92 protein-coding genes, 1 tRNA gene and 2 pseudogenes (1 of these 95 running past the window's edge) are annotated in these 115,343 nt (G+C 71.0%); 38 read left to right on the forward strand and 57 right to left on the reverse strand.

All coding sequences use genetic code 11. The features are described 5' to 3' along the window. The first annotated feature begins 325 nt into the window (after positions 1-325). The 6 genes and pseudogenes from xylB to ACF1FZ_RS13695 all read left to right on the forward strand — a co-directional run bounded on the left by xylB (position 326) and on the right by ACF1FZ_RS13695 (position 8,286). The gene (gene xylB, locus ACF1FZ_RS13670) at positions 326-1,813 is read left to right on the forward strand and encodes a xylulokinase (protein ID WP_391773557.1); all 1,488 of its coding nucleotides are present in this window, start codon (positions 326-328) and stop codon (positions 1,811-1,813) included. A gap of 70 nt (positions 1,814-1,883) precedes the next feature. Next, positions 1,884-3,164: a VWA domain-containing protein gene (locus ACF1FZ_RS13675; RefSeq protein ID WP_391773558.1), complete on the forward strand. Its 1,281-nt coding sequence runs from the start codon at positions 1,884-1,886 to the stop codon at positions 3,162-3,164. Beyond that, entirely contained in the window at positions 3,164-3,997 is an 834-nt protein-coding gene (locus ACF1FZ_RS13680; RefSeq protein ID WP_391773559.1) for a hypothetical protein, read from the forward strand. Before ACF1FZ_RS13675 ends, ACF1FZ_RS13680 begins: the two co-directional genes overlap by 1 nt. 188 nt (positions 3,998-4,185) lie before the next feature. After that, the gene (locus tag ACF1FZ_RS13685; RefSeq protein ID WP_391773560.1) at positions 4,186-5,553 is read left to right on the forward strand and encodes a cytochrome P450; all 1,368 of its coding nucleotides are present in this window, start codon (positions 4,186-4,188) and stop codon (positions 5,551-5,553) included. Positions 5,554-5,649: 96 nt separating this feature from the next. Then, positions 5,650-7,539: an ABC transporter ATP-binding protein gene (locus ACF1FZ_RS13690; protein ID WP_391773561.1), complete on the forward strand. Its 1,890-nt coding sequence runs from the start codon at positions 5,650-5,652 to the stop codon at positions 7,537-7,539. Positions 7,540-7,723: 184 nt separating this feature from the next. Next, positions 7,724-8,286: pseudogene (locus tag ACF1FZ_RS13695) on the forward strand (GNAT family N-acetyltransferase). Positions 8,287-8,605: 319 nt separating this feature from the next. Here the strand turns inward: ACF1FZ_RS13695 and ACF1FZ_RS13700 are convergent. From ACF1FZ_RS13700 to ACF1FZ_RS13760, 13 genes are all read right to left on the reverse strand, one after another. Next, complete coding sequence (locus ACF1FZ_RS13700) at positions 8,606-9,937, reverse strand: FtsX-like permease family protein (protein WP_391773562.1); 1,332 nt, start codon at positions 9,935-9,937, stop codon at positions 8,606-8,608. Next, a complete protein-coding gene (locus tag ACF1FZ_RS13705; protein WP_391773563.1) occupies positions 9,927-10,667 on the reverse strand; it encodes an ABC transporter ATP-binding protein in 741 nt (246 codons plus the stop codon). The genes ACF1FZ_RS13700 and ACF1FZ_RS13705 overlap by 11 nt, the downstream gene beginning before the upstream one ends. Continuing rightward, positions 10,664-11,233 (reverse strand): PadR family transcriptional regulator, encoded by a 570-nt coding sequence (locus ACF1FZ_RS13710; protein ID WP_391773564.1) that lies wholly within the window; start codon positions 11,231-11,233, stop codon positions 10,664-10,666. Before ACF1FZ_RS13710 ends, ACF1FZ_RS13705 begins: the two co-directional genes overlap by 4 nt. 122 nt (positions 11,234-11,355) lie before the next feature. Then, positions 11,356-12,333, reverse strand: coding sequence for an ABC transporter substrate-binding protein (locus ACF1FZ_RS13715; RefSeq protein WP_391773565.1), 978 nt, complete (start codon positions 12,331-12,333; stop codon positions 11,356-11,358). A gap of 1 nt (position 12,334) precedes the next feature. Beyond that, positions 12,335-14,317 (reverse strand): ABC transporter permease, encoded by a 1,983-nt coding sequence (locus ACF1FZ_RS13720; RefSeq protein ID WP_391773566.1) that lies wholly within the window; start codon positions 14,315-14,317, stop codon positions 12,335-12,337. Continuing rightward, entirely contained in the window at positions 14,317-15,381 is a 1,065-nt protein-coding gene (locus ACF1FZ_RS13725) for a glycine betaine/L-proline ABC transporter ATP-binding protein (protein ID WP_391773567.1), read from the reverse strand. Before ACF1FZ_RS13725 ends, ACF1FZ_RS13720 begins: the two co-directional genes overlap by 1 nt. Then, complete coding sequence (locus tag ACF1FZ_RS13730; RefSeq protein WP_391773568.1) at positions 15,378-16,949, reverse strand: GMC family oxidoreductase; 1,572 nt, start codon at positions 16,947-16,949, stop codon at positions 15,378-15,380. The genes ACF1FZ_RS13725 and ACF1FZ_RS13730 overlap by 4 nt, the downstream gene beginning before the upstream one ends. Positions 16,950-17,025: 76 nt before the next feature. Beyond that, a complete protein-coding gene (locus ACF1FZ_RS13735) occupies positions 17,026-18,558 on the reverse strand; it encodes an aldehyde dehydrogenase family protein (RefSeq protein ID WP_391773569.1) in 1,533 nt (510 codons plus the stop codon). A 548-nt stretch (positions 18,559-19,106) separates the two neighbouring features. Next, the gene (locus ACF1FZ_RS13740) at positions 19,107-19,943 is read right to left on the reverse strand and encodes an amino acid ABC transporter ATP-binding protein (protein ID WP_391773570.1); all 837 of its coding nucleotides are present in this window, start codon (positions 19,941-19,943) and stop codon (positions 19,107-19,109) included. Positions 19,944-19,948: 5 nt separating this feature from the next. Then, on the reverse strand, positions 19,949-20,734 hold the full coding sequence (locus tag ACF1FZ_RS13745) for an amino acid ABC transporter permease (RefSeq protein WP_391773571.1): 786 nt from the start codon (positions 20,732-20,734) through the stop codon (positions 19,949-19,951). 14 nt (positions 20,735-20,748) lie between these two features. After that, the gene (locus tag ACF1FZ_RS13750) at positions 20,749-21,549 is read right to left on the reverse strand and encodes an ABC transporter substrate-binding protein (RefSeq protein WP_391773572.1); all 801 of its coding nucleotides are present in this window, start codon (positions 21,547-21,549) and stop codon (positions 20,749-20,751) included. 429 nt (positions 21,550-21,978) lie between these two features. Continuing rightward, positions 21,979-24,246, reverse strand: coding sequence for an alpha-xylosidase (yicI, locus tag ACF1FZ_RS13755; protein ID WP_391773573.1), 2,268 nt, complete (start codon positions 24,244-24,246; stop codon positions 21,979-21,981). Beyond that, complete coding sequence (locus ACF1FZ_RS13760; RefSeq protein ID WP_391773574.1) at positions 24,243-27,182, reverse strand: glycoside hydrolase family 3 C-terminal domain-containing protein; 2,940 nt, start codon at positions 27,180-27,182, stop codon at positions 24,243-24,245. Before ACF1FZ_RS13760 ends, yicI begins: the two co-directional genes overlap by 4 nt. Positions 27,183-27,592: 410 nt before the next feature. Between ACF1FZ_RS13760 and ACF1FZ_RS13765 the strand changes: the two genes are divergently transcribed. From ACF1FZ_RS13765 to ACF1FZ_RS13795, 7 genes are read left to right on the forward strand one after another with little or no spacing between them, the layout of a single operon-like run. Next, positions 27,593-29,266 (forward strand): extracellular solute-binding protein, encoded by a 1,674-nt coding sequence (locus tag ACF1FZ_RS13765; protein ID WP_391773575.1) that lies wholly within the window; start codon positions 27,593-27,595, stop codon positions 29,264-29,266. A gap of 1 nt (position 29,267) precedes the next feature. After that, positions 29,268-30,293: an ABC transporter permease gene (locus tag ACF1FZ_RS13770; protein WP_391773576.1), complete on the forward strand. Its 1,026-nt coding sequence runs from the start codon at positions 29,268-29,270 to the stop codon at positions 30,291-30,293. 17 nt (positions 30,294-30,310) lie between these two features. Then, a complete protein-coding gene (locus tag ACF1FZ_RS13775) occupies positions 30,311-31,234 on the forward strand; it encodes a carbohydrate ABC transporter permease (RefSeq protein WP_391773776.1) in 924 nt (307 codons plus the stop codon). 54 nt (positions 31,235-31,288) lie between these two features. Further along, positions 31,289-33,523 (forward strand): 1,4-beta-glucanase, encoded by a 2,235-nt coding sequence (locus ACF1FZ_RS13780; protein WP_391773577.1) that lies wholly within the window; start codon positions 31,289-31,291, stop codon positions 33,521-33,523. 15 nt (positions 33,524-33,538) lie between these two features. After that, positions 33,539-35,515 (forward strand): beta-galactosidase, encoded by a 1,977-nt coding sequence (locus ACF1FZ_RS13785; RefSeq protein ID WP_391773578.1) that lies wholly within the window; start codon positions 33,539-33,541, stop codon positions 35,513-35,515. Then, positions 35,512-37,731, forward strand: coding sequence for a glycoside hydrolase N-terminal domain-containing protein (locus ACF1FZ_RS13790; protein WP_391773579.1), 2,220 nt, complete (start codon positions 35,512-35,514; stop codon positions 37,729-37,731). The genes ACF1FZ_RS13785 and ACF1FZ_RS13790 overlap by 4 nt, the downstream gene beginning before the upstream one ends. Before the next feature lie 33 nt (positions 37,732-37,764). After that, complete coding sequence (locus tag ACF1FZ_RS13795) at positions 37,765-38,469, forward strand: hypothetical protein (RefSeq protein ID WP_391773580.1); 705 nt, start codon at positions 37,765-37,767, stop codon at positions 38,467-38,469. Positions 38,470-38,522: 53 nt separating this feature from the next. On the opposite strand, the gene ACF1FZ_RS13800 is transcribed toward ACF1FZ_RS13795, so the two are convergent. The 15 genes and pseudogenes from ACF1FZ_RS13800 to ACF1FZ_RS13870 form a co-directional block, all read right to left on the reverse strand. Then, entirely contained in the window at positions 38,523-40,292 is a 1,770-nt protein-coding gene (locus ACF1FZ_RS13800; RefSeq protein WP_391773581.1) for an HEXXH motif domain-containing protein, read from the reverse strand. A 53-nt stretch (positions 40,293-40,345) separates the two neighbouring features. After that, positions 40,346-40,573, reverse strand: coding sequence for an aldo/keto reductase (locus tag ACF1FZ_RS13805; protein WP_391773582.1), 228 nt, complete (start codon positions 40,571-40,573; stop codon positions 40,346-40,348). A gap of 61 nt (positions 40,574-40,634) precedes the next feature. Beyond that, positions 40,635-41,741: a caspase family protein gene (locus ACF1FZ_RS13810; RefSeq protein ID WP_391773583.1), complete on the reverse strand. Its 1,107-nt coding sequence runs from the start codon at positions 41,739-41,741 to the stop codon at positions 40,635-40,637. Next, positions 41,738-42,904, reverse strand: coding sequence for a hypothetical protein (locus tag ACF1FZ_RS13815; RefSeq protein ID WP_391773584.1), 1,167 nt, complete (start codon positions 42,902-42,904; stop codon positions 41,738-41,740). Before ACF1FZ_RS13815 ends, ACF1FZ_RS13810 begins: the two co-directional genes overlap by 4 nt. A gap of 95 nt (positions 42,905-42,999) precedes the next feature. Next, a complete protein-coding gene (gene fxsT, locus ACF1FZ_RS13820) occupies positions 43,000-47,325 on the reverse strand; it encodes an FxSxx-COOH system tetratricopeptide repeat protein (RefSeq protein WP_391773585.1) in 4,326 nt (1,441 codons plus the stop codon). Continuing rightward, positions 47,325-48,377: an AAA family ATPase gene (locus ACF1FZ_RS13825; RefSeq protein ID WP_391773586.1), complete on the reverse strand. Its 1,053-nt coding sequence runs from the start codon at positions 48,375-48,377 to the stop codon at positions 47,325-47,327. Before ACF1FZ_RS13825 ends, fxsT begins: the two co-directional genes overlap by 1 nt. Continuing rightward, complete coding sequence (locus ACF1FZ_RS13830; protein ID WP_391773587.1) at positions 48,374-49,867, reverse strand: hypothetical protein; 1,494 nt, start codon at positions 49,865-49,867, stop codon at positions 48,374-48,376. The genes ACF1FZ_RS13825 and ACF1FZ_RS13830 overlap by 4 nt, the downstream gene beginning before the upstream one ends. Before the next feature lie 158 nt (positions 49,868-50,025). Further along, on the reverse strand, positions 50,026-51,033 hold the full coding sequence (locus ACF1FZ_RS13835) for a LacI family DNA-binding transcriptional regulator (protein ID WP_391773588.1): 1,008 nt from the start codon (positions 51,031-51,033) through the stop codon (positions 50,026-50,028). Positions 51,034-51,228: 195 nt separating this feature from the next. Beyond that, a complete protein-coding gene (locus ACF1FZ_RS13840; protein ID WP_391773589.1) occupies positions 51,229-52,323 on the reverse strand; it encodes a pectinesterase family protein in 1,095 nt (364 codons plus the stop codon). Positions 52,324-52,619: 296 nt separating this feature from the next. Continuing rightward, a pseudogene (locus ACF1FZ_RS13845) lies at positions 52,620-53,312 on the reverse strand (ATP-grasp domain-containing protein); the annotation flags it as partial. Further along, positions 53,258-54,712 carry a family 43 glycosylhydrolase gene (locus ACF1FZ_RS13850; RefSeq protein WP_391773590.1) on the reverse strand — a complete coding sequence of 485 codons (1,455 nt, stop codon included), beginning with the start codon at positions 54,710-54,712 and terminating at the stop codon, positions 53,258-53,260. The gene ACF1FZ_RS13850 and the pseudogene ACF1FZ_RS13845, both read right to left, overlap by 55 nt. After that, on the reverse strand, positions 54,694-55,665 hold the full coding sequence (locus ACF1FZ_RS13855; protein WP_391773591.1) for an arabinan endo-1,5-alpha-L-arabinosidase: 972 nt from the start codon (positions 55,663-55,665) through the stop codon (positions 54,694-54,696). The genes ACF1FZ_RS13850 and ACF1FZ_RS13855 overlap by 19 nt, the downstream gene beginning before the upstream one ends. 785 nt (positions 55,666-56,450) lie before the next feature. Next, positions 56,451-56,660, reverse strand: a complete 210-nt coding sequence (locus ACF1FZ_RS13860; protein ID WP_391773592.1) for a DUF6243 family protein — start codon at positions 56,658-56,660, stop codon at positions 56,451-56,453. A 350-nt stretch (positions 56,661-57,010) separates the two neighbouring features. After that, the gene (locus ACF1FZ_RS13865) at positions 57,011-58,234 is read right to left on the reverse strand and encodes a cytochrome P450 (RefSeq protein WP_391773593.1); all 1,224 of its coding nucleotides are present in this window, start codon (positions 58,232-58,234) and stop codon (positions 57,011-57,013) included. Next, the gene (locus ACF1FZ_RS13870; RefSeq protein ID WP_391773594.1) at positions 58,231-59,517 is read right to left on the reverse strand and encodes a cytochrome P450; all 1,287 of its coding nucleotides are present in this window, start codon (positions 59,515-59,517) and stop codon (positions 58,231-58,233) included. The genes ACF1FZ_RS13865 and ACF1FZ_RS13870 overlap by 4 nt, the downstream gene beginning before the upstream one ends. Positions 59,518-59,680: 163 nt before the next feature. Between ACF1FZ_RS13870 and ACF1FZ_RS13875 the strand changes: the two genes are divergently transcribed. Together ACF1FZ_RS13875 and ACF1FZ_RS13880 are read left to right on the forward strand one after the other, a co-directional pair. Then, on the forward strand, positions 59,681-60,004 hold the full coding sequence (locus ACF1FZ_RS13875; RefSeq protein ID WP_391773595.1) for a hypothetical protein: 324 nt from the start codon (positions 59,681-59,683) through the stop codon (positions 60,002-60,004). Positions 60,005-60,591: 587 nt separating this feature from the next. Beyond that, complete coding sequence (locus ACF1FZ_RS13880; protein ID WP_391773596.1) at positions 60,592-62,556, forward strand: family 43 glycosylhydrolase; 1,965 nt, start codon at positions 60,592-60,594, stop codon at positions 62,554-62,556. A gap of 427 nt (positions 62,557-62,983) precedes the next feature. Here the strand turns inward: ACF1FZ_RS13880 and ACF1FZ_RS13885 are convergent, their stop codons facing one another. Together ACF1FZ_RS13885 and ACF1FZ_RS13890 are read right to left on the reverse strand one after the other, a co-directional pair. After that, a complete protein-coding gene (locus ACF1FZ_RS13885; RefSeq protein ID WP_391773597.1) occupies positions 62,984-63,676 on the reverse strand; it encodes a hypothetical protein in 693 nt (230 codons plus the stop codon). Positions 63,677-63,823: 147 nt separating this feature from the next. Beyond that, positions 63,824-64,453: a proteophosphoglycan 5 gene (locus ACF1FZ_RS13890; RefSeq protein ID WP_391773598.1), complete on the reverse strand. Its 630-nt coding sequence runs from the start codon at positions 64,451-64,453 to the stop codon at positions 63,824-63,826. Positions 64,454-64,637: 184 nt separating this feature from the next. Here ACF1FZ_RS13890 and ACF1FZ_RS13895 point away from each other — a divergent pair, with 184 nt between their 5' ends. The 3 genes from ACF1FZ_RS13895 (at position 64,638) to ACF1FZ_RS13905 (ending at position 67,014) form a co-directional block, all read left to right on the forward strand. After that, complete coding sequence (locus ACF1FZ_RS13895; RefSeq protein ID WP_391773599.1) at positions 64,638-64,904, forward strand: hypothetical protein; 267 nt, start codon at positions 64,638-64,640, stop codon at positions 64,902-64,904. A 163-nt stretch (positions 64,905-65,067) separates the two neighbouring features. Further along, positions 65,068-66,738, forward strand: a complete 1,671-nt coding sequence (locus ACF1FZ_RS13900) for a DUF262 domain-containing protein (protein ID WP_391773600.1) — start codon at positions 65,068-65,070, stop codon at positions 66,736-66,738. Positions 66,739-66,846: 108 nt separating this feature from the next. Next, a complete protein-coding gene (locus ACF1FZ_RS13905) occupies positions 66,847-67,014 on the forward strand; it encodes a hypothetical protein (protein WP_391773601.1) in 168 nt (55 codons plus the stop codon). A gap of 16 nt (positions 67,015-67,030) precedes the next feature. On the opposite strand, the gene ACF1FZ_RS13910 is transcribed toward ACF1FZ_RS13905, so the two are convergent. Together ACF1FZ_RS13910 and ACF1FZ_RS13915 are read right to left on the reverse strand one after the other, a co-directional pair. After that, a complete protein-coding gene (locus ACF1FZ_RS13910; protein ID WP_391773602.1) occupies positions 67,031-67,228 on the reverse strand; it encodes a DUF397 domain-containing protein in 198 nt (65 codons plus the stop codon). Next, positions 67,225-68,103, reverse strand: a complete 879-nt coding sequence (locus ACF1FZ_RS13915; RefSeq protein WP_391773603.1) for a helix-turn-helix domain-containing protein — start codon at positions 68,101-68,103, stop codon at positions 67,225-67,227. Before ACF1FZ_RS13915 ends, ACF1FZ_RS13910 begins: the two co-directional genes overlap by 4 nt. 311 nt (positions 68,104-68,414) lie before the next feature. Here ACF1FZ_RS13915 and ACF1FZ_RS13920 point away from each other — a divergent pair, with 311 nt between their 5' ends. Continuing rightward, entirely contained in the window at positions 68,415-68,714 is a 300-nt protein-coding gene (locus ACF1FZ_RS13920; protein WP_391773604.1) for an NIPSNAP family protein, read from the forward strand. A 608-nt stretch (positions 68,715-69,322) separates the two neighbouring features. On the opposite strand, the gene ACF1FZ_RS13925 is transcribed toward ACF1FZ_RS13920, so the two are convergent. Continuing rightward, complete coding sequence (locus tag ACF1FZ_RS13925; RefSeq protein ID WP_391773605.1) at positions 69,323-69,703, reverse strand: hypothetical protein; 381 nt, start codon at positions 69,701-69,703, stop codon at positions 69,323-69,325. A gap of 69 nt (positions 69,704-69,772) precedes the next feature. Here ACF1FZ_RS13925 and ACF1FZ_RS13930 point away from each other — a divergent pair, with 69 nt between their 5' ends. The 3 genes from ACF1FZ_RS13930 to ACF1FZ_RS13940 all read left to right on the forward strand — a co-directional run bounded on the left by ACF1FZ_RS13930 (position 69,773) and on the right by ACF1FZ_RS13940 (position 71,324). Beyond that, positions 69,773-70,165: a helix-turn-helix domain-containing protein gene (locus tag ACF1FZ_RS13930; protein ID WP_391773606.1), complete on the forward strand. Its 393-nt coding sequence runs from the start codon at positions 69,773-69,775 to the stop codon at positions 70,163-70,165. Positions 70,166-70,251: 86 nt separating this feature from the next. Continuing rightward, positions 70,252-70,662, forward strand: coding sequence for a VOC family protein (locus ACF1FZ_RS13935; RefSeq protein ID WP_391773607.1), 411 nt, complete (start codon positions 70,252-70,254; stop codon positions 70,660-70,662). A gap of 182 nt (positions 70,663-70,844) precedes the next feature. Then, positions 70,845-71,324 carry an ATP-binding protein gene (locus ACF1FZ_RS13940; protein WP_391773608.1) on the forward strand — a complete coding sequence of 160 codons (480 nt, stop codon included), beginning with the start codon at positions 70,845-70,847 and terminating at the stop codon, positions 71,322-71,324. Positions 71,325-71,373: 49 nt separating this feature from the next. On the opposite strand, the gene ACF1FZ_RS13945 is transcribed toward ACF1FZ_RS13940, so the two are convergent. Beyond that, entirely contained in the window at positions 71,374-72,510 is a 1,137-nt protein-coding gene (locus ACF1FZ_RS13945; RefSeq protein WP_391773609.1) for an adenylate cyclase regulatory domain-containing protein, read from the reverse strand. After that, positions 72,507-72,956 carry a universal stress protein gene (locus tag ACF1FZ_RS13950; RefSeq protein WP_391773610.1) on the reverse strand — a complete coding sequence of 150 codons (450 nt, stop codon included), beginning with the start codon at positions 72,954-72,956 and terminating at the stop codon, positions 72,507-72,509. Before ACF1FZ_RS13950 ends, ACF1FZ_RS13945 begins: the two co-directional genes overlap by 4 nt. A gap of 373 nt (positions 72,957-73,329) precedes the next feature. On the opposite strand from ACF1FZ_RS13950, the gene ACF1FZ_RS13955 reads away from it, so the two are divergent. Together ACF1FZ_RS13955 and ACF1FZ_RS13960 are read left to right on the forward strand one after the other, a co-directional pair. Then, a complete protein-coding gene (locus ACF1FZ_RS13955) occupies positions 73,330-74,220 on the forward strand; it encodes an alpha/beta fold hydrolase (RefSeq protein ID WP_391773611.1) in 891 nt (296 codons plus the stop codon). Positions 74,221-74,985: 765 nt separating this feature from the next. After that, positions 74,986-75,642, forward strand: coding sequence for a YceI family protein (locus tag ACF1FZ_RS13960; protein WP_391773612.1), 657 nt, complete (start codon positions 74,986-74,988; stop codon positions 75,640-75,642). A 172-nt stretch (positions 75,643-75,814) separates the two neighbouring features. Here ACF1FZ_RS13960 and ACF1FZ_RS13965 read toward each other — a convergent pair whose 3' ends face one another. After that, positions 75,815-76,519, reverse strand: a complete 705-nt coding sequence (locus ACF1FZ_RS13965; RefSeq protein ID WP_391773613.1) for a hypothetical protein — start codon at positions 76,517-76,519, stop codon at positions 75,815-75,817. A gap of 321 nt (positions 76,520-76,840) precedes the next feature. Further along, complete coding sequence (locus ACF1FZ_RS13970; protein WP_391773614.1) at positions 76,841-78,271, reverse strand: hypothetical protein; 1,431 nt, start codon at positions 78,269-78,271, stop codon at positions 76,841-76,843. A 342-nt stretch (positions 78,272-78,613) separates the two neighbouring features. Here ACF1FZ_RS13970 and ACF1FZ_RS13975 point away from each other — a divergent pair, with 342 nt between their 5' ends. Next, positions 78,614-79,093 carry a hypothetical protein gene (locus ACF1FZ_RS13975; protein ID WP_391773615.1) on the forward strand — a complete coding sequence of 160 codons (480 nt, stop codon included), beginning with the start codon at positions 78,614-78,616 and terminating at the stop codon, positions 79,091-79,093. Between the two features lie 31 nt (positions 79,094-79,124). On the opposite strand, the gene ACF1FZ_RS13980 is transcribed toward ACF1FZ_RS13975, so the two are convergent. Continuing rightward, positions 79,125-79,628: a DUF1772 domain-containing protein gene (locus tag ACF1FZ_RS13980; RefSeq protein ID WP_391773616.1), complete on the reverse strand. Its 504-nt coding sequence runs from the start codon at positions 79,626-79,628 to the stop codon at positions 79,125-79,127. 366 nt (positions 79,629-79,994) lie between these two features. Between ACF1FZ_RS13980 and ACF1FZ_RS13985 the strand changes: the two genes are divergently transcribed. Both ACF1FZ_RS13985 and ACF1FZ_RS13990 read left to right on the forward strand, forming a co-directional pair. Next, entirely contained in the window at positions 79,995-80,873 is an 879-nt protein-coding gene (locus tag ACF1FZ_RS13985) for a septum formation family protein (protein ID WP_391773617.1), read from the forward strand. Positions 80,874-81,108: 235 nt separating this feature from the next. Continuing rightward, entirely contained in the window at positions 81,109-81,879 is a 771-nt protein-coding gene (locus tag ACF1FZ_RS13990) for an N-formylglutamate amidohydrolase (RefSeq protein ID WP_391773618.1), read from the forward strand. 9 nt (positions 81,880-81,888) lie between these two features. On the opposite strand, the gene ACF1FZ_RS13995 is transcribed toward ACF1FZ_RS13990, so the two are convergent. From ACF1FZ_RS13995 to ACF1FZ_RS14020, 6 genes are all read right to left on the reverse strand, one after another. Then, entirely contained in the window at positions 81,889-82,323 is a 435-nt protein-coding gene (locus ACF1FZ_RS13995; protein ID WP_391773619.1) for a VOC family protein, read from the reverse strand. A gap of 313 nt (positions 82,324-82,636) precedes the next feature. Beyond that, complete coding sequence (gene rbsD, locus ACF1FZ_RS14000; RefSeq protein WP_391773620.1) at positions 82,637-83,026, reverse strand: D-ribose pyranase; 390 nt, start codon at positions 83,024-83,026, stop codon at positions 82,637-82,639. Beyond that, positions 83,023-83,952 (reverse strand): ribokinase, encoded by a 930-nt coding sequence (locus ACF1FZ_RS14005; RefSeq protein ID WP_391773621.1) that lies wholly within the window; start codon positions 83,950-83,952, stop codon positions 83,023-83,025. Before ACF1FZ_RS14005 ends, rbsD begins: the two co-directional genes overlap by 4 nt. Positions 83,953-83,985: 33 nt before the next feature. Beyond that, entirely contained in the window at positions 83,986-85,950 is a 1,965-nt protein-coding gene (locus ACF1FZ_RS14010) for a substrate-binding domain-containing protein (RefSeq protein WP_391773622.1), read from the reverse strand. After that, complete coding sequence (locus ACF1FZ_RS14015; protein WP_391773623.1) at positions 85,940-87,478, reverse strand: sugar ABC transporter ATP-binding protein; 1,539 nt, start codon at positions 87,476-87,478, stop codon at positions 85,940-85,942. The genes ACF1FZ_RS14010 and ACF1FZ_RS14015 overlap by 11 nt, the downstream gene beginning before the upstream one ends. Continuing rightward, positions 87,475-88,491, reverse strand: coding sequence for a LacI family DNA-binding transcriptional regulator (locus ACF1FZ_RS14020; protein ID WP_391773624.1), 1,017 nt, complete (start codon positions 88,489-88,491; stop codon positions 87,475-87,477). Before ACF1FZ_RS14020 ends, ACF1FZ_RS14015 begins: the two co-directional genes overlap by 4 nt. A gap of 734 nt (positions 88,492-89,225) precedes the next feature. Here ACF1FZ_RS14020 and ACF1FZ_RS14025 point away from each other — a divergent pair. The 3 genes from ACF1FZ_RS14025 to ACF1FZ_RS14035 all read left to right on the forward strand — a co-directional run bounded on the left by ACF1FZ_RS14025 (position 89,226) and on the right by ACF1FZ_RS14035 (position 91,889). Next, the gene (locus tag ACF1FZ_RS14025) at positions 89,226-89,654 is read left to right on the forward strand and encodes a hypothetical protein (protein ID WP_391773625.1); all 429 of its coding nucleotides are present in this window, start codon (positions 89,226-89,228) and stop codon (positions 89,652-89,654) included. Positions 89,655-89,802: 148 nt separating this feature from the next. Further along, positions 89,803-90,393: a carbonic anhydrase gene (locus tag ACF1FZ_RS14030; protein ID WP_391773626.1), complete on the forward strand. Its 591-nt coding sequence runs from the start codon at positions 89,803-89,805 to the stop codon at positions 90,391-90,393. 8 nt (positions 90,394-90,401) lie between these two features. Further along, entirely contained in the window at positions 90,402-91,889 is a 1,488-nt protein-coding gene (locus ACF1FZ_RS14035) for a SulP family inorganic anion transporter (protein ID WP_391773627.1), read from the forward strand. A gap of 115 nt (positions 91,890-92,004) precedes the next feature. Here the strand turns inward: ACF1FZ_RS14035 and ACF1FZ_RS14040 are convergent. Next, positions 92,005-92,092, reverse strand: a tRNA-Leu gene (locus ACF1FZ_RS14040). Between the two features lie 971 nt (positions 92,093-93,063). Between ACF1FZ_RS14040 and ACF1FZ_RS14045 the strand changes: the two genes are divergently transcribed. From ACF1FZ_RS14045 to ACF1FZ_RS14080, 8 genes are all read left to right on the forward strand, one after another. Beyond that, complete coding sequence (locus ACF1FZ_RS14045) at positions 93,064-94,248, forward strand: ATP-binding protein (RefSeq protein ID WP_391773628.1); 1,185 nt, start codon at positions 93,064-93,066, stop codon at positions 94,246-94,248. Continuing rightward, entirely contained in the window at positions 94,245-95,090 is an 846-nt protein-coding gene (locus ACF1FZ_RS14050; RefSeq protein ID WP_391773629.1) for a roadblock/LC7 domain-containing protein, read from the forward strand. Before ACF1FZ_RS14045 ends, ACF1FZ_RS14050 begins: the two co-directional genes overlap by 4 nt. Then, positions 95,083-95,466, forward strand: a complete 384-nt coding sequence (locus tag ACF1FZ_RS14055) for a DUF742 domain-containing protein (protein WP_391773630.1) — start codon at positions 95,083-95,085, stop codon at positions 95,464-95,466. The genes ACF1FZ_RS14050 and ACF1FZ_RS14055 overlap by 8 nt, the downstream gene beginning before the upstream one ends. Before the next feature lie 3 nt (positions 95,467-95,469). Then, positions 95,470-96,030, forward strand: a complete 561-nt coding sequence (locus ACF1FZ_RS14060; protein WP_391773631.1) for an ATP/GTP-binding protein — start codon at positions 95,470-95,472, stop codon at positions 96,028-96,030. A 12-nt stretch (positions 96,031-96,042) separates the two neighbouring features. Then, entirely contained in the window at positions 96,043-97,416 is a 1,374-nt protein-coding gene (locus ACF1FZ_RS14065; protein WP_391773632.1) for a cytochrome P450, read from the forward strand. A 92-nt stretch (positions 97,417-97,508) separates the two neighbouring features. After that, on the forward strand, positions 97,509-98,756 hold the full coding sequence (locus ACF1FZ_RS14070; protein WP_391773633.1) for a cytochrome P450: 1,248 nt from the start codon (positions 97,509-97,511) through the stop codon (positions 98,754-98,756). Continuing rightward, positions 98,753-99,526: an enoyl-CoA hydratase/isomerase family protein gene (locus ACF1FZ_RS14075; RefSeq protein WP_391773634.1), complete on the forward strand. Its 774-nt coding sequence runs from the start codon at positions 98,753-98,755 to the stop codon at positions 99,524-99,526. Before ACF1FZ_RS14070 ends, ACF1FZ_RS14075 begins: the two co-directional genes overlap by 4 nt. A 274-nt stretch (positions 99,527-99,800) precedes the next feature. Then, on the forward strand, positions 99,801-100,229 hold the full coding sequence (locus ACF1FZ_RS14080) for a hypothetical protein (protein WP_391773635.1): 429 nt from the start codon (positions 99,801-99,803) through the stop codon (positions 100,227-100,229). 55 nt (positions 100,230-100,284) lie between these two features. Here ACF1FZ_RS14080 and ACF1FZ_RS14085 read toward each other — a convergent pair whose 3' ends face one another. The 12 genes from ACF1FZ_RS14085 to ACF1FZ_RS14140 form a co-directional block, all read right to left on the reverse strand. Next, on the reverse strand, positions 100,285-101,355 hold the full coding sequence (locus tag ACF1FZ_RS14085; RefSeq protein WP_391773636.1) for a sugar phosphate isomerase/epimerase family protein: 1,071 nt from the start codon (positions 101,353-101,355) through the stop codon (positions 100,285-100,287). Between the two features lie 41 nt (positions 101,356-101,396). Beyond that, entirely contained in the window at positions 101,397-102,794 is a 1,398-nt protein-coding gene (locus ACF1FZ_RS14090) for an alkaline phosphatase family protein (RefSeq protein WP_391773637.1), read from the reverse strand. After that, entirely contained in the window at positions 102,791-103,966 is a 1,176-nt protein-coding gene (gene eboE, locus ACF1FZ_RS14095; RefSeq protein ID WP_391773638.1) for a metabolite traffic protein EboE, read from the reverse strand. The genes ACF1FZ_RS14090 and eboE overlap by 4 nt, the downstream gene beginning before the upstream one ends. A gap of 3 nt (positions 103,967-103,969) precedes the next feature. Further along, entirely contained in the window at positions 103,970-104,818 is an 849-nt protein-coding gene (locus ACF1FZ_RS14100; RefSeq protein WP_391773639.1) for a TatD family hydrolase, read from the reverse strand. Then, a complete protein-coding gene (locus tag ACF1FZ_RS14105) occupies positions 104,815-105,450 on the reverse strand; it encodes an EboA domain-containing protein (protein ID WP_391773640.1) in 636 nt (211 codons plus the stop codon). The genes ACF1FZ_RS14100 and ACF1FZ_RS14105 overlap by 4 nt, the downstream gene beginning before the upstream one ends. Continuing rightward, positions 105,444-106,307 carry a sugar phosphate isomerase/epimerase family protein gene (locus ACF1FZ_RS14110; protein ID WP_391773641.1) on the reverse strand — a complete coding sequence of 288 codons (864 nt, stop codon included), beginning with the start codon at positions 106,305-106,307 and terminating at the stop codon, positions 105,444-105,446. Before ACF1FZ_RS14110 ends, ACF1FZ_RS14105 begins: the two co-directional genes overlap by 7 nt. Then, positions 106,304-107,359, reverse strand: coding sequence for an SCO3242 family prenyltransferase (locus ACF1FZ_RS14115; protein WP_391773642.1), 1,056 nt, complete (start codon positions 107,357-107,359; stop codon positions 106,304-106,306). Before ACF1FZ_RS14115 ends, ACF1FZ_RS14110 begins: the two co-directional genes overlap by 4 nt. A gap of 23 nt (positions 107,360-107,382) precedes the next feature. Further along, a complete protein-coding gene (locus tag ACF1FZ_RS14120) occupies positions 107,383-108,501 on the reverse strand; it encodes an inositol-3-phosphate synthase (protein ID WP_391773643.1) in 1,119 nt (372 codons plus the stop codon). 95 nt (positions 108,502-108,596) lie between these two features. Beyond that, positions 108,597-112,304, reverse strand: a complete 3,708-nt coding sequence (locus ACF1FZ_RS14125) for a ThuA domain-containing protein (RefSeq protein WP_391773644.1) — start codon at positions 112,302-112,304, stop codon at positions 108,597-108,599. Positions 112,305-112,705: 401 nt separating this feature from the next. After that, a complete protein-coding gene (locus ACF1FZ_RS14130) occupies positions 112,706-113,710 on the reverse strand; it encodes a sugar phosphate isomerase/epimerase family protein (RefSeq protein ID WP_391773645.1) in 1,005 nt (334 codons plus the stop codon). 12 nt (positions 113,711-113,722) lie between these two features. Continuing rightward, positions 113,723-114,943, reverse strand: a complete 1,221-nt coding sequence (locus ACF1FZ_RS14135; RefSeq protein WP_391773646.1) for a Gfo/Idh/MocA family protein — start codon at positions 114,941-114,943, stop codon at positions 113,723-113,725. 47 nt (positions 114,944-114,990) lie between these two features. After that, a protein-coding gene (locus tag ACF1FZ_RS14140; RefSeq protein WP_391773647.1) for a substrate-binding domain-containing protein crosses the window boundary here: on the reverse strand, positions 114,991-115,343 show its 3' portion. 685 nt of this gene lie beyond the right edge of the window; only the last 353 of its 1,038 coding nucleotides appear in the window; its start codon lies off the right edge, out of view; its stop codon occupies positions 114,991-114,993.

Below are 115,343 nucleotides of genomic sequence, written 5' to 3' on the forward strand. Positions count from 1 at the left end.
GCCGGACGCGTCGCGTCACCGAACGGGTCGTTGCCACGCCAGCCCACGGTCCACAGACCGAAGGTGAACCTGTCCGCAGGGGTGGGAGTGAAGCGTTCCGTCATCGTGTGTCCGCCTTCGCCTGCCTGGGGTCCGGAGCTGTCGTCAGCAGCCCGGACCTATTTGTTCACTGACATGATTAATTATGCACGGAGCACCGCGTGGGCGTAACCCCCCGGAGGACGAAACGAGGGTGTCCCCTGTTCGGCGCGCCATCGATCACGTAATTTGTTTGTCGCACTCCCAAAACCCGCACTGCCGGAAACCGCACGAGAAGAGGTAGCCCATGCCGCCGCGTACCGTCGTCATCGGCGTGGACAGCTCCACCCAGTCCACCAAGGCCGCAGTCACCGACGCCGAGACCGGCGAGCTGCTCGCCGTCGGCCGCGCCCCCCATGTCGTCACGGGTGAGGGCGGGGCGCGCGAGACCGACCCCGAGGTCTGGTGGCGGGCGCTGTGCGACGCTGTCGCGGCCGGTCTCAAGGAGTCCGGGCTGTCCGCCTCCGCCGTCATCGGTATCGCCGTCGCGGGACAGCAGCACGGGCTCGTGACTCTCGACCGGGCCGGCCGTCCGCTGCGTCCCGCGCTCCTGTGGAACGACACGCGCTCCGCGCCGCAGGCCGCTGCGCTCGTCGCCGAACTGGGCGGGCCCGAGGCGTGGACGGCGCGCACCGGCACGGTGCCCGTCGCGTCCATGACCGCGACGAAATGGCGCTGGCTGCGCGAGAACGACCCGGCGAACGCCGAGGCGACGGCATCCGTGCGGCTGCCCCACGACTTCCTCACGGAGCGGCTCGCGGGCGTCGCGGCGACGGACCCGGGGGACGCTTCGGGCACCTGCTGGTACTCCACCGCCACGGGCGCGTACGACCCGGAGCTCCTGGACCGGCTCGGCCTGGACGTCTCCATGCTGCCGGAGGTCGCCGCCACGGGCGGGACCCGGATCGGCTCCCTGACCGAGGCGGCGGCCGAAGCGCTCGGCCTGCCGGCCGGTATCGCCGTCGCGGCGGGCACCGGGGACAACATGAGCGCCGCGGTGGGCCTCGGTCTGGGCGGCGCGGGGCTGCTGGACCATCCCGTCCTGAGCCTCGGCACCTCCGGCACGGTCTTCGCCGCCTCGCGGACCCGCCCGGCGTCCACGGCCCTCTCGGGGTTCGCCGCGGCCGACGGTACGTACCTCCCCCTGGCCTGCACCCTCAACTGCACCCTGGCCGTCGACAAGGTGGCCGGCCTGCTCGGCCTGCACCGCGACGACGCGGCGCCCGGCGGTGAGGCCGTGCTCCTCCCGTACCTGGACGGTGAACGCACCCCGGACCTTCCCACCTCCTCCGGACTGCTCACCGGACTCCGGCACGACACGACCCCGCAGCAGCTGCTCGGCGCCGCGTACGAGGGCGCGGCCTTCACCGTGCTGCGGGCGCTCGACGAGCTGCTGCGCGCGTGCGGCCTCGACCCGGCCGATCCCGAGGTCGCCGGCCGGCCGCTCCGGCTGGTCGGCGGCGGCGCCCAGGGCCGCACCTGGGTGGAGACCGTGCGCCGGCTCTCCGGCAGGCCTCTGATCGTGCCGGGCAGCGGGGAACTGGTCGCGCTCGGCGCGGCCGCGCTGGCCGCTTCCGCGGCGGGCGGTGGCGACCCGGTCGCCGTCGCGACCCGCTGGAACGCGAAGTCGGGTGACACCGAGGCCGAACTCCCGCCGGTGGAAAGGGACACCGAGACCTGGGAGCGTGTCGCTTCGGTGCTGGACAGGGCGGCGGAGCCTCTGCTGGGCGGATGAGGCAGGGCTCCGGCATCGCGTCCGCCGCCGGTGTTTGGGGATGATCGTGGATCTTCAATAAGATCCGGCGATGATCATAAGAAAACGGCTGACGGCCGGGGTGTGCGTCCTGCTCACCACCCTGGCCGCCGGGCTCGGCACCGCCCTTCCGGCCGCCGCCGGCGAACCCCCCGCCGCCGCTTCCCCCAAGGTCGAACTCGTCCTTGACGTCAGCGGCTCCATGCGTACCCGCGACATCGACGGCGAGTCCCGGATATCCGCCGCCAAGAAGGCTTTCAACGACGTCCTGGACGCGGTGCCCGAGGAGGTGGAGCTCGGCATCCGTACGCTCGGTGCCGGCTATCCGGGCGACGACCGGAAGGTCGGCTGCAAGGACACCGAGCAGCTCTACCCCGTCGGCCCGCTCGACCGGACCGAGGCCAAGACCGCCGTCGCCACCCTGGCGCCGACGGGATGGACCCCGATCGGACCCGCCCTGCTCGGTGCCGCCGACGACCTCGACGGCGGGGACGCCACCCGGCGGATCGTCCTGATCACCGACGGCGAGGACACCTGTGGACCGCTCGACCCCTGTGAGGTGGCGCGCGACATCGCCGCCCGGGGAATCCACCTGGTCATCGACACGCTGGGTCTGGTGCCGAACGCCAGGATCCGGCAGCAGCTGACCTGCATCGCCGAGGCCACCGGCGGTACCTACACGGCGGTCCAGCACACCGACGAACTGTCGGGCCGCGTCAAACAGCTGGTGGACCGCGCCGCCGAGCCCGTCGTCACCCCCGTGGCGACGGAGGGTGCGGGCAGCTGCTCGGCGGCCCCCGAGCTGAAGGCCGGGCTCTACACGGACCGGCAGGAGATCGGCAAGCACCGCTGGTACCGGGTGGACGTCCTGCCCGGCCAGGAACTGCGTGCCTCGGTGAGCGTGTCGGCGGACCGCGCCGTGAACAACGACTACGGGGTCCTGCTGCGCGCGGTGACCGCGCACGGCCGCGAGATCGTCCGGGGTTCGGAGTCGGGTACGGGGCGTACGGACGCCGTCTCCACCGGACTGCGCTACCCCAAGCCCGACCGGGATGCCGCCGACGACGGCGATGCGAAGCCCGCTGCCGAGGCCGTGTGCCTCCAGCTCAGCAACTCCTTCTCGGCGCCCGCCTCCGTGAAGACCACTCCCGGGATGCCCGTCGAGCTGACCATCGACCTGGTGAACGCCCCCGAGGACGCGGCTGACGTCGCCGCGTTCGGCCTGGGACGCGGCTGGTGGCTGCTGGGCGTCATGGTGCTGACCGGACTGATCGCGGGCCTGCTGTTCGGCTGGGTCTCGCGCTGGCGCGTCGCCGTATGGAGGACCAACTGATGCGTACCACCCGCAGGAACACCGTGAAGCGCGGATGTGTGGGCGCGCTGCTGGCCGCCGCCGCCCTGCTCATCCCGGCGGGTGCCGCCGTCGCCGACGGCCCGTCCGCGAGCGCGAGCCCGGCAGAGGGGGAGGGGGCGGGTCCCACGGAGGCGGGTACCACTTTCCGCACCGCCACGGCCCTTCGGCAGGGGCAGACGGCCACCGCGGACGCGTCCACGGGTGACTACCTGTACTGGGCCTTCCCCGCGGACGCCGGGCAGCGCCCCACCGTCCGCGCGAAGGTGAGCCTGCCGGAGAGTGCCGCCCGGCGCGGCGCGTCGACCTGGCAGGTCGACGTGTACGACGGGCTCCGCCGTCGGCAGGACTGTGTGTACGGCCACCGGACCAGGAAGGCGGCACCCGACGCGGGCACCGTCGAGCTGTCCTGCGTACTGCGCACGGTGCGTGCCTGGTCCGAGCCTTGGGCGTCCGACCCGCTGCCCGGCAGCTACTACGTCCGCCTGACGGTGGTCGGCCTGGCGGAGGAGGACCTGGGGCTGCCGGTCCAGGTCGAGACCCAGGTGACCTCGGCCGACGAGGGCGGCGCCTTCGATGTGGACGGCGCTCTCGCGGAACCACTGGTGCCGGGCGTTTCCGCCGCTTCCACCGCCTCGGCGCAGAGCGGTGCCCCGCTCGGCGGCGAGCCCGAGGACGGCTGGTCCTCCGGCTGGTGGACCGACCGCTGGCTGTGGACCGCCGGCGGTGGCGTGCTCGCCGCGCTGGCGGCATTGTCCGGCCACTCCCTCACGCGTGGCGGTGGCCGCCCGTCCCGGGTACCGCCGGGGGCCTGACCGCGTGACACCCCGGCGCGAGGGCCGCAGGCAACCGCCTGCGGCCCTCGCGCATGCCCGGCCGACGTACCGCGAACTCGGCCCGGACTCAGGCCCGACCGGCCAAGGGCTGTCCCGCCAGGAATTGCGGGACAGCCCTTATGCTTTGCAACTCACCTATTGCGCACGGCAGATGACGGGAGGCCTTCATGGCCGAGGAAACCGGCGCATCCCTCGGCACCGAGCCGCGCGGCCACCGGCTCACCCAGGGGCCGAGAGGTCTCCCCTTCCTGGGAAGCCTGCCGCAGTTCGGCAAGGATCCCCTCGGCTTCTTCGAGCGCCTGGGCGGGTACGGGGACATGGTGCGATGGCGCTTCGGCCGCAACGACTGCGTCTTCATCGCCGACCCCGAGTACATCGGCGAGCTGCTCACCGAGACGGAACACACCTTCGACCAGCCGCTGCTGGGCATCGCCTTCCGTACGGTCATGGGCAACGGAGTGGTCGTCGCGCGCGGTACCGACTGGCGGCGCAAGCGGTCGCTGGTGCAGCCTTCGGTGCGGCCCAGGCAGGTGAAGTCGTACGCCTCCACCATGACGGCGTGCGCGGTGGAGCTGGCCGGCACCTGGTCGGACGGCGAACGCGTCGACATCAAGCGGGAGATGGCGGCCCTGACGCAGGAGATCGCCGTACGCACCATCTTCGGGGTGGACACGCCGGCCGACGCCGAGTCGATGGGCCGCGCCATGGACATCGCCCAGCAGGAGATCGGCAAGGAGTTCAGCGGACTCGGCGCCGTCCTGCCCGACTGGGTGCCGACGCCCGGGCGGGCCAGGATCAAGAAGGCCGCTGCCGTGATCGACGCCGAGGTCGGGCGTGTGGTGGCCCGTCACCGCGACGGCGACGGGGGGCGCCCCGACCTGCTGAGCCGGCTGCTCGCCGCGGTGGACGAGAGCGGGGCGCACCTCTCCGGCAAGGAGATCCGGGACGAGACGGTCACGCTCTACATCGGCGGCCACGAGACGACCAGTTCCACGCTGGTGTGGGCGTGGTACCTGCTCTCCCGTGCCCCGCACGCGCGGGCGGCACTCACCGAGGAGCTGGACCGGGTCCTCGGCGACCGGGAGCCGGGCATCGACGACTACGCGCAACTGACCTACGCCCAGGCGGTGGTGAAGGAGACCCTGCGGCTGTATCCGACGATCTGGCTGGTCACCGGGATCGCCAAGGAGGGGGCTCGGATCGGCGGCGTCCCGATGCCGGAGGGAACGCGGGTGTGGAGCAGCCAGTGGGTCACGCACCGGGACGAACGGTGGTTCCCCGAGCCCGCGGCGTTCCGCCCGGAGCGCTGGGACGCAGAGACCGGGGACGACATTCCGGAGTACGCCTGGTATCCGTTCGGCGGCGGCCCCCGGGTCTGCCTCGGTACGCGCTTCGCGATGGTCGAGGCGGTGCTGGTCCTGGCCGTCCTGGCGCGCCGTTTCGAGCTGGAGGTGGACCCGGGCACCATCAGCCCCGTGCCGGCGCTGACCCTGCAGCCGGACCGGGACGTGATGGCCACCGTACGGGCGCGCTGAACGCGCCGGCGGGTGAAGCCGGCCGGGAACGTTTGACCTCAAGTTTACTTGAGGTCCTAGCGTGCCATGCATACCGACCGATCCCGGAGGCACAGCATGGACATGGAAGTCACCGCGTGGCATTCACTGCACAGCGCGATGAACGCGCAGAAGGACCGCAGGGCCTTCTCCAGGGCCACGCTGCACCGCATCGCGGCGTTCGCCCGGCCGCATCGGAGCAGGATCGTCCGTTTCCTGCTCCTCAGTGTGGTCACCGCTCTGCTGGCGGTGGCCACACCGGTGCTGGCCGGGCGGGTCGTCGACGCGATCGTGCGGGGGGAGGAGACCGGGACGGTCACCCGGCTCGCCCTGCTGATCGCCCTGATCGCCGTGGCGGAGGCGGGGCTCGGGCTCCTCACCCGGTGGCTGTCGGCCACTCTGGGGGAGGGGCTGATCCTCGATCTGCGCACCGCCGTCTTCGACCACGTCCAGCGGATGCCCGTCGCCTTCTTCACCCGCACCAGGACCGGTGCGCTGGTCAGCCGGCTCAACAACGACGTGATCGGCGCCCAGCGTGCGTTCAGCAACACCCTGTCCGGCGTCGTCTCCAATCTGGTCACCCTTCTGCTGACCCTGGCCGTGATGCTCACGATCTCCTGGCAGATCACGCTGCTCGCCCTGGTGCTGCTGCCGGTGTTCGTCGTCCCCGCCCGCCGGATGGGCGCCCGGATGGCGGACCTCCAGCGGGAGGCCGCCGGCCACAACGCCACCATGGGCACCCAGATGACCGAGCGCTTCTCGGCGCCGGGCGCGACGCTCGTCAAGCTGTTCGGGCGCCCCGCCGACGAGTCCGCCGAATTCGCCGCCCGCGCGGGCCGGGTGCGTGACATCGGCATCCGCACGGCGATGCTGCAGTCCACCTTCATCACCGCGCTCACCCTCGTGTCGGCGCTGGCCCTCGCCCTGGTCTACGGGCTCGGCGGCCACTACGCGCTGCGCGGCAGTCTGGAGCCCGGGGCCGTCGTCGCCCTGGCCCTGCTCCTCACCCGCCTCTACGCACCCCTGACGGCGCTGGCGGGGGCCCGGGTCGAGGTGATGAGTGCCCTGGTCAGCTTCGAACGGGTCTTCGAGATCCTCGACCTCGAACCGCTGATCACCGAGAAGCCCGACGCACGCCGGGTACCTGACGGGCCGGTGTCCGTGGAGTTCGACAAGGTCTCCTTCGGTTACCCCTCCGCCGACAAGGTCTCCCTCGCGTCGCTCGAAGAGGTGGCCGCACTCGACTCCGGCGGCGGCACACAGGTGCTGCACGACGTCTCCTTCAAGGCGGAGCCCGGTCGGATGATCGCGCTCGTGGGATCATCCGGAGCCGGTAAGTCGACGATCGCACAGCTCCTCCCCCGGCTGTACGACACCGACGCGGGCGCCGTGCGGCTGAACGGCGTCGACGTACGCGACCTGACGGCCGATTCGATCCGGGACACCCTCGGCATGGTCACGCAGGACGGGCACCTCTTCCACGAGTCGGTGCGCGCCAACCTCCTGCTCGCCCGGCCGGAGGCCACCGAGGAGGAGATCTGGGACGCGCTGCGCCGCTCCCGCCTCGACGGCCTGGTCGCCTCGCTGCCCGAGGGGCTGGACACGGTGGTCGGCGAGCGCGGCTACCGGCTCTCCGGTGGCGAACGGCAGCGGCTCACCATCGCCCGGCTGCTGCTGGCCCGCCAGCGGGTGGTCATCCTGGACGAGGCGACCGCCCATCTCGACTCCACCTCGGAGGCCGCTGTCCAGGAGGCGCTGGCCGAGGCCCTGGAGGGGCGTACGGCGGTGGTGATCGCCCACCGGCTGTCGACGGTGCGGGCCGCCGATCTCATCCTGGTGGTCGAGGCGGGCCGGGTCGTCGAACGGGGCACGCACGAGGAACTGCTGGCCGCCGGAGGGCGGTACGAGGAACTGCACCGCACCCAGTTCGAGCGGCCGGGAGCCGCCGACGGCCACGCGGTGGTCTGACCGCCCTACGGTGCCGGTCCGGCCGTGTCCGGACCGGCACCGCCGGCGCGCTCGCCCCCGGGGCCCGTGCGGCCGGTGATGCGGAGTGTGCCCGTCCGGCACACAGCGGTGTCCCACCGGTAGGGTGTCGCGCTTGTGGTGCGGGGGCCGTCGGTTACCGCGCCCGATCGAAGGGAGGGGCGGTATGCGGGACATGTGGACCGGTGACAGAGTGCGTCTGCGGGGTGTCGAGCCGGAGGACTGGGAGGGCTTCCGGAGCCTGGCCCGGGATTCGGTCGGCGCCCGCAACGCCGACCAGGTCGAGCCTCCGCGTTCCGACGAGAGTTTTCGTTCCTGGACTGCCGGCCGTGCCGGGCGTCCGCCGGGCGGTGAGGCGTTCCGCCTGGTCGTCGAAGGGCTGGCCGATCGCGCGTTCGCGGGTTCTGTGACCGTCGGGGAGACCGACAGCCGTGCGGGACGGTTCAGGACCGGCATCGAGATCGCCCCCGGCCAACGGCGCAAGGGATACGCGGCCGAGGCCACCGAACTGGTCCTCACCTACATGTTCGCCGAGCAGCGCCACAACAAGTGCGAGGTGGAGGTCTACGCGTTCAACGACGCCTCTCTCGCCCTCTACCTCGGGCTGGGCTTCGTCGAGGAAGGACGGCTCCGCCAGCACGAGTTCTTCGCCGGCAGCCACCACGAGTACTGCTCGGCATCACCGCCGCCGAGTACTGGGCCACTCACCGGCACCCGTCCGTGCGATGACCCGCTCCGCCACTGCGACACCCACCGTCCCGGTGGCCGCCTTCCTCACCCCGGTGGTGCGGTCTCGTCCACCCCGGCCCCTCACGCCGGGTTCCCGGCCGCCGCGCTCGTGGTGGCATCGCGTGCGCGCGGCGGGGCGGAGCCCGCGAAGGGCGCTCCAGGGCCTGCCGTTTGGATCATGCCGGATGAGGGAGCGGGGTCTGGCGCCGTGCATCGCGAGGCGGAGGAGGGAACCCGCGCGGAGCGTCGGCGACTGACGACAACGCCGCGAGGTGCGGCACCAGACCCCGCGAGCCCGGCGTGATCCAGACGAGAGGCCCTAGGTGAACCGCAGCTCCGCCGGGTGCGCCGCACGCCGAAGGAACGGCAACGACGTCGCCGCGGCCAGCAGACAGGCCGCGTAGACCGTCACGGGGACGAGCAGCGGCAGCAGGGGGACGGGTCCGCCCACGACGGCGGCGTACGCCAGGTACACCACCGTTCCTCCGGCGCCCGCGAGCAGGAGCGCGGGAGCAAGAGGCAGCGCCGTCTCCAGAAGCGCGGCCCGGGCCAGGACCCCGTGGGGCACCCCGGCGGCGGCTTGTGCCGCAAGGCCTCGCCGACGGGTGGCCAGCGACTCGGTGGTGCCCACGGCGAGGCCGCAGAGGCTGATCGTCAGGGCGATCAGCACTGCGGCTCCGACGAGGTCGATACCGGTGGTGTAGAAGGCCAGGTCCACCGGACGGTAGCCGTCCTCCCCCAGCGCCGCGAGCAGTACCCCGCGGACCCCCATGAAGGCCACGCCGACGACCGTGACCAGCAGCAGCGCGGCGTGGGTCCGCGCGGCCGCCCACGGGTCGTGCGCGAGGCGGCTCGCGGCGATGAGCACCGCGGGGCTGTTCGTGCGGCGGGTGAGCCTGCGGCCCAGGAACGCCGCGAACGCCCCTGTCACCCAGATCGCGCCCGCCCCGGTGAGGAGCACCAGCCCCAGGACCAGCAGCGCGAACGGCGTCACGCCTTTGCCGCCCCGGAGCAGGAAGAGCAGGGCCGCCATGGTGATCAGCACGGCGGTGAGCAGGAAGCCGAGCAGCGTCCGGCGCCCCCGGTCCGGGCCCGTCCTGCGCACGTGGTCCAGCGGCGAGGCGATCACGTGGCGCAGAGCGAAGGCGCTGACCAGTGCGGCGGCCACCGGAACAGCGAGGACCACCGCCACGAAGCCCGCCCAGGCCACCGGAGGCGGGGTGTGCCCCGCTCGGGCGAGGAGCACGGCGAAGGCGGCGAAGCCGGCCGATGAGCCGGCCAGGCAGACGAACGCGGACTCGACCGCGGCGACTCTCCGCACCTGTGCGGGGGTCGCCCCGGCGAGCCGCATCCCGGCCATGCGCCGGTAGCGGTGCACTGCCCCGATGCGCGCGCACTGGCCGAGGAAGCCGAGCACGGGGACCAGCAGGAGCACGAGTGTCAGCACCACCCCCGCCCGCTCGCCCGGCTGGTTGAGCAGTCCGTGGGCGTACGGGATCGACACCTGCCCCTGTACTGCGGCGATCGTCGCTGCCGCGAGGGCGAAGCCCGTGGCGAGCAGGGCGCCCGACAGGGTGAGCGAGATCCTCCACCACTCGCGGTGTTCCGAGCCGCGCGCGAGGATCCAGGCGATGCGGATGTCAGCCTTCACGGTGAGCCGCCCCCTGGCCGACGGTATCGGCCGAGCCGGAGTGGACCACGCCGTCCCGCAGCCCCACCTCGCGGTCCGCGTACGCCGCGACCTGTGCGTCATGGGTGATCAGCAGGACCGCGGTGGCCGACTCCCTCGCGGTGTGCACCAGGGTGGTCATCACCTGTTCCCCGGCGAGCGAGTCGAGCGCCCCGGTCGGTTCGTCCGCGAAGACCACCTTGGGCCCGGTCACCAGGGCCCGTGCCAGGGCGACCCGTTGGCTCTGTCCGCCGCTCATCTCACCGGGACGCAGGCCGGCCTGCCCACGGACGCCGAAACGCTCCAGCCACTCCCCCGCCCGCTGCTGTGCCGGGCCCCGCCGGGTCCCCGCGAGCAGCAGGGGCAGTGCCACGTTGTCGAGTGCGGTGAGCTCGGGGATCAGCTGCCCGAACTGGAACACCACCCCGAAGTCGCGGCGGCGCAGCTCGCTGAGCCGCTGCTCGGGCATCGGGCCGAGCTCCTCGCTCCCGTAGGTGACGACGCCCTCGTCGGGGCGGACGATCCCTGACAGGCAGTGCAGAAGGGTGGACTTCCCGCTGCCGCTCGAACCGGTGACGGCGAGGATCTCGCCCTCGTGGAGGTCGAGGGAAGCCCCCCGTAACGCCTCGGTCCTTCCGTACGACTTCCGCAGACCGCGCGCCGAGAGCAGCGCGCTCACCCCCGGGGGGTGCTGTTCGTGCCGTGTGTTCATGCTGCGTTGACCTCCGCGGTCAGGGTGTCGACACGGGCTGCTGTGGTGGTCATCCACCGCACGTCGGCGTCGAGATGGACAAGGGCGTAGTCGGCCGAGAGCACCGTGCTGAGATCGGCGCCCGGCGCGGTCTTGAGTGCGGTGAGCTCGCGCATCCGCTCCATGTGGGCGGCGCGCTGAGCTCTCAGATGTGCTGCGGCGTCGGGCTTCCGTCCGTCCTGGCCCGGCTGTGCCGGGGCCGCCGCGACGAGGATCGAGACCACGACCTTCGCGAAGATCTCGTTCGTCACGAAGGGGGCGGGCGCGGTGATCTCCTCGACCCAGCGGTCCAGTTCGCGTGCTCCCTCACCGGTGGACCGGTAGAGGGTGCGCTCCGGTCCGCCGTCGGAATCGGTGCCGTCGACGGTGGCCAGACCGTCACGTACCAGGCGTTGCAGCGTCGTGTAGACCTGCCCGTACGCGAGTGGGCGGGCCTGCGGGAAGCGGGCGTCGTACTGCCGTTTCAGGTCGTAGCCGTGGCAGGGCCCGGCCGCGAGCAGCCCCAGGAGGACATGACGGGTACTCATGTGGTCACTGTACTCTCGGTACATGTACTGAGTGAATAGTAAGGGCAGGGATTCCCGCACACACGTCAGCCGCCGCGGCAGGTGCCGCGGCGGCTGACGGGCGGAAGGAGTTACGGCTCAGGTCACCGGCCGAGCCACTTCTTCCAGGTGGCGGGGTGCTTCTCGACCCAGCGGTCCGCCGCCTCGCCGGGCGACAGCCGCTCGGCGGCGATCAGTTCGGCGACCTCGTTCTGGTCCTTCTCCGACCACTTGAATCTCTTGAGGAAGGCCGCCGCGTCCCCGCCCCGCTTCGAGAAGTCCGCGTTGAGGTACTTCTGGAGCGGAGTCGTCGGGTACGCGCAGTCGATGTCCTCCGGGTCCTTGGCCGCGCACGCGTCGGAGTACTCCGGGAGCTTCACCTCGACCATCGGCACCTCGTTGGACAGCCACTGCGGCTGGTACCAGTAACTGAGGAAGGGCTTCTTCTCCTTGGCGAACTGCTGCATCTGGGTGATCTGTGCGGCCTCGGAGCCGGCGAAGACGACCTTGTAGTCCAGGTCCAGGTTCTTCACCAGCGCCTTGTCGTTGGTGACGTAGGACGGTGAACCGTCCATCAGCTGGCCCTTGTCGCCGCTCTCCGCGGTACGCAGCTCGTCGGCGTACTTGTCGAGGTTCTTCCAGTCGGTGACGTCGGGGTGCTCGTCCGCCCAGTACTCGGGGACGAACCAGCCGATGTGGCCCGTGACCCCGAGGTCGCCCCCCGGGACGATGGTCTTCTTGTCCTCGACGTACAGCTTCTCCTGGTCGGGGTGCCCCCAGTCCTCCAGGATGGCGTCCACCCGGCCCTGGCTGAGGGCGTCCCAGGCGGGTACCTCGTCCGTCTGGACGAGGTCGACGCGGTAGCCCAGTTCGTCCTCCAGGATCTTCTGCGCGACGGCCACGTTCGCCTGCGCGCCGACCCAGGACTGGACGGATAGGGTGACGGTCCTGATGTCCGCCGGGGCGGCGAACGGGGAGGCCTGCTTGGTCATGTCCGCCGCGCCGCAGCCGGTGACGGCCACCAGCGCCCCGGCCGAGGCGACGAGCGCCGACGTACGGACGCGGGTACGGGTGCGAGCCATCTCAGCTCTCCTTCGGCCGGCGGCGGGCGGTGGGCTGCGTGACCCGGTCCAGCATCAGCCCCAGGCAGACGATGGCGGCGCCCGCGACGAGACCGGTGGCCAGGTCGCCCTGGGCGAGGCCGAACACGACCTCGTAGCCGAGCGCTCCGGAGCCGACGAGTCCGCCGATGATGACGACCGCGAGGACCAGGACGACCCCCTGGTTGACTGCCAGCAGCAGCGCGGGCCTGGCCAGCGGGATCTGGACCTGGCGCAGCTGCTGGCCGCTGGTGGCACCGAGGGAGCGGGCGCACTCCATCGCGGCGGGGTCGACGCCCCGCAGGCCCTGGGTGGTGATGCGGACGACGGCGGGCAGCGCGTAGACGACCGCTGCCGCGGCGGCGGGGGCGCGGCCGACACCGAAAAGGGCGACGACCGGGATGAGGTAGACGAACTGCGGCATCGTCTGGAAGACGTCCAGGACGGGTCGCAGGAACCGTTCGAGGCGCCGGCTGCGGGCGGCGCCGACGGCGATGCCGAAGCCCAGGACCAGCGTGACGGCGACGGCGGCGATGACCTGGCTGAGTGTGTCCATCGACAGGTCCCAGACGCCGAGGACCCCGATGGCGGCCATGGCCAGCACCGCGGTGAGCGCGGTGCGCCAGGTGCCGATGGTCCAGGCGAGGGCGGCGACGAGCAGCAGCACGGCCCACCAGGGAAGACCCTGCAGCCCGCTGCGGAGCGGGTCGATGATCCAGCTGGTGAAGTGGGCGGCCCAGTCGGCCGTTCCGCCGATGACGGGGATGCCGGTGTAGAGGTGGTCGACCATCCAGTCCTTGGCGGTGTTCACCGGTTGCGCGATGGCGACCACGCCGCCCTCGGGCCAGACGCGGCCGCCGGTGAAGCGGCCCGCCACGGCGACGGCCGCGGCGATCAGCGCGGCGAGCCCCCAGCCGCGCACCCCGCGCAGGGCGGCGGGTCCGGTGGGTTCCGTGCCGGCCTTCCGCCCGGCCGCCTCGGTCGTGCGGTCCAGGACGACGGCCAGCAGCACGATGGGAATGCCCGCGGCGAGCGCGGCGCCGACGTCGACGGAGGAGAGCGCCTGGTAGACGCGGTCGCCGAGGCCGCCGGCGCCGATCACGGAGGCGATGACGGCCATGGACAGCGCCATCATGATGGTCTGGTTGAGGCCGAGGAGCAGTTCCTTGCGGGCCAGCGGCAGCCGTGCGCTCAGCAGGCGCTGGCGGCCCGTCGCGCCGAGCGAGGCCACGGCTTCCATGACGCCCTCGTCGGCACCGCGCAGTCCGAGTGCGGTGAGCCGGGCCATCGGCGGAGCCGCGTAGACGACGGTCGCGAGGACCGCACCGGGCACACCGATGCCGAAGACCAGCACGACGGGCAGCAGGTAGGCGAAGGCGGGCAGCACCTGCATGGTGTCCAGGACGGGGCGCAGGACCCGGAACGTACGGTCCGACAGGCCGGCGGCCAGTCCGAGGAGGAGACCCAGCGCCACGGAGGCGAGTACCGCGACGGTCATCAGGGCGAGGGTCTGCATGGCCGGCACCCACATGCCGAGCAGCCCGCAGACCAGGAAGGACAGGCCGGCGGTCAGCGCGAGGCGCCATCCGGCCGTCCGCCAGGCGACGAGTGCGGCGACGGCGGTGACACCGGCCCAGCCGAGTGCGAGGAGCGCGAGGTAGGCGCCGCGCACCGACAGGACGACGGCGTTGCTGATGTGGCCGAAGAAGTAGAGGAACAGCGGGTGGCTGTCACGGTTGCCGATGATCCAGTCGTTGACCTCGCCGAGCGGTCCGCCCAGGTCGACGGTGAGGGCACCGGGCCAGGCTCCGCCGCCCCAGCGGGCGTGCGCGAAGGGTGCGACGACGGCGGCGATCACCAGAAGCGCCATGATCCTGGCGAGGGCGGGCCGGTTACGCAGTGCGGCGATCAGCCTGCTCCCCGGGGGTCCGGAGTCGGTTCGGGCGGCGGCTTGGGCGGTGGCCATCAGACGGTCACCTCACGGGTTCCCGGGCCCCCGCCCGCCCCGGCGACGACACCGAGCAGGCACACGTGGTCGACGACGCCGAGCAGCCTGCCCCCCTCCGTCACCCGCGCGACCGGCTCGCCGGAACGGGCGACGGCCTCGATGGCTTCGGAGACGGTGGCCCCGGGGCGGAGCGCCGGGCCGCTGTCACCCTCGCCGGGCACCGGCGGACGCATGGCGGTGGCGACGGTGAGCACCTGCTCGCGTGGTACGTCGCGGACGAACTCGCGTACGTAGTCGTCGGCGGGCGAACCCACGATCTCCTCGGGCGTGCCGAGCTGGACGATGCCTCCGTCGCGCATCAGCGCGATGCGGGTGCCCAGGCGGAGCGCCTCGCCGAGGTCGTGGGTGATGAAGACCATGGTGCGGCCCTCCTCGCGGTGCAGCCGGACGACCTCGTCCTGCATCTCACGCCGGATCAGCGGGTCGAGCGCGCTGAACGGTTCGTCGAAGAGGAGGACGGACGGATCGACGGCGAGTGCGCGGGCCAGCCCGACGCGCTGCTGCTGACCGCCGGAGAGCTGGGCGGGACGACGGTCCTCGAGGCCCGCGAGTCCGACCTTCTCCACCAGTTCGGCGGCCTTGGCACGCCGTTCCGCCTTGCCGAGGCCCTGGATCTCCAGGCCGTAGGCGACGTTGTCGAGGACCGTGCGGTGCGGCAGCAGCCCGAAGTGCTGGAAGACCATCGCGGCCCGGTGGCGGCGCAGTTCGCGCAGCCGGGTGGTGTCCATGGCCAGGACGTCCTCGCCGTCGATGGCCAGGGTGCCGCTGGTGGGCTCGATGAGCCGGGTCAGACAGCGCACGAGGGTGGACTTGCCGGAACCCGACAGGCCCATGACGACGAAGACTTCGCCCCTCTCGACGTCGAAGGAGACGTCACGGACGGCGGCGGTGCAGCCGGCGCGCTCGCGCAGTTCGGCGGAGGACAGGCCGGCGAGTTCGCTGCCGGGGACGCGGTCGGCCTTGGGCCCGAAGACCTTCCAGAGGTTACGGACGCTGAACACGGGGGTACCGGCTTCGCTCATCGGGCGTCGCCTCCGGAGGCCGGGGACGTTCGGAGCAGTTCGGCGCACTTCTCGCCCACCATCAGGACGCCGATCATGGGGTTCACGGCGGGCATGGTCGGGAAGACTGAGGCGTCGGCGATCCGGATGCCCTCCAGGCCCTGGATGCGCAACTGCGGGTCGACGACGGCCGCCGGGTCGCCCTCGGCTCCGATCCGGCAGGTGCCGGCCGGGTGGTAGACGGTGTGCGCGACCTTGCGGGCGTACTCGCTGATGTCCTCGTCGGACGTGACCCCGGGCCCGGGGCACACCTCGCGCTTGAGCCAGTGGGCCAGCGGTTCGGTGTTCGCTATCTCGCGGGCGAGCTTGATGCCGTCGACCAGGGTGCGGCCGTCGTAGTCCTCCTCGTCGGTGAAGTAGCGGAAGTCCAGGGCGGGCTTCACCTCGGGATCGGCGCTGGTGAGGTAGAGGCGGCCGCGGCTGCGCGGCTTGGGGATGTTCGGGGTCATCGACACCCCGTGCGCGGGCTTCTCGTAACCGAGGCGCTCCGGGTTGTCGGTGAAGGGGATCTGGTAGAAGTGGAACATCAGGTCGGGTCCTTGGGATCCGGGGTCCCGCCGTACGAAGAGACCCGCGTCGGAGTCCATCGCGGAGTTCTCCGGGATGGGGCCGTCGGTCTCCCAGACGATGACCGACTCGGGGTGGTCGAGCAGGTTCTCGCCGACGCCCGGCGCGTCGTGGACGACGGGGATACCGAGCGCGGTGAGGTCCTTCGCCGGTCCGACGCCGGAGTGCATCAGCAGCCGCGGGGTGTCCACCGCGCCCGCGCAGACGATCACTTCACGGGCGGCGCGCAGCAGCGTCTCCCCGCCGTCCTCGGTGCGTACGTGCACCCCGGTGGCCCGGTTGCCGTCGAACTCCAGGCGGTACGCCCATGTCTCCAGCAGGATCGTGAGGTTGGGGCGGTCCCCGGCCTCGATGTGGGGGTGGAGGTAGGCGACGGACGCGGAGGAACGCTTGTTGTTCTCCGGGTGGTAGGCCAGGTCGAAGAAGCCGGCGCCCTCGTGGAACGGCTTCTTGTTGAAGCTGTCCACGCGTGGCACTCCGGCCGCCGCCTGGGCGGCGTCGACGAAGTCGCGGGCGATGGCGTTCCGGTCCTTCTCGTCGACGGGCACGATGTTGTTGCGCAGCCGGGCGAAGTAGGGGTCCATCGCGGCGGCGTCCCAGCCGTCGGCCCCGGCCTCGGCCCATTCGTCCCAGTCGCCGGGCAAGGGCTTGAAGCTGATCAGGGTGTTGTGCGAGGAGCAGCCGCCGAGGACGCGGGCGCGGCTGTGCCGGATGTGGGAGTTGCCGCGTGGCTGCTCGGTGGTGGGGTAGTCGTAGTCGAGGTCGCCGCCGAGGAGGCCGAGCCAGCGGCGGAGGGTGAGGACGTCCTCGCGGTCGATGTCGGTGGGGCCGCCTTCGATGACGGTGACGGTGACATCGGGGTCCTCGGTGAGGCGGGAGGCGATGACCGAGCCGGCCGTGCCGCCTCCGACGATCACGTAGTCCACGGGTCCGGGGCGTGCGGTGCTGGGGGACGGGGGCATCGGTCACTGCTCCTTCTGCAAGGTGCTTGCGTGTGCGTGGTGCTGCGAACAGGCGGGGGGGAGGGGCCGTTTCCGGTCAGCCCGCGAACCAGCGCTGGGGGCGCGGGTTGAGGTTCTGGTAGATGTGCTTGGACTCGCGGTACTCGGCGAGTCCGGTGGGGCCGAGTTCGCGGCCGGTGCCGGACTTGCCGAAGCCGCCCCACTCGGCCTGCGGGAGGTAGGGGTGGTAGTCGTTGATCCAGACGGTGCCGTGCCGCAGCCGGCCGGCGACGCGCCGGGCACGGCCCGCGTCGGTGGTCCAGACGGCGCCGGCGAGACCGTAGTCGGTGTCGTTGGCGAGGGTGACGGCTTCTTCCTCGGTGCGGAAGGTCTCGACGGTGAGGATCGGGCCGAAGGTCTCCTCGCGGACCACCTTCATCTCGCGGTGGCAGCCGTCCAGGACGGTGGGCCGGTAGAAGTAGCCGCTCGCGGGCCGGGTGCCGGAGGGCTCGGGACGCGCTCCGCCGGAGCGGACGATCGCACCCTGCTCGCGCGCGGACGCCACGTACGCCTCGACCTTGGCGAGCTGCTGCGCGGAGACGAGCGGTCCGCATTCCACACCGTCGACGGTGCCCCGGCCGAGCCGGATCGCGTCGGCGCGGCGGGCGAGTTCGGTGACGAACCGGTCGCGGACGGATTCCTCGATGATGAGGCGGGCCCCGGCGGAGCACACCTGGCCGCTGTGGAAGAAAGCGGCGTTCAGCGCCTGGTCGACGGTGGTGTCGAAGCCTTCGTCGGTGGCGCAGGCGTCGGCGAAGACGACGTTGGGGTTCTTTCCGCCGAGCTCCAGGGCGACCTTCTTGACCGTGGGCGCGGCGGCCCGGGCGACCTTGGTGCCGCTGGCGAGCCCGCCGGTGAAGGAGACCAGGTCGACGTCCGGGTGTTCGGAGAGCCGTGCGCCGACCGGGTCGCCGGCGCCGGTGACGAGGTTGGCGGCGCCGGCGGGCAGCCCGGCCTCGGCGAGCAGCCGGACGAGGTGGACGGTGGAGAGCGGGGTGACCTCGCTGGGCTTGAGCACGAAGGTGTTGCCGGCGGCGAGGGCCGGGGCGATCTTCCAACTGGCCTGGAGCAGCGGGTAGTTCCACGGGGTGATCAGGGCGCAGACGCCGACCGGCTCGTGTACGACGACACTGTGCACATCGGGGTCACCGGCGTCGACGACCCGGCCGCCGCTCTCGTTCATGACGAGGTCGGCGAAGTAGCGGAAGGCTCCTGTGACGTCGTCGACGTCGACACGGCCTTCCTCCAGGGTCTTGCCGGTGTCGCGGCTCTCGGTGATCGCGATCTCCTCGCGGTCCCGCTGGAGGAGCCCGGCCACCCTCCGTAGCAGCTCGGCACGCTCGGCGACCGGCCGGTGCGGCCAGGGGCCGTCGTCGAAGGCACGGCGGGCGGCGGCCACGGCCGCGTCGGTGTCCTCGACGCCGCCCTCGGCGACGAGGGCGAGGACGGTGGCGTCCGCCGGGTCGAGGACCTCGCGGGTCGCACCTGATCCGGCGGCCCGCCACGTGCCGTCGATGTGGAGGGTCTCCGGAGCGGCCGTGGAACGGGCCGACGAGAGGGAAGCCGACATGGGGTGATCTGCCTTCCGTGCCTGATTGCTCCGCACCGGTCCGGCCGAGCACATACGCGCCGGTGTTCCGGGGTCCGGCACCAGCGGTCTGGGCCCCTCCCCGATTCGGCGAGATGTATGCCGAGTTATTCACTCTGGGTGATGTGACTCACTTGCGGCGGCCCGGAGGCGGCCGATGGCGAGGTCACGGAGGTGGCCGTGCCGGCCGGACCGTGCCCGGTGGGGGCACCCGGGACGGCTTCGTTCCGTACGCCTGGGCACACGGGCTGTACGCGGCGCCGGCGTGACCGGTCCGGTGGGCGGCGCCGGCCGGCGCACGGGCGGGGCGGTTCGGCTGCGGGACGGACGGGGCCACGCGGGACGGCACAGGAGGGGCGGGGCCTGGACGATCAGTGACGACAGCCGGAGCACGACCGGCCGGGGCCACCGGGAGCGGGGCGGTTTCGGTGGAGTTCGCCGCACAGTGCTGACCACGCGCGTACGACGGACGTCCCGCTCCGGCCCACCGGGCCCCGGGCACGCGTCACCTCTCCGCCCCGGCGGCACGGCTACACCGGGTCTGGCCGCTCCCCCGCCCCGTCGGCGTCCGCCTCCGTCAGGTCCGCGGTGGCCGGAGTCAACAGGCGTGCGAGGAAGGACCGGGTGCGGGCATGACGGGGCGCGCCGATGACCTGCTCCGGGGCCCCCTCCTCGACGATGACTCCGCCGTCCATGAAGACGACGCGGTCCGCGACCTCCTTGGCGAAACTCATCTCATGGGTGACGACGAGCATCGTCATCCCCTCGTCGGCCAGGGAGCGCATCACGGCCAGGACGTCCCCCACCAACTCCGGGTCGAGCGCGGAGGTGGGCTCGTCGAAGAGCATCAATTCCGGATCCATGGCCAGGGCCCGCGCGATGGCCACCCGCTGCTGCTGGCCGCCGGACAACTGCGCCGGGTAGGCGGATTCCTTGTCGGTCAGGCCCACCCTGGCCAGCCGTTCGCGAGCGATCCGCCCCGCCTCCGCCTTGTCGCGCCCGAGCACCCGCCGCTGGGGGAGCGTCAGGTTCTCCAATGCCGTGAGGTGCGGGAACAGGTTGAACGACTGGAAGACCATGCCGATCCGCCGGCGCACCTTGTCGATGTCCACATCCGGGTCGGTGACTTCGACGCCGGCCACCGTGACCGTCCCCGAGGTGGGCTCCTCCAACAGGTTCACGCAACGCAGCAGCGTGGACTTGCCCGAACCGGACGGGCCGATGACACACACCACCTCGCCGCGTGCGACCGAGAAGTCGATGCCCGCGAGCACCTCCAGCGTGCCGAACGACTTACGCAGGCCCCGCACGTCGATCGCCGGCCCGCTCACCGCCTCCACGCCGTCTGCCGTCGATACCGCCTTCACCGCGGTCACCTCGCCTTCGCCGTACGTGCTTCGAGCCGCCGGACCAGGTGACCGAGCGGCAGAGTGATGATCAGATAACACAGGCCGGCGATGAGGATCGGAGTCAGGCTGCGATTCTGGTTCAGGGCGTCCCGGCCGAACTTGGCCAGTTCGTACTGGGAGAGCGACAGGCCCAGCAGGTACACCAGGGACGAGTCCTTGGTCAGCAGGATCAGTTCATTGGTGAGCGGCGGCAGAACGATGCGCAGGGCCTGCGGGATGATGATGGACACCATGGCCCGGGGCTGCGACATCCCCAGTGAACGTGCCGCCTCCATCTGCCCCTTCGGAACCGCCTGGATTCCCGCCCGTATGGTCTCCGCCATATAAGCTGCGCCGACGAGACCGAGGGCCAGCATCACGGTCACGTACTGGTTGAGCGCGACCTGGAAGGCGAGCGGTACGCCGAACCCGAGGGCGATGAAGACCAGCAGCGCGGGGACTCCGCGGAAGAACTCGATGTACGCGATGGCCAGCCAGCGGTACGGCGGGACGCGCGACAGCCTCATCAGCGCGAGCAGCAGCCCGGCGACCAGCCCGAAACCGAAACCGAGCAGGGTGTAGACCACGGTGTTGAGCAGGGCTGTGGTGATGATGTCGGGGAACTGCGCCTTGGCGACACCGACATCGAAGAACGCCCGTCGGATCTCGCCCCAGTCGGCGGCCAGGGCGACTACGAGCAGTACAGCAGCGAGGACAGCGTACTGAACGCCTCGGACGGCGCGGGTTCGCTGTCTGCGGGACATGGACATCGGTAGCGGTTTCCTCACTTCTTGGGAGCGGCGGGGAACCACTTCTTGTAGATCCGGTCGTAACTGCCATCGGATTTGGCATTGGCGATCACCGTGTCGATCTCCTTGCGCAGGGCGTCGTTTCCGGTGCGCACCCCGATGCCGTATTCCTCCCCCGTGTCGAACTCGGCGATGACCTGGGTGTCCGGGTTCTTGCGCACGTATTCGAAGAGCACACCGTTGTCGTTCACCGCGGCGTCGACCTGTCCGGTCTTCACGGCTGTCAGCAGCAGGGCCAGGTCCTCGAACTGCACGGTCGTCACGCCCTGGGCGTTCTTCTGCGCGTACGTCTCCCCCGTGGTGCCCTGCTGGACCCCGAGTTTCTTCCCCTTGAGGCTTGCCAGCGAGGTGAAGGAGGAATCCTTCTTGGCGATCAGGGCCTGTGTGGCGTCGAAGTAGCCGACGGAGAAGTCCAGGTTCTTCGCGCGCACCGGCGTGATCGTCATGCCCGCCGCGGCCAGATCGCACTTGCGGGCGTTGAGGTCCTCGCCGCTCTGGATGCCTTCGAAGGGCGTGTCCACGATCTCCTGGGTGACCTTGAGCTTCTTGGCGACCAGATCCACGAGGTCCACGTCGAAGCCGACGACGGCGTCGTCCTTGCGGACCTGGAAGGGTTCGTACGGCAGGTGCGTGCAGGTGGTGAGCTTGCCGGACTTCACCAGCTCCAGTCCGGTTCCGCCGGACGCGGAGGGCTTGGTGCTGGTGCAGCCCGTGAGCACGGCGACGGCGGTGAGGGTGGCGGTGGCTATGACAGGCAGTACGGAACGAGCGGGCATGGGGTCTCCAAGGTTCGGCCGGTCAACGGCTCGACTTCGGCAGCGAGTTGGATTGATCTTGCCATCGGATCTGCCGGATGTCGCCTGCCGGGTTCCCTCCCGCCCGCGGACACCGGAACGCGTCGGGGGCTCGCCGGTGTGCGCCCGGGCCGGGCCCGTACGTGATCGCGCGGCGGGGCGACGGCGCGGGCCCGCCGGAGGAAGGACGGCGAACCGGAAGAACCGGTCGTGGTACACGCCTGGCCGCCCGGAGCCCGGTCAGGGCGGCTCCGCGGCCGCCGTCGGTGCGGCGGGTGCCGCGCGGTCCGCGGGTCGTCACGGCCCTCGCGATGACCCGGGCTGCGGTCAGGCCCGATGCGGGGCCGGACGCAGCAGGGGCCCGGTGCGCGCACCGGGCCCCTGCGACACCTCCTCGTCGCGGTCGGACGGTCAGGCGACGAAGACCGTTTCCGTCCCCTCCCCCGCCGCCCCGGACTCCTCGACGATCACCCGGTAGGGGCGCTCCGTACCCCGCGCCGTGACCTGCGTGCCCGCGTCGTCCCGTACCACGTGGAAGGACGCCGCCGGCCCGCCGGTCAGGTCCGGCACCGTGACCGTGCGCTCGTCCGGGCCGGAGCCGAAGACTCGCAGGGTGAGGCCGTCCGGCCAGTCGCCGTCCGGGCGCTGGTCGTCGGCGCCCCATGGCAGCACGGCACCGTCCCTGACCAGCAGGGGAAGGCTGTCGAAGCCGTGTGTCTCGTGCCGCCAGGCGGGGCCGGTGACGCGCTCGCCGGTGAGCAGCGAGGTCCAGGTGCCCTCGGGGACGTAGTACTCGACCTCGCCGTCCTCCGTGAAGACCGGGGCGACCAGCAGGTCCGGGCCGAGCATGTACTGCCGGTCCAGGGTGCGGGAGGCGGGGTCACCGGGGAACTCCGTCAGCATGGGCCGCATCATCGGGATGCCCGTACGGTGCGCCTCGACGGCCACTCCGTAGAGGTAGGGCATGAGCCGGTGTTTGAGCAGGGTGAATTTCCGTGCCACGTCGACGGCTTCCTCGCCGAATTCCCACGGAACCCGGTAGGAGACGTTGCCGTGGAGCCGGCTGTGCGAGGAGAGCAGACCGAAGGCGAGCCAGCGCTTGAAGACCGCCGGGTCGGGCGTTCCTTCGAAGCCGCCGATGTCGTGGCTCCAGAAACCGAAGCCGGACAGGCTCAGCGACAGCCCGCCGCGCAGGGACTCGGCCATGGCTGTGAACGAGGCGAAGCAGTCACCGCCCCAGTGCACCGGGAACTGCTGCCCGCCCGCCGTCGCGGACCGGGCGAAGAGCACCGCCTCACCCGCGCCCCGCTCCTTCTCCAGGAGCTCGAAGACGGTGCGGTTGTAGACCTGTGCGTAGTAGTTGTGCATCCGCTCCGGGTCGGAGCCGTCGTGCCAGACGACGTCCGTGGGGATGCGCTCGCCGAAGTCGGTCTTGAAGCAGTCGACGCCCTGGTCCAGCAGGACACGCAGCTTGTCCTCGTACCAGGCCCGGGCGGCCGGGTTGGTGAAGTCGACCAGTGCCATCCCCGGCTGCCACAGGTCCCACTGCCAGATGTCGCCGTTGGGGCGCCGCACCAGGTAACCGTGTTCGGCCCCCTCCGTGAACAGCACCGACTTCTGGGCGATGTAGGGGTTGATCCACATGCTGATGCGCAGTCCGCGCTCCTTGAGGCGGGCCAGCATCCCCTCCGGGTCGGGGAAGACCTCCGGGTCCCAGAGGAAGTCCGACCACTGGTACTCGCGCATCCAGAAGCAGTCGAAGTGGAAGACACTCAGCGGGATCCCGCGCTCGGCCATGCCGTCGACGAAGGAGGTGACGGTCTCCTCGTCGTAGGACGTGCAGAAGGACGTGGTCAGCCACAGGCCGAAGGACCAGGCCGGTGGCAGCGCGGGTCTGCCGGTCAGGGCCGTGTACCGGGACAGGACGTCCTTCGGCGTCGGACCGGCGACGATGTAGTACTCCAGCGTCTGGTCCTCGACGCTGAACTGCACCTGCCCGACGGACTCCGAGCCGACCTCGAAGGAGACCTTGCCGGGGTGGTTGACGAAGACGCCGTAGCCGCGCGAGGACAGGTAGAACGGGATGTTCTTGTAAGCCAGTTCGCTGCTGGTTCCGCCGTCGGCCTGCCAGATGTCGACCGCCTGGCCGTTCTTGACGAACGGGGTGAAGCGCTCACCGAGGCCGTAGACGTTCTCGCCCACGTCCAGGCCCAGTCGGGCGATCATGTGGTGCGTCCCGTCGGGCGCGGTCGCGAAAGCCGTGCCCTTCGGGTCCACTCCGGTGAGGCGCCGTCCCCCGGCGTCGAGGAAGGTGATTCCCCAGGGCCCGTCGCCGTCCATGCGCAGCGTCAGCGGCCCGCTGGTGAGTTCCGTGACCGCGCCGTCTCGTCGGGTACGTGCCGCGGGTGCCGCGGCGTCGTCCGGCAGGATCGTGAAGTCCGGCCCCCTCCGGGCCTTGCCGGCGTGGTGGGTGGCGCGTACGCCGATGACGCCCTCGGCCGGGGAGAAGCACTCGACCGTGATCAGCGGGGTGTTGAGCGTGTCACCCCGCGCCGCGACACGCTTGACCGCCGCGTAGGCGGTGAACCGGTCGGCCTCGACACGCAGATCACGGATCTCGGTCGCGTACGACGCGTGGACGCCCTCACGCATGAGCCAGAAACCGTCGGTGAATTTCATGCGGACTCCCTGCCGGTGACGACGTCGATGCGGGCGAGGCGTACGGATCCCTCGATGCCGATGCGCAGTTCCTGCACTCCGCGGAGGCCGAGCGCGATGTCGAGGGTCCGGTAGTCGTACGGTCCGCCGGTGTCCGGGAACTGGAGGACCGAGCTGTGCCCGCCCACGCTCGCGGTGAGGCTCCCCTCCCCCGAGACCAGGAAGGCCAGCCCGTCCACGCCCTCGCCGAAGTCGCACGCCCGGTAGACGAGACTCCCCTCCCTGTCGGTGGAGGCGGGGGCCACGGCGTCACCCTCCGTCTTCGTACGGTCGAGGATCTGCGTGTCCTTCTGCCAGTCGTAGTCGACGGCCTCCAGTCCGCGCTCCGCAACGGGACGCGGGCCTTGCGTCTCACCGTCGACGATCACCGTCGCGATGAGCCGGATGTCCGCACTCGACGCGCCGGCGAGGATCTCGTAGGTGCCCGGCTCCACGGCCCATCGGCCGTGCGCCACGCTCCAGTGACCCAGCTCATCCACGGGCACCTCGAATTGGATGCACTCCACCGCGCCGGGCGCGAGGTGCACCCTGCGGTGACCGACCAGCTTGCGCCGTGGCAGTTCCACAGGCTCACCCAGCCCCTGCCCCAGCCGGCGCCCCAGACCCTCGCGCGCGGTCGCGGACTCCGCGGGCCCGGCCGCGCGGACGTAGAGCTGGGCCACCTCGTCGGCGGCCCGGTCACCGTCGTTGGTGACGGTCAGTGACACCCGCAGCCGCTCGCCGTCCACCTCCGTGTGGAGGGCGGAGTAGCCGAAGCCGGCGTATCCGAGGCCGTGGCCGAACGGGAAGAGCGGGGTGCCGTCGAAATAGAGGTACGTCTGCCGGGAGCCGATGATGTCGTAGTCGAACAGGCCGGGCAGATCGTCGTCGCTCGCGTACCAGGTCTGCGGGAGCCGGCCGCCCGGGGACACGTCGCCGGCGAGGACACGGCCGAGCGCGGTGCCCGCGGCCTGGCCGCCGTGTGCCGTCCAGAGCAGCGCCGGCAGTCCGTCGGCCGCGTCGCCGACCGCGTACGGGTAGGCGGAGGTCAGGACGAGGACCGTACGCGGGTTGACGGCGTGCGCGGCACGCCACAGCCGGTCCTGTTGGGCGGGCAGGGCGAGGGTCGTGCGGTCCTCGGTCTCACGGCCGTTGATGTGGGGGTCGTTGCCGGCGACCACGATCACGGTGTCGGCGGCCGCGGCGACCCGGGCCACGGCGTCGGCGCCGTGCTCGACGGTCTCCGGCACGAAGACCGTGGCGTCCTCACGGGAGATCTTCTCGCCGGATTCGGCAACCTTGGCGCCGTCGGCGGCGACAGACACGTATCCACCGGTTCCGATGTGCAGAAGGCGGTGCCCGCCGTCGTGTCCCTCCACCGCTTCCAGGCGGAACGTCTCCTGGACGACCCAGCCGCCCGGCTCGTCCGCGGACGCCCTCACATATCCGTCGTCGGCGACCGAGAGGTACAGCCCCTCGTCGGTCCGCAGCGTGAGGACGCCGTCGCCCCAGTCCACCAGGGCCAGTTCGGTGGCCTCGTCGCCGCAGGTCAGCGGGGGCAGGTCGGTGCGGCCCGCGAGGAGGGCCGGATCGAGGGCGCCTTCCGAACCCCTCGCCTCCGCGTCCGCCGCCCCGTCGGCGGCGGGAACCCGGAGCCAGCCGCCGGAGCACGCGAACCGGACCCGGTCCACGCCTTCCGCGAAGAGGACGTTCTCGGCGCCGTACCGTTCACGGATTCCGTCGAGGGGTGTCGAGCGGTGCATGAGCGTGCCGCTGTACCAGTCGAGCTTGCAGGCGTCCGAGAGGAGTCCGACCACCGCGACGGTCCGGCCCTGCTTCGGCTCCAGGGGCAGCAGGCCGTCGTTCTTGAGCAGGACCACTGCCTGCTCGGCGGCTTCCAGGGCGAGGGCCCGGTGCTCCTCGGTGTCCAGGTCGTCGGCCTGCGCGTACGGGTCGAGCTCCGGGTCGAACTCCCCGAGCGCGAAGCGCATGGCGAGCAGACGGCGGACCGCCGTGTCGATGTCGCTCTCGTCGATGAGCCCCTTCGCGAGCGCGTCGCGGATGCGGCCCGTCATGACCGCGGAGTCCGTGCCGTGGTCGGTGAAGCTGTCGACACCCGCCTTCAGGGAGGCTGCGGTGGCCTCCTCGTGGGTGTCGAAGTAGTGCTCGGAGTCGACCAGGTTCGAGGGGGCGCCCGCGTCCGAGCAGACGACCAGCGGCTGGTCCGTCCAGCGGCGCAGGTGCTGCCCCAGGAACGGGGAGACGTGGTTCGGCCGGCCGTTGACCAGGTTGTAGGCGGGCATGACGCCGGCCACCGCCCCCGCCCGTACCGCGTCGCGGAAGGCCCGCAGGTCGTACTCGTGCAGGACGCGCGGGCGGACCGAGGAGGACGCGGTGTCCCGGTCGGTCTCGTTGTTGTGCGCCAGCCAGTGCTTGAGCACGGGAGCGGTGCGCCAGTAGCGGGGGTCGTCCCCGCGCAGCCCGCGGGTGTACGCGACGGCGATGGCGGAGGTGAGGGCCGGGTCCTCGGAGTACCCCTCCTCGCCGCGGCCCCACAGCGGGTGGCGGAGCAGATTCACGGTCGGCGCCCAGACGTTGAGCCCGACACGGTCGTCCTGGGCGCGCTTGGCCCGTACCTCGTTGCCGACGGCCTCGCCGACGCGGCGGACCAGGTCGTCGTTCCAGGTGGCGCCGAGACCGACTGCCTGCGGGAAGACGGTGGCGGGGCCCATCCAGGCGACTCCGTGCAGGGCCTCCTGTCCGGTGCGGAACGGGCCGAGCCCCAGCCGCTCCACCGCTGGGGCGAACTGGTGCAGCATCGCGATCCGCTCGTCGAGCGTGAGCCGTCCGAGCAGATCGTCGGTGCGCCGGGAGAAGGACAGCTGCGGGTCGCGGAAGGGAAGCGGATGTTCCGTCACGTGCGGGGCCCCTTGAAGAGGTGGGAGGTTTTCCGGTCTGCGGGCGCCGAGTTTTCCTTCGACGCGAGGAGAAGATCTTTCGAAGCGCTTCGATGCTCTTCGGACAACCCCGGGAGTGTCAAGGGCTCCACCGCCCCGAGGGGGTTCTTCGGCCGCACCCGAGCCCTACCGCTGCGGGAAACGGTTCGGAAACAGGTCGGAGGAATATCGAAACGAACTCTTGTGCGGCCGGGACCCTTCACTTAACCTCGCTGCAACATCGAAGCGCTTCGACGAGGCAGCCCGTTGACCGCTTCAGCTCAGCCGGTGAAATGCCGCCGGCTCGGCCGGTAACGCCCCTACCTCAGACACAGGGCCGAGCGGCAGTCGCCGCCGCGGGCCGTCCTGTTGCACCACGAAGGGTTGACGCAATGACGCCGAACTCCCCCTCCGCTCCCAGTCGGAGACGATTCCTCGCCTCCTCCGTGGTGGTCGCGGCAGCCGTGGGCGGCGGGATGCCGCTCCTCACCGCCTGCGGCGGCGGTTCCGGCGGTTCGAAGAACGAGGGCACGACCACGGGCAAGAAGCTGAAGGACATCCTTCCCGCCTACGTGCCCTCGAAGGCCGTCACCCCTGACATCCCGAGCAAGAACGGTTCCGCCGACGGTTTCACCACGGCGCTGCCCGCGGCTCAGCTGGCCGTGTCGGTGCCGAAGAAATTGGGCAAGGGCAGCGAGATCAGCATCATGGCACCGCTGTGGGGCACCTCTCCCGGTGAGGGGAACGCCTACTGGACCGCGATGGACGAGGCCGCCGGGGTCAAGGTCAAGTGGCAGAACCAGGACGGCAACGTCTACGGGCAGAAGCTCGGCGCGGTACTCGCGTCCAGCGCCGTCCCGGACGCCGTCGTCGTCCCGGGATGGGAGCTCCAGGGCAAGATCCCCAGCGCCATCGCCAACAAGTTCGCCGACCTCGGCCCCTACCTGTCGGGCGACAAGGTCAAGAAGTACCCCAACCTGGCGGCCATTCCCACCGGCGCCTGGCAGCGCGGCATCTTCGCCGGCCAGCTGCGCGGGATCCCCATGCCCGCCGAGGCCACGCCCAACATCACCCCCTTCTACCGTGCCGACATCTTCGAGGAGAAGGGGTACGGGGTCCCGACCACCACGCAGGAGTTCTACGACCTCTGCAAGGAGATCAACGCCCCCAGGAGCAAGGTGTGGGCGTGCAGCGACATGACCTGGTCGGCGTGGGTCTTCTTCGGGGTGCTGCCGGAGAAGCCCTACTACTGGCAGCTGGTCGACGGCAAGCTGGTGAACCGCTACGAGACCCAGGAGTACCTGGAGGCGCTGGAGTGGTCGCGCTCGCTGTACTCGGCCGGCTTCGTGCACCCGGACGCCAAGGCGGAGACGGGCGACATGCGCACCACCTTCTCCTCCGGGAACGTCCTGATGTACAACGCGGACATCTCGGACTGGTACGCCGCGACCGCCGTCCAGCGGCTGGACAAGCCGGACTTCCGGATGGGGGCGATGGACTTCTTCGCCCACGACGGCGGTGACCCCGTCATCTACGAGGCCTCTCCCTCGAACATCTGGTGTTTCGCCAGCAAGAAGGCCGGCAAGGAGGTCATCGAGGACCTCCTCGCGCTGGCCAACTTCACCGCCGCTCCGTACGGGAGCAAGGAGCAGCGTCTGCGGGCGTACGGTCTGGAGGGCACCCACCACACCCTCAAGGACGGCGTCCTCGTCAAGAACGAGCAGGGCAACAACGAGGTCTTCGCCACCTACGAGTACATCGCCACCTCCAAGCCGTACCGCGCCTACCCGGACTACCCGGACGTCGCCAAGGGTGTCGTCGAGTGGCAGCAGCGTCAGGGCGCGCACCTGAGGAAGCCGCTGTTCCACGGCATGCAGATCCAGGAGCCCACCCGGTACACCGAGCTCAACGCGCAGTTCGAAGCCCTGGAGAAGGACATCGTGCGCGGCCGCAGGAAGGTCAGCGACATGCAGCAGCAGGTCTCGGACTGGAAGACCAAGGGCGGCGACAAGCTTCGCGACTGGTACAAGAAGCTGCTCGACGAGACCGGTGAGTCGGCCTCCTGACATGTCTCTGAGCACAGATGACCGGCGCGCGCGGGAATCCCCTGCGTCGCCGCCGGCCGACAAGGACGGGCCGGCCCGCGGGCCGGCCCCGGTCAGCGCGAAGGTGCCCCTGCGGCACCGGCTGCGCCGTGACCGGACGCTGCTGCTGATGACCCTGCCGGCGATGCTGCTGCTGCTGGTCTTCGCCTACGTCCCTCTGGTGGGCAACGTCGTCGCCTTCCAGGACTACGACCCCTACATCGCGGACAACGCCTTCCAGGCGATCCTGCAGAGCCCGTGGGTCGGCTTCGAGTGGTTCCAGCAGATGGTGAACGACCGGCTGTTCTGGTCGGCGCTGGGCAACACGCTGACGATCTTCCTGTTGCAGCTGACACTGTTCTTCCCGGTGCCGATCCTGCTCGCGCTGTTCATCAACAGCTTCGTGCGGCCCCGGGTCCGGGCGGTGGCGCAGGCGATCCTCTACCTGCCGCACTTCTTCTCCTGGGTCCTGGTCATCACGGTCTTCCAGCAGATGTTCGGCGGCGCGGGGCTCATCGCGCAGACGCTGCGGGAGAACGGCTACGAGGGCTTCGACCTCATGACGGACCCCGGTCTGTTCAAGTTCCTGATCACCTTCGAGATGATCTGGAAGGACGCCGGCTGGGGTGTCATCGTCTTCCTCGCCGCGCTGGCCTCGGTCAGCACGGAACTCTACGAGGCGAGCGCCATGGACGGCGCGAACCGGTGGCGCCGGATGTGGCACGTCACCCTGCCCGCCCTGCGCCCGGTCGTGGCGCTGCTGCTGGTCCTCCAGGTGGGCAACGCGCTCACCGTGGGCTTCGAGCAGATCCTGCTCCAGCGCACGGCCGTCGGGCCGGGCGCCTCCGAGGTCCTCGATACCTACGTGTGGAACGTGGGCATCACCAACGGCGGCTTCAGCTATGCGGCGGCCGTCGGGATCGTCAAGGGAATCTTCGGTCTGCTGCTGGTCCTCGGGGCCAACAAGGTCGCCCACCTCATGGGTGAGCAGGGGGTGTACAAGAAGTGAGCGGCCTGCTCTACCGAATGACCGGTGTGGCCGGGGTCGAGCCCGGTACCCGCGGCCGGCTGCGGCCGGTGTGGGAGGAGGAGCCCACGAAGGCCGGGCTCGCCTCCAAGGGCGTGGTCCTGGTCCTGGCCTGTCTGGCCGTGCTCTTCCCGCTCTGGGTCGTGATCGTCACCAGTCTGTCCTCGGTGCGGACCATCACCGACGCGGGCGGGCTGGTGGTGATCCCGCGCGGCATCACGTTCGTGGCGTACCAGGAGCTCCTCGGCGGCGGCCAGGTCACCCGGGCAGCGGTGATCAGCATCTGCGTGACCGTGGTCGGGACGCTCTTCAGCATGGCCGTGTCGGTCATGTGCGCCTACGGCCTGTCCCGGCCGGGGTCGGTGCTCCACCGGCCGCTGCTGCTGTTCATGCTCGCCACGATGTTCTTCGGGGCGGGCCTGATCCCCACCTACCTGGTGGTCCAGGGACTCGGCCTCACCGATTCCTATCTGGCGCTGATCCTTCCGAGCGCGCTGAACGTCTTCAACATCCTGGTCCTGCGCGCCTTCTTCATGAGTACGGCGCAGGAGCTCGTCGAGAGTGCCCGTATCGACGGGGCGGGTGACTTCCGCATCCTGTGGCAGATCATCATGCCGCTGTCCCGCGCGGTCATCGCGGTGATCACGCTCTTCTACGCGGTCGGCTACTGGAGCGCCTGGTTCAACGCGTCCATCTACATCAGCGACCCGGAGATGATGCCGCTGCAGAACGTGATGAACCAGCTGGTCCTCAAGCAGGAACGGCCCACCGGCCTGACACAGGTCATCAACACGGGCCATCTGTCGCTGCTCGCCATCCAGATGGCGGTCATGGTGCTGGCACTGATCCCGGTCGCGTTCCTGTCACCGTTCGTGCAGAAGCACTTCAAGGAAGGCATGCTCACCGGCGCCGTCAAGGGCTGAGCACCACCCCCGTCCCGCATTCACCCGTCACTGCTCCACCGGAGGGTCTTCGTCATGCGCGTTTCGTCCGTCCCGCAGCCAGAACCCGCCCCGCACCCCCGGCGCCGGACCGTCCTGGCCGGTGCGGCGGTGGTCGCGGCCTCGGCCTCCGTACTGCCGGCGGCAGGAGCGGCCGCGGCCGCCCGGCGGCCGGTGAGGACCCAGCCGCACCGCTGGCGCACCGCCGCCATCGGCGGGACGGGTTTCGTGACGGGCATCCTGTTCCATCCGGCCGTGCGGGGGCTCGCCTACGCCCGCACGGACATCGGTGGCGCCTACCGCTGGGACGCCCGCAGGTCCCGGTGGACGGCGCTCATCGATCACATCGGCTGGGACGACTGGAACCTGCTGGGCGTCGAGGCGATGGCCGTCGACCCGGCGCATCCGGACCGGCTCTACCTGGCGCTGGGGACGTACACACAGGCGTATGCGTCCCCCGGCGCGGTGCTCAGGTCCGAGGACCGGGGCGCGACCTGGGCGCGTACGGATCTCACCGTGCGTCTCGGGGCCAACGAGGACGGCCGGGGCTGCGGCGAGCGGCTCCTGGTCGATCCGCGCGACAGCGGGACGCTCTGGCTGGGGACGCGCCACGACGGGCTGCTGCGCTCCACGGACCGTGGGGCCACCTGGTCCGCCGACGCCTCCTTCCCCGCCACCGCGTCGGCGGGCGGCCAGGGCGTCACCCTGCTGGTCGCGGCCGGACGGACGGTGTACGCGGGATGGGGGGACGGCGGCGCGGCTCTGTACCGTACGAACGGCTCCGGTGGCTGGGAAGCCGTCCCGGGTCAGCCGTCCGGAGCCGCGACGAGGGTGCCGGTCCGTGCGGCGTACGACGCGGGTACCCGTGCGCTGTACGTGAGTTACGCGGACGGGCCGGGACCGAACAACCAGGCCGACGGTTCCGTGCACCGCCTGGACACCGTCACCGGGGCCTGGACCGATGTGACTCCGGTGGCGCCGGGCGAGGGGGACGCCTTCGGGTACGGCGGGGTGGCCGTGGACGCGGGCCGCCCGGGCACGGTCGTCGTCTCCACGAACAACCGCTGGGGCCCGGTGGACACCCTGTTCCGGTCCACCGACGGCGGGGCGAGCTGGACCTCGCTGAAGGAGACGGCGGTGCTGGACGTGTCGGAGACCCCGTTCCTGGAGTGGGACGGCGAGCCCAAGTTCGGCTGGTGGATCCAGGCCGTGGCCGTCGACCCGTACGACTCACGGCACATCGTGTACGGCACCGGCGCGACGATCTACGGCACGCGCGACCTGGTGCGCTGGGCGCCGGAGATCCGGGGCCTGGAGGAGTCCTCGGTACGTCAGCTGATCGCACCGCCCTCGGGGGCACGGCTGCTCAGCGGTCTGGGGGACATCGGGGTCATGCGCCATGACTCCCTGACCGCGTCGCCCTCGCGTGGCATGGCGTCGAACCCGGTGTTCGGCACGGCCACCGGACTCGCCCTGGCCACCCTGAGACCTTCGTACGTCGTGCGGACGGGCTGGCCGTCGGGCTCCGACTCGGCCGGCGCCTTCTCCCACGACGGCGGGGCGAGCTGGAAGCCGTTCGCCTCCCAGCCGGCGATCGCTCCCTCGGCTCCCGGCCCGGTGGCGGTCTCCGCCGACGGGGCGACGCTGTTGTGGTCGTTCGTCCACTGGGACGGCACGAAGTACGCGGCGCACCGTTCCACGGACGGCGGCGCGACGTGGGCCGAGGTGACGACCTTCCCCGAAGGCGGCACCCCGGTCGCCGACCCGCTCGATCCGAAGCGCTTCTACGTGTACGACACGGACACGGGCGCCGTCTTCTTCTCCACCGACAGGGGCGCGACCTTCACCGAGGGCGCGGCGGGGCTCCCCTCGGGGGATGTGCAGTTCCGCATCGCTGCGGCTCCGGGGCGCTCCGGCGACCTGTGGCTGTCCGCCAAGGACGACGGGCTGCTGCGCTCGAAGGACGGCGGGCGCACGTTCACCCCGGTGGCCGGCTGTCAGGCCTCGTACGCCCTCGGCTTCGGGAAGGCCGCCCCGGGGAAGGGCCGGGCCGGGTACCCGGCGGTCTTCCAGACCGGGCGGGTCTCCGCGACGTACGACGGTGTGGCCGTGCTGCGCTCGGACGACGCGGGAGCGACCTGGGTCCGCATCAACGACGACGCCCACCGGTGGGGGTGGACCGGCGAGGTCATCACCGGCGACCCCCGCGTCCACGGTCGTGTCTATCTGGGCACCAACGGCCGTGGCATCCAGTACGCAGACCCCCAGTAGAGGAACGAGACGTCCATGCCGTCCCTGCACGACGCCACCCGTGGCCGCATCCTCTTCGGAGGCGACTACAACCCCGAGCAGTGGCCCGAGGAGGTGTGGGCCGATGACATCCGGCTGATGAAGGAGGCCGGGGTCAACTCCGTCACCGTCGGCGTCTTCTCCTGGGCGATGATCGAGCCACGCCCCGGGGCCCGGGAGTTCGGTTGGCTGGACCGGCTGCTGGACCTGTTGCACGCGGGTGGCGTCGGCGTCGTCCTCGCCACCCCGACGTCCTCACCCCCGCCGTGGATGGGCGCCCTGCACCCGGAGACGCTGCCGCGCAGCGAGGACGGCGCGCTCGTCAACTACGGCTCGCGGCAGCACTTCTGCCCGAGTTCACCGGTGTACCGGCGCTATGCCGCATCCCTCACCGAGGACCTCGCCGCACGGTACGCGGACCATCCGGCGCTGACCGTGTGGCACATCAACAACGAGTACTGCACGCACTGCTGGTGCGACGGGACCGCCGCCCACTTCCGCCGCTGGCTGGCCTCCAGGTACAGCACCCTGGAAGCCCTGAACGACGCCTGGGGCACGGCGTTCTGGAGCCAGCGCTACGACTCCTGGGCCGAGATCCTGCCGCCACGCCGGGCGCAGTACATGCGGAACCCGGCGCAGGAGCTGGACTTCAAGCGGTTCACCTCCGACGCCCTGATGGAGTGCTACGTCGCCGAACGGGACATCGTCGTCCGGCACACCCCGCACGTCCCGGTGACGACCAACTTCATGCCGCTGTGGTCGGGCCAGGACGCCTGGGCCTGGGCCGAGCAGGAGGACATCGTCTCCGTCGACGTCTACCCGGACCCGACGGACCCGCGGGGCGGCCAGTACAACGCGATGCTCGCCGACATGACCCGCTCGCAGGCCCGCGGGCCGTGGATGCTGATGGAGCAGGCGGCCGGGGCGGTCAACTGGCGCGGTGTCAACCACCCCAAACCGGCCGGTCTGAACCGGCTGTGGTCGCTCCAGGCGGTGGCCAGGGGTGCGGACGCCCTCTGCTACTTCCAGTGGCGTCAGTCCCGGCAGGGGGCGGAGAAGTTCCACTCCGGGATGCTGAGCCACGCCGGGGAGCACGGGCGCACGTTCCGGGAGGTCAAGCGCATCGGTGCCGAACTCGCCCTGCTCGGACCCGAGGTGAGCGGCACGTCGGTGGCGGCCGATGTCGCCGTGCTGCACGACTGGGACGCCTGGTGGTCGAGCACCCAGGAGGGCCGGCCCTCTTCACTGGTCTCGTACACGGAACTGGTCCGGGCCTGGCACCGGGGGCTGTGGGACAGCGGCATCGGTACGGAGTTCGCCCGCCCGGACGCCGACCTGAGCGCGTACCGGATGGTGCTCGTGCCCCAGCTCCAGCTCCTCGGTGACGCGGCGGTCGACAACCTCGTCGCGTACGCGCGGGGCGGCGGCACCCTCGTGTGCGGGTTCTTCACCGGTGTGGCGGACGTGGACGACCGGATCAGGCCGGGTGGCATGGACAGCAGGCTGCGTGAGCTGTTCGGTATCCGTACGGTGCACGAGTGGTGGCCCCTGGACGCGGACGCGGCAGTGGAGTGCGACGGGTTCCGCGGCACCCTGTGGTCGGAGGAGCTGGAGCCCGACGGCAGCGCGGAGACGGTGGCCGCGTACCGCGAGGGCGAGCTGGACGGGCTGCCCGCGGTGCTCCGCAAGGGCAGCGCGTGGTACGTCTCGACGCTGCCCGAGCCCGAGGCGCTGCGCGGTCTGCTCGGCCGGGCGGCGGCAGAAGCCGGCGTCCGGCCGGTGCTGGAGGGCCTGCCCGCCGGGGTCGAGGCGGTGCGGCGCGGTGAGCTGCTCTTCCTGCTGAACCACGGCAGGTCCCCGGCCGGGGTGAAGCTGCCGGACCGGCACCTCGACCTGCTCACGGGGACCGAGTCCGACGGCGTTGTGGAGCTGGGCCGTTACGGCGTCGCCGTACTCAGAGGCGTCCGCGCATGATCGACGGCACGTGGGAGCCCTGCCCCGCCACCCGCTGGGAGGACGCGTTCCTCAGCGGCAACGGCCGCCACGGGGCGATGGTGTTCGGAGACCCCGCGGATGACCGGGTGATCGTCAACCACCACACCCTGGTGCGGCCCAACGGCAGCGAGGACCTCCGCCCGCCGGAGCTCGCCGGCCGGCTCGGCCGCCTCCAGGAGGCGCTCCTGTCCGGCGACACGACGGCGGCCGAGGACTTCGGCGCGGGACGTGCCCTGGCGTGGGTGCAGCCCTTCCACCCGGCGTTCCGGTCGCGCGTGCGCCGCACCCGGGGACTGCACGAGGCGGTCGCCGGATACAGGCGCGAGGTCGACTTCACCACGGGCGAGGTGACCGCCTCGTACGAGGCGTGGCGCAGCAGCGTCTTCGTGTCGCGGGCCGACGACGTGATCGTGCAGCACGTCACGGACCTCGCGCTGACCGCCGAGCTCGTCCTGGACCACCTGCTGCCCGGTGCCCCCGCGCGGCTGGCGGTCGGACGCTCCACGGTCCTGACCCCGCACGGCGCCCACCTGGCGCTGCGGGTGGGCTATCCGGACAGCCGGACCGGGTACACGGGCGTGACCGTGGCGCGGGTGGACGGCGGCAGCGTCCGTGTGGCCGGTGAGGGCATCCGCATCGAGGGGGCGCGGAGCCTCACCCTGATGACCCGGGTCGTCCGCGGGGACGGCCGGCCGGACCTCGGGGAGCTGTGGGCGGCTCTGCCGGACGAGGACTACGCGACCCTGCTGGACCGCCACCGGCCGCTGCACCGGACCGCTTACGGGCGTGCCTCCTTCACTCTGCGGGACGCGGTGCCCGAGCGGGAGCTGTCCGGCAGCGAGCTGTTGCGCGCCCCGAAGTCGCCCGCCCTCCTGGAACGGCTCTTCGCAGCGGGCCGCTACCACCTGCTGTCCTCCTCGGGTCTGCTGCCGCCCCGGCTGACGGGCCTGTGGACCGGCGACTGGGACACGGCCTGGTCCGGGGCCTTCACCACGAACGCGAATCTCAACCTCCAGATCGCCTCTGCCTCCGCGGCCGCCCTCCCCGAAGTCACCGAGGCCCACGCGGCCCTGGTCCATGGGCAGTTGCCGGACTGGCAGGACAACGCCAGGGCGCTCTTCGGGGCGCGTGGCATCGTCGCGCCGTCCCATTCGGACGGCGCGTCGGGCCACACCCGGCACTTCCAGCGCGCCTATCCGCTGCACCTGTGGACCGCGGGGGCGGACTGGCTGCTGCAGCCGCTCCTGGAACACGCCGAGGTCACGACGGGCGCCCCGGACGCCGCCCTGACGGGCGCCCTCGTCGAAGCGGCACTGTTCTACGAGGACTTCCTCAGCCGCGAGGACCCGGACGGAAACCTGGTGGTCGTGCCCTCGTACTCACCGGAGAACCGGCCGGCCAACGCCAGCTGGGTCACGGTGAACGCCACGATGGACATCGCCGCGGCCCGCCACGCCCTGACGACGGCCGCCGAGCACGCCCCCGGGCACCCGTCCGCCGGCCTCTGGCGGTCGCTCGCGGACCGGCTCCCCGCGTATCTGGTGAACGAGGACGGGGCACTCGCCGAGTGGGCCTGGCCGGGCCTGCGGGAGACGTACGACCACCGCCACCTGAGCCACCTCTACCCGGTGTGGCCGCTGGACGCGATCAATCCGTACGACACCCCGGAGACGGCCGCGGCCGCGCACCGCGCACTGGAGCTGCGCGGCTCGGAGAACGACTCCGCCCACGGCCATCTGCACCACGCCCTGATCGCCGCCCGGCTGCGGGACCCCTCCAGGGTCTCGGCGGCGCTGGACGCGGTGCTGGACGGTGACTTCTTCCACGACTCGCTGATGAGCTCGCACTACCCGTCACGGAACGTCTACAACGCGGACGCGGCCCACACCCTGCCCGCCGCCGTGATCGAGTCGCTCGTCCAGTCGACGCCCGGCCGTCTGGTGCTGCTGCCCGCGGTCCCGGCGGCGTACCCGGCCGGTGAACTGCGGGGCGTGCGCACGCGTTTCGGCGCGCATCTGGATCTGCGGTGGTCGGAGGAAGGCGCCACCGCCGTGCTGCGTCCCACCCGCGACGCCCGTGTCGATCTGCGTACGGGCGACGGGCTCACCCTCACCGAGACCCCCGCCGGAACCCCCCCGGCTCCGCTGGAGCTGACGGCCGGCGTGGACCGCGTCCTCACCCTGGGGGCGCGGTAGCACTCCTCCATCCCCACATGGAAGGAACACCTCATGGCACGATCCACCCTGACCAGGATGCTCCTGGCCCCGGCCGCAGCCGTGGCCGCGCTGATCGGCTTCGCGGCGGCCCCCGCCCACGCCGCGATCTGGACCTCGTCGGAGCAGTGGGGCAACTACACCACGTCCGACAACTACATCCTCTACAACAACATCTGGGGATCCGGGGCCGGCACCCAGACCATATGGGCCAACTCGTCGGGCAACTGGGGTGTGACGGCGAACCACCCGGACACCGGTGGTATCAAGTCGTATCCGAACGCCAAGAAGACCGTCAACAAGCCGATCACATCGCTCTCCTCGCTGACCAGCGGTTACAACGTGACCGTCCCGTCGTCGGGCGCGTACAACACGTCGTACGACATCTGGGACACGGACTACGACTACGAGGTCATGCTCTGGGTCAACCACAACGGCGCGGTCGGCCCCCTCGGCACCTCCCAGGGAACCGTCACCCTCGGCGGCCACACCTGGGCCGTCCACAAGGGCGACAACGGCGCCAACGAGGTCTTCTCGTTCCTGCGGACCTCCGACTCCTCCTCCGGGAGGGTGGACATCCTGCCGGTCCTTAAGTGGATCAAGGACAAGGGGTGGTGGGGCAACGAGACCATCGGTGACGTCCAGTTCGGCTACGAGATCACTTCGTCCTCCGGCGGGCTGGACTTCGTGACCAACGGGTTCGACGTCTCGTCGAGCTGACCGGAACGGCGCACGGGCCGGGGGGCGCCCCCCGGCCCGTGCGCCGCGCGCCCTCAGTCCTCGGCGGGGCTGCCGGCCAGCCAGCGGGCGGTCCGCGTCCAGGTCTCGGGCGGGGACGCCTCCAGCAGCGCCGCGAACCGCTCCGGGCGGGCCAGCAGCCGGCGGTCACGCGGGTGGAGCGCCGCATGCGCCAGCAGCCAGCCGGCCAGCGCGTGCGGGTCGAGGGGGCCGGGTCCGCTCAACTGTGCGGTGTACGCCGCGCGTGCCGCCTCCGGGTCCCCCGAGACCAGCAGCTCGTCGGCCGTCCGCGGCCGGTCCGCCGTGGACCCTCGCAACTGGTGGAGCCGGATCCGGTCGTCCTGCCAGTACGCACCGCCCGGGCCGGGAGCGATCAGCGGGTCACCGCCCGGGGCGGGTGCGGCGCCGGAGCGCAGCGCCTTGACGAGGGTGTCCCTGTCGTCCTCGGTGCAACGCAGGTGGCGCAGCCGCCACTCCACCCGGTGGCCGGCCGCCGCCGCCCGTGCCCTCGCCACGGTCCCGGGACCGAGCGGCTCCCTCAGCCAGCCGTCGACGGTCTCGGACAGCCGGGTGACGAACCGCAGGCCGGGTCCGGTGAGCCTGGCGCGGGTCGCCAGGGTGCGCAGGACCATACGGGTCTGGAGCCGGCGCAGCGCGAAGAGGAACGGTGCCCGTCCCGCCGGGTCCGCTTCGGGGTCGTTGATCCGCTCCCGCCAGAAGCCGGTGACCCCGACGAAGGCGTACGCCCCGTGGAGGAGGCCCGGCAGGTGGCGCGGGTCGGCGCGCCAGGGTGCGTAGTGGCGCTCGGAACGGTCGTCGTCGAGGAGCGGGAAGAGGTGCAGCAGGGCGCCGAGTTTGCTGTGCTGGAACTCGTGGACGAGGGTCTCCGCGAGAGCGAGGCCGTCCGGAGGCCGGGCGATCACCATGGAGGCGAAGGCGTCACCGGTGGAGGCGCTGAGCCCTTCGGCCGGTACGGGGAGACCTGGGGCGCTTCCCTCGGCGTGCCAGGGCACGATGCGGCTGATCTCCTCGGGCCGCAGACTGCCGGGACCTGTGCCCCCTCCGCGCAGGATGGCGACCGCTTCCCCGAACAGCCGGCGCCAGGCCCGCAGTTCCCCGGGACCGAGCCGGCCGGGGGCTATCGGCTCGTCCAGGTCGCGGTAGGGATCGAGGTCGTCGAGCTGCACGGTGTGCGCACCGGGACCGGCGTCGAGCGTGTGCACCGGCAGCCAGTGCGCGGACTCCGGCTCGGTGAGCGGGCGTACGGCGGTGTCCGGCCCGTGCCCGGTGCGGACGGTGAGGGTCCCGCCGGACACCGAGGCCTGTACCGCCCGGAACTCGTCGTCGTCCGGACCTGGCAGCAGGATCATGCCGAGGGTGGGCAGGCTGACGGCCCTGCCCCGGGCGGGCAGGAGGAGTTCGGCGTCCGTACCGGCGTGGACCGCCGCTGTCGCGGCGACGCCGGCGAGCTGTCCGGCGTCGGCCCACAGGGGTGGCCCGGAGGCTGTTCCGTGCAGCCTCCGGAGTGTGTGGGCGAGCCAGCTGCCGACCTGAGGGCTCAGCAGGAGCGCCTCGACCGGCTCCGGAGCCCGGGAGGCGGCGGTCTCCAGCGCGGGCCAGACCGTGTGCGCGTCCAGGGGGCCGAGGATGCCGGGGTCCGCGTCGAAGAGGCCGAGGAGCTCGCGCAGCAGCAGAAGGCGGCGTGAGCGTTCCCCCCGGGCCAGGAACGCCACGGCCTCGGGCGAACCGCCGCCTGCGGCGATCTCGTCGAACAGGGCGCCGGGCATACGGATCGGCTCGTACACATCGCTCCCGGTCGTTGACGCTCTCGTCGCGGCGGCTCTCTGCGCGGCTCCCCTCACTCGGCCCGCCCCGGTTCACCGCCCCCCATCGCGTTGGTGCGCGCGCGCCGGAGTTCGGCGAGCAGCCGTGCTGCCCCGTCCGGGGCGGGCAGGCGCCTCAGTTCAGCGACGCCCACGGAGGCCAGGTCCACGAGGTCGGACTCGAGGTGATCGGATGTGCCGTCGGCGGGCACCGGCTGGTACAAGGCGCGCTCCCCTTCGCGAGCGGTGGCACAGGATGCCACCGTTTACTCCATCATGACGACTCGGACCCCTTCCCGAAACCCGTGTGATCACGCCAGCTGATCACGTCGTGGGTTCCGGGCCCGTGAGGAAGTCCTGTACGGCCGATCGGAGTTCGGACGCGCGGACGGGGTCGTCGTCGATCAGTGTCACCGCGGCGTACAGCTTCCACAGTCCGTCCGGCCGCGCCCTGAGGGCGCGGAAGATCCCGATCACATCCGTACGCGGCATGGGGTGCCTCGGCATCCGGGCGACGACGGCGGAGGGCAGTTCGTTGACCAGGGCCTGCCGTTCGTCACGGTCGTTCATCAGCGGATACGCCATCAGGGCCGTGATGAGCCTGGCGGCCGGAGGCTCCGCCGGCCCGCCGGCCGCTCGCCCGCCGGGCAGCGCTCCCCCGGGGATCCGCTCGGAGTACCCCGGTGCGTCCAGCCGGAGGCTGGGGACCTGATCGGTGCGGCCCTCCGCCCTGAGGGCGCTCATCCGCGCCTTCACCGCCTCGAAGAGGGGCAGGGGCTGCGGCAGAGGATCGTCCCGCAGCTCGCGCAGAACGATGTCCGAGAACAGGCCGAGGCGGCGTTCGGGATCGTTGCCCGCCCGCTGCCCCCGACCGGCCGCGAACATCAGGGACTGCTCATGCGCGGCGGCCCTCGCCCCGGTGGGGAAGCGTTCCTTGGACAGCGACTGCGGGAAGTGGTGCTGTTCGTCGAAGGTGCGGCAGGCGTCGATCATCCACATCTGTGCTCCGTGCCCCGGCGACGCGTCGCTCCTCAGCCGGGTGAGCGCGGATCCGACATCGATGGCGCGGCGGTCGGTGAGCGTGGCGTCGGCGGTGTAGAGCGCCATGTCCTCGTCCGTGTCCAGCACACCGTGCCCGCCCCACCACACCCACAGTGCGTCGTCCCGGCGCTCGGGGATGTCCTTGATGAAGGCGCGCCTCAGCGAGGCGTGATCGGCCGGGTGGAACGGGACGTCCGGGACGGTCGTGGCCAGCGGCGCGAGGTGGAGCTGGATGTGGCCGGCCGGGACGCCGCGGGCCAGCAGCCAGTCACGGAAGCGCAGGGCGTCCCTGGCGGGCCCCGGCAGGTCCCAGCCGGGGCCCGCCGCATACTGTTCGATGCCGACGACCAGGGCGAAGATACGGTCCGGAGGGACCGGCCGGCGTGTCATGGCAGCCTCTCCCCGATCGCGCGGTAGACGGCCGGATCGGTCCAGTAGGCGCTGTGCGCCACCGGGAAGGGCTGTCGGCTGTCGGTGGCGATGTCATGGGCCCGGCCGGGGAAGAGCGGTTCGGCGGCATACCCGAGCAGGTCCCGGCGATCGTAGAGATTCAGCCACGGCGGTACATGGCCGGGCAGCGGGTCCGGGTGGGCCAGCGAGGGCAACGCTCCCGTCTCGTACAGGAAGGGGCCCTGCGAACCGACGGTTATCAGGAGTTCGACTCCCGGCAGCGGGCCGGATATGAGGGTGTCGAGCGAGATGATGCCACCGAGGCTGTGCCCGAGCAGGACGACCGGCGGCTCCAGAGCGGCCACGAGGTCCCGCAGGCCCCGGCGCATGTCCTCACCCCGGGCGAGGTACTTGAGGATGTCGCCGGCGGCCGGGTGCGCCGCGTCGGTGAGCGCGCGGCGGCGGCGCAGGGCGTAGCGGGATCCGATGCGTACGAGCGGTTTCCCCGCAACCCGGAGCAGCGGGCCGCGACCGGTGCCTGCCGGTGCGGCACCGAGGCGCTCGGCGAGCGCGGCGACGGCGGCGTCCCTGGCGTCGCCCCCGCTCTGCACGGGAGTGTCCGCCGCGAGTCCCGAGGCGATGACCGTGGCGGCCAGGGCCCTGGCCAGGACCCATGCCAGAGCTTCCTGGTCCAGTGCCTGGGCGGCCGTTCCGAGGAGAGGACTGCGCGTGAGCCCGGCCGCCGCCTCCGGGAGGCCGGGGCCGATCGCGCCCGCGCGGGGCTCGCCGTGTGCGGCGAGTTCGCGGAGGAGGGCCCTCGGACGCTCCTCGGGAAAGGCCGCGCCGGGCGGCGTCACGCGCGGGCCCGCCCCGGCTGACGCCGCGGCGAGCTCGGCGTGGGGGTCCTCGTACAGCCGGGCCCACTCCTCCGTCTCGTCAGGATCCTCGGGGCCGCCGGTGTTCCGGCCGGTTCCGGCGCCGGGGGCGGCCGGGATGCTGGCACCACCCGCGGCGAGCCTCGCCCCGTGCCGACCACCCCAGTCGTACGCGGTCAGGCGCACGCCGGGGCCCGTCGCTGCGAGGCCCGAAGCGACCTGTGCGAGCAGTGCGGCAAGGTGCGGCTCGCGCACGCCCGTGCCGTGTGTGAAGACCACCGTGGTCATGTCTGCGCCCCCCGTCACTTCTCGCTGTGCCCGGGCCCGCCGCGCCTCCGTGGGCGACGGGCCCGGGTCCACGGCCACCCGGTCGTCCCCCGGCGTCACATCGGCAGGGGTGTGATGTCGCATTCGATCCGCTGGTGGAGCCTGGCGGCCGTGTGCCAGGGGTGGCCGGCCCCGAGCACGCGGGAAAGCCCTTCCACGGCGACGCGGTTGAGCCGGTCGGCTTCCTCCGACTCACCGAGCCCACGCCGGTCGAGCGCCAGGTTCGCCGTGCACGCGAGAGTCAGGGGGTGCTCGAGCCCCGCCGTCCGTGTGAGCTTGGGGAGCAGGTCCGCGTCGGCGGCCATGGCGAGCGCGAAGTCGAGCCGCGCGTAATGGTCGTTGGCCCGGCACATCGCAGCGGTCAGCGTATTGACGTGCTTCGTCCCGAGGCCGGCCTCCAGGCCGTCCAGCGCCCGGGCGTCCAGCGTCTCCGCCCGGTCCGTGTCGCCCTGCGCCCTCAGCGTCGCGGCAAGGTTCACCCTGGCGAAGTGGGTGTACGGGTGGTGGTCACCGAGCACCTTGCGATACGCGGCCAGCGTCTGCTCGCCCAGTTCCCGGGAGCCGACGAGGTCCCCGTTCAGCCGGCGCTCGACCGTGGTGTGGACCGCGGCGCCGAGCGCGTCGGTGTTGTTCAGTCCGTAGCGGGTGGTGAAGCGTTCGAGGATCTGCTCGGCGAGGGCCGCACCTCCTTCGACCACACCGGCTCTGCGCCGGCACACCGCGAGATTCAGGGCCGCGCGGATGGTCGCCGCGTTGGTCTCGCCGAAATGGGCGACGTAGGGGAGGTAGTTGGACTCCTGCAGTGCCCGGGCCCCCAGGTAGTCGCCCGCCTCTCGCATGTCGATGGCCAGGCCGTTCAACGTGTTGAGCGTGAGTCCGTTCACCGGCCCGTAAAGGAGTTCTCGCTGCCGGGCGGTCTCCTCGTCGAGCTCCCGCGCGGCTGCGAAACTGCCGTTCAGCCGCAGTGTCACACCGTAGTCGTGCGCCGCGCTCAGCGTCGTGGGGTCCTCCGGTCCGAACAGGTCGCTCGCCCGGGTGAACGCCTCCTCGGCCAGCTCGCGCGCCTGCACGAACTCACCCCGGTGCCGCAGCGCCCCCGCCATCTGCCACATGGAGTCGATGAGTTCCTCGTCGGGGATCTGCGCGCCACGCGAGATCGTCAGAGCCCGCTCGTTGTGCACGACCGCCTCGTCGGCGCGCCCGAGCAGCCGCAGATAGAAGCCGAGGAGCTTGGTGATCCTGATGACGTGCAGGTCCTCGTCACCGGACTGGGCGCGCCATGCCGCCCAGGCCAGCCGGGCCTGGGCGGCACCCGATTCGTGCGCGCCCCAGTAGTAGAGGAAGAAGACCATGTCGTAGACGAGGTCCCGGACCCAGGCGTCGGAGCTCTCCACCGCACCGGACGCGATCACGTGCGGGAGGATCGCCTGGTAGGCGGGCCACTGGTCCGGCGAGGCGGGTGCGCCGGGCTTGGCCGTCGTGAGCAGCAGGTGGGCCGCCCGCGTCATCCTGGCCCGCTCCTCGGGATCCATCCTGGCCACGATCACGTTCTGCATGAGCCGGTGCATCTGCAGGGTGGCGGTCTTGTGGTCCAGCCTCACCAGCGACAGCTTGCTGAGGTCCCGGGTGGCACGGGCGAGCAGCAGCGGGTCGCGCAGGACCGGGTCGAGTTCGGGTGTGACCTCGACGTTGCGTCCGCCCCTGAAGAGGTTCAGCGGGATGGGCTCCGGCGCCATGCAGGCGCAGATCTCCAGGAGCTGACGTGCCGCCGGGTTGTCCTGCGAGAGACGCCCGAGGGAGATGTCCCAGACCGCCGCGACCGGCAGGGGGTAGTCGGGAGAAGGGTCGAGCTCGAGGATCTCCGGCCGGCGCTCCTCCAGCAGGCCGAGGTACTCGTCGACCGGCATCCCGGTGGCGGCGTGCCAGGCGCCGGCCTGCTCCACCGCGAGCGGAAGGTCTCCGAGGGCCGCGGCGAGCCGGTCCGCGTCACCGGAACTGAGGCCACGGGCACGGCGCTGCAGGAGCGCGATGCTCTCCTCCCGGTCGAAGACGTCGACGCTGAGGGGCGTGGCGACGCGCTCCCACTCGCGGTTGCGGGAGGTGACGATGATCTTCCCGGGCCCGCCGTTGGGGAAGTAGGACCGGACGGCCTCGATGTCCTCGGCGTTGTCGAAGACCAGCAGCCAGTTGTCGAACGGTTTGCCCGTACGGAGCGCCTCACGCACGGCGGGCACCGCGGCGTTGGCCTGCGGTCCCACCTCCAGGCCGAGACTGCGGGCCAGGTCGGCGAGAGCGCCCAGGATCAGGTTCTCCTGCTCCGCGGGGATCCACCAGATGACGTTGAACTCGCCGCTGTGGCGGTACACGTACTCCACGGCGATCTGCGACTTCCCGACACCGCCCATGCCGTGCAGCGCGTGCGGGAGGACGGCTGTGGTCTCGTCCTCCCGCAACTGCCTCTCCACAGCCTCCAGAAGGCTCTCCCGCCCGGTGAAGTTCGGGTTCTTCGGCGGCACGTTGCCCATGATCTTCGGCTGGCCGGTGCGGACGAACCGTAGCTCCGGTGCTGGGGCGTGCGTGCGCTCGTCGGCCCGATCCTGCTCGGTGTCTACGGGTGGTGTCGTGGGCGACACAGATCCTCCTGGTGGAACCGTCGGATGCGACGGGGAAGCGGGGCCGTTCTCATTCACATCAGATGCCTCTTTATCATCACTTGCCCCCTCCGTCAGCTCTCCCTCGCCGCCTGACAGCACCTTGTTCAGGTGTGCCGCCCTGCGGCGATAGGGAAGCCCTCCCAGTGCCCGCAGGACGGCCAGTTCGATGCGTGGCCACGCCGGTCCCGCGCTGCGGTCCGGAAGGTCCGCCTGCGCCGGGTCGCGCAGCGCGGCCCGCAGCCGTATGCCCTGCGCCCGGCCGGCGCGTGACTCGGCCAGCAGGCCCACCGCCCGGGCGAGTTGGGTGCGGTTACCGGTGGCCAGCAGGGCTTCGCGGATGCCGTCGGCGAAGTCGGGACCGCCCTCGCCGTCCCGCTCCCAGTCGATGAGGCCGCCCATCATCACCTCGGCCAGGTGCTCGGGGCGCGACTCGGGAAACGCGCGGGCGCGCAGCTCCTCGATGACATCGAAACGCAGGGGCGCCACCGCCAGCATGACGGCGAGATGCCGTGCGAGCGGGCTGGCCAGGGAGACGAATCTACGCACGGTGTCCGCTGCCGCGCGAGGGCCGCCGGTCCTCGGCGCCCGCACCCCCACCGCGGCGACCCCCTTGGCCATCGCCCCGGCCAGAACCACGGGCAGTGTCCTTCGTACGCCGCGTTCGCCGGTGACCAGATCGGCCCAGGCGCGGAACGAGCCGGGGTGCAGGCTGAGAACCGGCACGGGCACGGACCCGTCACCCGTATCGGGCAGGAGGTGCGCGTGTTCAGGCACTCCGTGCGGCGGGCGGCAGAGGAAGTGGCGGTTGAGCGCCCCGAATCCGGCTGCGTCGAGCCGGGCCCGGAAGGGGTGGACCGAGGACCGGTGGCGCAGATAGGTGGGCAGCAGGTGGACGAGTGCCGTCGGTCCGGCCGCGGAGAGCCGTGCCAGCAGTTCGTCCGCGCCGCTCTCGGCCCACCCGCGCGCCAGTCCGTCGGTCACGACGAGGAACAGCCGCGCCCCTCGGCCGTCCATCAGCTCCGCGGGGTCGGCGCGCCGGTTGCCCGGCCAGCGCAGGACGGGTGCCTTCCCGCCGGGCAGCGAGATGTCCACCGTACGGACGTCCCGGAAGGCCCCGCTGCGCACGGCCTCGTCGGACAGCTGGCGTAAGGCGTCTTCCCACACGGGCATGGTGGGTGCCGTGTCGATGAGCAGCATCAGGTCGAAGGCACGTTCCTGGACCGGCTCGAGGTAGGGGATCCACAGCCCGTCGATCACACCGTTCTCGGCGGTGCGTGCCTCGTCGAGCCGGCTGTCGTGGCGTGAGGGAACCAGCCTGCCGAGTCCGCCCAGGGCTTTGGCCAGACGCAGGGGGACCATCCGTCGCCCGGGCCGCTTCTCCTGCGGAAGGACCGCTTCGGGTCGCCCGCGCGCGTTCTCCTGGACGCTGTGCACCTGGAGTCCGCGGAGGTCTGCGCCGCTGCTCCCGGCGGGCACGGTCTCCGGTGCCCCCGGGGCGGGAGGGGGGACCTCGACGTCGGTGAGAAGCTCCGCGCCGGCGTCGGGTGAGGGCGCCGCGTCCGGATCCGTCCCGCTGTCCGCCCCGCGGCCCGCCCGGTGCCAGGCCGCCGCGAGCCAGACGCCGTCGGCGAGATCCCGCCAGCTCGTCCCGCCGTCCGTTTCGTGGTCGCCGCCGGCACTCGGCATGAGCGCCGCGTCGGGGGCACGTTCCCGTGGCGAGCCGTTCATCAGCGCCCCTTCGAGAGGTCGCGGAGGAGCATCTCGATGAGCTTACGCCCGTCGCTGTCGCCGCGGTATCCATGAGCGGTGGTGAGCTGCACGGCGTTCAGCAACTGATCGACGGACTGGGTGCCCCCGCCGTCCAGTCGTCTGACGAAGTCGTCCACGAGGCGCTCGACCTCTTCGGGGCGCCGGCCCAGATGGCTGACGACGATGGAGACGAGGTGCTCGCGGCTGGGCGGACGCATCTCCAGAGGCAGACACCGGCGCCGGAAGGCCGCCGGGAATTCGCGTTCCCCGTTGCTCGTGATCACGACGACGGGGAACTCCGCGCACTCGACCCGGCCCGCCTCGACGACGGCGCGGCCCTGGGGATCGTCCGTGAAGACGGACACCTCGGCCTCACCGGCTCGCACCAGTTCCGGGATCTCGTAGCTGCCGTTCTCCAGGACGTGGAGCAGGTCGTTGGGAAGGTCGATATCGCTCTTGTCCAGCTCGTCGACCAGCAGCACCCGGGGGCGCCCGTAGGCGAGCAGGGCCGTTCCCAGTGGGCCCAGGGTCACGAAGTCCCCCAGGTCGGGGGCGCTCCCCGAGCCGCTCTCCGCCTCCGGGGTGCTCCCGGCACGCCAGGCGGCGATGGCCTGAGCCCGCCCGATGGCGTCGTACTCGTACAGTCCGCCGCGCAAGGTGGTGCGGCTGACGACGCTCCACGGCAGCACCCTGCCGAGCCCCAGTTCCCGGGCGATCAGATACGCCAGGGTCGACTTGCCGACTCCGGGCGGCCCGGTGATCAGCAAAGGGCGGCGCAGCAGGAGCGCGGCGTTGACCGCGTCGATCTCCTCCTCGCGTAACTGCGGTCCTTCCTGGACCGTTCCGAGGCGGCGCAGCGCCGACTGCGCATCATCGGGGGGATCCGGTTGCAGCGGACTCCCGGAGAACGTCCGCCAGGGTGGCGGCTGCGGCAGGTCCGGAGGGTCCCCGGCGGGGGCCTTCCCCGTGGCGTGGAACACCCTCCAGGAGGGGGGCGTGACGGACTGCGCTGCCGAGGCCTGCTCGGTCATGCTGTCAACTCCTCGCAGTCGATCAAGCGGTTGGGATCGTCCCACAACAGTGCTAAATGCTTTCCGAGGGACCAATGGTCACGGTTCATCCCTTCGGCCTTCTTGCGCAAGGTGCTCACCCACGAAGGGATCTGTGCCGGCGGGTGGGCGAGCAACAGCGTCAGCACCTCACCCGACAGGTCGGGGCTGTCGGTCCTCCGGTCCCAGGCTGCGAGGCCCACCCCCTGAGCGATCGCGGTGACGAGTGCTTCCAGACCGAGACCGGGCAGTGCGGGGACGTCGAGTATGACCGCGGTCAGATCCGGGTTCGCTATCAGGTTGGCACGCCAGAGGCCGAGCCCCTCACCGTCCTCGCCGTGCCAGCGGTAGGACTCGGCCACGCCGGCGTTCCTGAGTCGTGTCCAGCGTTCCCGCCACAGAGGAAGGTATCCGCCCTTCTGTGCCGCTCTCATACGTTCGAGAGATCTCAGGTGGACGTGGTACTCAAGACTGATCGGCAGCGGTTCACCACTCCACGTACCCATTTCCAACCGGGCCACGTCGTGGTTGAGCAGCGTGAACGGCAGTACGAACTCGACCTGGACCGGCGGCTCGTCCGTCATCGCCGGCAGGTCCGCCCAACGCTCCCGTCCACGCCCGACGGCGCGCTCGACCTCACCCGCCAGCCGGTCGAGGGTCGTGGAGCACACGTCCCCGGCCACCGGCTCCCAATAACCTGGCGCGGCATTGACCCAGTGACGTACGTGGATATCCGCCGAACCGTCGTCCGCGGGCTCCACCATCACGACGAGGCAACGCGCCACGTCCGGATCGGCGGTCGGCAGCGCCTCGATCGCACGCCTGCGTTCCCCCAGGGCCCGCAGCGCCTCCTCGCCCGCCTCCCTGGCCCATGCGTCCGACCACGCCCTGAGCCCTTCGCGGAGCGCCGGCCGTTCCAGGAACGCCGTGACCTCGACCAGTACGAGCGCGGGGGGCAGACCGTCGGCCTGGGTGTTGACCCGGCACAGGTGGTCGAAGCGCTGGGCGGGGCTCTGGCCGTACGGCACGTCCACGCCCAGCTCGTGGTTCAGGAGGGCGTGCAGACGGCCGTCGTCGACGCGCCGTACATCGGCGAGCAGCCGGTGGATGTCCCGCACCGCGCTGTCGGTGAACTCGGGGGAGGCGCCGGCGACCGTCTCGTCGGACCGGACGGCGTCGGCGATCTGCATCAGCCGGCGCGCGCAGCCGGATCCCGCGATGACGCCCACGGTGAAGTGCAGCGCTCCGAGGCCCTTCTCGTGCTTCAGCAGGTCCCGGAGGAAGGACAGCATGTCGGCCCGTGGGTTCTTGCGCTGGAACACGATCTCCGCACCCAGCTGCTCCGCGGTGAAGGACACGAACTGGGCGCATTGATCGCGGTCGGTCACAAAGTCCTGGACGCACAGGAAGTCGACCAGCGCCCCGATCAGTTTCGCTCTGGCCCCGTCCGGCTCCTCCGGCCCGTCCACCACCACCGACCTCCCCCGTTGAGCCGGCACCACCTTCATGACAGATCGCGAAGTTACCACGCCGGATCTTCAGCAACCAGGCGGACTCCAGGGCCTGTTGGCCACTCATGACACGCGGGGGGCCTCACTTCATCCGAACGAGTGAGCACACCGCGCACCACTCAGACCGGAGCCGGCCCCGTGCTCGCACGCACCGTCAGGACGGGTTCCAGCAGGTCCACTTCGTCCGTGCCCCGGCCTGCGAGCTCCGCCATCACCTGTTCGACCGCCCGGCGCCCCATCTCCTGCGCCGGGATGGCCACGGAGGTGAGGCGGACCGATGCCTGCGTGGCCACCTGTTCGGGGCAGATGGCGACGACGGACACGTCCTCCGGCACGGCTCGCCCCTGCTGCTGGAGCAGGTTCAGCAGTGGCTCGACGGCGGCCTCGTTCTGGACGATGAACCCGGTCGTTCCCGGCCGTTCGTCGAAGATCCGGGCCAGGGTGCCGGCCATGGCGGCGTACCCGCCCTCGCAGGGCCGGTGCAGGATCCGCGTCCCGGCTTCCTGCGCCTTGGCCCGGATGCCGTCCACGGTGCGTTCGGCGAAGCCCGTGTGCCGCTCGTAGACGGCGGCCGCTTCACCGATCACCGCCACCTCACGGTGTCCGAGACCCGCGAGGTGGTCCACGCAGAGTGCCCCGGTGGCCTCGAAGTCGAGGTCCACACAGGTCAGTCCGGAGGTGTCGGCGGGCAGGCCGATGAGGACGGCGGCCCTGCCCGAGTCCCGGAGCAGCGGCAGCCGTTCGTCGTGCAGTTCGACGTCCATCAGGATCATCGCGTCCGCGAGGGAGCTCCCCGCGATCCGCCGGACAGCCGCCGGGCCCTCCTCACCGGTGAGCAGCAGGACGTCGTAACCGTGTGTCCGGGCGTTCGTGGCGACGGCGATCGCGATCTCCATCATCACCGGCACGTACATGTCCGTGCGCAGCGGCACCATCAGCGCGATGATGTTGGACCTGCTGCTGGCGAGCGCGCGGGCCCCGGCGTTGGGGTGGTAGCCGAGCTGCTGGATACTGTGCTCCACCCGTTCCCGGGTGGAGGCCGAGATCGACCGCTTGCCGCTGAGGACATAGCTCACCGTGCTCGCGGAGACTCCGGCGTGCTGGGCGACCTCGGCAAGCGTGACCATTCGGCTTCTCCCTCACAGGCGGCGACCGCAGGGGAGAGCGGGTGAAGCGCTTCGACAGCGCCTTGCTGTGCTCCCCTTCGCACTCTGACATGCACAGACACCGTGGAGCCTAGACTCGCTCACAGGCAGTGTCCAGAGTGGAGTCGAAGCGCTTCGACCGACCCGGCGCAACGGTTCGCTGCCGCACACCGTGACTCAGGACGGCGAAGGTGTCCAGCCTGCCAGCCAGTCGGCGGTCTCCTGCCCCGCGGCCTGGGAGTCGGTGAGCTGCGGCCGGTCGCTGCTCGCCGGGCCGGATCCGGGCCCGGTGTTCTTGTACTCCGCGAAGCGGTCGTCCTTCCAGGAGAAGCCGCTCATGTCCGTCCAGGGTGCGGACTTGACCGCTGAGCTGAGTGTGGTGTTGCGGAAGGTGGCCATGGGGTCGAGCGAGGCGTCACCACCCGCGTGCCAGGGCCGGCCGAGGTGGAAGGACGACGCCGAGACATCCCCGTTGACGGTCGACCCGGTGATCAGGAATCCCTTGCGGCCGGCTGCGGTGCTGGGGGCGGTGATGTAGCCGGCGGAGCTGCCGTCCCACCGCTTCTTCAGCGTGATGACCGACTTGTCGATCACCGCGGTGGCACGTCCGAAGATGAAGTCGACGTTGCCGACGACGTAGGAGTTGGTCATGTGGACGCGTCCGGGCGTCGTCTTGGAGGCGGTGTCGAGCAGCAGGGTGTCCTGGTCGCCGGTGACGATCACGGAGTCGAGGAAGACCTTGTCCGCGGCGGTGCGCAGCGCCACGGCCTGGAGTCCGCTCATGTCCTGGTGGGCGGCCTCGTCGAAGTCGTTGGAGATGGTGAGGTTGCGGGCCTGGAAGCCGTTGGCCTCTGCCGCGACGGTCGCGCTGCCGCTGGTGCCGTAGGTGCCGGAGCCGTCGGGCTTCCGCGTGCCGGAGGCGTTGTCGTAGACGATGACGGTGTCCTTGCGGCTGGAACCGCTGCCCTGGAGGGTGACGTTCTGCTTGGTGGAGGGGATCTTCACCAGTTCGCGGTAGGTACCCGGCTCGATGGAGACGACGACCCGTGCGGTGTTGCCCGCGGGGACCGCGTTGACCGCGGCCTGGACGGTGGTGTACTGCCCGCTGCCGTCCTTGGCGACGGTGAGGGTGGTCGCCGCCTCGGCGCCGGACGCCGGCGGTCCGGACGTCCAGACCGAGGCGGCGGCGAGGAGCGCGGCCGCCCCCGCCGTCGTCGTCGTTCTGCGCGCTCCCGGGTGGGGCGGGGTACGTCGATCTCGATCGGCTGCCATGACCTGATCCGTTCGTCGGGGAAGAGGGGGTCCCGGCCGGTAGTCGCCGCGGCCGCGCGAAAGGTTGCCGGGCCCCTGGCGTCATGGCCGCCGGAACCGTGCGTCCCGTGCCCCGACCGATGCTCCGGGCCCCGCCGAGCGGAGCACCACGTCCAGGGCACGGGCCGGATCGGCGGCGTACACGTTGCTGAACCGGGCCATGTTCGCCTCGGCCACCGCCCCTCCGCCGCGTCGCGCTCCCCGCGCATCAGCCCGACGTCCAGCCCCACCCCGCTGGGCAGGGTCTCCCCGCACGCCCCGGTCAGCCGCCGGACGAAGTCGCGCACCGCGGCCCCGTCCGGATGGCCGGCCAGAGGCGCGGCGTCGAGCCTGCCGAAGGTGGCGTACTGCGAACCGGTGCGTATCTCTCCGTCCAGCAGATGGAGCCGGAACTCCCTTGCTCAGTCGACCACTTCGCTGATCTGGACGAGTGACCCGTCCCCGAGGCCCGCAGAGGCGCGAAGGGCGTCACCGTCCGCGTGCACAGCGGCGGGGAAGCTCTTGCCGGTGGGCGGCTTCACGAAGAGCGGGCCCGGTGCGCGGTGGGCCTCGTCGAGCGGCACGCACCGGATGCGACGGCCGGTGAAGGCGTACGGCAGCGAGTCCAGCCAGCGGCCGGCCGTTCGAGGAGTGCGGCACCGAGGTTGCGGGCAGCCGAATCGGCGAAGTGCGGACCGCCGTAGCAATGCGTCCGGACGCCGGGCGGTGGCGGCACGGGGAAGCCGTCGCGCGGCAGGGCGATCACGTCCACGCCACGCTCTCGGGCCGCACCGGCCAGCAGGGCTGCCGTGGCGGAACGGTGCGGTGCGAGGGCGGGCAGGTACGCCATGCCGCCGCGGCTCACGGACTCGGAGGCCCGTGAGCCGCGGCGGACCTGGACCGGGCCAGGGGGCGGTCAGGTGACCGGGACGAGCTTGAACTGCTGGCAGTGGTTGTCCAGCCACGTCCACTGCCGTACGTCGGCGCCGTCGGCCGCCGAGCAGTCCGCCACGTCGGCGACCTTCCCGGTGGCCTGGCTGACGATGCGCACCCAGCCTCCGGCCTCGGTGGTGACGAAGCGGAAGCGCTGGCAGGTGTTGTCGAGCCACGACCACTGACGGAGGTCCGCCCCGTCGGCCGCGGAGCAGTCCGCCGTGTCGAGCACCTTGCCCGTGGCGGCGTTGACCAGCCTGCTCGTGTCGTCGCCCCGGTCCTCGACGCGCCATCGCTGCTTCGTGCTGCCGTCGCACCTCCACTGCTGGACATTCGCGCCGTCGGCGGTCGACGCACCACTGACGTCGAGACACTTCCCCGTGGCCCGGCTGACCACGGTGTACGCGGCCGGGGTCGCCGCCGTCTCGCCGGACGGTCCGGGCAGTGTCGTGCCCAGGGCGACAGGGGTGCCGAGGTTCGGGGTGCCGTCGGAGTTCCAGCTGAACCTCTGCGCGCGCGCCGTACGCCCGTTGTCGCAGCCGTCGGTCGCCGAGTCGTTGGCGTGGTAGACGATCCAGTTCTCCGTGCCGTCGGGCGAGGTGAAGAAGCCGTTGTGCCCCGGCCCGTAGACCCCGGCGGCGTTGTTCCGCTGGAAGACCGGGGTCGATCTCTTCGTCCAGGAGGACGCGGACAGCGGGTCGGACCCGGTCAGCGTGAGCTGGCCCAGCTTGTAGTCGGGCGTCCAGCAGCCGCTGGCGGAGTAGACGACGAACGTCTTCCCGCCCCGCTGGAGCACCTCGGCCCCCTCGTTGACCGCGCCTCCGGACTTCTCCCAGTCGTGGGTGGGCCTCGAGATCGTCGAGAACGGCCCGCTGAGCGTGTACGGGTTCGACATCGGCGCGATGACGAGATTCTGCGTACCGCCGCCGCTCGCGCTGCCCAGCAGGTACATGGACCCGTTGACCGTGAGCACGCTCGGGTCCAGCATCCAGGTGCCGCCCAGCTGGTTCCTGTACGTGTAGGGGCCCGTCGGATCCGGGCCCGCGCTCTGCAGCACGTGCACCCGCTGCGTGGGGTTGTAGTCGGTGATGCCCTGCCCGGCCACGTAGTACAGGTACCAGCGGCCGCCCGAGTAGTGCAGTTCGGGCGCCCAGATGTTGCAGCAGCGCGAGGCGGCGTCGCCCTGCCACACCTGCACGCCGGGCGCGGTGGAGAGACCGGCCAGCGTCGGTGACTTCCGCATGGTGATGACGTCGGTCCAGCTCGTGGACACCAGGTAGTAGTGGCCGTCGTGGTACGAGATCCAGGGGTCGGCGCCCTTCTGGGCCTTGACCGGGTTGGTGTAGGGGCGGCCCTCGGCTGCCGACGCGGACGTCGGCTGCCCCAGGGCGAGCGCCAGCAGCAGGGCGCTCAGCAGGGTCAGTAGGCGACGGGCCATCCGCTGCTCCAGTTCAGGAGGTTGACACCGAGCTTCGGAGTTCCGTTGTCCTGTCCGTCGTAGTAGTGGTAGACGAGCAGGTCGCCGTCGGAGTCCGCCAGGATCGACTGGCCGCCGGGGCCGACGTAGCGGCCGTGCGACTCCATGACGGGCGTGCCGCCGTTGCTCAGCATGCTGACGCCGTTGCGGTCCTTGTACGGCCCGGTGACACTGGTCGCCCTGCCCACCTTGATCTTGTACGTCGAGCTGGTCCCGGCGCAGCAGGTGTCGTACGAGGCGAAGAGGTAGTAGTAGCCGTTGCGCTTCACGATGGAGGGCGCCTCGACCGCCTTGGTCCCGGTGGGCCGGGAGGCGAGCGAGCGGCGGGTGGTGTCCCCGGCGTGCTGCTTGCCGGTCGACGGGTCGATCCGGATCATCTTGATCCCGGTCCACCAGGAGCCGAAGGACAGCCACCACTTCCCGTCGTCGTCCACGAACAGGTTGGGGTCGATGGCGTTGTAGTCGCTCGACGAGCTGGACGTGTAGACGATCCCGTAGTCGCTCCAGCTGCCGGCCTGGCCGGTGGTGGAGGCCGCCAGGCCGATGGCCGACGTGTTCGATCCGAAGGACGAGACGGCGTAGTACATCAGGTACTTGCCGTTGCGGTACGAGATGTCGGGGGCCCAGGGGTCGGATGCCGAGGAGTAGTTCTTCCACCAGCCCGGCTTGGTGGTGAAGGCGTTCCCGGAGCGGCCGAAGGCGGTGCGGTCGGTGGAGGTGCGGAGCTGGAGACCTTCACCGGTCGAGTAGAGCAGGTACTGGCCGGACGGGCTGCGGACCATGCTGGGGTCGTGGACGACGATGTCGCCGTTGACGACGCCCGGGTTGGGATAGGCGGACGCGCTGCCCGGCAGGAGGGCCAGCAGCAGTGCGGCGGGGACGACGGCGAGGGTCCTTCTCAGGGTTCGACGCATGGAGCGGCTTCCTTCGGTCGTGGGTCGGGGAACGGTCGGGCGGCCGGGATCCGGGCGTCCGGCCCGGGGTGTACAGGCGGTGCCGGGTCGGGCGTTCGCCCGGGATGCACTCGGACAGTTGCCACGGAGGATGAGGAGGTTGCCATGCACCTGACATTGAGTCGTTCGATATACCGAATGACGATCGACTGTGCGGATGGGACCGTAAGGTCGAATGGACCGTGCGTCAACGGATCGCGCACACTTCGTCCCCTGTGGACGCCGAAGAGCGTGCGGCGTCCGGAATGCCGAACCGAAGGCCGTCTCCGCACAGTGGGGGTCCTGACGGCTTCGGCGGTTCACCGGGGCGGCCGGGGCGCCGCCCCGGCCATGGACGACGACCGGGTGCAGCGGTCGGCTGTTTCCGCCACGGGCGGCCGGGCAGCCCGGGCCGACGCCCGTGAGCTGCGGTGCGGCCGGGCGGACAACTGCAAGCTGACGCGCGCCGGACGGGCTTGCCGCTGTGCCGATCGCACACCGCGGGGGCGAGTCGCCGAGCAGCCGACGAGTGCCGGCCCGACGGTGGCGGCCGCAGTGTTCTCAGGCAGATGACGCCGAGGGCTCGCAGATCTCGCGTCCACGGCTGCCCCGGGTGGCCGGCCGAGACGTGGGTGGCCGGCCGGGAGCTGAGCGGGACGGGCCGCGCCTGGTACGGCAGCAGATCCCCGATACGCCGGCAGGGCCCGGACCCGCGCATCGCGGCCCAGGCCCTGTTCCCCCGTGCGGTGGCGCCCTGCGGCGGCGCGTCAGTTCTGTGCGGTGTCGTCGCCCGTCTGCCCGGCGCTCTCGGCCGCGCCTGCCTTCTCGCGCATCTTGCGCACCAGCTCCGCCTTCTGGTCGGCCGCGCCCTGGCGGTCGAGGTTGCGGTGCGGCCCGTTGTTCTGCCGTTCGGCGCGGGACAGCTTCTTGCGCTGACCGCCGCCCATGCCCACGGGGTTGTTGATGTTCTTGCTCATGGGTTCTCCCGGAATGATGTGAAGTGATCTACGGATTCATGGTGGGGACGGGCCCGGCAACGTCGAAGGACCTCAGCGGGGGCCCGTCACTCCCACTCGCACATCGGCGTCTGGGAGAACATGGCCAAGACGTTACCCGGTTCCGTGGGCCCCGGCCACCAGGCCTTTCACCGCCCCGGCCCCTGCCGGGCCTTCGCCGAGCGCCCGGACCAGCCGTTCCCTTCCAGGCCCCCCAGCACCGCCGGCACCCGACGACGGCCGCCGCGGACGTCGTTCGTGGTCGCGAGCGCACCGACGGCACCGGCGCCCTTCCGTCCGCGCCGCCCCCCGCAACACTCCCCGATGGCGCCTCAGCCGTGCAGGAGCACGGGAAACGCCTCCATGTCGTTCTGCGTCATGACCGGCAGCTTGCGGATCTCTTCGTCGGCGATCGCGAGTCTCAGATCGGGGAAGCGCCCGAACAGTGCCGGCAGCGCGATGCCGGCCTCGACGCGGGACAGCGCGGCACCGGGGCAGATGTGGGGGCCGTGGCCGAAGGCCATGTGCCGGATCGGCGTCGGGCGGGTGATGTCGAAGGCGGCGGCGCCGTCCCCGTGCTGGGTGACGTCGCGGCCGATGGCCCGGTAGGAGATCACCACGCCCTCCCCCTCGGCTATCACCTGGTCACCGACCTGGATGTCCTCGGTGGCGAACCGCATCAGCAGGTGTGTGGTGGGCGTGTCCCAGCGCAGGGTCTCCTCGATCACCGTCTCCCACGGGACCTCCCCGCCCAGCACCTTGCGCAGCTGGCCGGGATGGGCGAGCAGTGCGCGTACGGCGTTGAGGATGAGCCCGATCGTGGTCTCGTGGCCTGCGGCCACCATCGCCTTGAGGTTGCCGACCACCTCCTCCTCCGTGAGCGGTTCCCCGCCCTCCTCCGCGAGGATCAGCGCACTGGTGAGGTCGTCGGTGGGGTGCGCGGCCTTCTCCCGCACGAACTCGGCGTAGAAGAGGTCGAGTTCGTCCAGCAGCGCCAGTCGCTCCTCCTGCGGGGTGAGCATCGAGAAGAAGGCCTTGTACTGCCGGGTCAGCATGGGGTGCAGGGCTTCGTCCACCCCCATCAGCAGCCCGACCACCTTCATCGGGAGCGGCTGGGCGAACACGGCCTTGAGGTCGACGGCCCCGTCCTTGCCCTGCTCGGCGAGCGCGTCCAACAGCTCCTCGGTGAATTCCTCGATGGCCGGGCGGATCGCCTCGAGTCGGCGGGGGGTGAGGGCCTGGGAGGTCTTCGTCCGCAGCCGGCGGTGCTCCTCGCCGTCCACGGTGAACATGGAGCGTCCGGCGTCGATCATGCCGATCAGCGGCCAGGCGTGGGTGACCTCCCCGCTCCGCCAGAGTCCCCAGGCGTCCAGGTCTTTCACCAGCCGGGCGTCGACGAGGAGCTGGCGGGCCTCGGCGTGCCGTGTGACGGTCCAGGCGGGGACCCCGAGGAGATCGACGCGCGCGAGCGGGGCTGAAGTCCGTAGCTGTTCGGTCTCACCGTCGAGGTCCTGGACCATGGGGTCGATGACCACGGTCGCGTGCGGGCAGTTCACAGCGGGTCTCCTGTCGTCTGTACGGGGGTGAACCGGACGGGAAGCGCGTTCGTCCCCCGCAGGAAGGCGGACGGCCGCCTGACGAGATCCTCGGCGGGGACGGCGAGTTCGAGGTCGGGGAGCCGGTCGAGGATGACCTCGATCGCGGTACGGGCGATGACCTCCGCGATCTCCTGCGCCGGGAAGGGGCAACGGTACTCACCGTGGCTGAAAGCCAGGTGCGCCCCGTTGCCCGCGTGCTGCCCCGCTCCGCCGGATATCGCCTCCTGGCGTATCAGCGGGTCGGTGTTGGCCGCGCCCAGTCCGAGCAGGAGCATGTCCCCGGCGCGGATCGTCCGGCCGCCGAGCTGCGTGTCACGGGCCGCCCAGCGGCCGGCGAGGATCTGGGTCGGGCTCTCCTCCCAGAGGACCTCGTTCATCGCGTCGCCGACACTGCGGTGCCCGCCGGCGAGGGAGTCGGCGAACTGGTCCTCCGTGAGCATCAGCCGCAGGGAGTTGCTGATCCAGTCGGCGGTGGTGAGGTGCCCGGCCGCGGTGACGGCCATGAGGTCGAGAGCGTACTCCTCGTCCGTGAAGGGCTCGGGATCGGCGAGCATCCGGGAGGTGATGTCGTCGCCGGGGCTTGCGCGCTTGGCCGCCACCAGCCGCTGCATGTGCTCACCGAACCGGCCGTACGCCCCCTGGGCGCCGGGCCCGCCGTCAGCGAGGTCCTTCAGTACCCGGGCGATGTCCGCGCCCTCCGCGTCGGGGAAGCCGACGAGGCGTGCGAGGACGAGCACGGGCAGGGGCTCGGCGAATTCGGCGACGAGGTCCGCGGCGCCCCGGGCGCAGATGCCGTCGACGAGCCGGTCGGCCAGCTGCTCGCAGTGCCCCCGGGTCTCGAAGGGGTCCGCGGCCTCCAGTGCGGGCACCACCAGCTCGGAATGCCGCCGGTGCTCGGCGCCCGCGGTGAAGTAGATGGACGGCATCGGGCGTCCGACCATGGGGAGCAGTGGCCAGTCCTCGGGTATGTGCTCCCACTGGTTCCACAGTCCGACGTCCCTCGGGAAGAGCTCGCCGTCGCCGGTGACCTGGCGGAGCTCGCGGTATCCGACGACCAGCCAGGCCGGGAAGCCGCCGGGGAGCTCCACGGGCACGACGGGGCCGTAGGAGTGGCGCATGGTCCGGTACAGGGCCTGCGGATCGGTCTGGAAGGCGGGTCCGCCGAGCGGCACGGGGGCGGTGGCGCGGTGGGCGGGGCAGCCGCCGGAGGCGGGCGCGCCGGATAAGGAGGGGTTCGTCATCGTACGGGCTCCTGGGAGACGGCTTCGCGCGTTGCGGCCATACGATCAACGCGGCACCACTATAGGGAGGTTGAGTGAAGCTATGGGGAGTGCTCTCCGGGGTCCGGATCGGCTGCCGGAGCCGAGCCCGCCTGCCGGGCCGGCACACCGGCATGCCCACTCCGTGAGTCCGGATCGTGATGACGAGCCCGTCTTCATACGCTCCAGGCGGGGGACGACCCGGTACGTCTACCACCCGAACAACCCGGTCGGCCTCGCTCTCATCATCGGATCGCTGCTGTTCGCCGGTGGGGTCGTGTACTCCCTCCACGACAGCGGCTCGTGGAGCGAGGGCGAACTCCACGACACCGTTCACTCCGCCGTCCGGACCCTGGACCGCAGCGCGCAGACGATCGGCTCCTGGACAGGTGGTCACAAGGAGCTGATCCGGGACGCGGTCGAGGAGAGCGACGAGGGCCCCTCGTTCGGCGGGGTGAGCGTCTCGTAGGCCTGCCACCGTTACGACCGGGACGCGCCCGCGGCGGTCGACCGTTTCGAGGTCACCGCCGGGGACGCCGAGACGGTGCACTGCCTGAGCGTGGCGCCGCACGAGCCCGCATCCGCCCTGTCGAGGGTCGAGGTGTCTCTCCACGTCTCCCTCGAGGAGGGCCGCTGCTGACCGGTCGGGCGCGAACGCTCCGCCCGGCCGGCTCCGGCCCGCGCCCGGCCCTCCGCCGGGAACACGGACCGGACGACAGCCAGGGCGCCCTCGACGGGCGGAGGCGTCCGACGCACCCGCCGCGGGGGCCCGCGCCGTCGTGAACGAGGGGGTGGACAGAGCGCCGCGCCCGTGTTGTCATGCTCCACGTCGTCGGAATTTCCAACGTAGTACAAAGTGCCGTTCCCCGTGACATCCACCCCCGCCGGCCGACCCGCCTCGCAGGTGCCGGTCGCCTCGACGCCCTCCTTCCGACGCCTGGAAGCCCGCCCTCGCAACATCCGGGCGGCAACCGGCTCCTCCTGTGACCCTGCCCATGGCGTTGCCGGGCACCTTGCCCGACAACGTTGTCGCACACGAGAAAGGCCTCACGTCCCATGGCGCGCAGAATCCGCAGACTCTCCCTCGTCCTGGCCGCCGCCGCCCTGCTGGCCGGGTTCACGTCCCCGTCCGCCGACGCCGATCGCCCGCCCGCACGGACGACCGGCGACCGCACGGCCGGTGCATCGCCCGGGACTACGGCCGAGGCGGGCAACCCGCTCGTCGACGGGTGGTACGCCGATCCGGACGTCGCGATCTACGGCGACCGTTACTGGATCTTCCCGACCACCTCCCGCAGTTACAGCCAGCAGACCTTCATGGACGCGTTCTCCTCGACGGACATGGTGACGTGGACCAAGCACTCCAAGGTGCTGGACATCGCCGACGTGCCGTGGGCCAAGTACGCGCTCTGGGCTCCCGCGCCGGTCTTCCGCGACGGCAAGTACTACCTCTACTTCGCCGCCAACGACATCCAGAGCGACTCCGAGCACGGCGGGATCGGCGTCGCCGTGGCCGACCGCCCGGAGGGCCCGTACAAGGACGCCATCGGCGGCCCGCTCGTCTCCCGGTTCCACAACGGCGCCCAGCCGATCGACCAGGACGTCTTCATCGACGACGACGGCCAGGCGTACATGTACTACGGCGGGTGGGGGCACGCGAACGTCGTCAAGCTCAATCCGGACATGACCAGCCTCGGCACCTTCGCCGACGGATCGACCTACAAGGAGATCACCCCGGAGAACTACGTCGAGGGCTCCTTCATGTTCAAGCGCGGCGGCACGTACTACATGATGTGGTCCGAAGGCGGCTGGACCGGACCGGACTACTCGGTGTCGTACGCGATGTCGGACTCACCGACCGGGCCGTTCAAGAAGATCGACAAGGTGCTGGCCCAGGACCCGGCCGTCGCCCGCGGCTCCGGGCACAACTCGGTGGTCAACGTGCCGGGCACCGACATCTGGTACATCGTCTACCACCGGCGGCCGTTGAGCGAGACCGACGGCAACCACCGGGCCCTGGCCTACGACCGGATCCACTTCAACGAGGACGGCACGATCCGGCCGGTCACCATGAAGGTCAAGGACAACTTCGACGACGGCAACTCGGTCGGCTGGCGCACGTACGGCGACGCCGACTGGGTCCCCGAGCGCGGAGCGTACTCCGCCACGTCCTCCTCGGGCGGTCTCTCGCTCCAGGACACCAACTTCTCGGATCTGGTCTACGAGGCCGACGTGACCCTGCGGCACGGCCGCAGCGAGTCCGGACTCGCCTTCCGTGTCACGCGGCCGGGAACCGGTGCCGAGGGCTTCCACGGCTATTACGCCGATCTCACCGCGAAGGGCCTGGTCCTCGGAAAGGCGACGGGTGACGGGCGGACGCCACTGGCGACGGCCCGGCTGGCGGGAGCGGCCGGCAAGACCCACCGGGTGAAGGTCGAGGCGATCGGGCCGTCCCTCAAGGTCTACGTCGACGACATGGCGAAGCCGAAGATCAGCACGACGGACACGGCCTTCGCATCCGGCTCCAACGGCCTGCACACCACCGGGCTCTCCCCGAAGACCGGCGCAGCGGCACCGGGCAAGCCGCTCGCGCGCTTCGACAACGTCTCGGTCCGCTCCAACGTGTTCGGTTTCGAGGCCGCCGGCGCCCCGAACCGGTTCATCCGGCACGCATGGAGCCGCGGCCGGGTGGATCCCGACGTCACGCCGTACGCCGACATGCAGTGGAAGGTGGTCCCCGGCCTGGCGGACCCGTCGGCGGTGTCACTGGAGTCGGTCAACTTCCCCGGCACCTTCCTGCGGCAGCGGGACGGGGAAGTGTGGATCGACACGCGCACCGACGACGCCGGCTTCCGCGCGGACGCCACGTGGCGACGGGTGCCCGGACTCTCGGACCGGTCCTTGGCATCGTTCGAGTCCTACGGCACGCCGGGCACCTACCTGCGGCACCGGGACGCACTGCTGTACGCCGAGCGCGTCAGCGCGGCGGACCGGCCGGACGCCACCTTCCGGGCCTGGTGACCTGAGGAGTCGGGTCCGGCCGGCCGGGCCCGAAGCCGAGAGACGCGCCGGCCTGTGCCCGCGAGGCGTTCGCTCACGCCCTGCGGGCACAGGCCGGCGCCGCCACAGACCGAGCACTGTGCGCGGGCAGGGAAGACGCAGGCGCAGGACCATCCGCAGGGTGGCCGCGCCGGCCGACCGTGCGAACCGCCGGGAGCTCGCCCTCGAGACCCGGGAGCCCGGCCGAACGGCGCGAGCGGATACGCCGGTCGCAGAGCGGCCCGCTGCCGGACGGTCCGTCGCATCCGCGCCTGGCCACCCTGTGCGGGCGCCCGGCGCATCCGACCACCTGCCGGCCGATCGAATGCGTGCCGTCCGACGCGCCATACCGGGCGCATCGGCTCGCCGCGCGGTCCGCGCCCCTCCCCCGGCGCCCGAAGCCCTCCGGCTACGGGCGCGCGGCAGCCGGTCCGGTCTCCGCACGGCACCCTCGTACCCGCCCCGGCGGAAGCCTGTGGACGGTCAGCAACAGCCCGGCGTTCAGGACCACTTCCCCGGCGTTGCCGAGCACGGGCACCTGTGCGGCCGCCCCGGAGACCGCCACCATCACGGCTGAGGTGAGCGCCAGCCAGGGGAACCCGGTGCACCGCCACAGCACGATCCCGGTGGAGAGGACCACCAGTCCGGTGATGATCGCCGGCAGGGGACCCACCGGTGACGCCGCGTCGTTCACGTAGCGCAGGGTGTCCGCCCATCGCTCCGCACGCAGTGACAGGCCGAGGACGTCGTGGAGCACGCCCGCGGCGACCAGGAGTACCGTCAGGCCGACGGCAGCCCCACGCACCCACTTCCGCCGCGCCCGGCGCAGCCCCGCGTGCTCCGCCACCGACAGCGACCAGAGCACCAGCAGGGGCGTCAGCAGGGCGTGCGCCACGAAGCGGGGGATGCTCATCGCCTCCAGCAGGGGCCCGGGTCCCGTCAGACTCCCCACAGCGATCACGCCGTTGTCCCAGACCAGCGCGGAGCACACGAGGGCCGGCACGGCGGTCGGCAGACCCGGTGTCGCACGCCAGTGCCGCCCCGCGGCCACCGCCAGGCACAACTGCGAGGCCGCCAGCACGGCGAACACCACCGAGATCACTCGAAGCTCCCCTCGTACCGCTCAATGTATTTCAATGATCAAGATACTTGATGCGGTACGAACTGCGGGACGGAGGGCAGCGGGCCGCCGAGCAGCGCATCAGGGTGGAGCCGAGAGGTGACCTGTCGGCTGTTCACCTCTGCCCGGTCATCCCGCGTGGAACGCGCGGGCCGCCGCCGCCCCGGCCTCCGTGTCCCAGGCGGCGGAGGGGATGAGGGCGGTCAGCAGTGCGGCATCGACCTCGGCGTCTGCGGCGATCAGCGCGTCGGCCGACTCGCGGGACGGCTCGCCCACGGCCGGGTCCTGCACGTGACGGACGGTGGTGAGGATGGCCTCCCGGGTCCGGTCGGTGCTGAGCGGGGGCAGCCCCACGCTCGTGAACCCGTCGTCGAGGTCGTACTCGGCGCGATGCCACGTGCTGCCGTCGAAGCCGTACACGAAGCCGAGGAAGAGCTCCGCGTCCCGGACCCGGCGGACGGGCGGCTCCCACCACTCGGGCGCACCGGCCAGCAGGTCGGTCTCCTTCTCCTCGAAGAAGTCGGACGCCTCGGCGTAGAACGTCTCGGAGTCGTTCCGGTCCTGCCCGAGCAGCACCGCGCGCCCCTCGTCGAGATGGTGCAGGTCGGCCCAGCTGCCGTGCCCGTCGTCGTAATGCCAGAGCGGCCAGAGCGCCTGGCACCGCTCGCCGTGCCCGGAGGCGGCCTGCACGGCGGCGAGGGCGGCCCAACGCCCTCGCAACGCCATCGGATCGGGAAGGTCGAGCTGCACCAGGGCCACGGCCGGCTCCTCACGGTGGTCGAGTGACGGGTCGGACGTCTGGTGCCCGGAAAACGGAGTTCGTCACGCGCCACGGGCCTGCCCGCAGGGAGGTGCACGGGCCATCCGCACGGGACGTGGACCACCATGCGGTTGTCCGCGAATTCGATGTCTCAACACCCGAACACGGGGTACTGGGTTGAGCATGGCTCTCGTGAAGCGTGTTGCTCTTGCTCCTCGTGCGGTGCGGCAGCTGAGGCGCGTCCGCTCGGTGTATGTGGCGGGGATGCTGCTGTCCGCCTTCGTCCTGCTCTCCTACGACGATTCGGCTGCGGGAGGCAGGCAGACCATGATCGCGGGTGTCTTCCTCGTGGTGTTCGCCGCGCTGCTCACGCTGACGGCGGTACAACTGTGGCGGCACGGGCGGACCAAGCACTGCAGTACGGCGAAGAAGCTCACCCCACTGGCCTGACCTCCGCCCTGTCCGGCCGACTGCCGGCTGCCCGATGTGCTGGGCGGTGCGCCGTCTGCGTGCCGGCCCCGCTCGGCGTGGACGGCACACGGTCGGCCTGTGGGTCCCTCGTCTTCTTCCACTTCGCTGCGGAGCATGCCGACGGTGCGGAATGATGAAGATCATGGCTCAGCTCGAAGCGCGCGAAGTGCCGCTGCACAAAGTCTTCTGCAGTGACTACGACTTCAGGATCCCGGATTACCAGCGTCCCTACGCATGGCAGCCCGAACAGGCTCAGCAGCTCCTCGCGGACCTCGAGGAAGCTCTCCTGAGAGGCGACGGGGAGCCCTATTTCCTCGGCTCACTGGTGCTCGTCAAGGACAGTCGCACCGCCGAGGCCGACGTCATCGACGGCCAGCAGCGTCTGACCACCTTGACCATCTTGCTGGCCGTTCTGCGTGATCTGGCCCAGCAGGCCGACGTGGTGACCAATCTGGTCGCCATGATCTCCGAGCCCGGCAACACGGTTCTGGGACTGAAGGCCAAGCCCCGGCTCACTCTGCGACCTCGGGACGCCGACTTCTTCCACCAGCACATCCAGACCGCCGGTTCCATCAAGACGCTCCTGGAGCTGAACCCGCACAACCTCAGGACGGACGCGCAGAGGGCTGTTCAGGCGAATACACAGGCCCTGCACACCACCCTGGCCTCCTGGAGCGACGAGCAGCGTCTCTCGTTGTGCAAGCTGATGGGAGTCCAGACCTTCCTCGTCGCGGTCAGTACCCCTGATCTGGACAGTGCCCACCGGATCTTCAGCGTCATGAACTCCCGGGGTCTGGACCTGTCACCTGCCGACATCTTCAAGGCCCAGATCATCGGGGAGATCGACGAGGAGGTCTCGGAGACTTACGCCAGGCGGTGGGAGGACGCCGAGGAGAGCCTCGGCCGTGAGGACTTCTCCGACCTCTTCCTCCACATCCGCATGATCTTCTCCGGCGAGCGGGCACGGCAGGAACTGCTCAAGGAGTTCCAGAGCCAGGTCCTGGTCCACTACAAGGGCGGACGGGCCAAGGAGTTCGTGGACCAGGTGCTGGTCCCCTACGCCGAGGCGTCCGCAGTGATCCGGGACAGGGCGTACGCGGCCGGAGACGGGTCGGACCAGGTCAACCTGTGGTTCCGCAGACTGCTGCAGCTGGACAACAACGACTGGTGGCCCGCCGCGCTCTGGGCACTCCGGTCCCACGGAGACGATCCGTTGTGGCTGGGGGCGTTCCTCCGGCTGCTGGAGCGCCTCGCTGCGAGCATGTTCGTCCGACGCGTCTACACCACTCCGCGCGTTTTCCGATTCGCCGAACTCCTGAAGGAGTTGAACGCCGGCAAGGGCCTCGAAGCACCGGCCCTCCAGCTGACGGAGACCGAGCGGGACGAGACACTGCGTCGACTCGACGGCGAGGTCTATCACGAGTTGAGGACACGCCGGTACATCCTGCTACGGCTCGACGAGCTGGTCGCCGAGGACGACATCGTGGCCACCTACGATGCCCCACGCATCACGGTCGAGCACGTGCTCCCCCAGAACCCCGGTCCGGAATCGCAATGGCACGCGGACTTCACCGCGAACGAACGCGCGTTGTGGACACACCGACTGGCCAACCTGGTGCTACTCAGTCGTGCGAAGAACTCACAGGTACAGAACCTCGACTTCACCGTCAAGAAGGAGCGCTACCTGAAGCGGGGCGTCGTCACCTTCCCCCTCACCACGCAGGTGCTGGGGCAGGATACCTGGACCCCGGAACATCTGGAGAAGCGACAGGCGGAACTACTGGGCCTGCTCGCCCGGGAATGGCGCCTGTAACTGCCCGCTACGGGTGCGGTTCCTGCGGTGTTCCGTCACCGACCGGGTTATTGGGTTCCAGTCCACCCACCTGGCTTCCACCGTCCCGAAGAGGCGCATGGAAGCCAGGTGCTCGGCAAGGTCTTCGACCGGTCCTTCGCCGACAACATCGAGGCGACCGCCGGCATAGGGCGCCTGTACTTCGACTCCCACAAAAACATCGGGTCCACCCTGGGCCGCAGCGCACGCCGGGCCGCTTGGCGGGCGACCCGCCGCGAGGAGAACGTGGACGAGTAGCCCTCACGTAAGTAACTCAGTTTACGGCCAGCCCCAGGAAGCCCATCCACGCCCTCGTACCGACGGTCAACATCGGGCCGTCGAGCTGCTTCGAGTCACGTACGTGCACCGCACCAGGTGACTCAGCCACCTCAACGCATTGCCCGCCCTCAGCACCGCTGTAGCTGCTCTTCGACCAGAGGAGTGCCGACTCAGGGGTCCTTGCGGTGTTCATAGCTCTCCCAGCAACTTCTCGACAAATCCCAGGGTCTCTCGCGGAGTGAGAGCCTGACTCCGGATGATTCCATAGCGTGCTGCGGCAAGCTGGGTCTCGTCTCGTTTCGTCAGCAGGTGGCTGCGTCCCTGAACCTCCATGTAGACGAACTGCTCGCCACCCTTGCGCGTGATTACGGTGTATGGGCCGTCCACTCCCGCATTGTCCTCACGATCCAGCGGCATCAGCTGTAGCTCCACATTGCGCAGGGCACCGAACAGAAGAAGTTGCTCAAGTTGCCCACGCATGACCGCCTTGCCACCAAGCCGCTTCCGCAGGGCTCCTTCTTCCATCACGAAGCTGAGCAGTGGCGCGGGCCAACGGCTGAGGATTTCCTGCCGTGCAAGGCGGGCGGCTACCCGCATCTCGATCGTCTCCTCACCGAGGAGTGGCCGGCGCATTCCGAGCACCGCTCGCATGTACTCCTCGGTTTGCAACAACCCGTTCACGATGTGGCTGTCGAACGCGCACAGCTCAACCGCCTCGGCCTCCAAGCGCGCCATGTCCCGGAAGAACGCCGGATACTGCGACCGCGCCAACTCCTCCTTCAGCGCCACCAGCAACCCACCGGCGTCCAGCACCCGGTCCGCCTTGTCGATGAACTCCGGCTGCGGGATCCGTCGCCCCTGCTCGAACGACGCGACGGACTGCGCCGCGTACCCCACCCGCTTCCCGAACTCCACCCGGTCCAGCCCCGCCCGCACCCGCAGCAGCTTCAACTGCCGCCCGAACGCGACCGCCACGCCGTTCTCCGACTTGCCCTCCGGCTGGGCGCCCGGCGAGAGCTCCGCGCCCTCCCCCGCACCCACGCCCGCATCCATCTCGCCCTGCGTCATCCGCCCCGTCCGTCCCCGCACGTACACGCCCCACGTCCGTCGCGCCCAACCGTCACACAACAGACAGCTCTCCGTGGCCCAGCCGTCAGGGCCACATCACCCGCGTCCGCGGCCCCCTGACCGCAGCGCCCGCCTTGGCGCGTCCCGCTCGGGCACCGTAATCACCTGCTCTTACGCCTGCACAACGTTCACAGGTGGTTCCCTCCAAAGAGTGGGTACGAGCGAGCCGAACGCCCAACCATTCCCGTCATCTGTGGAACACACAGCCTCTGCAGTGGCGCACATCGTCGACCCGCGAGAGGACGCCCCTCATGGCCAAGACCACCCAGCTCCGCACCTACACCGTCCGTGACGGCCTGCTGGACGAGTGGATGCAGCGGTGGAAGGCCGACATCCTGCCGCTGCGGCTGGAGTCGGGGTTCACAGTCGGCGGTGCCTGGGTCGACCGGGAGCACAATCAGTTCGTCTGGCTGATCTCCTACGAAGGCCCGGAGACGTTCGCGGAGCGCAACGCGATGTACTGGGACTCACCCGCCCGCAAGGCGATAAATCTGGATCCGGACGACTACCTCGTCAGCACCGACGAGCGGACGGTGGAGGAGTGGTACTGAGCCGACGCGCCAGCCAGGCGATGCGTCCGGAGACACCGGCCCTTCCCGCTCGCAGCCGGTCAGCGGGGGGCGGCAACGAACTGGGACGTCGCTGCTCCAGGGGGTGGCCGCCGGGACAGCGGAAAGGCCGATGGTGAACGTCACCCGGTCGAGTCCGGAGGCGTCGTAGTCCGGCTTCACAACGGAGGCCGTGAAGCCGAGCCCGGTGTGAAATGCCCGCGACGTGGTGTTCTCCGAGCTGGTGATGCGGTGCACGTAACGGCGCGCGTACGACCGACCGGGCGAGCGCGAAGAAGGCCCGATCGATCATCCGTGCGGTCTGTCATTCCGAGTGAGGTGCCTCGCGAGCACGGGAAGACCCGGCGCTCAGGACTCGAGTGCCGAGCTTCGAGTGTCGGGGTGGGGGCGTCCACTCGTTGGGGAGACGTTCCCGCGGGCTGGACCCGGCACTTGAGCTCCGGGATCCGAAGCCCGGGACGCGAGCTCCGGGATAGCACCCTAAGGGCCGTCCTTCGCGCACCCGCGTCCTCACGCCCGTACACGAAGGCCCGCCCCGGCTACGGCAAACGAACCGCACCAGGCCAACACACGCCCCATACGGACAGGCCTCAGAGGCTGCCCAGCTCGGCTGCGAGGTCCGGATCGCGCATGCCGGGGAAGGCGTACCCATCGGTCCCGTCCCACGGGACGTCGAGGCCGTCCATGTGCACGCGCCACTCAGCTCCTGACAGCGCACGACGCAACTCGGTGACCGAGGCCAGCACGTGGTCGAGTACCGGCAGCACCCGCCCGGGATCGAGCGGCATCTTGGTGGAACCGGCAACGACCTCGTCCGGTCGGCTGTCATCACTGTCGTACAGGTACAGGCTTTCCTGGCCCTCGTACGGGAAGGACGCCATGCGGGCGGCGACGACACGCTCGACAGCTGCTGTCTCGGCATCCGTCAGCGGCGTGGCCCGGCTCGCGCAGTAGGAGAGAGAGACGCTCATGTCCCGAGCGTACTGAGGGGGTACGACAGAGCCGTCCGCCACCGCGTCGCCCTGTGGTGGGATGGTGCCGTGAGCCGCACCGTCGAAGAGACCAACCGCCGCATGCTCCGGGCACGGGACGCGATGGACCGTGCGTACGCGCAGCCGCTGGACGTGCCGGCGCTGGCCCGGATCGCCCACGTCTCCCCGGCGCACTTCGCCCGTACCTTCCGGGCCACGTTCGGCGAGACTCCGCACCGCTACCTGCAGCGCCGCCGTGTCGAGCGGGCGATGTTCCTGCTGCGGGAGACCGGCCGCAGTGTCACGGACATCTGTTACGAGGTCGGCTTCGGCAGCACCGGTACCTTCAGCCGGACCTTCCGCGACATCGTCGGCCGGTCGCCGAGGACGTACCGCAAGGAGACGTCGGCCCTGGACGTACCCACGTGCTTCACGAAGGCGTGGACGCGGCCGCGTGCCTGAGCGCCCTCTGCTGCCTGTCGGCACCCGCCGCCGGCCGAGCAGTTTTGGATAAGTATCCGCCGATCCCGCCGACTAGCGTGGTGCACATGTTCAACGCCATCACACACTCACAGATCTACGTCCTCGACCAGGACGAAGCCCTCGACTTCTACGTCGGCAAACTGGGCCTGGAGGTCAGCGCCGACGTCGACATGGGCTTCATGCGCTGGCTCACCGTCAGTGTCCCCGGCCACCCGGACCGCCAGGTCCTGCTGGAGAAGCCCGGCCCTCCGGCGATGTCCGAGGAGACGGCCGAGCAGGTCCGTGAACTGCTGGCCAAGGGCGCGCTGGGCGCCGCGCTCATCCTCACCACGGATGACTGCCGCAAGACGTACGAGACGCTCCTGGCCCGGGGCGTGGAGTTCACCGACGAGCCGACGGAGCGCCCGTACGGGATCGACTGCGGTCTTCGCGACCCCTTCGGCAACCACCTCCGCTTCACTCAGCCGAAAAGCTGAGGACCGAGGGCGGGGGCCCGGGCGGCAGTGGCGGTCCGCCACCGGCTCCCGTCGTCCCCGCCCCGGACGGGCCGCCGCCCGCTGCCCCTCCCGCGTACAGACCGGCGCGCGCCACGTACACACACCTCGCGACAGCGCGTCACCCCTGGTCACGTTCAGCCACGATGCGTCAGCGTTGAGGCATGACCAGCAAGCAGCCACCCCTGCCACCTCTTCCCGTGCGTCCCGCACGCAGTGCTCACCCCCGTTTCCCCTGGCACCACTTCACGATGCGGTTCAGCTCGACGCCGCGCGGCGTCCGCCTCGCCCGGCGTCCGGCCGGTGAGCGGCTCGGCACATGGGGCGTCCCGTACGGGAGCGAGGCGCACGCCGAGCTGACGCTGATCGTCGCGGAGCTGTGCGCCAACGCCGTACACCACGGCCGCGTGCCCGGCCGGGACTTCCGCCTCCGCCTCTCCGCCGAGGGCCCGGCGATCCGCGTGGAGGTCACAGACACCCGGGGGGAACGCCTCCCCGCCCCGGCCGGAACACCACCGGCCGACCAGGACACAGGCCGCGGCCTGCTCCTGGTCGCCGCCCTCGCCGACCGCTGGGGCTGGTACCCGTGCACGGACGGCCCGGGCAAGACGGTGTGGGCGGTGCTGCAGCTGCACCCGGCGTAGCCGAGCCCTTGTCGCCGCATACGGAGCACGACACCCCAGGCGATCCGCGTCAGCCGGCCCGTTTACCGCTCCGCGCGCCCCTGCCGGGTCCGGCCGGCCGCAGCAGCACCGGACGCAGCCTGCTGTATCCGCGCACCGACACCGGGCGGAGCGCCTTGAGTTCGTATGCCGCTGTACCCGCCAGTTCGCCGGCGAACGCCGTGTCGGCCAGCACGGTGCCGGGGCGGGCCACCGCGGTGAGCCGGGCCGCGATGTTCACCACCGCCCCGTAGACGTCGCCGAAGCGGTTGAGGACGGCCCCGTGGGCCAACCCGGTCCGCACCTGTGGCAGCTTCTGTTCCGCCTCGGCGCGGGCGGCGAGTTCCAGGGCGATGCCGGCGGCCGCGGACGCCGACTCGCACACGAAGAGCACCTCGTCGCCGATGGTCTTCACCACCCGGCCCCGGCCGTCGGCGACCACGTCGCCGGTCAGGCTCTCGAACCGGTCGAGCACGCCGACGAGTTCGGCGTTGCCCAGTCCACGGGTCATCCGCGTGTAACCGACCATGTCGGTGAACCCCACCGCCAGGTCGCGGACATCCGCACCCCCGCCGGGTGGCACCGGCCCACCCGCCGCCGCACCTTCCAGCTCGCCCTTCCCCGGCCCCGGGCGTGGCCCCCGCGCCGGCCCGAGCGCCTTCTCCTCCGCCTCGGCGAGCGCCCGTTCGGTGTACGCCGCGAGATGCCGGCGCCACACGTGCCGCTGCACCAGCTCCATCTCCGGCAGCAGCGTCGCGGCGTGCCCCATCACCTCCCCACCGTCCAGCAGGGCGCCCGAGTCGCGGTTCATCCAGGTCCAAAGGGTGTGCACCTGCCATTCGGCGAGGCGGGAGAGATGATGCCCCAGGGCGCGCGCCATCATCGCCTCGCTCTCCGCGGTGATGAGCCCGGCTTCGATGAGCCGCTCCCCCGCACGCAGCGCCTCGACGTCGGCGTCGGTGAACACCCGTGCGTCGTCGTCGACCACCGGGAACCCGAGCGCCCGCCAGATCTGCACAGTGCGCTCGGGCCCCACCCCGGCCCGCTCGACGATGTCCCGCCTCGTCCAGGTGCGGCCGCCGCCGAGCAGCACCTCCTCGACGGTCCGCCGCAGTTCGTCGACACCGGACGGGGCGGCCGGTCCCTCCGCCGGCCCTGCCGCACTCATGTGGTGTGCACGATCAGCACGTCGAGGCCTGCTTTTCTGGCGACGTCCGCGGGTACGGAGCCGAGGATGCGTCCGGCGAGCGAGCGCAGCCCCCGGTTCCCGACGACCAGGAGATCGGCCGAGCATTCCCGGGCGACCCGTACGAGTGCGTCCACCGGCTCGTCCTGCACCGCGACCGACCGCACGTTCACCACACCCTGCGCACGAGCCCGGTCCCTGGCGATCCGCAGGGTTTCCTCGGCGGGCGCCGAACCCACCACTTGATAGGCCTCCGCCTTTAACTGATCTTTCGCCAGAGCGAGTTCGGGTCCGCGCATGGGCGCATACGCACAGGCGATCACGAGCTCGGCCCCGCAGGCGGCGGCGAGTCGAGCCGCCTGCTCGACCGCCGCGAACGACGATTTCGAGCCGTCCGTACCGACCATGACCGTTCGATAGGCCGCCAAGGCAATCTCCTTACTGAGAAGTAAACTTACCGTTCAGTAAAATAGGCCGGGGTGCGCACGCCGGGCAAGAGGCGGGACGCACGCCCCGGGGACCGCCACCGCGATACGCACCCCCGCACCCCCGCACCCCCGCACCCGGGGCCAGGTAGCACGTGTCGCAACGGGACGGGCCGAGCGAGCTCTCCGCGAGGGCCGGGGGCGGCGGACCCGCGGCCGTCCGGACCGCACGGCCGGCGCCGTCCGGCCCCGATCACGGGCGCCCCGGAGAGGGTGCGGCGGAAAGAGCCGCACCTCGGGATGAAACCTGCGCTACAGTAGACACGAGACGATACGTCTCGGTTCGCATTGTCCATTCCCCCGCAGGAGGAGCACCATGGAGCACTTCATCGACGTGGCGCCCGGCGTGCGTCTGTGGGTGGAGGAGCGGGGCGCCGCCGACGCCCCTCCCCTCCTGCTCGTCATGGGCGCACAGGCTTCCGGCCTGGGCTGGCCGGACGAGCTGGTGGACGCGCTCGCCTCGCACCACCGGGTGATCCGTTACGACCACCGCGACACCGGCCGGTCCACCTGGGCGTTCGACGAGCAGCCGTACGCCGTCACCGACCTCGCCGAGGACGCGGTCACGGTCCTGGACGGCCTGGGTGCCGACCGCGCGCACATCGTGGGCATGTCCCTCGGCGGGATGCTCACCCAACTGCTCATCGCCGACCACCCGGACCGTCTGCTGAGCGCGACCCTCATCGGGACGTCCGCGCTCAGCACCACTCCGTACGTGCGGCCGGACGGCACGCGCGTCCCGCCCGGGGAACTCCCCGGCATCGCTCCCCATGTGCTGGAGATCTGGGCCCGGCCGGCCGAGGAGCGCGGCCCGGAGGGTGAGCTCGACGCCCGCGTCGAGCACTGGCGGGCGCTGGCGGGCGAGCAGCTCCCCTTCGACCCGGAGAACGCCCGCGCGCTGGAGCGGAAGATCATCGAGCACACAGGTCACCACGCCTCCAGTACCGCGCACGGCCGCGCCGACACCTCCGGCATGCTGCGCACCGGTGAACTGGCGAGGACCGGCGTACCCACCCTCGTGATCTCGGCCCCGGCCGAACCGGTCTTCCCTCCCCCGCACCCGCAGCATCTCGCCCAGGTGATCCGCGGGGCGTACACGGTCGAGATCCCCGGCATGGGGCACGCGCTCCCCCGGGAAGTCCTCACCCCGCTGACCACCGCGATCCTGGACCACACCGGCGTCCTGGACCTCACCGCCGGAGGCTGACGCGGCTTCGAGGACCTCAGTGGGCTGTGGAACCCCGGAAAAGGCCGGCTTCCGCTTTGCCGAGACCGCTATGACACCGCAGTCGACCACGTGCCCGGTGAAGCCTCCGCAGGCACCCCCGTGGCGGAACACGTCGGCATGAGGCTTCTCCCGCGCCGCGAAACATTGGTGAAGAACAGCGCATCACCCCCCGATCCCCCGGTGTCACGCGTGCGTGAGAGGTCGGTCCCGCCTCCTGCCCAGCGAAATCAGGAAGGTCCTCGACTCGGAACCACTCACTCCGAAGGGCGACCACGACCTGCTCGGCACCTCTCCTGGATACGGGAAAAGCCCGATCGAAGTCGCCTGGCGTGACGGTGAGGAACGGACTTACCGGTCCGGCCCCGTCATCGCGTCCTCCCGGCACCATGGCCGGCTTCGACCAGTTGCGCGGATCGTCCGTCTTCAGCCGCATGGCGTCGAGAGCGTCGAGCCGCCGGTCATCGCACTGCCGCGCGCCCACTGCCGCGAACGCACCCTCCCCGAAAGGGACAGACGGAGAGCGGCACCACGACGCCCCGCCCGTCTCGACCACGGGGGTACGAACCGGCCTCCTCAGCGATACGCAGCGCGAGTTCCCTGAGCCGGCACCGGCCATGAGCACCCACGCTCGGCTACCGTCCCCGCTCCGCCGGCACGTCACCTTGTGAAGGTCTGATCATGAATGTTCGGGTTCCCTGATCGGCTCTTGCGGGCACCGCTCACCTCAGCGTAACTAACTGTTTCATGAACCTCTTCAGCCGCAGCTCCTTGCTCCGTCGCCCGGAGCCCCGCACCGAGGAGCCGACTGCCGCCTCGGCGGCCGCGGGTGCTGCAGATCTGCACGACCCTCGCCTGGCGGCTCTCACCGGGGAGTGGATGATCGACCCCGCGCACAGCAGGATCGGCTTCTCCGTGCGGCACGCCATGGTGACGACGGTGCGCGGTGCGTTCCTGGAGTACGAGAGCCGCCTCTACTTCGACGGGCGCGACCCGGCCCGCTCCCGGGCCGAGATCTCGCTGTCCACCGCGAGTGTCGACACCGGTGTGGAGCAGCGTGACGCGCACCTGGTCGGCCGCGACTTCCTGAACGCGGCGAAATACCCGCGTATCAGCTTCGTGAGCACCACCGTGCAGCTCACCGCCAAGGACGTCTACCGCATGGCCGGCGACCTCACCATCCGGGGCATCACCCACCCCGTCGTCCTGGACCTCACGTACATCGGTTACGTCACCGACCCGTTCGGCTACGAGCGCGTCGGGTTCGACGGGACCACCACCATCAACCGTTCCGACTGGGGCCTGACCTACAACGCCCGGCTGGCCGAGGGCGGCGCCATGGTCAGTGAGAGGCTCCGCCTGCAGTTCGACATCGCCGCCATCCGCACCCCCTCGGCCGGCTGACCCTCATCAGCCGGGCGGGCCGGCCCCGGCGCCCCCGCAGGCCGAGGACATCCGCAGCTCGGTGAACTCGATCGAACGGCCGGACCGGGGGCTGTGCGGCTCGGCGGCATGCCGGTACCCTGCGCACACGATGCGCTTCCGGTGCACGGCCCGGCCGTGACGACCGGAGCGGCTAACCGGCGTCCAGCACGGCGTCCTCGGCCGGGGCCCGCACGCCCAACGGCTCGTCGAAGGCGCTGAACGAGGTGGTACTGCGGAAGTCGGTGCCCTTGTACACGACCTCGAGGAGATACGGCTTGCCTTCGGTGGCGACGTAGAAGGTGTAAGTGCCCTTCCCTCCGCCCTTGTCGGCCGTGTCGGTCACCTTCAGGGGAACGGCCGGGCGTCCGCCGACCTCGGTCGGTTCCCCCTTGGCTGCTTCCCCGAAGGCGCTGAACGGCCAGGTGCAGTCGACCAGCCCGCCCCCCGGTTTCGCGTTGCCGGCAGGGGTCTTGATCCAACGGCTCTGGTCCCCGGATCCGGCTCCGGCCGCCTTACGCCCCGACCACTTCTCGAGGTACACACGATTCGGTCGCACGTAGTCGGTGCCGTCGATCCGGATCTGCTCGAACCTGCCACCGTCGTCCCAGGTGATCCTGTTCGTGCACCGGCCCTCGAGATCGGTGGACAGCCGGCTGGAGTAGCTCTCGCCGGCGGCTGCGGTGGTCGACGAGGCGATGGTGACCGTGTCGAGCGCGTTCATCGTCTCGTGCGCCTCGTCGAGCAACTCACCGGCGGAGAGATCCTTCTCCTGGCCCCCGCTTGTACAGCCGGTGAGGGCCGTTCCCAGGAACAGGCCGGCCAGTACCGCCGTCACGGCAGTGGATATCGCACGCACGCAGACCCTCCAGATCAAGAGCGGTACAGACTACGGCACACGAAGTGCCGGCCGGCGCACCCCCGCGCAGCCGACCTGCCGGGACGGCCGGCCGGCCCCTCCATGAGCAGAGAGGTACCGTCACCGCACACGAGCCCGGCCTGACCTCTCGGTCGCTGGAACCGGGTGCGGGCACCCTGACCCGCTGGCGTCCCGGCCCGTCCGGCACCCTGCCCATGTGGTGTGCCGCGGCCCGCATGGCGTGACGGCGGCGGCCGCCCGGCCACCTGGGACGTCCGTGATCCCGGCTCTCCGGGGGACGGGGCCGGGGGCGCCCCCTCCTCAGCGGGATGGCCCGGTGGGCACGGCACGGGAGGCGGCCGGTCCCGGCAGCAGATACGTCCGGTACGGCCCGGGGCCGTCTCCGGGCGGCCGGTGTTCCTCCCGTGCGCCGTCGGTGACCGGGGGCCGTCGGCCTCCCTCGGCCGCCAGGACCGCTGTAGGTACGCGGCGCGCGAGGGCGCGGAGGGCTTCGGGAGTGATACTGGCGTCGTGTCCGCCGGTCTGACGTGAGGCGCAGCCGGCGTAGTAGGCGATCGGCACGGCGTCGTCCCCGCTGACCACGCACGGCGGGCGCACCCCGAGCCGGTGCAGCTCACCGGCGGCCGCCGCGAAGCGCGCGCTGGTGGCGTGGCTGGTGCGGACCACGTGGCCGAGCACGGAGAGCTGGACGGTGAGATGAGCCGCCAGGGCCAGCGTCAGCGCGGCCGAACCTGCCGGGCGGCGGGCGCTGCGTGCACGGGCGAAGAGGTGTGCCGTGTATTCGGCCACGGGTACGGCCAGCATCGCGTAGGCGGGGAGCAGGAAGCGGGGCGCGGCGTATTCGACCAGGAACAGATACGGAATCGCCGTCGAGACCCCGGTCACCGTCGCCAGCATCGCCGCGGCGCCTCGGCCCGCCCGGCGGGCCGCCGCGATCCCACCGGCGGTGAGGAGGGGCAGCGCCACCCACCACACCGCGGTGGCGGGGTTCTCCCAGGCGATGTCGCAGGGGCGGCACAGGGTCCGGCCGGCAAGGGATCGCAGGTGGTCGTCGACGGCGAAGTTCCACCCGAGCCCGCCCTGGATCTCGCCCGCCCGGTGGAGCCGGGTGCCGGGACCGCCGTAGCGGGCGTACGCCTCGGCGGTCCAGGGAGCGCAGCCCGCGACGAGCCCGCCGAGGAGTGCGGCACACAGGTCCGGCCGTCGCCGGCCGGGTACGAGGACGACGGCGAGAGCCAGCGGCAGCGCGAGCCAGAAGCCGTCGGCCGGCCGCATCAGGGCGACCAGCGCCACGGCCGCCCCCGCACCGGTCACCTCGGCGGTGCCCGCGGCACCGCGCATGGCCCTCACGACCCAGCCGGCTGCGGCCAGGGCACCCAGGGCACACCAGAGGTTGGGCATCGCCGCCGGGCCGTAGAACAGGGTCGGCCACAACCCGGCGAACAGTGCGCCCGCGCCCACGAGGACGGGTGTAGGCAGCACCTTCCGCCAGATCCACAGGGCGATGACCAGCGCGGCGGCGGACAGGAGGGCGAGGTGGATCCGCAGCACGGCGGTGGAGGTCGTGAGTGCTGCGGCAGGCGCGACCAGGTAGGAGATCCCGCGGGCGCGCGGGGCGCTGAAGAAGGCCGCAGGGGCGTTGCCACCGACCTGGCTCACATAGACCGTCTCGTCCCAGGCGAGCCCTGAACCCGGTGCGACAAAAGTGAGTTGAACGGCTGCGAAGACCACGGCGACCGCCGTCAGACACGGCAGCGGTCCAGGAGCCCGCCGGCTCGGCAGGGCGGCCGGGGCACTCCGTGTCGGGCGTGGTGCCGGGCACTCGTACACGTCCGCTCCTCTCCTCACCGGGCCGTGGACAGCGGGGCACGGCCCTGGTCAACGAGAGAGGAATGCCGGGAGTCACGCGTGGGCGGGTCGCCGTGGCCCGCGTGCAACCGGGCGTCCCTCAGGGGCTCCTGGGGGATGCCCCCCAGAGAAGTAGGGGCCTGGCTGCATCGCTGGGGGGACGCGGCGTCCCGGGCTGTGGGATGGAATCGGAGCATCCTTTCCACACGCCTTCCGGAGGCCCCCGTGACCGCCCGAGCGCACGTACCGACGAGGCACCCGGCCTCTCCGCCCGTCGCGGCCTTCGTGCGCTTCGTCCTCTGCGGCGGGGGTGTCGGACTTGCGGCCAGTGGTGCGCTGGTGCTGCTCGGCGAGCGGATACCGCTGGTCCTCGCCAATGCCGTGATCACCGTGGTCTCCACGGTGATCGCGACGGAGCTCCACAGCCGGGTCTCCTTCCGGAGCGGACACAGGGGCTGGCGGATCCACCTGCAGTCCGGACTCACGGTGGCGGTGAGCTACGCGTTCACCACGGGCGCCCTGTTCGTGTTGCACACCACGCAGTCCGCCCCCTCCGCGCTGGTCGAACAGAGTGTGTACCTGTCGGCGTCCGCGGTGGCCGGGGCCGGGCGTTTCGCATTGCTGCGGGCCGTGGTCTTCACCTCGCCCCGGACACCGTCGCACGCCCCCGCCCCGGCCGGGCCGACGGTCGTCATCGCGGCCTGAACCGCAGGGCGGCGGGGGCGGACCCGCGAACTCATCCCTGTGCGGCCGCGCCATGGAGGTGGAGCGCCCACAGGAGGGCGCCGAGGGACGCGGTGTGGAGGACGGCGCGGACGGTGTTCCACCTGGCCCAGGGGCCTTCGAACGCGGCACGCGCGTCCCGCAGACGCTCGGGGGCCGTGTCCGGCGCCACCTTGTCGAGCGCGTCGTTGAGCGGGACGTTCCGCGTCCCTGTGACGAGGAACGCCGCCCCGTAGAGCACCAGTGCCGCGATGATCCACGGCAGGCCCTCCGGGCCGTGTCCCTTCGCGGCGAGGACCGTCGCCAGGACCAGCGAGGGCAGGGGCAGCAGGAAGGGGACGAGGAACCAGCCGTTGATGACGGCCCGGTTGATGTGCCGCATGCTCTGGACGAACGCCCGGTCGTCGGTGCGGGACAGGCCCGGCATGACGGCGTACGCGAAGGCGCAGAAGAGCCCGGCCATCAGGGCGGCTCCGGCCGTCGAGGCGAGGAGTGCCGCGGTCTGCAGTGTTCTCATGCGTGCTCCGGATCCGGCGCTGGGGCCCGTTTCGACGAGCTGGATGACGGCCCCCGGCGCAGGAGGCCTTGGACGCGGTGGCGTCCTCGACGGTGAGCGGGAGGGCGGGTGGTGACCTGCCTGCGGGCTCCTGCTGCCGGTGCCATGAGCGCGGGCGGAGAAGTGGCGAGACGTCAGAATCCCGTTCAGCAGGGAAGGTTACCCTTCCTTCCTGGCACCTGGCGGAGGCACGTGTCCGGCCGGACCGGCGCGGAGGGGCCGGCGGCGGGGCGCCTGCCGGAAATGATCTGCACACAACACGGTCACACTTATGCCATACGATGCGCACACCCGTTCGCAGCTCTTCCGTTTGAGGATGCCCACATCATGTTCTTCGGTGTCACGTCCCGTTCAGCACGCGGCATGTCCGCAGCCGTAGCCGTTCTCGCGATCGGCGCGGTGGGCTGCGCCGATGCCATCGACAGCGCCAAGGACGGCGCCAAGAAGGTGGCGCGTCAGCGGTCGGTCTTCTCGCTCACCCCGGGCGACTGCTACAACCCGAACAACGGGGCGAGCGAGAGCAAGGAATTCAGCGTCGAGATCGTGCCGTGCGAGGAAGCGCACAAGGGTCAGGTCGTGGCCGAGTTCACCATCGAGGGGGAGAAGGCCTACCCCGGCGACAGCGGGGCCACGAAGATCGCCGACGAGCGGTGCCCGGTGGAGGCGCAGAAGTTCATCTCCGACACCTGGGCGGTGCCCGCGGGTGTCGACCTCTTCTACTACTACCCCACCAGTCAGAGCTGGGAGACCGGTGACCGGGCAGTGAGCTGCACGTACGCCAAGCAGTCGGGCACGTTCTCCGGCTCGCTCGAGGACACGTCCCTGGACGCCGATCAGCTCGCGTACCTGAAGGGTGCGAACGCCGTCTACGAGGCGCTGTGGAGCAACCAGCCCGAGGCGGACCAGATCGAGGAGGACCTGGCGGGCTACAAGAAGCAGGCCAAAGCCGTCTCCTCGGCGCTGAACGCCCACCTCACCGCCCTGAAGGGCATGGATCAGCCGGAGACCGTCAAGCTCCGTACGCAGTTGGAGGAGACCGCCGGGTCGTGGGAGGACGCCGCCTCGGCCGGTAACACGGATGACTTCTACGTCGCCTACGACCTGGCCTTCACCGGCATCGACCCGAACAGGACGGTCGCGGCCCGCAAGGAGCTGAAGCTCGCCACCACCGTCCCGGCGGCCGACGCCGAGGTCTGGGCGAGCTGAGCCCTCCGCGCGGGTCCGGCGCGTCCGGACGGACGGGCCGGGCCCGCGCGCTTCGGTACGGCCAACCCCTCGGCAACGGCCTGGGCGAAGGCCGGACGTCCGGTGCCCCTGGCCCGCCCGCCGGCCGGCCAGGGGAGTCCCCGCGCTCAGCCGCCCGCTCCCGTCGCGCCCGTGACCGCCCCTCCACACGTACGAGGAACGACCGTTGAACCCTGCCCCTCCCCCGTTCCGGCTCATGCCCGGTGCCGCTGGATCGCCGGTGCTGCTGCACGTCCCGCACTCCTCCCGGGCCGTCCCGGAGCACGTGCGTGGCGGCATCATGCTCGACGACGAGGCGCTGGAAGCCGAACTCGACCACATCACGGACTCCCACACGGCCGGTCTGGCCGCCCGGACCTTCGACGCCTGCACGTCGGCCCCCTGGCGCTTCGTCAACGGCCTCTCACGGCTGGTCGTCGACCCCGAGCGGTTCCCGGACGACCGGGAGGAGATGCTGGCGGTCGGCATGGGCGCGGTCTACACCCGCACCACGCACCGGGAGCGTCTCCGCCCGCCCGCTGCGGATCCGGAACCGCTGCTCGACCGCTATTTCCACCCGTACGCCCGGGCGATGACCGCTGCCGTCGACGGGCGGCTCGCTGCCACGGGCCGTGCCGTCGTCATCGATGTCCACTCCTACCCGGCCACCGCGCTCCCGTACGAACTGCACGGCACCGGTCCGCGCCCGCCCGTCTGTCTGGGCACCGACGGCTTCCACACCCCGCCCGGGCTTCTCGCCCGGGCGGAGGCGGCGTTCTCCGGATTCGGCGGCACAGGGCTGAACAGCCCCTTCCCCGGTACGTACGTGCCGCTGAAGCACTACGGGAAGGACCGGCGGGTCACCGCGCTGATGATCGAGATCCGGCGCGACCTGTACATGACCGAGCCGGGTGGTCCGGCCGGGCCGGGGCTCGACGCACTGGCCTCGGCGCTGGCCGGCCTGGTGGACGCACTCACCGAGGCGTGACGGGGACGGTTAACTGGGCCGGGCGTAGGGCCGGGTCATGATCTCCATGTTGTGACCGTCCGGGTCCTTGAAGTAGGCCCCACGCCCGCCGAAGAGGCGGTTGATCCGCCCGGGTTCGGAGTGGTGCGGATCGGCGTAGTAGGTGACGTCCAGCATCTGGAGCCGGGCGATCATGGTGTCGAACTGCGCGTCGGGGACGAGGAAGGCGTAGTGCTGTGACTGCACCGGCTCGTCCCGGAGTTCGTAGTAGTCGAGGGTCACGCCGTTGCCCAGGTCGACGGGCAGGAAAGGCCCGAACGGGGCACCGACCTCGAGACCCAGAACCGCGGCGATGAACTCGGCCGACAGGCTGCGGTCCCTGGCGTATACGGCGTGATGGTCCAGCTGGACGGCGTCGACACCCTGCTGGGCTGTGTGTGGGTCCTGCTGCCGGGTGTGGGACATGTACGTGTACGTCTCCGTGTCGTGGATTCCGCTGGGTGGGTGCGCCGCGTACGGGCGCGAGGCGGGAGAACACGACAGGGCGGCGGGGCTCGCACCCGCCACGCACTCATGCGGGAGCCGGGCGCCTCTCTCGTACGTGGCCCATGGCCGACCCGGCAGTCACGGGGGCGATCCTAACAAGCCCGGCGTCCGGCCGCGCCGGCCCGGAGGCGTGCGAGAGGCTGAGAGAGGCGCACGCACGACGGCATCGCTCGGCGTTGCGGCTGTCCTCGCCGGCTGGACTGCCGGCGTGGTCCGTCGGCCCTCGGGGGTGTCAGAAGAAGACCCCGCACCGCAGCAGCACGTTCGCGTAGGGCCGGGCCTCCCCGGTCCGCACCACGAGGCGGGCGGACGCCGTGAGCGCCTTCAGCCGCTCGTGCGGCACGTACGTCAGGTCCGGGAGGCGCGCGGTCAGGAGGCAGGCGGCTTCCGGGTTGGCCTCCCGTATCTCCTCGGCCGCCGTCGCCCCCTCCACGACCAGCTCGTCCAGAAGGCCGTCCAGGACGTCGGCGAACGACGGGACGCCCGCCCGGAAGGCAAGGTCGACCACGCGGGGCCCGGGTGGGAGGGGCATGCCCACGTCGCAGATCAGGACGCCGTCGCCGTGGCCGAGTTCGGCTGTCGCCCCCGCGAGGTGGCGGTTCAGGATGCCTGACCTCTTCACAGTGCCGAAACCTCTTCCGCGGTCGGGAAGGACGCCTGGGCGCCCTGCTTGGTGACGGCTGCCGCGCCGACCCGTACGGCGAACGCGGCGGCCTCGGTGAGTTCCTCGCCCAGCCCGAGACGCCAGGCCAGTGCTGCGGTGAACGCGTCGCCCGCACCCGTGGTGTCCACCGCGTCGACCTGGGGGCTCGGCACCCGGACGGGGTCGCCGGCGCGGCTGTCGGCGACCAGTGCCCCTTCCGCGCCCAGGGTGATCACCACCGAGAGCGGGCCGAGGGCGGTGAGCCCCCGCGCCCAGGACTCCGGGGTGCTGCCCGCGCTCTCCCCGAGGATGTAGCGCGCCTCGTGCTCGTTGACCACCAGCGGGTCGCAGGCGGCCAGCACCTCGGCGGGAAGCGGCGCGGGCGGTGAGGGGTTGAGGACCAGACGCGCGCCCGGGCCGAGGGCGCGGGCCGTCTCCGCGACGGTGGCCGGCGGGATCTCCAGTTGCACGGAGACGACCCGGGCCGAGGCGAACAGGGGGGCCGCCGCCCTGATGTCCTCGGGGGTGAGCCGGGCGTTGGCACCCGGGGAGACGACGATGCTGTTGTCGCCGGAGGGGTCGACGGTGATGAGGGCGACGCCGGTGGGCGCCCCGCCGGCGAGCATTCCGCCGGTGTCGACGCCCGCCTCCTGCTGCGAGGCGCGCAGCAGCCGCCCGTGGGCGTCGTCACCGACCCGGGCCAGCAGCGCCGTCCGGGCACCCAGGCGGGCTGCGGCGGCCGCCTGGTTGGCGCCCTTGCCGCCGGGGTGGACGACGAGGTCGGAGCCGAGCACCGTCTCCCCCGGTCCGGGGCGCCGGTCGACGCCGACGACCAGGTCGGCGTTGGCGGAGCCGACGACCAGGAGGTCGTACCGGGGGGGCGCGGAGTCCTCGTTCTCGTGCATCTGGGCAGTACCTTCCGTGATCAGGAGGAGCAGTCAGGAGAAGTCGGCGACGTTCTGCCGGGTGACGACCTTGACCGGCACCTTCACCATGCTGTCGACCTTCTCCCCGTCGGCCGCCCGGACCGCGTTCTGTACGGCGATCCTGCCCAGTTCCTTGGGCTGCTGGGCCACGGACGCGTACAGGGTGCCCGCCTCGACCGCCGTCAGGCCGTCGGGGGTCCCGTCGAAGCCGACGACGGAGACGGACTTCCCTGCCTTGCTGCCCAGCGCCTTCACCGCGCCGAGCGCCATCTCGTCGTTCTCGGCGAAGACACCTGTGATGCCGGGGTGGGACTGGAGCAGGTTGGTCATGACGTCCAGGCCCTTGGTGCGGTCGAAGTCGGCCGGCTGGGTCGCCACGATCTTGATGCCCGGGTACGCCTTGATGCCTGCGGCGAAGCCCGCACCGCGCTCACGGCTGGCGGAGGTGCCGGCGGTGCCCTGCAGGACGATGATGCTGCCCTTGCCGCCGAGCCGGTCGGCGAGCGTCTTCGCGGCGAGCTTGCCGCCCGCCACGTTGTCGGACGCGACGAGCGTCGCGGTCCCTGCCTTGTTGACACCGCGGTCGGCGGCGACCACCGGGATGTCCGCCTTGTTCGCGCCGCGGACGCCGGGGCCGACCGCGTCGGAGTCCACCGGGTTGACGATGACGGAGTCCACCCCGGAACTGGTGAAGTTCTCCAGCTGGTTGGCCTGCTGCGAGGCGTCGTTCTGGGCGTCGGTGACGGTGAGGTCGATCCCGGCCTTCTCCGCCTCCTCCTGCGCGCCTTCCTTCATCTGGACGAAGAAGGGGTTGTTCAGGGTGGAGAGGGACATGCCCACCTTGGTGGTGGTGCCGGAGGAACCTGACTTGAAGAAGGTCACGGCGGCGATGACGGCGGCCAGACAGACCACCGCGATGCCGACCCGCATCGCTCCCTTGCGGCCCTTTCCGGTGCCTCCGGGTGCGGCGGAGGCACCGCCTGCGGACGCGGCACCGGTTCCGGCCTTGCGGCGCAGCGTGTCCAGCAGCACCGCGAGGGCGATGACGACGCCGATGACGACCTGCTGCCAGAAGGCGGACACGGACAGGAGGTTGAGGCCGTTGCGCAGCACGGCGAGGATGAGTGCGCCGATCAGGGTGCCGGACGCCTTGCCGACACCGCCCGCGAGGCTGGCGCCGCCGATGACGACCGCGGCGATCGCGTCGAGTTCGTATCCCTGTGCCGCCTGCGGCTGCGCGGAGACCAGCCGGGAGGCGAGGACGATGCCCGCGACCGCTGCGAAGAGGCCGGAGAGGGCGTAGATGACGAGCTTCTGCTTCTTGACCCGCAGTCCGGAGAGCCGGGCGGCTTCCTCGTTGCCTCCGATGGCGTACATGGAACGGCCGATGTAGGTGCGCCCCAGGACGAGTGCCGCTATCAGACCCATCGCGATCATCACGAGGACCGGGACGGGCAGCCAGCCGCCGAGCGTGTCACCGAGCACCGAGACGGAGTCGGGGAAGGGAATCGGCCTGCCCTGCGAGATGACCAGGGAGAGACCGCGGGCCACCGACAGCATGGCCAGCGTCGCGATGAACGAGGGCAGCTTGCCGTACGCGACGAGCGCGCCGCTGACGAAGCCGCAGGCGATGCCGGTGGCGACGGCGAGAATGACCGCGAGCCAGACCGGGACGCCTTCGGAGGTCGCCGTCCAGGCCAGGACGGTCGCGGAGAGCGCCGCGACCGAGCCTACGGAGAGGTCGATGCCCGCCGAGACGATGACGAAGGTGACACCGAACGCGAGGATCGCGGTCACCGCGGCCTGGACACCGACGTTCAGCAGGTTCTGGGTGGTGAGGAAGTCGCCGGAGAGCAGCGACATCGCCACCAGGAGGACGACCAGCGCGCTGAGGGCGCCGTTGTCGAGCAGGAGGCGGCGGAGGGTGTGTCCGGCGCCGCCCGCGCCCGCCTTGCTCGGATGCGTGTCAGTGGCCACGGGGGCTCTCCTCTGCGTTCTCTGCGTTCTCTGTCACGGGGGTGGCGCTGACGGCGAGTGCCATCACGGCGTCCTGGGTGGCCTCATGGGCGGGGATCTCTCCGGCGATGCGGCCCTGGGCCATGACGAGGACCCTGTCGCTCATGCCGAGGACCTCGGGCAGGTCGCTGGAGATCATCAGGACGGCGTGTCCGGAGGCCGTCAGTTCGTTGATCAGCTGGTAGATCTCGACCTTGGCCCCGACGTCGATCCCGCGCGTCGGCTCGTCGAGGATCAGCACCCGGGTGTCGGCCAGGAGCCACTTCCCGATGACGACCTTCTGCTGATTGCCGCCGGACAGTGTGCGGACGTGCTGGCCGAGGCCCGCCATCCGTACGCCGAGCTGTTCGGCGATGCGGGCGGCGGCGGTGCGCTGTCCCTTGACGTCGACGAGTCCGGCGCGGGTCGCCGAGCGCAGGGTCACCAGGCCGAGGTTCTCCTGCACGGAGGCGTCGAGCACGAGGCCCTGGCCCTTGCGGTCCTCCGGCACCAGTCCGATGCCCGCGCCCATGGCGGCGGTCACGTCGTGCCTGCCCAGCCGCTCACCGCACACCTCGACGGTGCCGGTGTCGTAGGGGTCGGCGCCGAAGACGGCGCGGGCGACCTCGGTGCGGCCCGCTCCGACGAGTCCGGCGAGGCCGACGACCTCACCGGCCCTCACGTCGAAGCTGATGTCGTGGAACACCCCGTCGCGGGTGAGCCCGCGGACGGAGAGCAACGGCTGTCCCGTTTCCGGGCGTTCGCGTGGGTACTGCTGGTCGATGCTCCGCCCGACCATGAGCTGGACGAGTTCCGCCTCGGGTGTCGAGGCGGGCACCTGGCCGATGCTGCGGCCGTCGCGCAGGACGGTGACGCGGTCGCCGAGGGCCGCGATCTCGTCGAGGTGGTGGGTGATGAAGACGACGCCGACGCCGTCGGCGCGCAGCTGCCGCACGATGGCGAACAGCTTGTCGACCTCCTCGGACGTGAGGACGGCGGTCGGTTCGTCCATGATCAGGACGCGTGCGTCGAGGCTGAGCGCCTTCGCGATCTCGACCATCTGCAGCCGGGCGATGCCCAGTTCACGAACCCTGACCCTGGGTGAGACGTGCAGGCCGACACGGCGCAGCAGCACCTCCGCTTCCGCCTCCATGCGCCGCCGGTCGATCATGCCGAAGCGGCGCGGCTGGCGCCCGAGGAAGATGTTCTCGGCGACCGTCAGATCGGGTACCAGGTTGAACTCCTGGTAGATGGTGGCGATCTTGAGCTTCTCGGCGTCCTGCGCGCCGTGGATGCGCACCTCCCGGCCGCCGGCGAAGATCTTTCCGTCGTCCGGCCGGTAGGCGCCGGAGAGCATCTTGATGAGGGTGGACTTGCCCGCGCCGTTCTCACCGAGCAGGACGTGCACCTCACCGCTGCGCAGGTCGAAGTCGACACGGTCCAGGGCGACGACGCCGGGGAAGGTCTTGCGCACGCCTTCGATGCGCAGCAACTCCACTGATTCGCTCACTCGTTGCTCCCGGGGGTGAAGGTGCGCTCGCCGCAGGAGCTGCGTACGACGAGCCGGGCGGGCAGGGTGACGGACTGCGGGGGGCGGCCCTCGACGATGTCGACCAGGGCGCGCACGGCGGCACGGCCGAGGTCGCCCGTCGGCTGGGCGATCGCGGTGATCGGCGGGCCGGTGTGGACGAACCACGGGATGTCGTCGAAGGCCGCGATGCCGATGTCCTCGGGGACACGCAGGCCGCGTGCGCGGATGGCGTCCAGGGCGCCGAGCGCCATGAGGTTGTCGGCGGCGAACACGATCTCGGGCGGGTCGGGGAGTGACAGGAAGTGCTCGGTGGCGCGCCGGCCGCTGTCGGCCTGGAAGTCGCCCTGCCCGATGTATGCGTCGGGCAGGGCGAGCCCGTGGGCCGCCATCGCCTCCCTGAAGGCCTCGACGCGTTCGTCGCCCGTCGTGGTGGCCGCGGGGCCCGCGATGATGGCGAGCCTGCGGTGGCCGAGCGCGTGCAGATGGGCGACCAGGTCCTGGATGGCGCGGTGGCCGTCGGCGCGGACGACGGGGATGTCCACTCCGGGGATCCAGCGGTCGACGAAGACCATCGGGGTCCCGGCGCGTGCGACGTCCAGCAGCAGCGGGGACTCGCCGTCGGCGGGCGAGACCAGGAGTCCGTCGATCCTGCGGTCCAGGAGCGTACGGACATGGTGGTCCTGCTGGTCGAGCCGCTCGTCGGCGTTGCCGATGATCACGCTGTAGCCGAGCGCGCGGGCCTCCTCCTCGACGGAGCGGGCCAGCGCGGTGAAGTACGGATTGAGTACGTCACTGATGACGAGGCCGAGCGTGCGCGTCTGGTCGGTGCGCAGCGAGCGGGCCACCGCGTTGGGCCGGTAGCCGAGGGCGTCGACGGCGGCGAGGACGCGCCCGCGGGCGTCCGGGCTGACGGAGGGATGGCTGTTGAGGACGCGGGAGACCGTGGCGACAGACACTCCTGCCTGGGCCGCGACATCCTTGATGCTCGCCATTTCCGGGCCACCTCCTTGTGGTTTCCGTGAGCCTCGAAACCAGCGGAACAAGCCGTGGAATCGATTACACGAGAGATTGGAATCGATTACACGGCTGAAAACAACCCCCCGCCCCGCGTCCGAGACCTGATCGTGACCCGGGCGCCCGCATGGCCCGCCGGAGGCGGGGCGCGCCCACGGCACCGGGAGCGGCGGAGGGCCGGCCGGGCTCCCGGCCCGTCCCGGCCGACCGGGAAAGGCCACTCCCGGTAGCGCTTACGCGTGTCTGGAAATAGCCCTACGGCTATCCGGAAATAGTCGTTCCCCTATTCGGATTCGAGGGCCGACGGCTCTCGGTGCGCCGGACGGCCGACCGCGCGAACCTCCGCCCGACAATCGGAGCACTCGCCCGCGGAACGCCTTCTCTTCACCGAATCGCGTACGCACGCGAATTTCGGCCACACCTATCCGGACAGGCGCGGCCGCGCGAGCGGGAACGGGCCGGAGTGCCAGGCCACGACCGTCGCGACCTGCTCTTCCGGGCCTCGTTCCGGAAGAGCCCAGGCCCGCCCGACGCCACGCCGAGGAAGGTGATTCGATGGCCGGCTTTCCCGGAGAACGGGTTTTCGGCGCAGATGATTTCACCTTTCCCCTGCTCGACTTCCACACTCTTCACATACGGTTAACCTGACGGGAATTTACTCCTGTTAGCGTCTTCGGCAAGGAGACGGGTGAAGCGCGGAAGGAGGCGTGAGGTGCGAGATGTGACGGCCCGGATCGTGCTCTCGGTCCTGACCGCAATCCTGTTCGCCGTGCAATTCCCGGCCCCCTCCGCGCCTTCCGCATCCGCCCACGGCGTCACCGCGTTCCACAGCTCCTCCCCCGGCTCGCCGCAAGCACATCCGGCCGGCCTCAAGGGCCGGAGCGGCACACAGACCGGGCAGGAGTACGTCCCCTGCGGTCCCCCGGCCCAGGAAGAGGACCCGAACGGTCTGCTGCGCACTCGCGACCGGCACCGCACCGTGGCCCAGGCCACTCCCGAGCCCCTCTCACGTTGCCTGGTGGCGGGTGACACGGCGAACCGCACCCGGACCGCACCCCTCCTCGTCCCGGCCGGCTCGCACCGCACGCCGAGATCCTCCGCCTCACATTCTCCTGCCGTACTCCAGGTGTTCCGCTGCTGAGCTGATCCGCGGCGCGCACAGACCTCGCCCGCACGCTCCGCACCGCCGGGAGCGGCGGCGTGCGGCCCTGTCGCCCTGCCCGATCGCGCTCCCGTTCTCGTACGTACGCCGACGCGCCCTCAGCCGCGCGCCAGGAGGAACAACCGTTATGCAACCCCTCATCGACCACGCCCGGTCCTTCCGCGAGCAGTGCACGGAGCGTCCCGAGGAGTTCGCCCGGCTGGCCCGAGGCCAGTCCCCGCAGGTCCTGTTCATCACCTGCTCGGACTCCCGGGTCGTCCCTTCCCTCATCACCGGTGCCCGCCCCGGTGAACTCTTCGAACTGCGGACCGCGGGCAACATCGTCCCCCCGTACGACTCCGGGCAGCCCACGAGCGAGGCGGCCACGGTGGAGTACGCGGTGGAGGTGCTCGGGGTCACGGACATCGTCGTCTGCGGCCATTCCCACTGCGGTGCCGTCGGCGCCCTGGTCCGCGGTGACGACCTGACCGCGGTGCCCGCCGTGCGCGACTGGCTCGCGCACTCGGCCCCCCGCCCCGAAGGGGTGGTGGACGACCCGGCCGTGGCCGAGGCCGTGAAGAACCATGTGCTGACCCAGTTGCTGAGGCTGCGTTCCTACCCCTGCGTCGACCAGCGTGTGGCGGAGGGGCGACTGAGGCTGCACGGCTGGTTCTACGAGGTTCACACGGGAGCCGTGCTGGCGCACGACGCGACCTCCGACACCTTCCAGACGCTGTGAGGGCCGGTATGGACCGCCGAACGTCTTTTCCCCATCTGCGGCAGGACTTCACTGCCTCGATCGTCGTCTTCCTCGTCGCCCTGCCGCTGTGCGTGGGCGTCGCCGTGGCCTCCGGCGTGCCGGCGGAGCTGGGACTGGTCACCGGCATCGTCGGCGGCATCGTCACGGGCTTCATGCGTGGCAGCAGCCTCCAGGTGTCGGGGCCGGCCGCCGGTCTGACCGTGCTGGTCTTCGAAGCCGTCCAGACCTTCGGGCTCGCCGCGCTCGGAGTGATCGTGCTGGCCGCCGGGCTGCTTCAGCTGGCCATGGGCGCACTGAAACTGGGGCGCTGGTTCCGGGCCATCTCGCTCTCGGTAGTCGAGGGCATGCTCGCCGGCATCGGGCTCGTGCTCATCGCGGGCCAGCTCTACGCGGCAGCCGGCCTGGAAGCCCCGGCGTCCGGCCTGGACAAGCTGATCGGGCTTCCCGGGGCCCTGTCCGATGCCGCCATGAGCACCGAGGCGCTCACATCGCTCGCGGTCGGCGCCGGGACCATCGTGGTGATGGTGCTGTGGAAGCGCATGCCCGAGCGGGTGAGGGCGGTGCCGGGCGCTCTCGCCGCGGTCGCACTGGCCACGCTCGTCTCCCTCGTGTTCAGCCTGCCGGTCGCCGAAGTCGAGGTGCGGGGTCTGCTCGACGCCGTCCAGCCGCCCGGGCTGGACGCGTTCGGTGAGCTGGCGAGCGTGAGCGTGCTCGGGACGGTGCTGGCCTTCACCCTGATCGCCTCCGCGGAGAGCCTGTTCAGCGCGGCCGCCGTGGACCGCCTCCACGACGGGCCGCGCACGCAGTACGACAGGGAGCTGATGGCTCAGGGGACCGGGAACACCGTGTGCGGCCTCCTGGGCGCCCTGCCGATGACCGCGGTCATCGTGCGCAGTTCCGCCAACGTCCAGGCAGGCGCGAAGACCAAGGCGTCCCGGGTCCTGCACGGCGTGTGGCTGCTGCTCTTCGCGGCACTGCTGCCGTCGGCCCTCGCGCTCATACCGCTGCCGGCCCTGGCCGGGATCCTCGTCCACGCGGGCTGGAAACTGATCCCGCTGCGCACCGTCGCGACGCTGTGGCGCGGTCACCGGGGCGAGGCGCTCATCCTGGTGGCGACGGCCGTGTCCATCGTCACGGTGAACATGTTCGAGGGTGTCCTGATCGGCCTGGCGCTCTCCGTCGCCAAGACGGCCTGGGACGCCTCGCACGTCAGCCTGGACATCATCGACAAGGGAACCGGTCCCCTCCAGGCCCACCTCTCGGGTAACGCCACCTTCCTGAAACTGCCGAAGATACTCGACAGCCTGGAGAGCCTCCCCCAGGACCGGCCCGTCGAGCTGGATCTCTCCGGCCTGCACCACTTGGACCACGCCTGCCGTGCGGCGCTGGAGAACTGGGCGGCACGGCACAGTTCCCCCGGCACGGAACCCGTGCAGCTGACCGAACCGGTCATGGCGAAAGCCACCCACGGCTGAGCCGTGGAGGCCCCGGCCACGAGCTTCCGGGCTCGTGGCCGGGGCCTCCCGCCGTCGGCCTGCGCGCCCTTGACCCCACAACGCAGAAGAACCCCACCGAAGTGGGGTTCCCGTCTGGTGTCCGAGGGGGGACTTGAACCCCCACGCCCGATAAAGGGCACTAGCACCTCAAGCTAGCGCGTCTGCCATTCCGCCACCCGGACAAGGTGTCTGTCGTCCCGGGGTGTTCCCCGTGGCGACAAAGAAAACAATACCAGGGGTTCGGGGTGCCCTTCACCTGCGTTTCCGGTGGTCAGTGCGGTGCGGGCGCCGCCGGCAGCACCTGAGCCGTCGCGTGCACGGACCGTGGCGGACCGTGCACCAGGAGCAGGCGGTGGCGCCGCGGGACGCGGCAGGGCACGAGGTCCTGTTCCGCACGGCCCCGGTGCGGCGCCCGGACCGGCTCGTGCGGCTCCTCACCGTCGCCGCCCGTGCTGCCGCCGGCCCCGCTGCACCGCCGGGACCGGCGGGACCGGCGGCAGCACGGGCGGCTCATCCGGAAAGTGCCGGAGTGGACGGACCTGGTGGATCTCACGTCGGAGGAGGCCCGGTGGCGCGCGGCCGCGAGTCCGCCGGGGGCCCGGCGATCCCGCGCCGCCCGCCTGCGAGGAGCCGCGGGAACCGCCGCTCAGGCCGGCCTGCGTGACCGGTGCCGCCGCGGCGTCCGTCACGGCCGAGGGCAGGTGGACCGGACCGCCCGTGCCGCGCACCCGGCCCGGCCCGACCGGGCTCCGGGCAGAACCTCGGCCCCCGAAGTGGACGGCAGACCTCCGGATGCCGATACTCTCACCACATGTGACAGATGGTCATTCCTCATACGTGATGTCCCGTGAACGATTCAGGTCCAGGAGCGGAAGACGAGGGAAACGGGCCGTGGCGAGACGAACTCGCCTCTCAACACGGCTTTTCCGAGGCCGTGTTGCCGTGTGCACGGCCGGACTCCCCGCTTCCGGTGAGGGTCCGGCCCGGTGATAGCATCCCGGCATCTGTGATCTTGATCCACTGGATTCAGATGCTGATTTGCGATCGGCGGCCTGCTCTCCACGCAACAGCGGCCTGGCAGCACCGAGTGGCTGTGTCGCGGGCCCTCGGGAGGCATGTCCGTCGCCGTCCGCCTGCGCCGGGAAAGGTTTCCATGAATCAAGACGCACTCGTGTGGTGCATGGTTGCGGTGACGGCGATAGCCGTTGCCGCCGTTGTGGCACTCACCGCCCGCAACAGAGCCCTAGGGGCGAAGAAGCAGCAGTCCGAGGCGGAGCTGAGACACCAGCTGCACATATCCGGCAGTCAGCTCAACCTCTCCCACGCCGAACTCCAGCGCTTCAGGAGCGAACAGGACGGAACGCTCCGGGAGGCCAAGGAGGCGGCGGAGGAGAACACCAAGGCGGTCCTCAAGGGCGCGGCCAGCTTCCTGCAGAGCCTCGCGGCGGAACAGACGACTCTCCTGGACAGCATCCAGCGCAAGTACGGGGGCCACGCCGTGCTCAGCGATCTGCTCGAGGTGAACCACGCCAATGCGCAGATGGCCCGTAAGGCACAGGGCATCGCGGTCATGTGCGGTGCGCCTCTCGGCCGCCGCAACAGGCCCGCCAGCGTCTACGACGTGGTGCGCAGCGCCCAGGGGCAGATCCGCAACTTCCACCGGGTCTCCGTCATGCAGCAGACCGCCCTCGCGCTGAAGGCGTCCGCGGTGGCGCCGGTGGCACTCGCGGTCGCCGAGCTCCTTGACAACGCTGCCAGCTTCTCCCAGCACGACGCACCGATCGAGGTGACGTTCCAGCGGGTCCAGAGCAATCTGTGCATCGTCATCGACGACGCCGGTGTCGGCATGAGTGACGAGGACCGCCAGCGGGCGACCGAGCTGCTGTCCGGCGACGTCGTCCCCCGCCTTTCACAGCTCGGGAACCAGCCCAAGTTCGGATTCCCCGTGATCGGCCTGATCGCTCGTCAGTACGGCTTCAAGGTGGATGTCACCGGAGTCTCCCGGTACGGCGGCGTCCGGGCCGTCGTCCTGCTGCCCGAGGAGCTGTGGACCATGGAGGAGACGCCGTCCGCCCCCGAGGCGCCCGTCAGCAGCATTCCGCGTACGGATGGCAGGCCGCAGAACGGGGCCGCGCGCACGACTCACGGCCTGCCGAAGCGCGGAGCGCGCCAGGCGCCCATCGCGAGCGTGCCGGACCCGGTGGCCCCGCAGCCGGCGCCGCCGGTGCCCGAGAGGACCGGCCGTTCCTCGGGACGCAGCCTGGGGGCTTTCCAGCGCGGCACTCTGTCCGGCCGCAATCTCGATACCACGTCGCCCGAAGGGTCCGAAGACGCATGACCGCAGACCTGTCGTGGATGCTCGAGGACATCGTGCAGAACGTGCCCCGCGCACGGCACGCCGTCCTGTTGTCCGCGGACGGCCTCCCCCGCGGGTCCACCGAGGGCCTGGCCGAGAAGGAGGTGCGCACCATCTCCGCCGCCATGGCCGGCATGCAGTCGCTCAGCCGTGCCACGGCCCACTTCGCCGGCCCCGAGAAGGACCGGCAGTGGAATCAGACGATCATCGAGTTCTCCCACGGGTGGAGCTTTCTGATCGGAGCCGGGCAGGGTGCCTACCTGGCCGCGGCCGCGGCACCCGATGTGGACATGCAGCAGATCTCCTTCCGCATGCACCGGCTTGTCGCCAGGCTGGGAAACAACCTCACCTCGCCCCCCAGGGTGAATGGCGAGGACGACGCCGGTACGCGGAACAGCCGGACGGACCGGCGCGGAGGCCCGGGCGACTCGGGTTTCGTGCTCGCCGACCTCGACCGGGTGATCACCGATGTGCAGGGCGCCCGTCACGCCGTGCTGCTGGGTTCCGACGGGCTGCCCCGCGGGGCGACCAGCGGGCTGAACAGGGACATGGCGGACACGATATCCGCGGCGATGACGGGCATCCACGCCTACAGCAGGGTCACTTCGCAGTTCGCGGGCGTCCAGGAGGACGCCGCGTGGCGGCAGACGGTCATCGAGTTCCAGCACGGCTGGATCTTCCTGATATCGGCGGGTACCGGGGCTTTCCTGGCCGCCGCCGCCGAGCACGACTGCGACATCGAGGAGTTCACCACCCGCCTGCACGAAGTGATCCCCAAGCTGGCACCCTCGGCAGTGGGCGGAAGGGGGGTGGCCCATGCCTGACGAGCCCGACCAGGAGCTGGAGCTGACGTCGCCGTTAGTCCCCCTCTTCGTCATCACCAACGGACGCGCCCTGCCTCCGGAACACGAGTACGAGCACACCACGCTGGTCATGGCGGCGCAGGACGCGGCGGCCACGACGCTCACGCTCTCTCCCGAAGCAGGCCAGGTCATGGCCCTGATCACCGAGGGCTTCCTGTCCGTCGCCGAGGTGGCCGGCCACACGCACCTGCCGCTGGGCATCGTGCGCATCCTGCTGGCGCAGTTGGAGGAGGACGGCCTCATCCTCGTGAGAAGGCCGATACCCCGCGCCGAGCATGTCGACAGAGAACTGGTCAGCGCCGTGCTCGAAGGCCTGAAGAATCGATTCGGAGCGTAACGCGTGTACCTGGATCCAGACGTCTCCCACGCGGTGAAGATCCTCGTGGTCGGGCACTTCGGGGTCGGGAAGACCACCTGCATCGCAAGTCTCTCCGAGATCGAGCCGCTGCGGACCGAGGAGGAGATCACCGAGGCCAGCGAGGGGTTCGACGACCTGTCGGGCACACCTCACAAGAAGACCACCACCGTGGCCATGGACTTCGGCCGCCTCACCCTCAGCGACTCGCTGGTCCTCTACCTCTTCGGAACGCCCGGGCAGGAGCGTTTCAAGGAGATGTGGGAGGAGTTGTCGCGGGGCGCTCTGGGCGCACTGGTCCTCGTGGACCCCGAGCGTCTGCACGAGTCCTTCCCCGTCCTCGACCTGGTCGAGAGTTTCGGCCTGACGTACGCCATCGGCGTCAACCACTTCGAGGGGACCACGGACTACCCGCTCGACGAAGTCCGCGAGGCGTTGAACCTGACCGCCGACACGCCCGTCGCCAGGTGCGACGTCCGCGACGAGAGAACCTCGGCACAGGCCCTCATCACCCTCGTCGAACACCTCATGACCCAACTCGGCTAGGAGCCCCGCACCATGCAGCAGCCGCTTGACCCGCAGGAGATACCTCCCGGGTGCCCCGCGCACAAGAACGTCCAGCTGTACGGACCCTCGTTCGGAGCCGACCCCGACGGCCACTACGCGCATCTGCGCTCGTTCGGTATGAGCGCGCCCGTCGACATCGCCCCGGACGTGGAGGTCGAGCTGGTCACCAGCTATGACGCCGCCCTCTACGTCCTGCAGAACCCCTCGTCCTTCGTCCGGGACTCCCGCCGTTGGAACGCGCTGAACGAAGGCCGCGTCCCCGCCGACAGCCCCGCCCTGCCGATGATGAGCTACCGCCCCAACGCGCTGTTCAGCGACGGTGCGGCCCATGCCCGGCTGCGCCAGGCGGTCACCGACAGCCTCGCCACCGTCAACGAGCTCCAGCTCGTGAGGCAGACACAGCAGTCCGCCGACTACCTGATCAGCCGCTTCAGCGCCGAGCCCCGCGGCCAGGCGGAACTGATGGCGGAGTACGCCCAGCCGCTGCCGTTGCTCGTCTTCAGCGAACTGTTCGGCTGTCCCCCGGAGATCGGTGACCGGGTGATCGCCGGGATCAGCGGCATCTTCGAGGGGGCCCCGGGTGCCGACGAAGTACTGGGCGGGGCACTCACCGAGCTGATCGCCCTCAAACGGCGCCGTCCGGCCGCCGACCTGACGACGCGGCTGATGGAGCACCCGGCCCGGTTGAGCGACGAGGAGGTGCTGCACCAGCTCGTGACCCTGCTCTCCGGTGGCACCGCTCCCCTGTCCGCCACGATCGGGAGCAGCAGCGCGCTGTACCTGGACGAGGAGTGGCAGAGCGGGCTGCCGGTCGAGGACGCGGTCGCCCAGAGCCTGTGGAACTACGCTCCGATCGCCAACTACGCGGCTCACTACCCGGTCCATGACGTCGAGCTGGGCGGCAGGACGCTGCGGGCCGACGACCCCGTGCTGATCTCCTTCGCCGCGGCCAACACCGATCCCAAACTGACCGAGCACCGCCGGCAGCTCAGCGCGAAGGCCCATCTCGCCTTCGGTGCGGGCCCGCACGCGTGCCCCGCCAAGGATCCGGCTTTCATGATCGCGGTCACCGCGGTCGAGACCCTGCTCAACCGGCTGCCGGACATCGAGATGCGCGTTCCGTTCAAGACCCTCGCCTGGGTGCCGAGTCCGTGGAGCCGCTCGCTGGTGACCCTCCCCGTCCGGTTCACCCCGCAGGCCCAGCCGTCGGCCGCCACCCGCCCCGGCCAGCCGCAGCCGGGCGCCTCGTCCCAGCAGGGCGCATCCGCCGGGCAGCCCTCCGGATCCCAGCAGCAGAGCGCCGCTGCGCCGCAGCCCAAGGGCGGTCTCTTCAGCCGTTTCCTGGCATGGACGAGAGGGGAGTGATTTTTGTTACCCCCTGATGCCCCTGTGTTATTGGATGCTTCAACGATCTTGTGGGTATGCATGGCGGCTGGTTCTAGAAAGGAGCCGTCATCATGAGCGTCACCACGACTCCGTCGTCCGACCGCAGGGCGTCCGTCTCCCTCTTCTCGCGTCTGCGGACGGCGAGGGGACAGGCCGACCCCTTCCCGATATACGAGGAGCTGCTGTCGAGGGGCGAGGTCAGCCCGGCTCCGTGGGGTGGCTCCCTCGTCACAGGCTTCGCCGTCTGCGATGAGGTACTACGCAGCCGCGACTGGCTGGAACCCGACAAACGCTGGCGGGAGCGGCAAGGACCGGGGACACGCTGGAACGCCTCGTCCTCGCAGGAGATGAGCAGCACGCTGGCCGCGCTCAACCCTCCCGACCACACACGGGCCCGACGGGCGGCCGGTACGTTCGACCGGGCCACGGTGGAGCGGATCGGCCGGTCGGTGAGCCGGACGACCGATCAGCTCCTGAGCACCCTCGCGGAGCGCTTGCGGGACGGGGAGGCGGACTTCTCGGCACTCGTGGGCGAGGAGCTGCCGGTCGCCACCATCGGCGAGTGGCTCGGACTGCCCGCTGCCGACTGGCCCCGTCTGCGGGAACTGACGCACGACCAGGTCTTCACCCAGGAACTGCTTCCGTCGGCGAGCCAGCTGGCCGCGTCGGACACGGCCACGGCCGAACTGCGCGCCTACTTCACCGACCTCGTGAAAAACCGGCGTGCCCGCCCCGGTGAGGATCCCGTGTCCCGCTGGATAGCGTCCTGGGACGCCTTGGAACCCGACCGCGACAAGGCCGACGAAGCGGTCTACTTCCTGGTTCTGTTCGTCCTCCTGGCCGCCCTGGAGACCACCGCGACCCTCCTGACGACCATGACGCTCCTGCTCGTCGAGGACCCGGCACGCTGGGACCTGGTCGCGGACCGCCCCGACCTGGTCCCCGCCTTCGTGGAGGAGACACTGCGCTACGACCCGCCCACCCATGTCATCAGCAGGGTCGCCGCCGCGGACTGCGTCCTGGGCGGAGTGGAGATACGCAAGGACGAGATGGTGCACCTCATGGTGGGGGCCGCCCATCGGGACCCGGCGAAACACAGGGAGCCCGGCAGGTTCGACCCCTTGCGCCCGCCCGCCCACCTCGCCTTCAGCGGCGGCATCCACTACTGCCTCGGCGCACCGCTGGCCCGGCTGGAGGCCCAGACCCTTCTCCGTCAGCTCATCCGCCGTCTGCCCCGTCTCACTCTCGTACGCCGCCCGACGATGGCCCCCCGGGTCGCGTTCCGGCGCCCGCTGAACCTGGATGTCGCTCTCGCATGAACGAAACCGCCGGTCCGCTCACCCACTCCTCCCGCAAAGCGATACGCGCCGACCAGGACGGCCCCGTACTCCGTGTCCGGCTCAACCCCTGGGACCAGGAGGACACCCTGGGCACCGCCGTCCTCGACGATCTCCTCCTCCTGCTCGACGACCTGCACGACCGCCCGGACGTCCGCCTTCTGATCCTCTCGTCCATGGGCACGGACTTCTGCCTGGGAGCCGACCGCAACGAGTACCAGGCGGCACTCACCGCGGATCCCACCGGTTCCGCGTTGCGGCGCATCGCGGACAAGGCCCAGCGGCTGTGCCAGGCCCTGGAGAGCACCCACGCCGTCACCATCGCCAGGCTTCACGGCCGGGTGATCGGTGCCGGGCTCGCGCTCGCCTCGTTCTGCGACCTGCGCGTGGGCGCGGACACCTGCCGGTTCCGCATGCCGGAGGTCGGAGTCGGACTCCCCCCTGCCTGGGGAGGGGCGATGGGCCGCCTCGTCTCCGAGGGCGGCGCCGCCAGGATCCGCGAACTCATGCTGACCTGCGACGTGTTCGACGCCGACACCGCTCACCGGCTCGGTCTCCTCCACCGGACCGCTCCGCTCGACCGGCTGGACGAGGTCGTCGACGCCTGGGCGAGGCCCCTCGTCCGGCGCTCCCCCGAAGCCCTCGTCCTGACCAAGCGCATGCTGGCCGGCTACGCGCGGGCCGACCGGACGGCGGACACCTCCCTGCTCGACTCCCATCTTCTGACCGCTCACCTCAACCGGCGCCGGTGACCGGCCCGGTGCCCGGCGGCGCCGGGGCCCTGCCGTCGCGACCGGTGACGAAGCCGGTCACCGGTCGCGGCAGGCCGAGGAGGAGACCGGCTACGGCATGAGGTGACGGCCCGGGCGGGGAGTCCGCCCCCACGAACGCGCCACGTCAGGAAGTGCCGAACCCTCCGAGGAGCTCCTCGCGGTGACCCCGGGGCCGGGGTGCCGTGCCCGGTCCTGAGAGGCGCGGATCTGCGGGACCGGCCGCTCGCACGTCGCCGGACCGCCGGCGGAGAGGGTGGCGGCCGGCGCTCCGTCCGACGCGTTCGTGGCGGCGAGGGGTTCGGCTCAGGACGCGGGCTCCGCCGCCGGGATCATGGCCACCGCCACGTCTCCCGAGGCGATCGTCGTCGGCTGGCTCTCCGGCCTCTGCGGCCGTAAGAAGTGGCTGCTCCACGTCCGTGTCGTCCTCGGGCTCGCCCGGTTCGGCATCATCGGGCCGGCCGGGATGAGGAGCCTGCCCCTGTTCCTGCGGTTATCCGCGGTCTCCGGACTCGGAGCGGGGACGGGTTTCATGGCCGTCGCCGCCTGGGGGCTCGACGGCGCCTTCATCCTGGCGGGTTGCCTCTCGTTCCTCGCGGGGTTCCTCGCCACACCCGGTCGCGGCCGGAAGGCCGGCCCGCTGGTGAAGGCCGCTCCGGCCCCGAGGGCCAGGGAGACCGGCTGACGGCACATACGTGTGGGGCCCGGTTCCTGGAACCGGGCCCCACACGTATGTGCCGTCAGTCGCCGCAGCGCCTCTGGCGGAGCGAGTGCAGGTGTGCGCTGGACTTACGGGCGAAGGCGAGGGAGTCGACCGGGTTGTCGTGCTCGGTCTGCCAGTGGTGGTAGGTACGGCCACGGTGGGTACGGGTGGTGACCCGGCTCAGGAAGTTCTTGTAGTCGATGTCCCCGTCACCGACGTCCGTCATGTCGTAGCCGTCACGGACGGAGTCGTCGCGCGTGCCGTCCTTGACGTGGAAGAGGGGGTAGCGGTGGGGCTGCTCGAGTACGTAGTCGATGGGGTCGAAGGGGGCCGGTGTGCCGTCCGCCCGCTTGCCGAAGCGGAACTGGGCGCAGAACGCCCAGTAGATGTCCATCTCGAGGTAGACCAGGTCGGGGTCGGTCTCGGCGAGCAGGACGTCGTAGAGGCGCACCTTCGGCTTGTCGGTGGCGAAGGAGAACTCCTCCGCGTGGTTGTGCTGGTAGAACTTCATGCCGCGCTTGCGGGCGGCGGCGCCGTAGGTGTTGAAGTCCTCCGCGGCCCGCTTCCAGCCGTCGACCGTGGAGCCGTAGCGGAAGGGCCCGGAGGCGGTGCCGATGTGCTTGAGGCCGAGGGCCTCCGCCTCGTCGAGGACCTTGGTGAGGTTCTGCGCGAAGGAGTAGGCACCGGGGTTGTCGTCGTCGTAGTAGTTGACGTGGCTGCCTATGGGGTTGAGGCCGTGGTCCCCGGCCAGCCTCTTGAGCTGGGCGAGTGTGAGGGCACCGGCCGAGCCCTGGGTGTAGCCGGCGAACTCGATCTCGTCGTAGCCGTACTTCTCGAGCTCGGCGAAGACCGGGGCGAACCCGAGGGTGGAGATCTTGTCGCGGAGACTGTAGAGCTGGATGCCGAGGCGGCCGGGGGGCAGGACGGCCCGGCCCTTGCCGTGGCCGTTCCCGTGGCCGTGTTCGTGTCCGTGGCCGCCGTGCGGACCCGCCGCCTGGGCGGTGGCGCCGCTGAGGAGGGTGGCGGCCGTGGCTCCGGCGGCCACGCCCAGGACGTTGCGGCGGCTGAGTCTGCGCGCGAGCTCGGGGTCCTTCGGGGTGCGGCTCATGATCACGAATCTCCCTGTGAACGTACGGGCGGGGCGGATTGTCAGTGCAGTCCGGCAAGCTGGAGCAGCAGGGACTTCACTTCGGTGGCCTGGACTCGGCCGGTGAACGCGTGGGGGGTGGAGCAGAGGATGAGCGGGCCTTCGTCGTCGCTCGTGGGAAGGCGGCCGTGGCTGCCGCGGACGGGTGAGGGGTCCAGAGGGACGACCGCCATGCGGTAGCGCATCCCGAGTTTCTTGCGGGCGACTGCCGAGGCGGCCCTGACCCGGACGTAGGGGTCCTGGGGGTCCATGAAGAGTTCCACGGGGTCGTAGCCCGGTTTGCGGTGGATCTCGACGAGCTGCGCGAAGTCGGGTGCGCGGTCGTCGTCGAGCCAGTAGTAGTACGTGAACCAGGCGTCCTTCTCCGCGACGGCGACGAGCTCGCCGGAGCGGGGATGGTCCAGGTGGTGGGCCTTCTTGCCTTCGTCGTCGAGGAGTTGCTCGATTCCGGGCAGGTCCGCGAGGGCTTCCCGGGTCGCTTCGAGGTCCTCGGGCCGGCGTACGTAGATGTGGGCGAGCTGGTGGTCGGCGACGGCGAAGGCACGCGAGGCCATCGGGTCGAGGTACTCCATGCCGTCCTGGGTGTGGACCTCCAGCAGGCCGGCGCGGCGCAGCGCGCGGTTGATGTCCACGGGCCGGTCGACGCGTGTGATGCCGTACTCGGAGAGGGCGACGACGGTGCGGCCCTCGGCCCTGGCGTCGTCCAGCAGGGGTCCCACGGCACGGTCGAGGTCGGCCGCGGCCCGGTGGGAGCGGGGGTCGTCGGGGCCGTAGCGCTGGAGGTCGTAGTCGAGGTGCGGGAGGTAGCAGAGGGCCAGGTCGGGGGTGCGGGTGGTGAGGATGTGCCGGGTGGCGTCGATGATCCACTGCGAGGAGACGAGGTCGGCACCGGGCCCCCAGAAGTGGAAGAGGGGGAAGGTGCCGAGCTCTTCCGTGAGCTCGTCGTGCAGCGCCGGGGGCCTGGTGTAGCAGTCGGGTTCCTTGCGGCCGTCCGCGTAGTACACGGGGCGCGGGGTGACGGTCCAGTCGGTGTCGGCGCCCATCGCGTACCACCAGCAGATGTTGGCGACGGTGTAGCCGGGGTGGGCGCGCCGGGCGGCGTCCCAGAGCTTGTCCCCCCCGACGAGCCCGTTGTGCTGGCGCCACAGGAGGACGTCGCCGAGCTCGCGGAAGTACCAGCCGTTGGCGACGATGCCGTGTTCGGCGGGGGTGGTGCCGGTGAGGAAGGTGGACTGGGCGGCGCAGGTGACGGCGGGCAGGACGGTGGTCAGGGGTGCCTGTGCGCCGGTTCCGGCCATGGCTCTCAGGTTCGGCATGTGTGCCAGGAGCTGGGGGGTGAGGCCTACGACGTCGAGGACGAGGAGGGGGGTGGGACGCGTACCGGCTTCGGGGGCGGTCAAGGGAGCTCCTTCAGTCCGAGGTCGACGAGGAGGTCGCGGGCGAGGGTGAGTTCGGCGGTGATGCCGTCGGCGAGCTGGGTGCGGGTGCGCGGCCGGAGCTCGGCGGGAAGCGCCTGCCAGGTGTACGTCTCGACTTCGAGGTGGCGGGTGAGGGGCACGGGCCCGCCGACGAGCCGGTTCAGCACGGACCGGAGGACGGGGAGTGTGGAGGTGAGCGGAGGCGCCGGCGGTGCGTGCAGGGGGACGTGGAAGTGGGAGCGCCAGGGCGTGCTGTCGGGGAGGACGCCGCCGGACACCGCCTCGTCCAGGTCGTCGGTCCCGCGCAGGCCCGACGCGGTGAGCGTGCGTGTCTGGTGCAGGAAGCGGGGTTCGGCGAACGCGCCCAGGGCGGCGCGCACCTCGGGCAGGTGCGGGTGTTCGGCGTGCAGTGCCGCGGAGAGCTGGGCCTTGACGACGGGGATCCCGGCCGTGTGCAGGGCGTCCAGCGCGGTGTCCGGGTCCTCGAAGGAGGTGGCCAGGTGACAGGTGTCGACGCAGATGCCGATGCGGTCGTGGCCCACCGCGGTGAGGGGGCCGATGGCGTCGGCGGTGGTCTCCACGGTGCAGCCCGGTTCGGGTTCGAGGCCGATCCTGATGGTTTTGCCGGTCAGCTCGGCGAGGGCGTCGAGCCGCTGCGCGAGCGTGGTGAGTGCTTTCTGCGCCGTACCGGCTGCCGTGGGGTCGTCGGCGAACGGGGTGCGCCAGGCGATCGGCAGGGTGGAGACGCTGCCGTCGGTGACGTCGTCGGGGAGCAGGGCGGCGAGCAGTCTGGCCAGGTCGGTGGTGTGGGCGAGCCGCTCGGGGTCGGTCCAGTCCGGTGTGTAGACGCGGTACTTGACCTCCTGGGCTCCGAAGCCCTCGTAGGGGAAGCCGTTGAGGGTGACCACTTCCAGGCCGCGGTGGTCGAGCTCGCCGCGTAGCGAGCGCAGGGCGGCGGGGTCGTTGACCAGGACGCGGGCGGCGTCCTTGGCGAGCCAGAGGCCGATCCCGATGCGGTCCCGGCCGAGCCGTCGGCGTACGGGCTCACAGTGGTCGCGCAGTTGTGCGCGGACTCCTTCGAGGGTCTCGGCGGGGTGCACGTTCGTGCAGTACGCGAGGTGGACGACGGAGCCGTCGGGGTGGCGGAAGCGCATGCTTCACTCCCCGCCTCGGAGGATGGAGTTTCCCTCGTGGAGCGGGCCGGGGGCCGCGGTGTCGAGCTGGAGCCGGCCGCTCTGCCCGTAGAAGGCGACGGGGTTGCGCCAGAGGACCTTGTCGACGTCGTCCTCGTCGAATCCGGCCTTCAGCATGGTGTCGGCCACCTTGCGGGTCTTCAGCGGGTCGCTCTTTCCCCAGTCGGCGGCCGAGTTGACGAGGATCTTGTCGGTGCCGTGGTTCCGCAGGACCGTGATCATGCGGTCCTCGTCCATCTTGGTGTCCGGATAGATGGAGAAACCGGCCCAGCAGCCGCTGTCGAGGGCGTCCTTCACGGTCGTCTCGTTGAGGTGGTCGAGCAGGACCAGCTCCGGGGCGAGGTCCGATTCGCGGACGACGTCGATGGTGCGGTGCAGCCCGGCGAGCTTGTCGCGGTGCGGGGTGTGGACGAGCGCGGGAAGTCCGTGGTCGGCGGCGAGCTGCAGCTGGGTGGCGAGAGCGGTGTCCTCGGCGGGGGTCATCGAGTCGTAGCCGATCTCACCGACGGCGACGACGGAGTCCTTGACGAGGTAGCGCGGCAGGGCGTCCAGGACGGGGGTGCAGCGGGGGTCGTTCGCCTCCTTGGGGTTGAGGGCGAGTGTGCAGTGGTGCGCGATGCCGTACTGGGAGGCGCGGAAGGGCTCCCAGCCGAGGAGGGCGTCGAAGTAGTCGAAGAAGCTGGCGGGCGAGGTGCGGGGCTGGCCGAGCCAGAAGGAGGGTTCGACGAGGGCGCGGACCCCGGCGTCGTACATCGCCCGGTAGTCGTCCGTGGTGCGGGAGGTCATGTGGATGTGGGGGTCGAAGATCCTCATCGGGGTTCCTCCGTGGACGTGGGGGCGGGGACGGCCGGGGCCGTGAGGTCGAGTACGGTCCGCAGGCCGGCGGGGACGGGGCGTCCCGCCGCGGTACGTTCGGTGGCGAAGTCACGGAGCATTCGGGCGAGTTCGGTGTCGCCGCGGGCCCGCTCGCCGAGCCGGTCCAGGGCCTCGACCGGGACCTCGGTGAAGAGGCACTTGAGGACGGCGTGCCGCCAGCCGTGTGCGTCGAGGTGGGCCGCGCCGTACGGGCCGACGGCCGCTGCGACCAGCCGGGTGTCGTTGGTGCGCAGGGCGTCCTCGACGAGCGGCAGTGCGCCGGCGCCGAGGTCGAGCCGGTGCAGGGTGAGGAGGACGGCGCGGCGTTCGGCGGCGGTGCCCCGCTCGTAGAGCCTGGTCACCGCCGGCAGCCCCGCGCGGGCTTCGACGAGCAGCAGCGCGCGTGCGGAATCGGCGTGCTCGGGTCCGCAGTGTCTCCCCGCGGATGCGAACCGCAGTTCCCAGGGCGGGTCGCCGCTGTCCGCGCCGGGGTGGGCCGCGGCGTGCGCGGCTTCGGCGAGCGCTTCGTCGAGCCAGGCCCTGGCCGCCCCCCGGAGCCGGCCGTCGAGTTCCTTGCGGCTGTTCAGCACGGTGCGGCTCCGTTCGTCGGCCCGGTGGCCCGGCGCAGGAAGTCGATCGAGCTGCGGGCCAGCTCGGGGCCCGCGTGGGAGTGGCGGGGCAGCTCGACGACGGTGAGGCCGTCGTATCCGCTGGAGGCGAGTGCTTCGAGCACCGGCGGGAAGTCGATCTCGCCGTCGCCGAACGGCAGGTGTTCGTGTACGCCGCGTCGCATGTCCTCGATCTGTACGTGGCGGAGCCAGGGGGCGGCTTCCTTCACACAGTCGACGGGCGGGGCGGGCTCCAGGCACTGGCAGTGGCCTATGTCCAGGGTGAGTCCGAGAGAACCGGGGTCGCCGAGGAGGGTGCGCAGGTGGTGGAAGTCGGCGAGCGTGGCGAGGAGGTGACCGGGTTCCGGCTCCACGGCGAGGGGGACGCCCGCACGGTCCGAGGCGTCCAGGACGGGGGCGAGTGCGTCGGCCAGCCGTTGCCACGCGGTGTCCGTGGTGGTGTCCGGTGGTGTGAGGCCGCTGAAGCAGTGCACGGCGTGGGCTCCGAGGTCGGCGGCCACCTCGACGGCCCGGACGAGGAGGGCGGTGCGGGCCGCGCGGGCCTCCGGGTCGGGGTCGAGGAGGGAGGGCCCGTGCTTGCGCCGGGGGTCGAGGACATAGCGCGCGCCGGTCTCGACGGTGACGCCGAGGCCCAGTCCGGTGAGCCTGCGGGCCACCTGCCGGGTGCGGGCCGCGAGGTCGGGGGCGAGCGGGTCGAGGTGCATGTGGTCGAGGGTGAGGCCGACCCCGTCGTAGCCGAGGTCGGCGAGGAGGCCGAGGGCGTCGTCGAGCCGGAGGTCGGTCAGCCCGTTGGTGCCGTAGCCGAGGCGGAGGCTCATGTCGGGCTCACCTTCCGGGCGAGCGTGCGGGCCACGGGCACGAGTCCCATGACCGCGAGCCCGGTGACGGGTGCGCCGGCCCTGGTGGCGAGTGCGGCCTGCAGCGGGATCATGGCGCGGATACCGCCTCCGACGGCGCGTCGGGTGAGGGGCGGGGAGGGGTTGAGGGCGGCGTGGAACGACGGGGTCACGAAGGTGTGGAGGTAGGCACCGGTGAAGGCGGGGATCAGCAGCCGTCCGGCGGTGGTGCGGGGCGGCTCCCCCGGCATTGCCCTGCCGCGCAGCACTGCTGCCCCGATTCCGGCCGCACCGGCCAGCGCCGCCAGCGGCGCGGCGGTCGAGCCGCCCTGTGCCTCGTGCCGGGAGACGGCGGTCACGGCGTACGTGTGGGCGCCGAGCGCGAGGGCGGCGGGGAGCGCGGCGGAAGGTGTGCGGGCGCCCCCGGCCGCCCTCCCCCCGGCAGCCGCCGTCGGCCTCGCTGCCGCCGTGGCGGTCGCGCCGAGCAGCAGGTCCAGGGTGCGGGCCGCGGCCATCGCGGCAGGTCCCAGCTTCGTGTGTTTGAGGTGCAGGTCGTAGGCCCAGACCGTGGCCGCCAGGCCGGAGGCCACGGCCAGGGCGGGGCGGCCCGCGCGAGCGGCCAGGGCCAGGCCCGCCGCCGTGAGGGCGCCCGCTGCGGCCAGGGCCGCCCCCGGTGCGACGCGGCCCGAGGGGATCGGGCGGTGCGGGCGGTCGACGGCGTCCTCCTCCCGGTCCGCCCAGTCGTTGAGGGCCATGCCCGCCTCGTACAGGCACAGCGACGCGCCGACCGCGAGTGCGGTGCCCCGGCCGGGGCGCCGGCCGGTGGCGGCCGCCCCGGCGAACGCGTCTCCCGGCACGGTGAACAGCGCGGACACGCGCAGCAGCTCCGTCCAGGCCCGCAGGTGCGCGCGGGCACGGGGCCTGTCCGGTGCGGGCGCAGTCCCGCCCGCACCGGACAGGCTGTCCTGGGAGGTCCGCACGGGGACGGCCGGGGTCCGCTGCGGGGCAGCGAGCAGCCGGGGGGAGCCGGTCATCGCCGCGAGCAGCCGGAGCGGCCTCACCGGGCGGTCCGCAGGCGTTCGGCGAAGGCCAGCAGTTCCGCGTACTGCTCGGGCAGCGCGGCGGGACCGCCGTCCGGGTCCTTGAAGTAGAAGCCCAGCTCGGGCCGCGGCCCGGTCAGGCCTGCCTCGTGGGCGCGGGCCAGCAGCCGGACCAGGTCCAGTACCAGCGGTGCGGCGAGGGCGGAGTCACATCCCTGCCAGATCGTCTGGAGGATCATCCGTGAGCCGAGGAACCCGTCGAAGGCGATGTGGTCCCACGCCGTCTTCCAGTCCCCCATCGCCGGTACGTCGTCGATGTGGACCTCGCCCTCGGGGGCCGACCCGAGCGTGTCGGCGAGGACGCGTTCCTTGCCCGCGTTCTTGGCGGCCGCCGCAGCCGGGTCGGCCAGCGCCGCCCCGTCCCCGCCGCCCAGCAGGTTCGTGCCCGACCACGCCCGCACCGGCAGTGCACGTTGGACGAACATCGGTGCGAGCACGGAACGGAGCAGCGTCTGACCTGTCTTGCCGTCACGTCCGGCGTGGGGAAGTCCGCAGGAGTCGACGGCGTCCTGGAGGTGCGGGCTGCGCAGCCCGGTGGAGGGGGTGAAGTTGGCGTACGGGCAGCCGGCGCGGAGCGCGGCCGCCGCGTAGAGCGAGCTGGCGGGCAGCCGGGAGTCGCCCTCACCGGGGGCGGGTTCGGTCGAGGCGACGTTGACGACGACCGTGCGGGCCAGCCCGTGGCGGTGGGTGAAGGCCTCGATGTCGGCGGCGAAGGCGGCGACGAGCTCCTCGTCGGTGCGGGTGTCACCCGGGAGCGGTCCCCCGGGCCGTATCTCCGCGTCGGCGGCGGTGAGTTCGGCCTCGACGGCCGCGGGAAGCCCGTGGGGGAGCACTCCTCCGGCCGCGAGGGCCTCGGCCCTCTTGGGCAGGGGGCAGTCGAGGGTGTCGTGCCCGCCGAAGACGAGGGAGGTCAGCGGTGGCAGCCCGCTGCCGGTGAAGGGTGGTGTCTCGGTGACCATGCCGGTCGGCGGGTGGAGCCCGCCCGCGATGGCCGCGCACCCGGCGGTGGCGGTGGTGGCGACGGAGCCGCGTGCTCCGATGAACCAGACTCCGGTACGAACGGCATGTGCGGTCACGGGCTGCCTCCCTGGGGGGATGTAGAGGGGTGGTGGGCGGCGGGCGGGGAGGAGTCGCGCTTCCCCTCCCGCCGCCGGTGCAGGAGGTGGCCGCCCTACGTCGAGGGCAGTTCCTTCAGCTGGATGTTGCGGAAGGACACCTGGTCATCGGCTCCGTGGTTCTGGAGGCCGATGTAGCCGTCCTTGAGGCTGCGGGCCGGGTCGGTGTTGGTGAAGTCGTTGATCTTCACCCCGTTGAGGAAGACCTGGAGCCGCTCGCCCCGGACCTTGATCTCGTAGCTGTTCCACTGGCCGGGTGGCCGCAGGACCCGGTCACGCGCCTTGATGTCGGCGGACTTGAAGGTGTAGACGGCGCCGGTCGTGCGGTCCGGCGCGTCCGTGGCGTCGATCTGGACCTCGTAGCCGTTGTTCACCGCGGACCACGGGTCGTCCGACTCGGGGAAGCCGACGAAGACACCGGAGTTGTCGTCGCCCGCCATCTTCCAGTCGAGTTTCAGCGAGTAGGAGCCCAGCTCCTTGGCCTGGTAGGTCAGCAGGCCCATGCCGCCCTCGGAGCGCAGCTCGCCGTCCGCGACGGCGAACTTGCCGGGGCCGGCCTGCTTCCACCCTTCGAGCGTCTTGCCGTTGAAGATCGTCCGGTAGCCGGTGTCCGGTTTGCAGTTGGCCTTCACCTGCCCGGAGGAATAGCGCAGCCCGCCCAGCAGGTGCTGCCGGAAGGCGGGTTCGGCGTAGGACTCCTTGGTGTGGCCGAGGCCGGTGTAGAAGGAGCGTCCGCCCTGGTACGCCTGGCACCAGGCGATCGGGTGGTCACCCTTCATGTTGCCGCCGGTGTAGGTGGTCTCGTCCAGGGTGGCGAGGACCTGGGCCTTGTCCCGGGGGTTGGTGCGGTAGTTGTACCACTCGTCGGTGCGGTCCCAGGCCTCGTCCAGGTGCGCGGTCGCCGGGTGGTCGTGGTTCTCCACACGGACGGTCGCGGGCTGGATCTGCGGGTGCGAGTCGAAGTACGCCCCGACGAGTCCTCCGTAGAACTCCCAGTCGTACTCGGTGTCGGCCGCGGCGTGGACGCCCATGTAACCGCCGCCGGTGGAGACGAAGTTCTCGAACGCCTTCTTCTGCTCGGCGTTCAGGACGTCCCCGGTCGTCGAGAGGAAGACGACGGCGTCGTAGCGCGCCAGGTTGCTGGTGGTGAACTGTCCGGCCTCCTCGGTGGAGTCGACCGTGATGTTGGTGTCCTTGCCCAGTTCCTTCAGTGCCGTGATGCCCGCGGGGATCGAGTCGTGCCGGAAGCCGCCCGTCTTGGAGAAGACGAGGACGCGCTTGGCGGTCCGGTCGACCGGGCTGTCGGAGAGTTCGAAGTCGTCCACGTCGTACAGGGCTCCGGCTCCGCCCTTGAAGACCAGGAAGAGTTCCGTCGCCTTCTTCGGTGCGCCGCGCAGCGGCACGTCGATGTCCTGGAACGTGTCCCAGCTGCCGGTCACCGGGACGGGTGCGGAGCCGAGGATCTTGCCGGTGGGCGATCCGGCCCGCACTTCGAGGAAGCCTCCCGCGCCGGCCGAGGAGATGCGGGCGGTGAGCTTGGTGGAGCCGTCGAGGATGTACGGGGTGAAGGAGATCCAGTCGTCGTTGTCGATGTCTCCGACGGTCCGGCCGCCGTGGGCGCTGGACTTGCTCGGGGTGGTGATACCGGAGGAGTCGGTGAAGTGCTCGGCCTGGCGGTGGCGCGGCTGGAGCATCGCCTGGTCGCGGCCGGTCAGTGCGGCCTGGCCGCCGCCACCGCCGTCGGTGTAGGACGCCGAGATGCCGCCGTAGATGTTGGCGTTCGGGTCGTGGCCGCCTTCCATGGCGGTCTTGATGGTGCCCTCGCAGCCGTGTTCGGTGGTGATGTCGTGGCCGTGGCTGTCATGGCCCAGCGTGAACTTGACCTCGACCTCGGTGCAGTCGATGGTGCCGTCCTCCGGGTCCTTGACGGTCACCTTGAAGGGGACCTCGTCACCGAACTCGAAGAGCTGGCCGTCGGACGGGAACTGCATGTCGACGACGGGCGCGGTGTTGCCGACGGTGACGTGCACGCTCGCCGAACCGGTGCGGCCCGTCGGGTCCTTGACGGTCACCGTCGCCGTGTAGGTGCCGTTCTTCTTGTACGTGTACGCGGGGTCGGCCGCCGTGGACCTGCCGCCGTCGCCGAAGTCCCAGGCGTAGGTCAGGGCGTCACCGTCGCCGTCGGTGGTGCCGGCCGAGGAGAACTTCACCCTGAGGGGTGCGACTCCGGAGGTCTTGTTCGAGGAGGCCTCGGCGATGGGTGAGCGGCCACCGGTGGCGTTCTCGATGCGGTACAGCGCCGAGTGTTCGTCGCCGCCGAACCAGGAGAGGCCGTAGTCCAGGACGTACAGGGCGCCGTCGGGTCCGAACGCCATGTCCATCACCTGTGTCCCGGTCCACGGGATGTCGTTGACGGACTGGACGGCGCCGTCGGCGTCCTGTTCGATGCGCTTGATCCACTGCCGGCCGAACTCTCCGGCGAAGAAGTCCCCGTCGTACTCCTCGGGGAACTTCACCGGTGAGTCGAGGTCCGCGTCGTAGTGGTAGACGGGTCCGCCCATCGGGGACTCGGAGCCGGTGCCGAATTCGGGCACGGACGCGCCGTCGTACGGGATCCAGGCAGCCTGCGCGGGCGGCAGGTCGACCAGGCCCGTGTTGTACCGCGACTCGTTCTTCGGGGCGGCGCAGTCGAAGGCCGGTCCGGAGGTCTGCGTCGCGAAGTCGTAGTCCCTGTAAGGGTCGTTGTCACCGGTGCAGAAGGGCCAGCCGAAGTTGCCGGGCTTCGTCACCCGGGCGAACTCCACCTGTCCGGCCGGCCCGCGGTTCGGGTCGGCGGCTCCCGCGTCGGGGCCGTAGTCGCCGACGTAGAGGATGCCGGTGGCCTTGTCCACGCTGAAGCGGAAGGGGTTGCGGAAGCCCATCGCGTAGATCTCGGGCCGCGTCTTGTCCGTACCGGGGGTGAAGAGGTTCCCCTCGGGGACGGTGTACGAGCCGTCGTCGGCCACCTTGATGCGGAGGATCTTGCCGCGCAGGTCGTTGGTGTTGCCCGAGGTGCGGCGGGCATCGAACGCCGGGTTGCGGTCGGGGCGGTCGTCGAGCGGCGAGAAACCGTCGGAGGCGAACGGGTTGGAGTCGTCACCCGTCGAGAGGTAGAGGTTGCCCTGTGCGTCGAAGTCGATGTCGCCGCCCACGTGGCAGCACATGCCGCGCGTGGCGGGGATGTCGAGGACCTTCTTCTCGCTCGCGTTGTCGAGGGTTCCGTCCTCGTTGAGCACGAAGCGGGAGAGCCGGTTCACGCCGTCGAACTTCGCGAAGTCGGCTGCGGTGCCGTTCTCCGGGGCGTCGCCCGCGGGGGTGTCCAGCGGGGGCGCGTAGTAGAGGTAGACCGCCCGGTTCTCCGCGAAGTCCGGGTCGACCCCGATGCCCTGGAGCCCTTCCTCGTCGTGCGAGTAGACGGGGATGGTGCCGGAGACCCGGGTGTTGCCCGAACTGTCCGTGATCCGCAGCTCGCCGTTGCGTGAGGTGTGCAGCACGCTGCGGTCGGGGAGCACCGCCAGCGAGATGGGTTCGCCGGTCTCGGCGGCGCCCTTGGCGAGGGTGACCTGCTGGAAGTCCTCGGCGGCGTCCTGTGCGGCCGAGGCTGCCCGGGCGTCGGCGGTGGCGACGGGCGAGGATCCCAGGGTGAGGGTTGCGGCGGCGAGCAGTCCGCCGGTGAAGAGGGCGAGTGTCTTTCGGGCTCGGAGCCGTCTGCTGCTTCTGTGCACGTGCGTCCTCCGGAGTGGGCCGGTTGTTCGGGCGGTGCGTTCTGCCGTTCGCGCGGGGACTGCCGCGCTCGTCACCGGGGTCCTCACGGGGCCCCGGGGACGTGGGTCATGTCGTGTACACGTAGGGGACCGTAGCCGTGTTCGTCCCGTACGGAAAGCCCTTGCGCAGGGGTGGGATCGAACTTTTGCCCATGGCTGGACAAAGAGGCGTCCGGGCAGGCCTGACCGCCCCGCGGCGCATGGCCGACGGGGCTGCTCCGCCTGCCCGCCCCTTCCCGGAGCGGGCTCCGCCCCGGACCCGCGCCCCGGTCTCCCCGGGCTTCGTCCGGAGGGGCCCGGTGGGTCCGAGGTGACTCGGCGTGATCAGGCCTGCCCGGTGTCCGAGGGCCGGGGGCCGGGGGCTATTCGCCGCCCCCGAACGCCGCGTCGAACGAGGCGCTCGGCGGGTCGAAGTCGAACCGCTTCAGCGAGGCCAGCGCCTCCGGCGCCCCCGTCAGCCGGTCCATGCCCGCGTCCTCCCACTCCACGGAGACCGGCCCTTCGTATCCGATGGACCGCAGCATCCGGAAGACGTCCTCCCAGGGCACGTCGCCGTGCCCGGCCGAGACGAAGTCCCAGCCGCGTCGCGGATCACCCCACGGCAGGTGCGAGCCGAGGCGCCCGTTGCGTCCGTCGAGACGCTTACGGGCCTCCTTGCAGTCCACGTGGTAGATCCGGTCCCGGAAGTCGTACAGGAAGCCGACCGGGTCGAGGTCCTGCCACACGAAGTGGCTCGGGTCGAAGTTCAGCCCGAACGCGGGCCGGTGGTCCACGGCCTCCAGGGCCCGTTTCGTCGTCCAGTAGTCGTACGCGATCTCGCTGGGGTGCACCTCGTGGGCGAAGCGCACGCCCTCGGCGTCGAAGACGTCCAGGACCGGGTTCCACCGCTCGGCGAAGTCCTCGTAACCGCGTTCGATCATGTGCGGCGGGACCGGGGGGAACATGGCCACCAGGTGCCAGATCGAGGAACCGGTGAAGCCGATGACCGTGTCGACGCCGAAGGCGGCCGCCGCGCGGGCGGTGTTCTTGATCTCTTCGGCCGCCCGTCGGCGCACGCCTTCGGGCTCCCCGTCCCCCCAGACGCGGGCGGGCACGATGCCCTGGTGACGCTCGTCGATCGGGCTGTCGCAGACGGCCTGGCCGACGAGGTGGTTGGAGACCGCCCAGCACTTCAGCCCGTACTTGTCGAGCAGCTGCCGCCGCCCGTCGAGGTAACCGGGATCCGCGAGAGCTTTGTCCACTTCGAAGTGATCGCCCCAGCAGGCGAGTTCGAGACCGTCGTAACCGAAGTCCCGGGCGAGCCGGCAGACCTCCTCCAGTGGAAGGTCTGCCCACTGGCCGGTGAAGAGAGTGAAGGGACGGGGCATGCGCGAAACCTCCTAGAAGGGGACCGGGGTGTGCACGGAGTTCTTGGCGGCGCTCTCCTCGACGGCGGCGAGAACCCGCTGCACCTGGAGCCCGTCGGCGAACGACGGTACGGGGGCGCGGCCTTCGACGATCGTGCGCACCACGTCACGGGCCTGGTGGACGAAGGTGTGCTCGTAGCCCAGGCCGTGGCCCGGCGGCCACCACGCCTCCAGATAGGGGTGCTGGGGTTCGGTGACGAGGATCCGGCGGAAGCCGGCGCTGGGGGCGGGTTCGGTGTGGTCGTGGAAGGAGAGTTCGTTGAGCCGTTCCAGGTCGAAGGCGATCGATCCCAGCTCTCCGTTGATCTCCAGACGCAAGGCGTTCTTACGGCCCGCCGCCATCCTGGTCGCCTCGAAGGACGCGAGGGCTCCGGACGCCAGCCGTCCGGTGAACAGGGTCGCGTCGTCGACGGTGACCACTCCCCGCGCGGTACCGTCCGCGGCCCCCGAGAGCCCGGCGGCGGCCCCGGCGAGTACGGGCCTCTCGCGTACGAAGGTCTCGCTCACCGCCGACACCCCCACCAGGTGCTCCCCGGCCAGGTACTGGGCCAGGTCGACGATGTGCGCCCCGAGGTCCCCCAGCGCACCGGATCCGGCGCGTTCGCGCTCCAGCCGCCAGGTGAGGGGCGATTCGGGGTCGACGAGCCAGTCCTGGAGGTAGGTGGCCCGTACGTGCCGCAGGGCTCCCAGCCTCCCCTCCTCGATCATCGTGCGGGCGTAGGTGAGGGCGGGCACCTTGCGGTAGTTGAAGCCCACGATCGCCACCTGGCCACGGGCCGCCGCCCGTCCGGCGGCTTCCGCCATGGCTTCCGCCTCGGCGACCGTGTTGGCGAGCGGTTTCTCGCACAGCACGTGTTTGCCCGCCTCGAGTGCGGCGACGGCGATCTCCGCGTGGCTGTCGCCGGGAGTGCAGATGTCGACCAGCTGCACGTCGTCCCGGGCGATCAGGGCGCGCCAGTCGGTCTCCGCGGCGGCCCAGCCGTGCCGGGCGGCAGCGGACTCGACGGCCTTGCGGTCGCGTCCGCAGATCGCGGCGAGAGCGGGTCTCACCGGCAGGTCGAAGACATGTCCCGCGGTACGCCACCCCTGGGAGTGGGCGGCACCCATGAACGCGTATCCGACCATGCCGATGCCGAGCGTCGCCGTCGGCGGCGGTGCCTCGGTCCCCTGCTCCGTTTCTTCCCTACCGGCCATGCGGGCTTCCTCCTCGTCGGTGGTTCGGTGGCGGCGGTGGTGCTGGATCAGCTGAAGCCCGTCGGCAGGTACTGGTCGATGTTCTCCTTGGTGACCACGGCCGAGTACAGGGTCAGCGAGGTCGGGATCTCCATCTCCGCCAGGCCGGAGACGCCCTTGCCCTGGCCGAGGGCGCGCGCCAGGTCGATCGCGGAGGCGGCCATCGTGGGCGGGTAGAGCACGGTGGCCTTCAGGACGCTGTTGTCGGCCTTGATGGCGTCCATCGCGGACTTCGCGCCCGCCCCGCCGACCATGAGGAACTCGTCACGGCCGGCCTGCTGGATGGCCCGCAGCGCGCCCACGCCCTGGTCGTCGTCGTGGTTCCACAGGGCGTCGAACTGCTTCTGTGCCTGGAGGAGCT

This window comes from Streptomyces sp. NPDC014623, from assembly GCF_043088245.1.
Classification (GTDB): Bacteria; Actinomycetota; Actinomycetes; order Streptomycetales; family Streptomycetaceae; genus Streptomyces.

Bases quoted from the DNA above. Each gene is read 5' to 3' on its own strand.
- xylB (WP_391773557.1), top strand. From the start codon at position 326: ATGCCGCCGCGTACCGTCGTCATCGGCGTGGACAGCTCCACCCAGTCC.
- ACF1FZ_RS13675 (WP_391773558.1), top strand. From the start codon at position 1,884: ATGATCATAAGAAAACGGCTGACGGCCGGGGTGTGCGTCCTGCTCACC.
- ACF1FZ_RS13680 (WP_391773559.1), top strand. From the start codon at position 3,164: ATGCGTACCACCCGCAGGAACACCGTGAAGCGCGGATGTGTGGGCGCG.
- ACF1FZ_RS13685 (WP_391773560.1), top strand. From the start codon at position 4,186: ATGGCCGAGGAAACCGGCGCATCCCTCGGCACCGAGCCGCGCGGCCAC.
- ACF1FZ_RS13690 (WP_391773561.1), top strand. From the start codon at position 5,650: ATGGACATGGAAGTCACCGCGTGGCATTCACTGCACAGCGCGATGAAC.
- ACF1FZ_RS13705 (WP_391773563.1), bottom strand. From the start codon at position 10,667: ATGAACACACGGCACGAACAGCACCCCCCGGGGGTGAGCGCGCTGCTC.
- ACF1FZ_RS13710 (WP_391773564.1), bottom strand. From the start codon at position 11,233: ATGAGTACCCGTCATGTCCTCCTGGGGCTGCTCGCGGCCGGGCCCTGC.
- ACF1FZ_RS13715 (WP_391773565.1), bottom strand. From the start codon at position 12,333: ATGGCTCGCACCCGTACCCGCGTCCGTACGTCGGCGCTCGTCGCCTCG.
- ACF1FZ_RS13720 (WP_391773566.1), bottom strand. From the start codon at position 14,317: ATGGCCACCGCCCAAGCCGCCGCCCGAACCGACTCCGGACCCCCGGGG.
- ACF1FZ_RS13725 (WP_391773567.1), bottom strand. From the start codon at position 15,381: ATGAGCGAAGCCGGTACCCCCGTGTTCAGCGTCCGTAACCTCTGGAAG.
- ACF1FZ_RS13730 (WP_391773568.1), bottom strand. From the start codon at position 16,949: ATGCCCCCGTCCCCCAGCACCGCACGCCCCGGACCCGTGGACTACGTG.
- ACF1FZ_RS13735 (WP_391773569.1), bottom strand. From the start codon at position 18,558: ATGTCGGCTTCCCTCTCGTCGGCCCGTTCCACGGCCGCTCCGGAGACC.
- ACF1FZ_RS13745 (WP_391773571.1), bottom strand. From the start codon at position 20,734: ATGTCCATGTCCCGCAGACAGCGAACCCGCGCCGTCCGAGGCGTTCAG.
- ACF1FZ_RS13750 (WP_391773572.1), bottom strand. From the start codon at position 21,549: ATGCCCGCTCGTTCCGTACTGCCTGTCATAGCCACCGCCACCCTCACC.
- yicI (WP_391773573.1), bottom strand. From the start codon at position 24,246: ATGAAATTCACCGACGGTTTCTGGCTCATGCGTGAGGGCGTCCACGCG.
- ACF1FZ_RS13765 (WP_391773575.1), top strand. From the start codon at position 27,593: ATGACGCCGAACTCCCCCTCCGCTCCCAGTCGGAGACGATTCCTCGCC.
- ACF1FZ_RS13770 (WP_391773576.1), top strand. From the start codon at position 29,268: ATGTCTCTGAGCACAGATGACCGGCGCGCGCGGGAATCCCCTGCGTCG.
- ACF1FZ_RS13775 (WP_391773776.1), top strand. From the start codon at position 30,311: ATGACCGGTGTGGCCGGGGTCGAGCCCGGTACCCGCGGCCGGCTGCGG.
- ACF1FZ_RS13780 (WP_391773577.1), top strand. From the start codon at position 31,289: ATGCGCGTTTCGTCCGTCCCGCAGCCAGAACCCGCCCCGCACCCCCGG.
- ACF1FZ_RS13785 (WP_391773578.1), top strand. From the start codon at position 33,539: ATGCCGTCCCTGCACGACGCCACCCGTGGCCGCATCCTCTTCGGAGGC.
- ACF1FZ_RS13790 (WP_391773579.1), top strand. From the start codon at position 35,512: ATGATCGACGGCACGTGGGAGCCCTGCCCCGCCACCCGCTGGGAGGAC.
- ACF1FZ_RS13795 (WP_391773580.1), top strand. From the start codon at position 37,765: ATGGCACGATCCACCCTGACCAGGATGCTCCTGGCCCCGGCCGCAGCC.
- ACF1FZ_RS13810 (WP_391773583.1), bottom strand. From the start codon at position 41,741: ATGACACGCCGGCCGGTCCCTCCGGACCGTATCTTCGCCCTGGTCGTC.
- ACF1FZ_RS13815 (WP_391773584.1), bottom strand. From the start codon at position 42,904: ATGACCACGGTGGTCTTCACACACGGCACGGGCGTGCGCGAGCCGCAC.
- fxsT (WP_391773585.1), bottom strand. From the start codon at position 47,325: ATGAACGGCTCGCCACGGGAACGTGCCCCCGACGCGGCGCTCATGCCG.
- ACF1FZ_RS13825 (WP_391773586.1), bottom strand. From the start codon at position 48,377: ATGACCGAGCAGGCCTCGGCAGCGCAGTCCGTCACGCCCCCCTCCTGG.
- ACF1FZ_RS13835 (WP_391773588.1), bottom strand. From the start codon at position 51,033: ATGGTCACGCTTGCCGAGGTCGCCCAGCACGCCGGAGTCTCCGCGAGC.
- ACF1FZ_RS13840 (WP_391773589.1), bottom strand. From the start codon at position 52,323: ATGGCAGCCGATCGAGATCGACGTACCCCGCCCCACCCGGGAGCGCGC.
- ACF1FZ_RS13850 (WP_391773590.1), bottom strand. From the start codon at position 54,712: ATGGCCCGTCGCCTACTGACCCTGCTGAGCGCCCTGCTGCTGGCGCTC.
- ACF1FZ_RS13855 (WP_391773591.1), bottom strand. From the start codon at position 55,665: ATGCGTCGAACCCTGAGAAGGACCCTCGCCGTCGTCCCCGCCGCACTG.
- ACF1FZ_RS13860 (WP_391773592.1), bottom strand. From the start codon at position 56,660: ATGAGCAAGAACATCAACAACCCCGTGGGCATGGGCGGCGGTCAGCGC.
- ACF1FZ_RS13870 (WP_391773594.1), bottom strand. From the start codon at position 59,517: ATGACGAACCCCTCCTTATCCGGCGCGCCCGCCTCCGGCGGCTGCCCC.
- ACF1FZ_RS13880 (WP_391773596.1), top strand. From the start codon at position 60,592: ATGGCGCGCAGAATCCGCAGACTCTCCCTCGTCCTGGCCGCCGCCGCC.
- ACF1FZ_RS13895 (WP_391773599.1), top strand. From the start codon at position 64,638: ATGGCTCTCGTGAAGCGTGTTGCTCTTGCTCCTCGTGCGGTGCGGCAG.
- ACF1FZ_RS13900 (WP_391773600.1), top strand. From the start codon at position 65,068: ATGGCTCAGCTCGAAGCGCGCGAAGTGCCGCTGCACAAAGTCTTCTGC.
- ACF1FZ_RS13910 (WP_391773602.1), bottom strand. From the start codon at position 67,228: ATGAACACCGCAAGGACCCCTGAGTCGGCACTCCTCTGGTCGAAGAGC.
- ACF1FZ_RS13915 (WP_391773603.1), bottom strand. From the start codon at position 68,103: ATGACGCAGGGCGAGATGGATGCGGGCGTGGGTGCGGGGGAGGGCGCG.
- ACF1FZ_RS13920 (WP_391773604.1), top strand. From the start codon at position 68,415: ATGGCCAAGACCACCCAGCTCCGCACCTACACCGTCCGTGACGGCCTG.
- ACF1FZ_RS13925 (WP_391773605.1), bottom strand. From the start codon at position 69,703: ATGAGCGTCTCTCTCTCCTACTGCGCGAGCCGGGCCACGCCGCTGACG.
- ACF1FZ_RS13935 (WP_391773607.1), top strand. From the start codon at position 70,252: ATGTTCAACGCCATCACACACTCACAGATCTACGTCCTCGACCAGGAC.
- ACF1FZ_RS13940 (WP_391773608.1), top strand. From the start codon at position 70,845: ATGACCAGCAAGCAGCCACCCCTGCCACCTCTTCCCGTGCGTCCCGCA.
- ACF1FZ_RS13945 (WP_391773609.1), bottom strand. From the start codon at position 72,510: ATGAGTGCGGCAGGGCCGGCGGAGGGACCGGCCGCCCCGTCCGGTGTC.
- ACF1FZ_RS13955 (WP_391773611.1), top strand. From the start codon at position 73,330: ATGGAGCACTTCATCGACGTGGCGCCCGGCGTGCGTCTGTGGGTGGAG.
- ACF1FZ_RS13960 (WP_391773612.1), top strand. From the start codon at position 74,986: ATGAACCTCTTCAGCCGCAGCTCCTTGCTCCGTCGCCCGGAGCCCCGC.
- ACF1FZ_RS13980 (WP_391773616.1), bottom strand. From the start codon at position 79,628: ATGAGAACACTGCAGACCGCGGCACTCCTCGCCTCGACGGCCGGAGCC.
- ACF1FZ_RS13985 (WP_391773617.1), top strand. From the start codon at position 79,995: ATGTTCTTCGGTGTCACGTCCCGTTCAGCACGCGGCATGTCCGCAGCC.
- ACF1FZ_RS13990 (WP_391773618.1), top strand. From the start codon at position 81,109: ATGCCCGGTGCCGCTGGATCGCCGGTGCTGCTGCACGTCCCGCACTCC.
- ACF1FZ_RS13995 (WP_391773619.1), bottom strand. From the start codon at position 82,323: ATGTCCCACACCCGGCAGCAGGACCCACACACAGCCCAGCAGGGTGTC.
- ACF1FZ_RS14005 (WP_391773621.1), bottom strand. From the start codon at position 83,952: ATGCACGAGAACGAGGACTCCGCGCCCCCCCGGTACGACCTCCTGGTC.
- ACF1FZ_RS14020 (WP_391773624.1), bottom strand. From the start codon at position 88,491: ATGGCGAGCATCAAGGATGTCGCGGCCCAGGCAGGAGTGTCTGTCGCC.
- ACF1FZ_RS14030 (WP_391773626.1), top strand. From the start codon at position 89,803: ATGCAACCCCTCATCGACCACGCCCGGTCCTTCCGCGAGCAGTGCACG.
- ACF1FZ_RS14035 (WP_391773627.1), top strand. From the start codon at position 90,402: ATGGACCGCCGAACGTCTTTTCCCCATCTGCGGCAGGACTTCACTGCC.
- ACF1FZ_RS14045 (WP_391773628.1), top strand. From the start codon at position 93,064: ATGAATCAAGACGCACTCGTGTGGTGCATGGTTGCGGTGACGGCGATA.
- ACF1FZ_RS14050 (WP_391773629.1), top strand. From the start codon at position 94,245: ATGACCGCAGACCTGTCGTGGATGCTCGAGGACATCGTGCAGAACGTG.
- ACF1FZ_RS14055 (WP_391773630.1), top strand. From the start codon at position 95,083: ATGCCTGACGAGCCCGACCAGGAGCTGGAGCTGACGTCGCCGTTAGTC.
- ACF1FZ_RS14065 (WP_391773632.1), top strand. From the start codon at position 96,043: ATGCAGCAGCCGCTTGACCCGCAGGAGATACCTCCCGGGTGCCCCGCG.
- ACF1FZ_RS14070 (WP_391773633.1), top strand. From the start codon at position 97,509: ATGAGCGTCACCACGACTCCGTCGTCCGACCGCAGGGCGTCCGTCTCC.
- ACF1FZ_RS14075 (WP_391773634.1), top strand. From the start codon at position 98,753: ATGAACGAAACCGCCGGTCCGCTCACCCACTCCTCCCGCAAAGCGATA.
- ACF1FZ_RS14085 (WP_391773636.1), bottom strand. From the start codon at position 101,355: ATGAGCCGCACCCCGAAGGACCCCGAGCTCGCGCGCAGACTCAGCCGC.
- eboE (WP_391773638.1), bottom strand. From the start codon at position 103,966: ATGCGCTTCCGCCACCCCGACGGCTCCGTCGTCCACCTCGCGTACTGC.
- ACF1FZ_RS14100 (WP_391773639.1), bottom strand. From the start codon at position 104,818: ATGAGGATCTTCGACCCCCACATCCACATGACCTCCCGCACCACGGAC.
- ACF1FZ_RS14110 (WP_391773641.1), bottom strand. From the start codon at position 106,307: ATGAGCCTCCGCCTCGGCTACGGCACCAACGGGCTGACCGACCTCCGG.
- ACF1FZ_RS14115 (WP_391773642.1), bottom strand. From the start codon at position 107,359: ATGACCGGCTCCCCCCGGCTGCTCGCTGCCCCGCAGCGGACCCCGGCC.
- ACF1FZ_RS14130 (WP_391773645.1), bottom strand. From the start codon at position 113,710: ATGCCCCGTCCCTTCACTCTCTTCACCGGCCAGTGGGCAGACCTTCCA.
- ACF1FZ_RS14135 (WP_391773646.1), bottom strand. From the start codon at position 114,943: ATGGCCGGTAGGGAAGAAACGGAGCAGGGGACCGAGGCACCGCCGCCG.